The sequence below is a fragment of the Streptomyces sp. LARHCF249 genome (assembly GCF_052871255.1).
In genome coordinates, this window is record NZ_JBIXJQ010000003.1 from 224,448 (window position 1) to 336,093 (window position 111,646).

General features: G+C 73.9%; 97 protein-coding genes and 2 pseudogenes (2 of these 99 only partly in view). 41 read left to right on the forward strand and 58 right to left on the reverse strand.

The features are described from left to right. A protein-coding gene (locus ACIPUC_RS09470; RefSeq protein ID WP_446588050.1) for an SSI family serine proteinase inhibitor crosses the window boundary here: on the forward strand, window positions 1-180 show its final stretch. Its footprint begins 264 nt before the window's first position; 180 of the gene's 444 nt are visible here — the last part of the coding sequence; its start codon lies beyond the left edge, outside the window; the stop codon is at window positions 178-180. A gap of 68 nt (window positions 181-248) precedes the next feature. On the opposite strand, the gene ACIPUC_RS09475 is transcribed toward ACIPUC_RS09470, so the two are convergent. Both ACIPUC_RS09475 and ACIPUC_RS09480 read right to left on the reverse strand, forming a co-directional pair. After that, a complete protein-coding gene (locus ACIPUC_RS09475) occupies window positions 249-1,097 on the reverse strand; it encodes a GNAT family N-acetyltransferase (protein WP_446588051.1) in 849 nt (282 codons plus the stop codon). A 54-nt stretch (window positions 1,098-1,151) separates the two neighbouring features. Continuing rightward, window positions 1,152-1,586, reverse strand: a complete 435-nt coding sequence (locus tag ACIPUC_RS09480) for a hypothetical protein (protein WP_446588053.1) — start codon at window positions 1,584-1,586, stop codon at window positions 1,152-1,154. Window positions 1,587-1,768: 182 nt separating this feature from the next. Between ACIPUC_RS09480 and ACIPUC_RS09485 the strand changes: the two genes are divergently transcribed. Continuing rightward, a complete protein-coding gene (locus ACIPUC_RS09485) occupies window positions 1,769-2,494 on the forward strand; it encodes an SIR2 family NAD-dependent protein deacylase (RefSeq protein WP_446588055.1) in 726 nt (241 codons plus the stop codon). On the opposite strand, the gene ACIPUC_RS09490 is transcribed toward ACIPUC_RS09485, so the two are convergent. From ACIPUC_RS09490 to ACIPUC_RS09525, 8 genes are all read right to left on the reverse strand, one after another. Then, window positions 2,491-2,979 carry a VOC family protein gene (locus ACIPUC_RS09490; RefSeq protein WP_446588057.1) on the reverse strand — a complete coding sequence of 163 codons (489 nt, stop codon included), beginning with the start codon at window positions 2,977-2,979 and terminating at the stop codon, window positions 2,491-2,493. The genes ACIPUC_RS09485 and ACIPUC_RS09490 overlap by 4 nt on opposite strands. A 125-nt stretch (window positions 2,980-3,104) precedes the next feature. After that, window positions 3,105-6,683, reverse strand: a complete 3,579-nt coding sequence (locus ACIPUC_RS09495) for a bifunctional glycosyltransferase/CDP-glycerol:glycerophosphate glycerophosphotransferase (protein WP_446588059.1) — start codon at window positions 6,681-6,683, stop codon at window positions 3,105-3,107. A 206-nt stretch (window positions 6,684-6,889) separates the two neighbouring features. Beyond that, window positions 6,890-7,264, reverse strand: a complete 375-nt coding sequence (locus ACIPUC_RS09500) for a hypothetical protein (protein ID WP_446588061.1) — start codon at window positions 7,262-7,264, stop codon at window positions 6,890-6,892. Window positions 7,265-7,338: 74 nt separating this feature from the next. After that, window positions 7,339-7,803 (reverse strand): roadblock/LC7 domain-containing protein, encoded by a 465-nt coding sequence (locus ACIPUC_RS09505; protein WP_446588063.1) that lies wholly within the window; start codon window positions 7,801-7,803, stop codon window positions 7,339-7,341. Window positions 7,804-7,874: 71 nt separating this feature from the next. Next, entirely contained in the window at window positions 7,875-8,666 is a 792-nt protein-coding gene (locus tag ACIPUC_RS09510; RefSeq protein WP_446588065.1) for a transcriptional regulator, read from the reverse strand. Next, window positions 8,663-9,064 carry a hypothetical protein gene (locus ACIPUC_RS09515; protein WP_446588067.1) on the reverse strand — a complete coding sequence of 134 codons (402 nt, stop codon included), beginning with the start codon at window positions 9,062-9,064 and terminating at the stop codon, window positions 8,663-8,665. The genes ACIPUC_RS09510 and ACIPUC_RS09515 overlap by 4 nt, the downstream gene beginning before the upstream one ends. A 160-nt stretch (window positions 9,065-9,224) precedes the next feature. Further along, window positions 9,225-9,491, reverse strand: coding sequence for a helix-turn-helix domain-containing protein (locus ACIPUC_RS09520; RefSeq protein ID WP_446588069.1), 267 nt, complete (start codon window positions 9,489-9,491; stop codon window positions 9,225-9,227). A 146-nt stretch (window positions 9,492-9,637) separates the two neighbouring features. Then, the gene (locus ACIPUC_RS09525; protein WP_446588071.1) at window positions 9,638-10,192 is read right to left on the reverse strand and encodes a TetR/AcrR family transcriptional regulator; all 555 of its coding nucleotides are present in this window, start codon (window positions 10,190-10,192) and stop codon (window positions 9,638-9,640) included. A 126-nt stretch (window positions 10,193-10,318) separates the two neighbouring features. On the opposite strand from ACIPUC_RS09525, the gene ACIPUC_RS09530 reads away from it, so the two are divergent. Continuing rightward, entirely contained in the window at window positions 10,319-11,569 is a 1,251-nt protein-coding gene (locus ACIPUC_RS09530) for a helix-turn-helix domain-containing protein (RefSeq protein WP_446588073.1), read from the forward strand. On the opposite strand, the gene ACIPUC_RS09535 is transcribed toward ACIPUC_RS09530, so the two are convergent. From ACIPUC_RS09535 to ACIPUC_RS09550, 4 genes are all read right to left on the reverse strand, one after another. Beyond that, window positions 11,499-13,427 carry an APC family permease gene (locus tag ACIPUC_RS09535; RefSeq protein WP_446588075.1) on the reverse strand — a complete coding sequence of 643 codons (1,929 nt, stop codon included), beginning with the start codon at window positions 13,425-13,427 and terminating at the stop codon, window positions 11,499-11,501. The two genes, ACIPUC_RS09530 and ACIPUC_RS09535, sit on opposite strands and share 71 nt — an antisense overlap. Before the next feature lie 52 nt (window positions 13,428-13,479). Further along, on the reverse strand, window positions 13,480-14,898 hold the full coding sequence (locus tag ACIPUC_RS09540) for a helix-turn-helix domain-containing protein (RefSeq protein ID WP_446588077.1): 1,419 nt from the start codon (window positions 14,896-14,898) through the stop codon (window positions 13,480-13,482). Between the two features lie 160 nt (window positions 14,899-15,058). Further along, window positions 15,059-15,514 carry a (2Fe-2S)-binding protein gene (locus ACIPUC_RS09545; protein WP_446588079.1) on the reverse strand — a complete coding sequence of 152 codons (456 nt, stop codon included), beginning with the start codon at window positions 15,512-15,514 and terminating at the stop codon, window positions 15,059-15,061. A 20-nt stretch (window positions 15,515-15,534) separates the two neighbouring features. Beyond that, window positions 15,535-17,763: a molybdopterin cofactor-binding domain-containing protein gene (locus tag ACIPUC_RS09550; RefSeq protein WP_446588081.1), complete on the reverse strand. Its 2,229-nt coding sequence runs from the start codon at window positions 17,761-17,763 to the stop codon at window positions 15,535-15,537. A gap of 518 nt (window positions 17,764-18,281) precedes the next feature. Between ACIPUC_RS09550 and ACIPUC_RS09555 the strand changes: the two genes are divergently transcribed. Then, window positions 18,282-19,703 (forward strand): PP2C family protein-serine/threonine phosphatase, encoded by a 1,422-nt coding sequence (locus tag ACIPUC_RS09555; protein WP_446588083.1) that lies wholly within the window; start codon window positions 18,282-18,284, stop codon window positions 19,701-19,703. A 97-nt stretch (window positions 19,704-19,800) separates the two neighbouring features. Here ACIPUC_RS09555 and ACIPUC_RS09560 read toward each other — a convergent pair whose 3' ends face one another. Further along, window positions 19,801-21,297 carry a DNA-binding protein NsdB gene (locus ACIPUC_RS09560; protein WP_446588085.1) on the reverse strand — a complete coding sequence of 499 codons (1,497 nt, stop codon included), beginning with the start codon at window positions 21,295-21,297 and terminating at the stop codon, window positions 19,801-19,803. Window positions 21,298-21,527: 230 nt separating this feature from the next. Between ACIPUC_RS09560 and ACIPUC_RS09565 the strand changes: the two genes are divergently transcribed. Then, entirely contained in the window at window positions 21,528-22,652 is a 1,125-nt protein-coding gene (locus ACIPUC_RS09565; protein ID WP_446588087.1) for an aminoglycoside phosphotransferase family protein, read from the forward strand. A 105-nt stretch (window positions 22,653-22,757) separates the two neighbouring features. Here ACIPUC_RS09565 and ACIPUC_RS09570 read toward each other — a convergent pair whose 3' ends face one another. Then, window positions 22,758-23,414, reverse strand: a complete 657-nt coding sequence (locus ACIPUC_RS09570) for an ankyrin repeat domain-containing protein (protein WP_446588089.1) — start codon at window positions 23,412-23,414, stop codon at window positions 22,758-22,760. Window positions 23,415-23,570: 156 nt separating this feature from the next. Between ACIPUC_RS09570 and kstD the strand changes: the two genes are divergently transcribed. Further along, complete coding sequence (kstD, locus tag ACIPUC_RS09575; RefSeq protein ID WP_446588091.1) at window positions 23,571-25,340, forward strand: 3-oxosteroid 1-dehydrogenase; 1,770 nt, start codon at window positions 23,571-23,573, stop codon at window positions 25,338-25,340. A 40-nt stretch (window positions 25,341-25,380) separates the two neighbouring features. On the opposite strand, the gene ACIPUC_RS09580 is transcribed toward kstD, so the two are convergent. From ACIPUC_RS09580 to ACIPUC_RS09620, 9 genes are all read right to left on the reverse strand, one after another. Beyond that, on the reverse strand, window positions 25,381-25,881 hold the full coding sequence (locus ACIPUC_RS09580) for a hypothetical protein (RefSeq protein WP_446588093.1): 501 nt from the start codon (window positions 25,879-25,881) through the stop codon (window positions 25,381-25,383). 156 nt (window positions 25,882-26,037) lie between these two features. Beyond that, window positions 26,038-26,856: a maleylpyruvate isomerase family mycothiol-dependent enzyme gene (locus ACIPUC_RS09585; protein ID WP_446588095.1), complete on the reverse strand. Its 819-nt coding sequence runs from the start codon at window positions 26,854-26,856 to the stop codon at window positions 26,038-26,040. 61 nt (window positions 26,857-26,917) lie between these two features. Beyond that, entirely contained in the window at window positions 26,918-29,767 is a 2,850-nt protein-coding gene (locus ACIPUC_RS09590) for an ATP-binding protein (RefSeq protein WP_446588097.1), read from the reverse strand. A gap of 78 nt (window positions 29,768-29,845) precedes the next feature. After that, window positions 29,846-30,253 (reverse strand): ACT domain-containing protein, encoded by a 408-nt coding sequence (locus ACIPUC_RS09595; RefSeq protein WP_446588099.1) that lies wholly within the window; start codon window positions 30,251-30,253, stop codon window positions 29,846-29,848. A 103-nt stretch (window positions 30,254-30,356) separates the two neighbouring features. After that, on the reverse strand, window positions 30,357-30,584 hold the full coding sequence (locus tag ACIPUC_RS09600) for a DUF397 domain-containing protein (RefSeq protein ID WP_446588904.1): 228 nt from the start codon (window positions 30,582-30,584) through the stop codon (window positions 30,357-30,359). A gap of 132 nt (window positions 30,585-30,716) precedes the next feature. After that, the gene (locus ACIPUC_RS09605; protein ID WP_446588100.1) at window positions 30,717-31,892 is read right to left on the reverse strand and encodes a thiolase domain-containing protein; all 1,176 of its coding nucleotides are present in this window, start codon (window positions 31,890-31,892) and stop codon (window positions 30,717-30,719) included. Next, on the reverse strand, window positions 31,889-32,956 hold the full coding sequence (locus ACIPUC_RS09610; RefSeq protein WP_446588102.1) for a thiolase domain-containing protein: 1,068 nt from the start codon (window positions 32,954-32,956) through the stop codon (window positions 31,889-31,891). Before ACIPUC_RS09610 ends, ACIPUC_RS09605 begins: the two co-directional genes overlap by 4 nt. Further along, window positions 32,956-33,918, reverse strand: coding sequence for a Zn-ribbon domain-containing OB-fold protein (locus tag ACIPUC_RS09615; protein ID WP_446588104.1), 963 nt, complete (start codon window positions 33,916-33,918; stop codon window positions 32,956-32,958). Before ACIPUC_RS09615 ends, ACIPUC_RS09610 begins: the two co-directional genes overlap by 1 nt. Before the next feature lie 316 nt (window positions 33,919-34,234). Further along, window positions 34,235-35,035, reverse strand: coding sequence for a crotonase/enoyl-CoA hydratase family protein (locus ACIPUC_RS09620; RefSeq protein WP_446588105.1), 801 nt, complete (start codon window positions 35,033-35,035; stop codon window positions 34,235-34,237). A 175-nt stretch (window positions 35,036-35,210) separates the two neighbouring features. On the opposite strand from ACIPUC_RS09620, the gene ACIPUC_RS09625 reads away from it, so the two are divergent. After that, entirely contained in the window at window positions 35,211-36,842 is a 1,632-nt protein-coding gene (locus tag ACIPUC_RS09625) for an acyl-CoA synthetase (RefSeq protein ID WP_446588107.1), read from the forward strand. Between the two features lie 61 nt (window positions 36,843-36,903). Here the strand turns inward: ACIPUC_RS09625 and ACIPUC_RS09630 are convergent, their stop codons facing one another. After that, window positions 36,904-37,758: an alpha/beta fold hydrolase gene (locus ACIPUC_RS09630; RefSeq protein ID WP_446588109.1), complete on the reverse strand. Its 855-nt coding sequence runs from the start codon at window positions 37,756-37,758 to the stop codon at window positions 36,904-36,906. 108 nt (window positions 37,759-37,866) lie between these two features. Here ACIPUC_RS09630 and paaK point away from each other — a divergent pair, with 108 nt between their 5' ends. The 4 genes from paaK (at window position 37,867) to ACIPUC_RS09650 (ending at window position 43,718) form a co-directional block, all read left to right on the forward strand. After that, a complete protein-coding gene (gene paaK / locus ACIPUC_RS09635) occupies window positions 37,867-39,219 on the forward strand; it encodes a phenylacetate--CoA ligase PaaK (RefSeq protein ID WP_446588906.1) in 1,353 nt (450 codons plus the stop codon). A gap of 149 nt (window positions 39,220-39,368) precedes the next feature. Next, window positions 39,369-40,154 carry a YhjD/YihY/BrkB family envelope integrity protein gene (locus tag ACIPUC_RS09640; protein ID WP_446588908.1) on the forward strand — a complete coding sequence of 262 codons (786 nt, stop codon included), beginning with the start codon at window positions 39,369-39,371 and terminating at the stop codon, window positions 40,152-40,154. A 69-nt stretch (window positions 40,155-40,223) separates the two neighbouring features. Next, window positions 40,224-41,105 (forward strand): oxidoreductase, encoded by an 882-nt coding sequence (locus tag ACIPUC_RS09645; protein WP_446588111.1) that lies wholly within the window; start codon window positions 40,224-40,226, stop codon window positions 41,103-41,105. A 171-nt stretch (window positions 41,106-41,276) separates the two neighbouring features. Then, window positions 41,277-43,718, forward strand: coding sequence for a penicillin acylase family protein (locus ACIPUC_RS09650; RefSeq protein ID WP_446588113.1), 2,442 nt, complete (start codon window positions 41,277-41,279; stop codon window positions 43,716-43,718). A 76-nt stretch (window positions 43,719-43,794) separates the two neighbouring features. On the opposite strand, the gene ACIPUC_RS09655 is transcribed toward ACIPUC_RS09650, so the two are convergent. The 3 genes from ACIPUC_RS09655 to ACIPUC_RS09665 form a co-directional block, all read right to left on the reverse strand. Beyond that, on the reverse strand, window positions 43,795-44,907 hold the full coding sequence (locus tag ACIPUC_RS09655; RefSeq protein WP_446588115.1) for a calcium:proton antiporter: 1,113 nt from the start codon (window positions 44,905-44,907) through the stop codon (window positions 43,795-43,797). Between the two features lie 129 nt (window positions 44,908-45,036). After that, window positions 45,037-46,590, reverse strand: coding sequence for an acyl-CoA synthetase (locus ACIPUC_RS09660; protein ID WP_446588117.1), 1,554 nt, complete (start codon window positions 46,588-46,590; stop codon window positions 45,037-45,039). Window positions 46,591-46,595: 5 nt separating this feature from the next. After that, complete coding sequence (locus ACIPUC_RS09665) at window positions 46,596-47,711, reverse strand: NAD(P)H-dependent flavin oxidoreductase (RefSeq protein WP_446588118.1); 1,116 nt, start codon at window positions 47,709-47,711, stop codon at window positions 46,596-46,598. Between the two features lie 248 nt (window positions 47,712-47,959). Between ACIPUC_RS09665 and ACIPUC_RS09670 the strand changes: the two genes are divergently transcribed. Next, window positions 47,960-49,819, forward strand: coding sequence for a serine hydrolase (locus ACIPUC_RS09670; protein ID WP_446588120.1), 1,860 nt, complete (start codon window positions 47,960-47,962; stop codon window positions 49,817-49,819). Between the two features lie 38 nt (window positions 49,820-49,857). Here ACIPUC_RS09670 and ACIPUC_RS09675 read toward each other — a convergent pair whose 3' ends face one another. Both ACIPUC_RS09675 and ACIPUC_RS09680 read right to left on the reverse strand, forming a co-directional pair. Continuing rightward, window positions 49,858-50,964, reverse strand: a complete 1,107-nt coding sequence (locus ACIPUC_RS09675; protein ID WP_446588122.1) for a mechanosensitive ion channel family protein — start codon at window positions 50,962-50,964, stop codon at window positions 49,858-49,860. A 189-nt stretch (window positions 50,965-51,153) separates the two neighbouring features. Beyond that, window positions 51,154-51,747, reverse strand: a complete 594-nt coding sequence (locus ACIPUC_RS09680) for a TetR/AcrR family transcriptional regulator (RefSeq protein WP_446588124.1) — start codon at window positions 51,745-51,747, stop codon at window positions 51,154-51,156. A gap of 122 nt (window positions 51,748-51,869) precedes the next feature. Here ACIPUC_RS09680 and ACIPUC_RS09685 point away from each other — a divergent pair, with 122 nt between their 5' ends. Further along, window positions 51,870-52,325, forward strand: a complete 456-nt coding sequence (locus ACIPUC_RS09685; protein WP_446588126.1) for a nitroreductase family deazaflavin-dependent oxidoreductase — start codon at window positions 51,870-51,872, stop codon at window positions 52,323-52,325. An 8-nt stretch (window positions 52,326-52,333) separates the two neighbouring features. On the opposite strand, the gene ACIPUC_RS09690 is transcribed toward ACIPUC_RS09685, so the two are convergent. From ACIPUC_RS09690 to ACIPUC_RS09700, 3 genes are read right to left on the reverse strand one after another with little or no spacing between them, the layout of a single operon-like run. After that, complete coding sequence (locus ACIPUC_RS09690; protein WP_446588128.1) at window positions 52,334-53,905, reverse strand: phytoene desaturase family protein; 1,572 nt, start codon at window positions 53,903-53,905, stop codon at window positions 52,334-52,336. After that, complete coding sequence (locus ACIPUC_RS09695; protein ID WP_446588130.1) at window positions 53,902-55,962, reverse strand: protein kinase domain-containing protein; 2,061 nt, start codon at window positions 55,960-55,962, stop codon at window positions 53,902-53,904. The genes ACIPUC_RS09690 and ACIPUC_RS09695 overlap by 4 nt, the downstream gene beginning before the upstream one ends. Continuing rightward, on the reverse strand, window positions 55,944-56,888 hold the full coding sequence (locus ACIPUC_RS09700; protein ID WP_446588132.1) for an oxygenase MpaB family protein: 945 nt from the start codon (window positions 56,886-56,888) through the stop codon (window positions 55,944-55,946). The genes ACIPUC_RS09695 and ACIPUC_RS09700 overlap by 19 nt, the downstream gene beginning before the upstream one ends. Window positions 56,889-56,954: 66 nt before the next feature. Here ACIPUC_RS09700 and ACIPUC_RS09705 point away from each other — a divergent pair, with 66 nt between their 5' ends. Then, window positions 56,955-57,353, forward strand: coding sequence for a DUF4440 domain-containing protein (locus ACIPUC_RS09705; protein WP_446588134.1), 399 nt, complete (start codon window positions 56,955-56,957; stop codon window positions 57,351-57,353). A gap of 43 nt (window positions 57,354-57,396) precedes the next feature. Here the strand turns inward: ACIPUC_RS09705 and ACIPUC_RS09710 are convergent, their stop codons facing one another. The 3 genes from ACIPUC_RS09710 to ACIPUC_RS09720 form a co-directional block, all read right to left on the reverse strand. Beyond that, entirely contained in the window at window positions 57,397-58,587 is a 1,191-nt protein-coding gene (locus ACIPUC_RS09710) for an acyl-CoA dehydrogenase family protein (protein ID WP_446588136.1), read from the reverse strand. 106 nt (window positions 58,588-58,693) lie between these two features. Then, a complete protein-coding gene (locus tag ACIPUC_RS09715; protein WP_446588138.1) occupies window positions 58,694-59,530 on the reverse strand; it encodes a class II fructose-bisphosphate aldolase in 837 nt (278 codons plus the stop codon). Next, window positions 59,527-60,429, reverse strand: a complete 903-nt coding sequence (locus tag ACIPUC_RS09720; RefSeq protein WP_446588140.1) for an SIS domain-containing protein — start codon at window positions 60,427-60,429, stop codon at window positions 59,527-59,529. Before ACIPUC_RS09720 ends, ACIPUC_RS09715 begins: the two co-directional genes overlap by 4 nt. A gap of 148 nt (window positions 60,430-60,577) precedes the next feature. Between ACIPUC_RS09720 and ACIPUC_RS09725 the strand changes: the two genes are divergently transcribed. Further along, the gene (locus ACIPUC_RS09725; RefSeq protein WP_446588141.1) at window positions 60,578-61,357 is read left to right on the forward strand and encodes a DeoR/GlpR family DNA-binding transcription regulator; all 780 of its coding nucleotides are present in this window, start codon (window positions 60,578-60,580) and stop codon (window positions 61,355-61,357) included. 28 nt (window positions 61,358-61,385) lie between these two features. Here the strand turns inward: ACIPUC_RS09725 and ACIPUC_RS09730 are convergent, their stop codons facing one another. The 3 genes from ACIPUC_RS09730 to tdh all read right to left on the reverse strand — a co-directional run bounded on the left by ACIPUC_RS09730 (window position 61,386) and on the right by tdh (window position 64,672). After that, window positions 61,386-62,300 (reverse strand): LysR substrate-binding domain-containing protein, encoded by a 915-nt coding sequence (locus tag ACIPUC_RS09730; RefSeq protein WP_446588143.1) that lies wholly within the window; start codon window positions 62,298-62,300, stop codon window positions 61,386-61,388. 12 nt (window positions 62,301-62,312) lie between these two features. Then, complete coding sequence (locus tag ACIPUC_RS09735) at window positions 62,313-63,530, reverse strand: glycine C-acetyltransferase (protein ID WP_446588145.1); 1,218 nt, start codon at window positions 63,528-63,530, stop codon at window positions 62,313-62,315. Window positions 63,531-63,643: 113 nt separating this feature from the next. Next, the gene (gene tdh / locus ACIPUC_RS09740) at window positions 63,644-64,672 is read right to left on the reverse strand and encodes an L-threonine 3-dehydrogenase (protein ID WP_446588147.1); all 1,029 of its coding nucleotides are present in this window, start codon (window positions 64,670-64,672) and stop codon (window positions 63,644-63,646) included. 214 nt (window positions 64,673-64,886) lie between these two features. Between tdh and ACIPUC_RS09745 the strand changes: the two genes are divergently transcribed. Continuing rightward, window positions 64,887-65,795, forward strand: coding sequence for an alpha/beta hydrolase fold domain-containing protein (locus ACIPUC_RS09745; RefSeq protein WP_446588149.1), 909 nt, complete (start codon window positions 64,887-64,889; stop codon window positions 65,793-65,795). A 9-nt stretch (window positions 65,796-65,804) separates the two neighbouring features. Here ACIPUC_RS09745 and ACIPUC_RS09750 read toward each other — a convergent pair whose 3' ends face one another. Then, window positions 65,805-66,566 (reverse strand): class I SAM-dependent methyltransferase, encoded by a 762-nt coding sequence (locus ACIPUC_RS09750; protein WP_446588151.1) that lies wholly within the window; start codon window positions 66,564-66,566, stop codon window positions 65,805-65,807. A gap of 307 nt (window positions 66,567-66,873) precedes the next feature. Here ACIPUC_RS09750 and ACIPUC_RS09755 point away from each other — a divergent pair, with 307 nt between their 5' ends. After that, entirely contained in the window at window positions 66,874-68,988 is a 2,115-nt protein-coding gene (locus ACIPUC_RS09755) for a SpoIIE family protein phosphatase (RefSeq protein WP_446588910.1), read from the forward strand. Here ACIPUC_RS09755 and ACIPUC_RS09760 read toward each other — a convergent pair. Then, window positions 68,945-70,750: a glycoside hydrolase family 15 protein gene (locus tag ACIPUC_RS09760; protein ID WP_446588153.1), complete on the reverse strand. Its 1,806-nt coding sequence runs from the start codon at window positions 70,748-70,750 to the stop codon at window positions 68,945-68,947. The two genes, ACIPUC_RS09755 and ACIPUC_RS09760, sit on opposite strands and share 44 nt — an antisense overlap. Window positions 70,751-70,831: 81 nt before the next feature. Continuing rightward, on the reverse strand, window positions 70,832-71,404 hold the full coding sequence (locus ACIPUC_RS09765; protein WP_446588154.1) for a DoxX family membrane protein: 573 nt from the start codon (window positions 71,402-71,404) through the stop codon (window positions 70,832-70,834). A 121-nt stretch (window positions 71,405-71,525) separates the two neighbouring features. On the opposite strand from ACIPUC_RS09765, the gene ACIPUC_RS09770 reads away from it, so the two are divergent. Together ACIPUC_RS09770 and ACIPUC_RS09775 are read left to right on the forward strand one after the other, a co-directional pair. Then, window positions 71,526-71,990 carry a MarR family winged helix-turn-helix transcriptional regulator gene (locus ACIPUC_RS09770; protein WP_446588156.1) on the forward strand — a complete coding sequence of 155 codons (465 nt, stop codon included), beginning with the start codon at window positions 71,526-71,528 and terminating at the stop codon, window positions 71,988-71,990. A 48-nt stretch (window positions 71,991-72,038) separates the two neighbouring features. Further along, window positions 72,039-72,350, forward strand: a complete 312-nt coding sequence (locus ACIPUC_RS09775; protein ID WP_446588158.1) for a YkvA family protein — start codon at window positions 72,039-72,041, stop codon at window positions 72,348-72,350. A gap of 18 nt (window positions 72,351-72,368) precedes the next feature. Here the strand turns inward: ACIPUC_RS09775 and ACIPUC_RS09780 are convergent, their stop codons facing one another. Further along, window positions 72,369-73,010, reverse strand: a complete 642-nt coding sequence (locus ACIPUC_RS09780; protein ID WP_446588160.1) for an alpha-ketoglutarate-dependent dioxygenase AlkB — start codon at window positions 73,008-73,010, stop codon at window positions 72,369-72,371. Between the two features lie 98 nt (window positions 73,011-73,108). Between ACIPUC_RS09780 and dhaK the strand changes: the two genes are divergently transcribed. The 3 genes and pseudogenes from dhaK (at window position 73,109) to ACIPUC_RS09795 (ending at window position 75,223) form a co-directional block, all read left to right on the forward strand. Beyond that, window positions 73,109-74,113, forward strand: a complete 1,005-nt coding sequence (gene dhaK / locus ACIPUC_RS09785) for a dihydroxyacetone kinase subunit DhaK (protein ID WP_446588162.1) — start codon at window positions 73,109-73,111, stop codon at window positions 74,111-74,113. Window positions 74,114-74,164: 51 nt separating this feature from the next. Then, window positions 74,165-74,761: pseudogene (gene dhaL, locus ACIPUC_RS09790) on the forward strand (dihydroxyacetone kinase subunit DhaL); the annotation flags it as partial. 81 nt (window positions 74,762-74,842) lie between these two features. Beyond that, window positions 74,843-75,223 carry a PTS-dependent dihydroxyacetone kinase phosphotransferase subunit DhaM gene (locus ACIPUC_RS09795; RefSeq protein WP_446588912.1) on the forward strand — a complete coding sequence of 127 codons (381 nt, stop codon included), beginning with the start codon at window positions 74,843-74,845 and terminating at the stop codon, window positions 75,221-75,223. A 72-nt stretch (window positions 75,224-75,295) separates the two neighbouring features. Here ACIPUC_RS09795 and ACIPUC_RS09800 read toward each other — a convergent pair whose 3' ends face one another. Next, complete coding sequence (locus tag ACIPUC_RS09800) at window positions 75,296-75,700, reverse strand: RNA-binding S4 domain-containing protein (protein ID WP_446588163.1); 405 nt, start codon at window positions 75,698-75,700, stop codon at window positions 75,296-75,298. 186 nt (window positions 75,701-75,886) lie between these two features. Between ACIPUC_RS09800 and modA the strand changes: the two genes are divergently transcribed. The 3 genes from modA to ACIPUC_RS09815 all read left to right on the forward strand — a co-directional run bounded on the left by modA (window position 75,887) and on the right by ACIPUC_RS09815 (window position 79,674). Continuing rightward, on the forward strand, window positions 75,887-76,690 hold the full coding sequence (modA, locus tag ACIPUC_RS09805) for a molybdate ABC transporter substrate-binding protein (RefSeq protein ID WP_446588165.1): 804 nt from the start codon (window positions 75,887-75,889) through the stop codon (window positions 76,688-76,690). Between the two features lie 114 nt (window positions 76,691-76,804). Continuing rightward, complete coding sequence (locus tag ACIPUC_RS09810) at window positions 76,805-78,736, forward strand: ABC transporter permease (RefSeq protein ID WP_446588167.1); 1,932 nt, start codon at window positions 76,805-76,807, stop codon at window positions 78,734-78,736. Between the two features lie 107 nt (window positions 78,737-78,843). Further along, complete coding sequence (locus tag ACIPUC_RS09815) at window positions 78,844-79,674, forward strand: DUF4328 domain-containing protein (protein ID WP_446588169.1); 831 nt, start codon at window positions 78,844-78,846, stop codon at window positions 79,672-79,674. Window positions 79,675-79,716: 42 nt separating this feature from the next. On the opposite strand, the gene ACIPUC_RS09820 is transcribed toward ACIPUC_RS09815, so the two are convergent. The 3 genes from ACIPUC_RS09820 to ACIPUC_RS09830 form a co-directional block, all read right to left on the reverse strand. Next, a complete protein-coding gene (locus tag ACIPUC_RS09820; protein ID WP_446588171.1) occupies window positions 79,717-81,789 on the reverse strand; it encodes a SpoIIE family protein phosphatase in 2,073 nt (690 codons plus the stop codon). A gap of 237 nt (window positions 81,790-82,026) precedes the next feature. After that, window positions 82,027-82,686 (reverse strand): response regulator transcription factor, encoded by a 660-nt coding sequence (locus tag ACIPUC_RS09825; RefSeq protein ID WP_446588173.1) that lies wholly within the window; start codon window positions 82,684-82,686, stop codon window positions 82,027-82,029. Between the two features lie 19 nt (window positions 82,687-82,705). Then, window positions 82,706-83,872 carry a sensor histidine kinase gene (locus ACIPUC_RS09830; protein ID WP_446588175.1) on the reverse strand — a complete coding sequence of 389 codons (1,167 nt, stop codon included), beginning with the start codon at window positions 83,870-83,872 and terminating at the stop codon, window positions 82,706-82,708. A 126-nt stretch (window positions 83,873-83,998) separates the two neighbouring features. On the opposite strand from ACIPUC_RS09830, the gene ACIPUC_RS09835 reads away from it, so the two are divergent. Continuing rightward, window positions 83,999-84,241 (forward strand): hypothetical protein, encoded by a 243-nt coding sequence (locus ACIPUC_RS09835; RefSeq protein ID WP_446588177.1) that lies wholly within the window; start codon window positions 83,999-84,001, stop codon window positions 84,239-84,241. Window positions 84,242-84,587: 346 nt separating this feature from the next. Here the strand turns inward: ACIPUC_RS09835 and ACIPUC_RS09840 are convergent. Further along, window positions 84,588-85,904: pseudogene (locus tag ACIPUC_RS09840) on the reverse strand (DUF6777 domain-containing protein); the annotation flags it as partial. A gap of 93 nt (window positions 85,905-85,997) precedes the next feature. On the opposite strand from ACIPUC_RS09840, the gene ACIPUC_RS09845 reads away from it, so the two are divergent. Beyond that, window positions 85,998-87,284, forward strand: a complete 1,287-nt coding sequence (locus ACIPUC_RS09845) for a streptophobe family protein (RefSeq protein WP_446588179.1) — start codon at window positions 85,998-86,000, stop codon at window positions 87,282-87,284. Here the strand turns inward: ACIPUC_RS09845 and ACIPUC_RS09850 are convergent. Genes ACIPUC_RS09850 through ACIPUC_RS09860 form a run of 3 tightly spaced genes read right to left on the reverse strand, consistent with a single transcriptional unit; the run spans window position 87,281 to window position 91,334 of the window. Next, window positions 87,281-88,291, reverse strand: a complete 1,011-nt coding sequence (locus ACIPUC_RS09850) for a serine/threonine-protein kinase (RefSeq protein ID WP_446588181.1) — start codon at window positions 88,289-88,291, stop codon at window positions 87,281-87,283. The genes ACIPUC_RS09845 and ACIPUC_RS09850 overlap by 4 nt on opposite strands. Next, a complete protein-coding gene (locus ACIPUC_RS09855) occupies window positions 88,291-88,920 on the reverse strand; it encodes a hypothetical protein (protein WP_446588183.1) in 630 nt (209 codons plus the stop codon). The genes ACIPUC_RS09850 and ACIPUC_RS09855 overlap by 1 nt, the downstream gene beginning before the upstream one ends. Beyond that, window positions 88,917-91,334 (reverse strand): FHA domain-containing protein, encoded by a 2,418-nt coding sequence (locus ACIPUC_RS09860; RefSeq protein ID WP_446588185.1) that lies wholly within the window; start codon window positions 91,332-91,334, stop codon window positions 88,917-88,919. The genes ACIPUC_RS09855 and ACIPUC_RS09860 overlap by 4 nt, the downstream gene beginning before the upstream one ends. A 163-nt stretch (window positions 91,335-91,497) precedes the next feature. On the opposite strand from ACIPUC_RS09860, the gene ACIPUC_RS09865 reads away from it, so the two are divergent. From ACIPUC_RS09865 to ACIPUC_RS09885, 5 genes are all read left to right on the forward strand, one after another. Continuing rightward, window positions 91,498-92,532: a cation diffusion facilitator family transporter gene (locus ACIPUC_RS09865; protein WP_446588187.1), complete on the forward strand. Its 1,035-nt coding sequence runs from the start codon at window positions 91,498-91,500 to the stop codon at window positions 92,530-92,532. Window positions 92,533-92,583: 51 nt separating this feature from the next. Further along, a complete protein-coding gene (locus ACIPUC_RS09870; protein ID WP_446588189.1) occupies window positions 92,584-93,063 on the forward strand; it encodes an NUDIX domain-containing protein in 480 nt (159 codons plus the stop codon). Window positions 93,064-93,109: 46 nt separating this feature from the next. Further along, window positions 93,110-94,366, forward strand: a complete 1,257-nt coding sequence (locus tag ACIPUC_RS09875; protein WP_446588191.1) for a Tm-1-like ATP-binding domain-containing protein — start codon at window positions 93,110-93,112, stop codon at window positions 94,364-94,366. Window positions 94,367-94,486: 120 nt separating this feature from the next. Continuing rightward, window positions 94,487-96,127 carry a serine/threonine-protein kinase gene (locus ACIPUC_RS09880; RefSeq protein ID WP_446588193.1) on the forward strand — a complete coding sequence of 547 codons (1,641 nt, stop codon included), beginning with the start codon at window positions 94,487-94,489 and terminating at the stop codon, window positions 96,125-96,127. Continuing rightward, window positions 96,124-96,702 carry a hypothetical protein gene (locus tag ACIPUC_RS09885; RefSeq protein WP_446588195.1) on the forward strand — a complete coding sequence of 193 codons (579 nt, stop codon included), beginning with the start codon at window positions 96,124-96,126 and terminating at the stop codon, window positions 96,700-96,702. The genes ACIPUC_RS09880 and ACIPUC_RS09885 overlap by 4 nt, the downstream gene beginning before the upstream one ends. A gap of 179 nt (window positions 96,703-96,881) precedes the next feature. Here ACIPUC_RS09885 and ACIPUC_RS09890 read toward each other — a convergent pair whose 3' ends face one another. Next, entirely contained in the window at window positions 96,882-98,171 is a 1,290-nt protein-coding gene (locus ACIPUC_RS09890) for an ATP-binding protein (RefSeq protein WP_446588197.1), read from the reverse strand. A gap of 160 nt (window positions 98,172-98,331) precedes the next feature. On the opposite strand from ACIPUC_RS09890, the gene ACIPUC_RS09895 reads away from it, so the two are divergent. Continuing rightward, entirely contained in the window at window positions 98,332-99,786 is a 1,455-nt protein-coding gene (locus tag ACIPUC_RS09895) for a glycosyltransferase family 39 protein (protein ID WP_446588199.1), read from the forward strand. 131 nt (window positions 99,787-99,917) lie between these two features. Continuing rightward, a complete protein-coding gene (locus tag ACIPUC_RS09900; RefSeq protein WP_446588201.1) occupies window positions 99,918-100,688 on the forward strand; it encodes a trypsin-like serine peptidase in 771 nt (256 codons plus the stop codon). Between the two features lie 39 nt (window positions 100,689-100,727). Here the strand turns inward: ACIPUC_RS09900 and ACIPUC_RS09905 are convergent, their stop codons facing one another. The 4 genes from ACIPUC_RS09905 to ACIPUC_RS09920 all read right to left on the reverse strand — a co-directional run bounded on the left by ACIPUC_RS09905 (window position 100,728) and on the right by ACIPUC_RS09920 (window position 104,682). Then, window positions 100,728-101,231 carry an NUDIX hydrolase gene (locus ACIPUC_RS09905; RefSeq protein ID WP_446588203.1) on the reverse strand — a complete coding sequence of 168 codons (504 nt, stop codon included), beginning with the start codon at window positions 101,229-101,231 and terminating at the stop codon, window positions 100,728-100,730. Between the two features lie 29 nt (window positions 101,232-101,260). Further along, window positions 101,261-102,913 (reverse strand): apolipoprotein N-acyltransferase, encoded by a 1,653-nt coding sequence (gene lnt / locus ACIPUC_RS09910; RefSeq protein WP_446588205.1) that lies wholly within the window; start codon window positions 102,911-102,913, stop codon window positions 101,261-101,263. 30 nt (window positions 102,914-102,943) lie between these two features. Continuing rightward, window positions 102,944-103,459: a hypothetical protein gene (locus ACIPUC_RS09915; protein ID WP_446588207.1), complete on the reverse strand. Its 516-nt coding sequence runs from the start codon at window positions 103,457-103,459 to the stop codon at window positions 102,944-102,946. Between the two features lie 164 nt (window positions 103,460-103,623). Then, a complete protein-coding gene (locus ACIPUC_RS09920; RefSeq protein WP_446588209.1) occupies window positions 103,624-104,682 on the reverse strand; it encodes an FAD-dependent oxidoreductase in 1,059 nt (352 codons plus the stop codon). A gap of 94 nt (window positions 104,683-104,776) precedes the next feature. Between ACIPUC_RS09920 and ACIPUC_RS09925 the strand changes: the two genes are divergently transcribed. Beyond that, window positions 104,777-105,367, forward strand: a complete 591-nt coding sequence (locus tag ACIPUC_RS09925) for a TetR/AcrR family transcriptional regulator (protein WP_446588211.1) — start codon at window positions 104,777-104,779, stop codon at window positions 105,365-105,367. Beyond that, a complete protein-coding gene (locus ACIPUC_RS09930; protein ID WP_446588213.1) occupies window positions 105,364-106,290 on the forward strand; it encodes an ADP-ribosylglycohydrolase family protein in 927 nt (308 codons plus the stop codon). The genes ACIPUC_RS09925 and ACIPUC_RS09930 overlap by 4 nt, the downstream gene beginning before the upstream one ends. A gap of 18 nt (window positions 106,291-106,308) precedes the next feature. Here the strand turns inward: ACIPUC_RS09930 and ACIPUC_RS09935 are convergent, their stop codons facing one another. After that, entirely contained in the window at window positions 106,309-107,100 is a 792-nt protein-coding gene (locus ACIPUC_RS09935) for a glutamate racemase (protein WP_446588215.1), read from the reverse strand. Window positions 107,101-107,461: 361 nt separating this feature from the next. On the opposite strand from ACIPUC_RS09935, the gene ACIPUC_RS09940 reads away from it, so the two are divergent. The 5 genes from ACIPUC_RS09940 to ACIPUC_RS09960 form a co-directional block, all read left to right on the forward strand. After that, complete coding sequence (locus ACIPUC_RS09940; RefSeq protein ID WP_446588217.1) at window positions 107,462-108,640, forward strand: glycosyltransferase; 1,179 nt, start codon at window positions 107,462-107,464, stop codon at window positions 108,638-108,640. A gap of 246 nt (window positions 108,641-108,886) precedes the next feature. Further along, a complete protein-coding gene (locus ACIPUC_RS09945; RefSeq protein ID WP_446588219.1) occupies window positions 108,887-109,390 on the forward strand; it encodes a DUF6643 family protein in 504 nt (167 codons plus the stop codon). Between the two features lie 55 nt (window positions 109,391-109,445). Continuing rightward, entirely contained in the window at window positions 109,446-110,270 is an 825-nt protein-coding gene (locus ACIPUC_RS09950; RefSeq protein ID WP_446588221.1) for an MOSC domain-containing protein, read from the forward strand. Window positions 110,271-110,389: 119 nt separating this feature from the next. Continuing rightward, window positions 110,390-110,998, forward strand: coding sequence for an Rv1733c family protein (locus tag ACIPUC_RS09955; RefSeq protein WP_446588223.1), 609 nt, complete (start codon window positions 110,390-110,392; stop codon window positions 110,996-110,998). Between the two features lie 102 nt (window positions 110,999-111,100). Continuing rightward, window positions 111,101-111,646, forward strand: partial view of a right-handed parallel beta-helix repeat-containing protein gene (locus ACIPUC_RS09960; protein ID WP_446588225.1) — the beginning only. The gene runs 1,911 nt beyond the window's last position; the window shows 546 of its 2,457 coding nt (coding positions 1-546); the start codon lies at window positions 111,101-111,103; its stop codon lies off the right edge, out of view.

The window sequence follows — 111,646 nt, forward strand, 5'->3', positions numbered from 1 at the left end:
AACGCGCCCGGGCTGGACGCCCTCGCGGCGCCCGGGCCCGGCACCGCGTGCACCAAGGAGTGGAACCCCTTGACGGTGACGGCCGACGGTGTGTGGCAGGGCCGTCGCCTCACCTACGAGTACACCTACGGCAACCCGTGCGGCATGCGCAACATCAGCGGCGCCCTGTTCGACTTCTGACGGCCGCTCGGTGCGGACCGGCCGGGCGGCCCGTCGACAGCTGCCCGGCCGGGCAACCATCGCACCCGTCAGCCCAGTTCGAGGCTGGTGACGCCGTAGATGCCGGCCAGTTCGAGTGCGGGGGCGGGGCCGGTGTACATCCGGGCGGTCTCGAAGACCGGGACCAGCCCGAGGCCCGCGCACAGGGGGGCGGCCCGCGGGTTCGCGTCCGGTACGTCCACGGACACGAGCCCGCCGGGCGCGTGCTCGGCGAGCCCGCGCAGCAGGGTGGCCGCCACGCCCGGGGTCGCCGCGTACAGCGGTCCGATCCGGCAGGCACCGCTGGACGGACGGACGACGCCGACCCCCTCGATCCGGCCGTCGCGGACGGCGGCCAGGGCAGTCCGGCCGGGCAGCGCGGTCCAGGCGGAGAGGAAGGCGTCGCGCGCCTCGGGGAAGAACCGGCGGTCGTAGGCGGCGAGCTGCCCGAAGGGCAGCGAGGCCGCGTCCACCACCTCGACGCCGTCCGCATCCGGCGCCGCCCCCTGCGGCACGCCTTCGTGGCGGACGTTGTTCCAGGCATGGCGGAAGCCGGACCTGCGGTAGTTGTCCTGTTGTTCGACGACCCCGTCCAGCCCGATGAGCCGCCCGTCCAGCCGCTGCATCGCCGCGTCCCAGATCCGGATGCCGTACCCCTGCCCGCGGAAGGCGGGTCGGGCGATGTAGAAGCCGATGAAACCGAAGCCGGCGCCGTAGCGGACCGCGGAGATACAGGCCACCGGTTCGCCGTCGAGCCGGCCGACGAGGAAGCCCTCCGGGTCGGCGACCGCGAAGGCGAACCGGTCCGAGTCCCCCGGATTCCAGCCCTCCGCGTCGGCCCAACCCCGGATCATCTCCATGTCCGCGGCGCTCGCGCCGCTGATCTCGAATCCCGTCATGCCGAATGTTGTAGCAGGCCCGGGGAGTTCGGCGTACCGGTCCGCCGTACGGTCTCAGCCGGCGCAGATCACGTCGTCTACCCGGATGGGCTGGGAGTCGAGGCGTACGTAGGCGGTGAAGGTGTCGGTGAGCCCGGCGTCCCAGTGGGTGGTGACGGTGGCCCAGCCGACCCCGGCCGACGGCGCCACGGTGACCGGGCCGACCACGATCTGCTGCGGCTCGCTCCGGGCGCAGAGCAGGACGTCGGCGTCGGGGCTCTCCTCCTGCTTGTCCTTGAGCAGCTGCGAAACCCGGGTCTTGCGGTCGTGCGGGGTCGGACCGTGCTCACCGTAGAAGCCGGTGAGGAAGCGCCCGATCACGTCGGCGGAGTGCGACTGCGGGACCGGGGTGGCCACCACGGGCGCGGCGAGGGCGGGAGCGGACGACAGGGTCGCCGGCGCCAGCAGGGTCAGCAGCAGGACGCCAAGGCTGTACGGCTTGAGCTTCATGCCGGGTTTGTACCCGCCCGTCGGGGCCGAGGGGAGGGACGCGGCCCGGATCTCACCCCTGTGGAGGGCCTGATTCACCGCAGACGGCCGAACGGGTGGCGCGCTCATCGGGCGCTGCGGGCCATCGGCAGCCGCCGGTAAACGGGTCGCGACCACCCGGGGCCGGTACGTAGGGTCGGATCATGGGAAAGCCGCTCGTCGCAGTGTTCAGTGGGGCCGGGATGTCCACCGATTCCGGGATTCCGGACTACCGGGGGCCTCAGGGGCTGTGGCGGCGCGAGCCCGACGCCGAGAAGCTGGTGACGTACGAGTACTACATGGCCGATCCGGAGATCCGGCGCCGGTCCTGGCTGATGCGTGCCGAGATCGGCGCGCTCGGGCCGCGGCCCAACGCCGCGCACCTGGCCGTGGCGGAGCTGGAGCGCGGCGGGACCCCGGTTCGGGTCATCACGCAGAACGTGGACGGGCTGCACCAGCTCGCCGGGATGCCCGCCCGCAAGGTGTTCGAGCTGCACGGCACCGCCCGGTCGGTGGTCTGCACGGCCTGCCGCGCCCGGTCGGGCATGGACGAGGCGCTGGCCCGGGTCGCCGCCGGGGAGCCGGATCCCGCCTGCCTGGCGTGCGGCGGGATCCTCAAGGCGGCGACCGTGATGTTCGGCGAGCGGCTCGACCCCGGGGTACTGGCTCAGGCGATGGCGGTGGCCAAGGGCTGCCAGGTCTTCGTCGCGGTCGGGTCGACCCTCCAGGTGCAGCCCGCCGCCTCGCTGGCCGGGATGGCGGCGGAGGCCGGGGCCCGGCTGATCATCGTGAACGCCGAGGAGACCCCGTACGACCCCCTCGCAGACGAGATCGTGCGCGAGCCCATCGGGACCGCCCTGCCGAAGCTGCTGGCCCGGATCGCCGCCTAGGCCGAGAACCCGTCGGCCGCCCGCCGCATCTCCGCCACGTCCAGCTTCTTCATCTTCATCATGGCGGCGGTGGCCCGGGCGGCCCGCTCCGGGTCGTGGTCGCTGATCAGGTCGATGGCGCCGGGCGGGATGACCTGCCACGACACCCCGAACTTGTCCTTGACCCAGCCGCAGGCGACCTCCTGGCCGCCGTCCTGGGTCAGCGCGTCCCAGTAGTAGTCGGACTCCGCCTCGTCGGCGCAGTGGATCTGGAAGGAGATCGCCTCCGAGAAGGTGAACTCGGGGCCGCCGTTGAGGCCGACGAACTTCTGCCCGTTGATCTCGAACTCGACGATCATCACGTCGCCGGGCTGGCCGGGGCCCGCCGCGGTGTACCGGCCGATCCGGCCGCGCTTGCCGTCCTTGAAGACGGACAGGTAGTAGTCGGCGGCGGCTTCCGCGTTGCCGTCGAACCACAGGCACGTGGTGAATCCGTTGCTGCTCATGGCTGCCTCCAGGTGAGTGCGCGTGCGGTCTGCGTACGTCCTCACATACAGACCGGCCCCGGGCCCGAAATTCATCGGGGGGCCCGGGGCCGGTCTGTGTTCGGCGGTGAATTCGCCCGTTCGGGCTACTTCGCGGGCTCGGCGCCCATCGCGAGCATGCGGTCGACGACGCGCTCGGCGGCGCGGCCGTCGTCCAGGTCGCAGAACTCCTCGCGGAACGCCGCCCGTGCCTGCGCGTACTGCTCGCCGAGGGCGTCCGCGTCGCGTACGGCCTCGATCAGGCTCGCCGAGTCCGCCAGCAGCGGGCCGGGGGCCTTGGCCTCCAGGTCGAAGTTGAAGCCGCGCAGGGTGCTCTTGTAGTGCGCCAGGTCGTACGTGAAGAGCAGGATCGGCCGGCCGGTGAGCGCGAAGTCGAAGATCGCGGAGGAGTAGTCCGAGATCAGCACGTCGGCGACCAGCAGCAGATCGGTGGCGTCGGGCCAGCGGGACACGTCGAGGACGAACCCGTCGCGCACGCCCTCGCGGACCTGCTCGCCCACGTGGTGGTGGCCGCGGACCAGCAGGACGTGGTCCTCGCCCAGCTCGCGGCGGGCCTGCTCCAGGTCGATCCGCAGGTCGAGCTTGTAGCCGCCCGACCAGCCCTCGCAGTTCTCCCGCCAGGTGGGCATGTACAGGACGACCTTCTTGCCCTCGGGCAGGCCGAGCCGCCGCCGGACCTCGGCGATCCGGTCCGCGTCGGGCCGTACGAGTGCGTCCGTGCGCGGAGCGCCGGCCTCGATGACCTCGCCGTCGTAGCCGAGGGCGCGCTTGAGGAGGGGCGTCGCGTACGAGCTCGGGGACGCGAGCAGGGTCCACTGGGCACTGTCGTGCGCCAGGCCCTCCAGGATCTCCGGGCTCGTGTAGTAGTCGTGCACGAAGTCGTGGCCGATCTGCTTGATCGGCGTACCGTGCCAGGTCTGGACGACGACCTGACCGGCGCGGCGCTCGAAGTGCTGCGGCACGTTGTCGTTGGTCACGTAGTAGCGGGCGCGGGCCAGCAGCTCCCAGGACTCCACGCTGTCGTACTGCACGGCGCGTGCGGTCGCCGGGACCTCGGCACGGCCGTCGCGGACCAGCCAGATGTGCTCCAGCTTCTCCCCGCGGCGCACCAGCTCCTCGTGGATGGCGCGGGGGGAGTCGCCGGCGCCGTTGCCCTGGAAGGTGTCGTAGACGACGACGTCCTTGACGGGCAGGGCCCGCTGGGCCGGGTAGGTCTCGAAACGGGCGACGCGCTGGGCGTACCGGGAGCGGTCGTGCGGGCTGAGCAGCGGGTCGGCGACCAGCACCATGCGGTCGTGGAAGCGGGTCTCGACCCGCATCCGGCGGCCCTGCACGGTGAGGGGGTGCGGTCCGGCGAAGAGCAGGCCGGGGCTCATCTGCACGGGGGCGCCGCGGTCGACGCCGAGCAGGCCCGCGGTCGTGCCGCCCTGGGCCGCCGGGCGCAGGGTGGGCCACCAGCGGCCCTCGGGCAGCGTGGTGCGGCCCGCGTACGCCTCGGGGAGCACGGGCTCGAAGGCGGCCTCGAAGGTGTCGCCGTCGCGCGTGACGGGGTAGCTGAACTCCACGCCGTGCGCGTTGTGCACGACCAATTCGTACGGCTCGTCGGTGGGTGCGACGAACCGGCCGCGCAGGTTCACCGTGCCGTCCTTCGCCTCGACGGCGTCGATCAGCGGCGGCGAGGGCTGCACGGACAGGGTCAGGTGCCCGGTGTTGCCGCGCTTGGCGTAGAGGGCGCGGTCCGCGGCCCCGCCCGGCAGGGGCAGGACCAGGCCGGCGAAGCCGCCGCGCTCGTCGTGGGCCAGGCGGTGCTCGGCGCCGTCGGCGCCGATCACGGAGAGGCTCCAGGGCTCCGGGGTCCACTCGCCGGGCTCGCAGGGCGCGTCCGGTACGGCGGCCAGCTCGGCCAGCGGAACGCGGGCGGTGAAGGGGGTCCGGCCGGCGGCGGCCGGACCGGTCTCCAGCGGGAAGGTGAGGGTGGTCTCGGTGGAGACGTGCACGGCGCGCAGGGTGGCGTCGCCGCCGACCGAGGCCGCGAGCTCACCGGTGATCTCGATGGCGTCGTCTCCGGCGGGGCGCACGTCCAGGGCGCGGGCGCGGACGATCTCCACCTGGATGGTCAGGGAGCTGGTGACCGCGGGGACGACCCGGACGTCGGGGGCCACCCAGTGCGCGGGCGGGTTGTTGCCGGTGTCGTGCTCACCGCCCCTGAGGCGGGCGCGGTGCAGGCCGCCGGCTCCGGTGACTGCGACGGAGGTGGTCCATATTCCCTCGTGCCACTTGCCGCCCGACTGGAAGATCGAGGGGTCGACGACGGCGGTGAAGCCGGCCCAGTCGGCGTGCCGCAGCGCGAGGTGCGGGGCCTTCACGGTGGCCATCGGGGAGGCGACCGTACGGGTGGAGACGACGGAGCGGCGGCGCTTGCCCCCCTCGCGGAAGATCAGCATCTTGCGGGAGCCGAGGCGGCTCTCGGCGCCGAGGTGGCCGGGCAGGGCGTAGCCGCGCAGGAGCAGCTTGCCGTCGGCCCAGGCCGCCTGCTCCAGACGGCTCACGACGCGGCGCTCGCGCGGGCCGAGGGTGAGGATCTTGGCGGGCACCGGCGGGCGGCCCTGCAGGAACGGGTAGTCGGCCTGCGGGCGGGCGATGCCCTTGACCGGCACGCTGTAGTGGTAGTCGCGCTGGTGGTCCTGGAGCGCGATGAAGTCCTCGACGCGGCCTTCGCTGGCCAGGAAGGCCTTCAGGCGGTCGGCGACGGTCAGGTCGGACCAGGGGGCGGTGCCGATCTCGCGGACGAGGCCGCCGACCTCCTTGACGAACGCGGCGCGGAAGTCTGCGCCGCCTTCACCGACGTACTTGTAGATGAGCGGGAGCTCCTCGCTCAGCACGTTGTAGTCGTAGTCGCGCAGGTAGCGGACGTACTTGGCGCCCTGCTTGGCCTTGAGGGACTCGCGGACCAGGCGGACGGACGTCACGCGGTCGATGAGCGACACCGGGTCGGTGGAGCGCTGGGTGATGGAGCGCTCGCCGGTCTCGCGGACGCGCCAGTGGTAGACGCAGTCGCTGAGGATGTCGACGCTGGACGCGAAGTAGTGCGCGGGGATGCTGACCGGGGCGTCCTCGTAGAGGATGCCCTCCGGGTACTGGAAGCCGTGCTCGTCCCAGAAGGTGCGCCGGTAGACCTTGTTCCACGCGGTGCGGTCGGTGACCAGCGCCGGGAACTTGGAGATGTGGGTCTTCAACTGCGTCTTGGCGAAGGCCGCCCGGTGGCCCCAGGACTGCTGCATGCCGACGGAGCGGAAGCGCTTCACGTTGCCGGCGGCGAAGTCCGAGCCCGTCTCGTCGAGGGCTTCGATCATCCGCTGGTAGGCGTAGTCCGGCATGGTGTCGTCGCTGTCGACGAAGGCCAGGTACTCGCTGTCCTGGTGGGCATGGCGGGCGCCGACGTTGCGGGCGGCGCCGAGGCCGGCGTTCTCCTGCATGACGACCCGGAAGCGCTTGTCCCGCGCGGCGAACGCCTTGGCGAGGACGGCGCTGCTGTCCGTCGAGCCGTCGTCCACGAGGATGACCTCGAAGTCCGCGAACGTCTGAGCGGCGATGGATTCCAGGCACTCGTCGAGGTAGAGCTCGACGTTGTAAACGGGGACGACGATGCTCAGGCGCGGGGGCATGGGTGGCGGGTTCTCCAGCGTTTTGGTGCTTTATCGATGATCAGCTACTCACAGCATCTTACTAGCTAGCGGAATCGCGAACTCCTCCGATACCGGGCATACCACGGCTGATCGCCGGGGCGGACGGCAAAGAATTCAGCCGCCCGCCACCTCGACGATGCGCTGCCGCGCCGCCCGGCGGGGCGCGGCCGGGGGCAGGCCCCCGGTCAGATCTCCAGTTCCGCCTCGATCTTCTTCAGCTGGTGACGGGCCATCGCGAGGTTGGCCCGCCCCCGGTCGAGGGCGAGGTAGAGGAAGAAGCCGGAGGTTCCCCTGCCCTTCAAGAGGCGGATCAGGTGGTACTGGTTCCCCAAGGTGATGAGAATGTCCTCGATCTCGTCCTTGAGGCCCAGCATCTCCATCGTGCGGACCTTGGCGCGGACCACGTCCGTGTTGCCCGCGGCGGCGACCCCGAGGTCCAGGTCCTTGCCGCCGCCGACGGTGCCGAGGGCCATCCCGCTGCCGTAGTCGACCAGAGCGGCGCCGAGCGCGCCGTCGATGGTGGTGGTGGCTTCCTTGAGCGCGGTCTCGACATTTGCCATGAGTGGTTCCTCTTTCTCGTCTCTCGCTGGGTGTTACCGGATCCGATGGGGTTCCGGTGTCGGCTGGTACGGGGTCAGGCGGGGAGGGCGGGTGGGGTTGGCGGAACGGGCGGGAGGGGTGGTGCGGGGCGGGAGCCGGCGCCCCGCCGCCCGAGGGTGTGGTCGATGAGCTCGGCTATGCGCAGGCTGGAGCGCCGGGCCTCCAGGTGGAGGCGCCCGACGTTGACGCGGGTCTCCGCGGTCAGGGTGAGGACGGCCGCCTCGCCCGCCGCGTAGGTGGCCACGTAGCCGTGCTCGCCGCGCACCAGCAGTTCGCGGAATCCGCCCTGGCCGGTGCTGTCGCTCAGCCGCTGGGCGACGCCGAGGGCGGCCGCGGTCAGTGCCGCGACGGTCTCGCCCTCGGCGGCGGCGCTGTCCTGGGCGAGCACGAGGCCGTCGGCGCTGGCGGCGAGGGCGCCGGTGAGCTGGGGCACGCGGGCCCGCAGCCTGCGGAGCTCGGCGAGTATCTCGGCCTCCGCCTCGGGCGGCACCGTGCTCATGTCGGCCTTTCTCCTTTCGGGCTGCCTCCGCTCGGAGCGGTCGGCGCGCAGGGCCGGTCGCAGCGGGAGCCTCACAGGCTTGCCTCCAGTGCGTCGCGTAACCGGCGGAGCAGCGCCACGTCCGGGGGTTGGGCCTGGGTCATCCAGTCGGGCAGGGGTTCCGCGGCCGGCGGCGGGGCCGGGGTGTGCGGGGTCTCGACGAGTCCGGCCGCTGCGAGGCGCCGTACGTCGAGCAGCGTGTGGAAGGCGGGCCGGCCCAGCGCCCACGCGAGGTCGGCCGGGGTGCGCACGCCGTCGGCCCGGCTGAGCAGCATTCGCTGCCGGGCGGTGACGGTCTGGCCGGGCGCGGCGGGCCGCGGTACCACCGGGGCGCTGTCGAGCAGCGGGTAGGGCCAGACCGCGTCGAGGAGTTCCCTGCGGCGCCGGGTCTCGCGTTCGACGGCGGCGGCCGGGACGGAACGGACGGAGCCGATCCAGTGGGTGGCCCCGCGGCGGAACCGGGAGGGTCCGCTGCCCGGGGAGAGGGCGAAGAAGGCGGCGTCGAAGATGGCGGCGAGATGGCAGATCTCCAGCTCCCCGCCCGCGAGGCCGCCGGTGTCGACGAGGAAGCGGGCCACCTGGCGGCGGGCGCCGGCCCGGTCCAGGGCCTCGCGCCAGCGCTCGGGGGCGAGGCCGCCGCCGGTGGTGAGCAGCACGTCCAGGCCGGGGGTGGCGGGGCTCTCGGCGTGGACGACGTTGCCGTTCTCCAGGAAGAGGGTGCCCCGGTCGCGTAAGAGGGCGCCGGTGGCGCGTTCGGCGGCGAGCCGGGTGAGGAGGGGGGAGACGGCCACGGACGGGGTCGGGGACACGGTCGGGAGCGTCATCTGAGCACCAGGCCCTCAGCCAGGGCGCGGAGTCTGTGGCGGGCGAGGGCGAGGTTGCCGTCGGCGCGGTCGAGCCACAGGTGCAGGAAGACGCTGCTGTCGAAGCTCGTCTCGACGAAGCGCAGTACGTGGTAGCCGGTGCGGGTGGTGACGATCAGGTCCTCGACGGGCTGGCCGGCGGCGTCACCGGGCGCGGCGTCCGCCGCCGGGGCGAAGGACTCGTACTCGGCGGCCGCCCGGGCCAGTTCGGCGGTCTCGGCGGCGGTGGTCTCGTGGTCTCCGACCGGCGAGTCCCCCGCGGTGCCGAGGGCCAGTCCGCTGCTCCAGTCGACCAGCGCGGCCCCCCGCGCACCAGGCAGGGCCATGGCTTCGAGCAGGCATTCGTCTATCCCGGGCACGCGGGCTCCCCTCCCGGCCGGACGTGCGGAGTGCACGGTCGTACGGCGCGACAGGAGGGAACTTACTCAACTTCCACAGAGCGGAAGGGGGTTCTGGCATTTTCCGCTGGAACATGCGCCGAACCGCGCGAGACCTTGGCCGGAACCCGTCGACTTTTGATCACGAAGCGAGCGGAAGATCGTCCGAGAGCCGGAACGACCCGCCCTCGCGCAGCACGTAGCCCTCGTGACTGAGGGTGCGCAGGAGGTGGTAGACGGTGGGCAGCGGAATCCCGGTGAGCCGCGCGAGCCGCTTGGCCGTCGCCCCGCCTTCCGCGTACATCGCTTCCACGAGGCGCAGCGCGCGCTGCACGGAACCGATCAGGGTGGGTGTGGTGTCCTTCTGGCCGTGGTCCTGGCTGTGGTTGTCCTGGCTGTCTGCGCCCATGAGTAGTCCCCCTGCTCCGGTACGAGGCCTGGCAAAGCCATCAAAGTCGCTCATCAGCCACAAAACCAGCTGACTCGCGTAAACCCGAGCATAAGATCACCGGATCCCGGTCTGGCTGAGCGGCGGCCGGGCCGGGCGCGCCGGTGTTAGTGCTGCGGGAGGAGGCGTTCGGCCATCGTCTCGATGAGGGTCTCCACCGGGTGCGCGTCCAGCAGGGTCGGGACCGTCAGGTCGTCCACCATCAGGCCCAGCATCGCGAGGTAGAGCAGCACCACTCCGCGGCGGTCGCCGGGCAGGCCCGACTCCAGGTGCCAGGCGACGTTCGCCTCCAGCTCCGTGCGCAGGAACCCTGCCAGCTCCGTCTGGAGTTCGGGGCGCCGGGTGGCCTCCAGGCGCAGCTCCAGCATGGAGATGTGCACGCTGCGCTCGCGGCGCATCCGGTCCAGCAGCCCGCCGAGCAGCACCTTGGCGTCGAGCGGGCCGGTCAGCTCTGCCGGGTCCGGGACGAGCCGCTCCCGCGTGCGGTGCAGGATCTGCACGAGCAACTGGGCCCGGTTGGCGAAGTAGTTCGAGGTCGTTCCCGTCGGCACGCCCGCCTCCGCGTCCACCGCGCGCAGCGTCAGGCCGCGCGAGCCCTCGCGTGCGAGGACTTCGATCGCTGCGTCGAGCAGCGCTGCGCGGCGCTGCGGGTTCTGGCGCATGGGCAGGCCCCCCGGTGGATGCGGCACGTCATGTGAGCACTGCACGTGCAGTGCTTCGCACAAGGTAGCGGATGGACCGCTCCGGGCCCTCCCCAGCGCCCCCTCCCCCGTGTCAGGCTGCCCGTCATGGAGCGGATCATCGAGGAGATACGCGAGGACCTGGCCCGCCGCCTCGCCGTGGCGGCGGACCGGCTCGCCGACCGGACGCTGGCCGAGGACCCCGCGTACGCCGCCCTGCTCGGCCGGGCCGAGCTGCGCGAGCGGATCCACCACAACCTCCGCCAGGCCGTCGAGGGCCTGGTCCGCAGTTCCCGCGGCCTGCCGGTGGAGCTCGCCGACGCGCGGGCCACCGGCACGCTGCGCGCCGAACAGGGGCTGCCGCTCGCCTCGTTGCTGCGCGCCTACCGCAGCGGCGGCCGGCTGCTCTGGGCGGCCCTCACCGAGGCCGTGGCCGCGCACGACCGCTCCGAGCTGCCCCGCCTGCTGCCGGGCGCGGCCGCGCTGTGGGACGTACTGGACCAGATGACGGACGCCGTGTCCGAGTCCTACCGGCGCGCGGACGCGGCCCGCGCGGGCCGCGACCGGGAGCGCCGCGCGGCCCTCCTCGACGTGCTGCTGGACGGCGCGGCCGCCCCCGACGGCCCCGCGGCCGCCGAGGCCGCGGCGCAGCTCGGGCTACCCGAGCGGGGCCGCTTCGCCGTGGTCGTGGTGGCCGCCGACGGCTCCCCCGGAGCGGCGGAGACGGCCACGGGGAAGCCCGGCTCCGCCGGAGCGCCCCGCGTGCTGTGGCGGATCCGGGCCGACGGCGAGACCGGCCTGGTGGAGCTGGGCCACCATCCGCTGGAATCCGTACGGGAACTGCTCGCGCCGCTCGGGGTCCGCGCCGGGGTCAGCCCGGTCGTGGAGGCGCCGGCCGAGCTGGCGCGGGCGCACCGGCTGGCCGCCCTCGCGCTGCGCACCGCCCCGGAGTCCGGCGGCCCGCGCACCGCCCTCCTGGACGAGGGGCTGCCGGCGGCGCTGGTCGCGGCCCAGGCCGAACTCGCCGGACGGCTGCGGACCGTGGTGCTGGGCCCGGTGCTGGCGCTGCCCGCGGAGGACCGCCGGCTGCTGCTGACCACGCTGGGCACCTGGCTGGCCTGCCAGGGCTCGACGACGTACGCCGCGCAGCGGCTCTACTGCCACCGCAACACCGTCTCGAACCGGCTGCGCCGCCTCGAGCAGCTCACCGGCCGCTCCCTGTCGGACCCGCGGCACGTGGTGGAACTGGCGCTGGCGCACGCGGCGGTGGCCCAGCGGGCCGCCTCCGCTACGGCGCGTCCGGGGACTTCGCCGACTCCAGCAGGTACGGCACGTCGATCACCGCGACCCCCGGGGTGAACAGCAGCCGGGCCTTGAGCCGCAGCGCGTTCTGGTTGTGCAGGGGCTGCTCCCACCAGTGGCCGACCACGTACTCCGGGATCACCACCGAGAGCACGTCCGTCGAGCTGTCCGCCGCCAGCTCCTCGACGTGGGCCAGGATCGGGCCCACCACCTCGCGGTACGGCGAGTGCAGGATCTTCAGCGGGAGGCCCGGGGCGTGCTCGGCCCACTCCTCGCGCAGCCGGGCCGCTTCCTCCCCGTCCGCCGCGACGGTGACCGCGGTCAGCGTGTCGGGGCGCAGGCCCTGCGCGTAGCCGAGGGCCTTCAGGGTGGGGGCCTGCACGGAGGCGACCAGGACCAGGACGTGGTGGCGGGCGGGTTTGCGCGGTTTCGCGCCGGGGGCGACGGCGACCTGCCGGGCGACCTCGTCGTAGTGGCGGCGTACGCCCTTCATGCCGAGGAACAGCAGCGGCATGGCGATGACGACCAGCCAGGCGCCGTGCGTGAACTTGGTGATCAGGACGATGACCAGGACCAGGGCGGTCAGGGTGGCGCCGACCGCGTTGATGGCGAGCCGGCGGTGGATGTGCACCCGCTCCTCGCGCGGGGTGGCGGATGAGGCGAGCTCCCTGCGCCAGTGCCGCACCATGCCCGCCTGGGAGAGGGTGAAGGAGACGAAGACGCCGATGATGTAGAGCTGGATGAGCCGGGTCAGTTCGGCGTCGAAGGCGACGATCAGGGCGATGGCGGCGAGCGCGAGGAGCACGACGCCGTTGGAGTAGACGAGCCGGTCGCCCCGGTTGAAGAGCTGGCGGGGTGCGTACTTGTCCCTGGCCAGGATCGAGGCGAGCATCGGGAAGCCGTTGAACGCGGTGTTCGCGGCGAGGATCAGCACGCCCGCGGTGACGGCCTGGAGCAGGTAGAAGAGGAAGTGCCAGCTCCCGAAGGTGGCCCGGCCGATCTGGGCGAGGGCGGTGGAGGTGGCGGTACCGGGCGGCAGGCCCAGTTCGGTGGGGTCGGCCGCGACGTGCACCTGGTACGTCATGGCGAGTGCGGTGATGCCCGTGAACATGGTCACGGAGAGCACGCCCATGGCGGCGAGGGTGGTCGCGGCGTTCTTCGCCTTGGGCTTGCGGAAGGCGGGGACGCCGTTGCTGATGGCCTCGACACCGGTGAGGGCGGTACAGCCGGAGGCGAAGGCGCGCATCGCGAGGAGCACCACGGCCAGGCCGGTATAGGTGCCGGCCTCGGTGATGGGCAGGTGGGCGGACTCGGCGCGGATGGTGTCGCCGGTGGCCAGCCGTACGGCGGCGCAGGCGAACATGAGGTAGACGACGAGGACGAAGCCGTAGGTGGGGATGGAGAAGAGGCGGCCCGACTCGCGTACGCCGCGCAGGTTCATGAGGGTCAGCAGCACCGCGAATCCCACCGACAGGCCGACCTCGTGGTCGTTGAGCGCGGGGATGGCCGAGGTGATGGCGGCGACGCCGGAGACCACGGAGACGGCGACGGTCATCACGTAGTCGACGAGCAGGGCGCTGGCGGCGGTCAGGGCGGCGGTCTGTCCGAGGTTCTCGGAGCTGACGACGTAGGCACCGCCGCCGCCCGGGTAGGCGTGGCAGGTCTGCCGGTAGGAGGCGACGACGACCACGAGCAGGAAGACGATGGCGGCGGCCGCGTACCAGGTGAGGTGGAGCAGCGCGACGCCGCCGAGGGCGAGGATCAGCAGGATCTCCTCGGTCGCGTAGGCCACGGAGGAGAGCGGGTCGCTGCAGAAGATCGGCAGGGCGAGCCGTTTGGGGAGCAGGGTCTCGCCCATCCGGGCGGTGTCGAGGGGTTCACCGACCAGTACGCGCTTCACATGGATACGCCTCATTTGGGCATGATCGTGCATGTTTTGCACGATTCACCCTCTTTTGGCGACAGTGTCACCCGGCGAGCTCCTCCGCCCGGTGCGCCAGCCACAGGTCGTGACGGGCGCTCGGCGACTGGAGCAGAGAGCGCTCGAGCAGCGTCTCGATGCGGGTCAGCCGCTTGCGGGCGCCGGGGACGGAGACGCCCAGCGCGGCGGCCGCCGGGACGAGTTGGGCATCGTGCGCCAGCCAGGTGCGGACGGTCGCGCGGGCGCCCGGCGGGGCGTCGGGCCCGGTCAGCGGGCGCAGATGGGCCCGGGCCCAGGCGGTCAGGCGCGGATCGCGCAACACCCCGTCGAGATCGGGGGCGCGCTCCGCACCCGCGTCGCCACCGGGCCGCGCGCCCGGGGTCAGCCGCAGGGCCAGCGCGAGCGCCGCCTGGTCCCCGAGGCGTGCGAGGTCCAGGCCGAGCAGGGTTTCGACCAGGCGGAGCCGGGCGGCCAGCGTGTTGCGGTGGATCTTCAGCAGCCGGGTCGCGTGCGAGGCGAAGTTCAGCCAGGCGTGGGCGGTGGCCCGCAGTTCCTGCCCACCGGGGTCCTGCGGGCGCCGGGGCTCGTACGCGTGCAGGGGCGCGAGCAGGGCTTCGGCCCAGCCGGCCCCGGCCCCGTGGGCGGCGAGCGCCAGCTCGGGCCCGGGCCCGAACCGGGCGTGCCGTTCGCCCCGGCCGCGGGCGACGGCCAGCGCGTGGAAGGCCTGGGTGTACGCGGCCGGGGCCTCGCGCAGGCGCATCTCCCCGCTGACGCCGACCGCGCAGTCCGGCGCCACCTGCGCCAGCGCCCCCGCGAGGGGGTCGTGGTCGGCCGAAGCGGCCGCCAGGTCCGCCGGGACGAGCACGATGAGGTGGCGCACGTAGACCGGGCAGCGCACGATCCAGGCCCGGCCGCCCGTCAGTTGCTCGAGCCGCCGGGTGACTTCGCCGCGCTGACCGGTCCGGCATTCCACCACGTACATGCGCATCGGCTCGGGCAGCGAGGGGCCCAGCGCCTCGGCGACCTGGCGGGCGGTGGAGAGCCGGCCGTTCATCAGCAGGTGCAGCACCGCCTCACGGGCCCGCGACTCGGCGAGAGCGGCCCGCGCCTCGCGCCGCACGGCCTCCTCGGCGCGCAGGACCAGGGCCAGCGGTACGGCGGCGTCCGCGAGCAGCGTGGGCGCGTCCGGGTGGTGCGGCCGGTCCAGTACGGCGGCCAGCGTGCGCCCGCCGTCCAGCGCGAACAGCAGCGTCGCGGACCGGGCCCCGTGCAGGACGGCCGACCGGACGCCGCGGACGCTCATCTCGGCGGCGCCGCGCACCGCGGACTCCGGCCCGCGCCCCTCCTCGGCGTCCACCACCCCGGCCCACCCGCCCAGGCGGGCGGCGAGCCATTCGAGCAGCGCGGCCGAACCACCGGTGTGGGCGAGCCGGTGGACCTTCAGGATGTCGTCTGACCGGGACACGGCGGCATTGAACCACCCGCCGCACACTGTGCACAGTGATACCCGTCAAGCGCCGTCACTGGGCACGGCGAACCCTGTGGACGGCCCTTGACCGGCATAGGTTGGCCACGAGCGGCCGGATCCCGGTATCCACGGGGGAAACACCGGGGTCCGCCGCCGCTCACATGCGGGCGGCCGCGCTGCGGATGGCCTCGCGGATGCGGAAGTAGGTTCCGCAGCGGCAGATGTTGGCGAGGGCGTCGATGTCCTCGTCCGTCGGGTCGGGCGTGCGCTGGAGCAGGGCCACGGCGGCCATGATCTGGCCGGGCTGGCAGAACCCGCACTGGGCGACGTCCTGTTCGAGCCACGCCTCCTGCACGGGGTGCAGGTCCTCCCCGTCGGCCAGCCCCTCGATGGTGGTCACCTTCTTTCCCGCACAGGCGGAGACGGGCACCACGCACGGCCGGACCTCGGTGCCGTCGAGATGGCTGGTGCAGGCCTTGCAGACGTCGACGCCGCAGCCGTACTTGGGGCCGGTGACGCCCAGCATGTCGCGCAGGACCCAGAGCAGGGGCAGGTCGTCGGGCGCGTCCACGGTGACGCTCCGCCCGTTGACGGTGAAGGTGTGGGAGGGCACGGCGAACTCCTGGCTGCGTGCTATCGCGGGTAGGGGGTGAAGTCGACGTCGAAGTCGAGGGGGAAGCTGCGCGGCTTGGAACCGGTGGCCCGGGCCCAGGCGTTGGCGATCGCACCGACGGCCGCGGGGACCCCGAGCTCGCCCGCGCCGCCCGGCTCCTCGCCGGTGGCGGGCAGCACGTGGACCCGTACGTCACGCGGGGTGTCACGCTGCCGGGCCCAGTGGAACTGGCTGTAACTGCCCTCCAGCGGGAGCCCCTTGTCCAGGTGCAGCCCGGCGCGCAGCGTGGTGGAGATGGCGTCGGTGAGGCCGCCGATCATCTGCGCCTCCAGCCCGCGCGGGTTGACGGGCAGGCCCACGTCCACGGCGATGACGGCCTTGGTCACGCGCACGTGCTCCGGGTCGCGGGTGTCGATCTCGACGAGGCACGCGGTGCGGGACTTGTACTCCTCGTGGAAGGCGATGCCCTGCGCGCAGCCCGCCGGCATCGCCCGCCCCCACTCCCCTTCCGCCGCGGCCTTGTCGAGCACGGCCCGCTGGGCGGCCGTCTTCAGGAAGGTGCGGCGGAACCGGTACGGGTCCCGGCCGGTCGCCGCGGCCAGTTCGTCGACCACGATCTCCTCGGCCCCGCGGGTGTTGGCGGAGTACACCGAGCGCCAGGAGCCGGTGGGGATGCCGGTCGGCACCTCGGTGAGGGCCTGGGTGGTGAGCCCGAAGTGGTAGGGGGACTTCACGGTGGTCAGGAACAGGGTCTGGGCCAGGGTCGCGTTGCCGATGCCGAGCGGCAGGCTCGCGGCGGTGGCGGTGATGATCTCGCCGAGCCCGTGGCGGAAGTCGGTCTCGGCGGCGGCGACGCGGTGCTCGAAGCTGAGGACCTCGCCCAGCAGGTGGGTGGCCCGGATCTTGTGGTGGGTGGCGGGGCGCATCCGGCCGTGCCGGGTGTCGTCCACGCGGGTCCACATCAGCCTGACCGGGCGGCGGCAGGCCTTGGAGACCCGGGCCGCCTCCAGGGCCGCGTCGAAGAAGAGCCGCCGCCCGAAGGAGCCGCCGGCCTGGACGACGTGCACCGTGACCTTGTCCAGGGGCAGGCCGAGCTCGGCGGCGATGGTCTGGCGGGCCACGATGGGGGACTTGAGCCCCGACCAGATCTCGGCGCGGTCCTCCCGAACGTCGGCGACGGCGGAGTTGGTCTCCATCGGGGCGTGGCTGACGAAGGCGAAGTCGAACTCGGCGTCCACGTACGGGGTCAGCAGCGGCGGCACCAGCAGCGGCGGGGTGGCGGCGCGCAGCTTCGTACGGATCTGCGCGTCGGACAGCGCGTCGGCGGGGCCGGGGCCCCAGGTGACCTGGAGGGCGGCCTTGGCGTCGAGGGCCTGCCCGAAGGTCTCGGCGACGACCGCGACCCCGGTCGGGACGGTCACCACGTGCAGCACGCCGGGCATGGCCTGGACGGCGGCGAGGTTGGCGACGCCGCGGACGGTGCCGCCGAGGGTGGGCGGGCGGCGCACCACGCAGGGCTTCGCACCCGGCACGTCGAGGTCGAGGGTGTACTGCTGGGCCCCGGTGACCATGGCGCGGGCGTCGACGCGGCCCGTCGGCTTGCCCACCAGGGTGTGCTGCGCCGCCTTCTTGGGGGTGGCCCCGACGACGGCCAGCCCCGGGTCGGCGGCGGCCGCGGCGAGGGAGCCGTAGTCGGCGGTGCGGCCGTCGGGGGCGCGGACGGCTCCGTTCGCGGTGGTCAGGGTGGCCGCGGACATGCCCCAGCGGCGGGCGGCGGCCGCCACGAGCCGGGCCCGGGCGGTGGCGGCGCACTGGCGGACCGGCCCGTACAGGGAGCGGATGGAGTTGGAGGAGCCGGTCAGCTGGTTGAAGAGCAGTTCGGGCCGGGCGTCGTCCAGTTCGACGCGTACGGCGGCCAGCGGTGCGTCCAACTCCTCGGCGACGAGCATGGCCACGGCGGTGGTGAGGCCCTGGCCGACCTCCTCGCGCGGCAGCCGGAAGCGGATGGTCCCGTCCGCCTCGACGGCGAGCGCCAGCAGGGCCGAGGTGGGCGCGCCGGCCAGGATGAACAGATCGCCGAGGTCGATCACGTCGGCGATGGCGGGCAGGCTCGGCACCACGGCGCGGGCGGGCTGCGGGGCCAGCGCATCGGCTCCGGCGCGGGTGACGAGGGCGAGCGTCGGCGCAGCGACGAGATGGGTGAGGAAGGAGCGGCGGCTCTTCCCCGCCGGGTGGTTCTGCCCGGTCATGTGTCGTCCCCACCCTGCGCGGGCCCGCCCACGCGGACCACCCCCGGCTCATTACCGACACGTAGGGTAGCGATCAAGGGGTGTGGTGGGAAGCCTGGGGACGGACCGCGGCCCGGGCGGCTACGGCGGAGGGGGTCATTCGTTCGGGGGTACGGCGCTGCGGGTGTCGCTCTCGACCCGAACGGAGGTGCACGCCTCGTACGTCTCGGCCGTACGATCGATCCACCGCGTGCCAAGGGCCTGTTTCCGGCCGCCGGTTCCGGCTCGGTTCCGGCTCGTCAGACCCCTCTGAAATGGGGCTGGGGAGGCGGGCGCCGCGGAGCCGATCATGATGGCCCGACCTTGGCTGACCGGATTCGTTCGTACGGGAAAGACGCGCCGGAAGGCCTGCGGCATATGCCATGAGCAAGACCGTTACGGATGTTGCCAAACGCCTTACACGCCGTCGCCGCCTGTGCAACAGTCGTAACCGGTCCTTCCTTCAGACTTGGCCGTGCCGCGCCTGTATCGGAGTTCTCATGCCGTCCCACCTGTTCGCGGACCGTCCCGCGCAGCCGCCCGAGCCGGGGTCGGTGGACGCACTGATCTCGCAGACCCGGCGCCTCCGGGGTGAGGTGGACGCGGTACGCCGCGACACCGTCGTGGACGACGACGACGCCCAGGGCCGCTGGCAGCGCGCACTGTGCGATCTCGCCGTGCACCACCTCGACGACCTCCGCGAGCACCTGGGTCAGCTCAAAGAGGGCCTGCCCCCCGCGCCCGAGACCATCCTTCTCCCGCAGGCGGCGCCCGAAGCCGGGCCCGAGGCACAGACCCGGGTCGGCAGCGCCGAGTGGAACCTGCTGACCGACGAGGTCAGTTGGTCCGACGAGCTGTTCCAGATCTTCGGCCGGTCCCCCGAGGCGGGCGCGCTCCCGCTCGACGAACTGGGCTCCACCCTGTTCTCCGAGGACCAGCCGCTGCTCACCGCCTGGGTCACGGCCTGCCTGGTGGACGGCAAGGCGATCGACGGCGAGTTCCGCATCGTCCGGGCCGACGGGCGGGTCCGGACCTTGCACATGAGGGGCGAGCCGGTCCTCGACTCCGACGGCTGCACGGCCTCCATGTGGGCCGTGCTGCGGGACGTGAGTGAACTGCGCCGGAGCCAGCGGGCGGTGCGCGAGTCCCGTGACTCGCTGCAGCGCCAGCGGGAGATCGCGCAGACCGAGCACCGGCTGGCGGTCGAGCTGCAGGAAGCCGTGCTCCCCCCGTGGCGCGGCTCCCTGCGGTTCCCGCACAGCAGCACGGGCACGCTGGACGTGGCCGCGCACTACCTGCCGTCGGCGACCAGCGCCCTGATCGGCGGCGACTGGTACGACGCCCTCGAACTCCCCGACGGGCGCTCCCTGCTGACGGTCGGCGACCTGACCGGGCACGGAGTCACCGCCACCTCCGGCATGGCGATGATGCTCGGCGCCCTGCGCGGCATGGCCATGGCCGGCATCGAGCCGGGCCCGCTGATGGGCTGGCTGAACCAGCTCCTGGAGACCTCCGTGCAGCCGGCCCTCGGCTCGGCCGTGTGCTGCCGCTACGATCCCGCGCGCCGCGTGCTGTCCTGGGCGCAGGCCGGACACCCGGCCCCGCTGCTGTTCCGCCGCGGCTCCGGCCGCTCGCTGCTGCCGCCGGAGGGCGTCCTGCTGGGCGCGACCTCCGGAGCCTCGTACGGTCAGGCCGAGGAACGCCTCGAGGTGGGCGACGTACTCGTCCTGCACACGGACGGGCTGACGCCGCGCAGCATCGAGTTCAGCCGGGCCGACGGGACGGAGCGGCTGCTGGCGCTCGCACCGCGGTTCTCGGCGGCGCGGTCGGCGCAGGACTGCGTGCGCATGGTGATCGAGGAGTTCGGCGAGAGCGAGCGCGAGGACGACGCGTGCGTGCTGGTGGCTCGGGTCGGTTCGTAGGCGTCACGAGCTTTCGCAAGACATCGGGCAAGACGTCAGGAGTGTGGGGGCCGCGCCACAGGGCGCGGCCTTTCTCGTCTCCGTACGCCTTCCCGCACTACACGACCGAACCGCGCGGGGTGCGCGGCGCCGGGCTGTCGGGGAGGGCCAGTTCGATCTCCTCGCGCAGGTCCTCGATGCGCGCGTACCCGGCGTACTGGCCGGTGAGCCGGTACATCTCGCGCAGCCGGTCCCAGGTCCGGTGCGAGGAGGTCTCGTTCATCGACACCAGGGCGAGCCGGGCGTATCGGTCGGCCTGTTCGGGATCGTCGGCGATGAAGCAGGCCGAGGCCAACGAGATGTAGTCGAAGATCTGCGAGCGCTGGTAGCCGTCGCCGCGCAGCCGCAGGGCCGCCTTGGCGTGGTGGGCGGCGACGGGCGCCGCGGTGGCGTCGTGGTCGGCGAGGGTGCGGTACGCCAGGGCCTGCATGCCGTGCAGGTCCGCCTCGTCGAAGTGCTGCATCCAACTCGGCGGCGGTACGTCGCCCTTGTCGGAGACGAACAGCTCCTCCGCCTCGCCCAGGGTGCGGCGCATGGCCTGGCCCTTGCCCATGGCGGCCTGCGCCCAGGCCTCGATGGTGTGCAGCATGGCGCGCGTGCGGGGCAGGGTCTGCTCGCCGGAGCCGGACTGGGCCAGCTTCATCAGGTCGAGGGCCTCGTTCGGCTTGCCGAGGTGAACCATCTGGCGGGCGGCCCGGGAGAGCGCCTCGCCGGCGCGCGGCCGGTCGCCGCCCTCGCGCGCCGCGTGCGCGGCGATGACGAAGTACTTCTGCGCCGTGGGTTCGAGGCCCACGTCGTGGGACATCCAGCCCGCGAGCACGGCGAGGTTGGCCGCCACTCCCCACAGCCGCCGCTGCAGGTGGTCGGGGTGGTGGTAGGCGAGCATCCCGCCCACCTCGTTGAGCTGGCCGACGACCGCCTTGCGCTGGAGCCCGCCTCCTCTGGAGGCGTCCCAGGCACGGAACACCTCGACGGAGCGTTCCAGCGCCTCGATCTCCTGGGAGCCGATCGGGGCGGCCTCGTAGCGGTCGTATCCCGCTGGGTCGGCCTGGAAGGACTCCCCGAAGCGCTGCGCCTCCTTGGCGAGCGCGGGGTCGGTGTGGAGCCAGTCGTGCATGGCGTTGCTGAGGGCGGAGCCGGCGGTGAGCACGGCGCCCGCGCCCATCAGACCGCGACGGTTGAGCATGAGGTCCATTCCCGTGAATTCGGTGAGGACCGCGGCTGTGCGTTCGGGCGCCCAGGGCATTCCGTCGGGGTTCTCCTGAGCCCCGCCCGGCTGCCGTCTGCTGGTGCGCCGCTGCCGTACGAACCCGAGGTCCTCGATGGTCACGACACGACCGAGCCGCTCGGTGAACAGTGCTGCCAGTACCGTGGGCACCGGTTCGCGCGGGGTTTCCCCCATGTCGATCCATCGCCGCACCCGCGAGGTGTCGGTGGCCAGCTGGGGATGCCCCATGGCCGCCGCCTGCCTGTTGACCATCCTCGCCAGTTCGCCCTTGGACCAGCCGGCCAGGCCGAACAGGTCGTTCAAGCGGGTGTTTGGACCCTTGCTCACGTCAAGCCCCCAGGTTCTCGGCTGAGTTGACAGTAACCCGCCGTCAGATGCCCAGCGACTATTCGCCAGGCTTCGCCAGGGCACGCCTGATGGTCCGCCACCCGCGGCCGGGTGTCAGGTAGGAATGCGCCTCCCCGACCCGGTCACCGGCGGAACTCCCCAGGGTGATGCACGGGATCCGGCGGGGCGGCGTATGCAACTCGTCGGCGCACGAAGGGATCCGTAACGCCATGTACGCAGCAACGTCCTCCGTGTCCGCCCCGGTCCGGCCGCACCGCACGCTTCCCGCGGGCGGCGGCCCCTACCTCGAACCCGGCCGCCCCGCGGCTCCGGCGCAGGGCGCCGTTCGGGCGCGGCGGATGCCGGGGACCGGATCGCAGCCGCTCAGCGGAAGAATCGACCTCTCGGGGCCGCAGGGGGCGCAACTGCGCACCGCGCTCGCCTCGGTGCAGCGGATCTGTCCCGAGTTCGCGCCCGTCCAGGTGCTGCGGCGCAGCGGCCGGTCGGTCCTCCTCGTGGGCACCACCGGGCGGATGACCGCCGTCGCCAAGGTTTTACTGGACCACTCGCCCGAATGGCGTGAGCGGTACCGGCACGAAATAGCGTCATACCGGGCGTTCGTCCGGCACCGCCCGCCGGTCCGGGTGCCGCGGCTGATCGCCGCCGACCCGGAGAACTGCGTACTGGTCGTCGAGCGGATGGCGGGCCGGGTCGCGGCGCTGCAGCGGCATCCGGTGGACGCGCCGCCGCGGGTCGACGTACGGGCGGCCCTGGGCGCGGTGTGCCGGGTCAACCAGTGGCGTCCGCCGGGCGAGCTGTTCGGCACCCCGCTGAACTACGCGCGCCGGATCGCCCGGGACTACGAGCTGGGCCTGCTGACCGACCGGGATCTCGGTGACCTGCAGAAGCTGCTGCACGGCGTGAAGCTGTCGGGCACCCCGCTGCAGTTCAACCACGGTGACGCCCTGCTGTCGAACCTGCTGCTGTCCCCGGCCGGGCCGGTGCTGCTCGACTGGGAGCACGCGGGCTGGTACCTGCCGGGCTACGACCTGGCCACCCTGTGGACGGTGCTGGGCGACGCCCCGGCCGCGCGCAGCCAGATCAGCCGGCTCGCCCAGTCGGCCGGCCCGGCGGTGCGGGACGCCTTCCTGGTCAACCTGATGCTGGTGCTGACCCGGGAGATCCGGATGTCCGAGACGGCCGTACAGCGCTCGATGCTGGCGACCGCCCCGGCCCAGCCCCTGCCGGCGGGCGCCCTGTCCTCCGGCGAGGAGCAGCGGCTGCTGCTGCGCCGCCTGCACGACGACGCCGGGATGGCGCGCAGAGCGGTCCGCGCGGCGGTCGGCACCCGCTGACCTCACCGGCCCCCGCCCCCACGGTTGCCGAGCCCCGGGTTCCCACCCGGGGCTCGGCGGCGTGCGCGTACGGGCGGACGCGGTGTGCCCGGCTCGGACGGACCCTCAGACGAACCCCTCGGCGACCAGCTCGGTCGACCGGGCGGTGATGCGGTGGCGTCGGCCCGAGCCGCCGACGACGCGGCTCCAGCTCTCGGTGACGAGGCTGTCGCCGTCCAGCTCGTAGCGGAAACCGCCGTACATGCCCGGGACCGGAAAGTACATCCGCGGCTCGGTGAGTTCGGTCAGCACGGCCAGCGCCGGCAGCTTCAGGCGGTGCTGGTCGGCGAGACCGTGGCTGTCCGCCCGGATCAGCGCGTGCAGCCGGTCTTGCAGCGCGTCCAGTGCCGGGGCCGGCAAGGGGTGGCGCACCACGGGCTGGAGCAGGCCCGACATCCCCTTGTGGCCACGGGCCAGGGCGATGTCGGCGGCCCGCTCCCCGGTCGCGGTCGGCAGGGTGCGCCAGGCCCCGCCGCCGACGAGCGCGGCCGCGGCGTCCTGTGCACCGTGCCAGGCCGCCTGGTGCAGCAGGGCAAAGCCGCTGGGACCGCCCATGCGGGTCGCGTTGACCCAGTCGGGGTTCTCCGCGAGCTGATCGAACACCCGCGGCCAGTCGCCGTCGCGGGCCGCGTCCGCCAGCAGGTCCCGTCGGGCCACGATGTCCGCGTGGTAAACGTCGCGGGTGGTGACGCCGTCCCACCGCGTGTGCTCTGTCTTCGCCATGCCCCGATCCTAAGGAAGCCCGACGGCCCGGCCGGGCGGTGGGAGGCCCGTATGCCTTGACATCACATGATCCCCCGAACACCTTCCGTACCTGATGCGGCATCAGAACGCTTCGGTTGACACCGCGTTCCCTCCTCACACCGCCTGGAGACGCCCATGAAGTCCTCCTTCCCCTCCCGCCGCAGCGTCGTGGCCGGGACCGGCGCCGGGGTGCTCGCCGCCACCGTGCTGCCGGCCGCCGCGGCGCGGGCCGACGGCGTCCAGGCCGGGCCGTCGCTCGGCGAGTACGACGTGGTCGTGGTCGGGTCCGGGGCCGCCGGGATGACCGCCGCGCTCACCGCCGCCAAGCGGGGGCTGAGCGTGCTGGTGGTCGAGAAGGCACCCACCTTCGGCGGGTCCGCAGCCCGCTCCGGGGCCGGGATCTGGCTGCCCAACAACTCGGTGATCCTGGGCGCCGGAGTGCCGGACACCCCGCAGAAGGCGGCGACGTACCTGGCGGCCGTCGTCGGACCCGAGGTGCCGGCCGACCGGCAGGCCGCCTTCCTCGCCAACGGTCCGCGGATGCTGGACTTCGTGATGGCCAACAGCCCGCTCAGGTTCCGCTTCATGGAGGGGTACAGCGACTACTACCCCAACCTGCCGGGCGGACTGCCGAACGGCCGGTCCATCGAGCCGGACCAGATCGACGGGAACATCCTGGGCGCGGAACTGGCCCGCCTGAACCCGGCGTACATGGCGGTGCCGGCCGGCATGGTGGTGTTCAGCCAGGACTACAAGTGGCTGGGCCTGGCGGCCGTGAACGCCAAGGGCCTCGCCGTGTCCACGGAGTGCCTGGCGCGCGGCACGAAGGCGGCGCTGCTCGGGCAGAAGCCGCTGACGATGGGCCAGGCCCTGGCTGCCGGGCTGCGCGCCGGGCTCCAGCAGGCGGGGGTGCCGGTCTGGCTGGACAGCCCGCTGGTGGACCTGGTCCAGGAGGGCGGTGCGGTGACCGGGGTGGTGGTGGAGAAGGAGGGCGTACGGGGCACCGTACGGGCCCGGCGCGGGGTGGTCGTCGGGTCGGGCGGCTTCGAGCACAACGCGCAGATGCGGGCGCAGTACCAGCAGCAGCCGATCGGCACCCAGTGGTCGGTGGGCGCGAAGGAGAACACGGGCGACGGGATCCGGGCGGGCCAGCGCGCGGGGGCGGCGCTGGCGCTGATGGACGACGCGTGGTGGGGCCCGTCGATCCCGCTGCCAGCAGAGCCCTACTTCTGCCTCGCCGAGCGGACCCTGCCGGGCGGGCTGATCGTGAACGGGAACGGCGCCCGCTTCGTCAACGAGGCGGCGCCGTACAGCGATGTGGTGCACGTGATGTACGAGAAGGACCGGGCGGCGGTCGGCTCGCACATCCCGGCGTGGCTGATCGTGGATCAGCACTACCGCAACAAGTACCTGTTCAAGGACATCCTGCCGACGATCGTGTTCCCGGACTCGTGGTACGAGGCGGGGGCGGCGAAGAAGGCGTGGACCTGGGACGCTCTGGCCGGCCAGATCGGGGTTCCGGCGGCGGCGCTGCGGGCGACGCTGAGCCGGTTCAACGCGCAGGCGTGGAACGGGACGGACTCCGACTTCCACCGGGGGGACACCGCGTACGACCACTACTACACGGACCCGGGAGTGACCCCGAACTCGTGCCTGGCGCCGATCTGGGTGCCGCCGTTCTACGCGTTCAAGATCGTGCCGGGTGATCTCGGCACGAAGGGCGGCATCGTCACGGACGCGCGGGCGCGTGCGCTGCGGGCGGACGGTTCGGTGATCCGGGGCCTGTACGCGGCGGGCAACGCGAGCGCGGCGGTGATGGGCCGCAGCTACGCGGGGGCCGGGTCGACGATCGGACCCGCGATGACGTTCGGCTACGTGGCGGCGAACGACATCGCGGACGCGTGATCGACAGGTACTACAGGTACGACAGGTACGACGAGAGGCGCTAGCCCTGCTGGAAGAGCTCCGCGGGGAGCGGCTTCAGGAGGGCGTAGAGGTCATCGGTGATCGGGCGGTCCCAGCTGGCGATGGTGACCAGCACGTTGTCGCTGCGGTCGAACTGGACGCAGGAGACGCGGGACTCCGACAGCTTGATCTTCCGGACGATGAGGAGGTTGTCGCCCTGCATGACGGGGCAGTCCTCGATGCCGGTGACCTCGACGTCCTCGTCGTTCTCCAGGGCTTCGAGCAGCTGGGCGACCTCGAAGGGGACCTGGCCGTCGTTGAGGTCCCGGGCGGGGGAACCCTCGGGCAGGTTGCCGATGATCATCGCGGGGCCGCGTCCGCCGAACAGGTCGTAGCGGAGGAAGACACCCTGGCAGCTGCCGTCGGGCGCGGGCAGCAGCCCGGCCCCGAGATTGCCCGGCCAGTCCCCCGGGTCCATGGCCAGGACGTCGAAGTCCGGGCCGGCGGGTGTGGCGGCGCGGTGGCGGCGGAGGAAGGACATGCCGCCATGGTACGTGGCCGGGCGAAGTTTTCCGGCCCGGGGCCCCTCATCCGGCCCCTGTCCCCGCCCCCCGTCCCGCCCCCGTCCCCTCCCCTGCCCGGCCTCCGTCCCCGTGCGTCGCCCGGCCCCCGCCCGGCCGCCGCCGGCTCGGGCCCGTCAGTCCGGCGGGACCAGGGTGAACCAGTGCGGGAGGAGGGTCGCGTCGCCCGTGACGCGCAGGGCGTCGGGTGGCAGGCGGCGCCAGAGGAAGAGGGCGAGGTCGGAGGCGGAGCCCGCGGCTTCGACGTCCGCCGGGCCCGGGGAGCCGGGTTCCAGGAGGACCCCGTCCGCCGAGAAGGCGACCGTCCAGGCCCCCTGGCCGTCGGTGCGCCGGAAGCGGAACCGCTCCCCCGCGCCCGGTGGGACCGGCTGCCGGGCGCGCCGGGCCGGGACCATCACCTCGAAGGTCTGGGTCACGGCGTCCGCCGCGAGGGCCGGGGCGAGAGGGCCCGGGGCGCCGGTGGCGGACTGCGCGTCCCACCGGTGGACCGCCAGCTCGATCGTCTGCATCCGCAGCCAGAAGCCCGCGGTCCGCTCCGGCGCCCAGGTCCATACCGGCAGGTCCGGCCCGAGATCTCCGAACAGCTCGGCCAGCTGCCGGGCGCCCTCCGCGAACCACGCCGTCAGCGCGTCCGGCACCGGCTCCCGGTTCGGCGCCCGCTCGGGCCGCGGCCAGGCGGCCAGTACGGCCGGATCGGCGGGGAGCCCGTACAGGGAGAGGTCGCCCGCGTCCGGCGCCCGGGGCAGGCGCTCCCGCAGGATGTGGGCGACGTAGCGCTGCACTGCGCCGAGGTGCGCGATGAGGTCGGAGAGCGACCAGCCGGGGCACGAGGGGACCAGTGGCGCGGGCCGGCCGGGGTGCAGGGCGCGGCGGACGGCCTGCTCGAAGGCCGACGCCTCGGCGCGGAAGTGGGCGATCCGCTCGGTGTGCTCCATGGGAACACCCTTCCCCGGCCCGGGTGGGGTGTACGCCGTGCACTGATCCGAACGACAGGCCCTACGGTCCGTAGCCGTCGAGGGCCGCCCGAAGACCCGGGAGGTCGGTGCCGAGCGTGCGGCAGGCCGCCGACAGCGCCCAGTCGGGCTCCCGGTCTCCGGCGGCCGGCCCGCCACCGCGGGCGGCCACCCGCGCCGTCCGGAGCTCCTCCTCCGTGAGCACGTCCGCCCTGGAGGACCGGCACGGCAGGGCGCCGCCGAGGTTCAGCAGGGCCTTGGCGGCCCGTGCCTCGAGGCCGTCGGCGCCGCATTCCCGGGCCGTCAGCACGGCGCGGCCGAGCAGTTCGGGGTCGCCGAGCTCGGCTCCCAGGGCGGCCAGCGCGCGGGCCAGTTCGTATCCCGCCGGGGAGACGGCCAGCAGGGCCACCGCCTCCCGCAGCAGCTCCGCCCGGTCCTCGGGCGCCGCGACCTCGGCCGCCACGCGCAGGGCTTGGCCGATGCCCGAGGGGGCGCCGAAGGCGCGGGCCCGCCGGACCGCGTCGGCGGCCAGTGCGCGGGCCCGGTGCGGATCGTCCCCGGCCACGGCCCGGGCCAGGTGCAGCTGCCACGGGCACCACGCCGGGTTCTGGATGCCGCGCGGGGTCAACCGGCGGTCCACCTCCTCCAGTTCCGCGGCCGCGGCTTTCGTGTCGCCCCTGGCCAGCAGCAGTTCCGCGTACACGGTCTGGGAGTCGGGGAAGACCACCGCCGCCGGGAAGGGCTTCCCGAACTCGTGCTCCAGGCCCAGCTCCCAGGCCTCGTCGGTCCGTCCGCGCGCGAGCAGTGTCGTGATGAGGATGGCGATGTTGTACCAGTGCACGGGCGTGCCGCGGCCCACGCGCTCGGCGAGCCGCAGCCCGGCACGCGCCAGTTCCCCGGCCTCGGCGAGCCGCCCGCGCCGGAAGCGGATGTAGGCGCGCAGGCCGTACGCGAAGGACAGGTGCGCCCCGTGCCAGCCCTGCCGCTCGAACTCGGCGGTGCCCGCTTCGAACAGCTCCTCCGCCCGCCAGGGCCGGTCGGCGTACATGTGGGCCATGGCCACGAGCACGGGGACTTCGAAGCCGCGGTCCTCGTGGGCCCAGCTGAAGCCCTGCTCCAGCACCCGTCCGGCATGGTGCAGGACCACGTCCACGGGCTCCCCGCGCAGGCAGGCGTCCCAGGCGCGCAGCCCGATGACGTACCGCTCCGTGAGGTCGCGCCCGGTCAGCCGGTCGGCGAGCCTCGCCAGCCGCCGGGATCGGGCCGGGGAGTCGGGCTCGGCGGCGTTGAAGGCGTCCCACATGAACTGCTCGGACTGCAGGCGCAGCCGGGCACGGACGTCCTGGGTGTACGGGATCTCCCGGGCGAGTGCGCGTGAGGCGTCGGCGAGGCGGTCGCTGTGCGCCAGCACCTGGGCGAGCCGGATGACGATGCCCTGGCGCAGCGCGGGGTCGTCGACGGGCTCGGCGAGCGCGGCGCGGAGGTGGTTGACGGTGTTGGCGGGCTCGGTGAGCAGGGAGGCGCAGCCGAGTTCGTAGAGGACGGCCGCGCGTTCGCCGAAGTCCGGGGGTTCGCGCAGGGCGCGGGCGAGCTGGCGGCGGGCTGCCTCGGGGGCGCCGGCCCGGAGGTTCTCGGCCGCGGCCTCGCGCAGGGTGCGTACCACCCACGGGTCGTTCTCGGGGTGGGTCTCCAGCAGGTGGCGGGCTGCGGCGGAGGGGCCGAGTCCGGCGTCGACGACGGCGGTGGCGGCCTTGCCGTGGAGGGCGACGCGCAGGGCGTCGGGGATGGCGCGGTAGATGGCGGTGGCGATGAGCGGGTGGACGAACTCCAGCCCGGCGTCCGGGTCGTCCGTGGTCGCGGCCGCCAGGATGCGGGCGTCCCGCAGTCGCGCGGTGGCGTCCACGGCCTCCTCGGTGCCGAGGGCGGCGACCCGGGCGGCGAGCTCCCGGGGGATGTCGGTGCCGAGGACGGCGCAGGCCCACGCGAAGCGGACGGTGGACGGTCCGAGGCGTTCGAGGCGGGCGACGAGCCCGCTGCCGCGCTGGGCGGCGGCGAGGTCGCGCAGCAGCGGTGCGTTGGCCTCGACCGGGGGCAGGCCCTTGTCCCGGACCTTGGCGGTGAGTTCGACGGCCTCGAAGGGGTTTCCGGTGGTGACGGCCCACGCCTCGTGGCAGAAGGCGTCGTCGGCGTGGTCGCCGACCGCCTCGCGGACCAGGGCGGCGACGGCGGGCGCGGTGAGCGGCGCGAGGTGCAGCGGGCGCTGTCCCGCCCGGCCCGGCAGGGTGCGGAAGGCGTCGGCGTGGGCGGGCAGTTCGTCGGGGCGGTAGGCGACGACGAGGAGCAGCGGGAGGTGCTCGGCGCGCGGGGCGAAGGCGGCGAGCCAGCCGAGGGATTCCGGGTCGGCCCAGTGGGCGTCGTCGAGGACGACGGTGACGGGTGCGCGCTGGACGACGAGGTGGGTGAGGACCCAGTCCAGTCCGTCGCGCAGGCCCTGGGGGTCGGGCGGGGCGCCCTGTTCGGGCGCGCAGAGTCCGAGGGCGGGGCCGACGATGGAGTACCAGCTGCCGAGCGCGGCGCGCAGTTCCCGTGCGGAGGTGCCGGCCAGGTGGGGCTGGATGAGCTGGCGGGCGACGTGGAAGGGCTGGCTCTGCTCCTGTTCGCCGCCGCGGGCGGAGAGGACGGTGCAGGAGCGGGCGTGGGCGCGGCGGCGCAGTTCGGCGAGGAGGGTGGTCTTGCCGAGGCCGGCGGCTCCGGAGAAGGCGAGCAGGGCGCCGCCGTTGGCCGGGGAGGGGCCGGCGAGCTGCTCCAGGGCCTCTTCGACGAGGGAGAGCTCGGCCTCGCGTTCGATCACGGTGCGCCGTCTGTGGTTCGGACGGGTCGGACGGTCCGTCATGGCTGGTACCCCCCACGCCTGTTCTGGAGATCAGCGTACGCCCGCGCACACCGGGAGGGAGCCCGCGACGGGAAAGATTCAGGCCTGCGCGGAGCGCGCCGCGAGCTCCTCCAGGACGGCGACCGCCTCGGCGGCCCGGTCGGCGGCCACGAAGAGGTGGTCGTGGTGGTATCCGGCGATGACGTTGCAGCTCAGACCGTGTGCGCCGAGTTCGGTGGCGAAGGCGGCGGTGAGGCCGACGGCGTCGAGGGCGGAGTGGATCCGCAGGGTGATCCAGCCGGCCGTGTAGTCGTAGGCGAGGCCGGCCGCGTCGGCGTCCTCCTGGCGCAGGACCAGGGTGAGGCCCTCGGGTTCCAGCACGGTGGCGACGGGGGCGGTCCCCGGGGGGACGGCGGAGCCGGGGACGGTGCAGAACACGTAGCGGCCCTCGTTCAGTTCGGGCCGCATGCCGCTCAGCAGTGTGCGCAGGTCGCTCTCGCCGCTCATGCGGCCACCCTACCCACGGGCCGCCGGCCACCGGGGCGGCGGCTCGCGGCCCCGGTGGTGCGGCGTGTGCGGCCCGTACGGGGCGTACGGCCCGTGCGGGCCGTTACGTGAGGTCGAACTCCCCGCCCCGCGCGTTCAGCACGAACTTGTTCCACTCGTCCGGCGCGAAGATCAGCGAAGGGCTTTCGGGGCGCTCGCTGTTGCGCATGGCGACGAAGCCCTCGACGAAGGCGATCTGAACGTCACCCGCTCCCCGGCTGCTCGACCGCCACTGCGCCTCGGTGAGATCGAGGTCCGGCTTGCCCCAGCCGGCCAGGGGCTGTGAAGTCATGCTCTCGGCCACGTGCGTGCTCCTCCCGGTACGTCGTCCGGGGGCCAGGTTAGCCACCGCAGCGGGTGCCGCACAGGCCACGGTGAGTCACCCGTGACCGGTCCGGCACCCCGCCCGCACGCTCCGTCCGGTTCAGGAGGCGGGCGGTTCGGCCCCCACCAGCCACATCGAGAAGAACTGCGCGCCGCCGCCGTACGCGTGCCCGAGGGCCCTGCGGGCTCCCGGGACCTGGTGTTCCCCGGCCTGGCCGCGGACCTGGAGGGCCGCCTCCGCGAAGCGGATCATGCCGGAGGCGCCGATCGGGTTGGTGGACAGGACCCCGCCCGAGGGATTGACCGGAAGATCCCCGTCGAGTTCGGTGACCCCGGCCTCGGTGAGCTTCCAGCCCTCGCCCTCCGCCGCGAAACCGAGGTTCTCCAGCCACATCGGCTCGTACCAGGAGAACGGCACGTACATCTCCACCGCGTCGATCTGCCGGCGCGGATCGGTGATCCCCGCCTGCCGGTAGACGTCGGCCGCGCAGTCCTTGCCGGCCTGCGGGGAGACGAAGTCCTTGCCCGCGAAGAGGGTGGGCTCGCTGCGCATGGCCCCGCCGTGCACCCAGGCCGCGGGCCGCGGCGAACGGGCCGCGCCCTCCCGGTCGGTGAGGACCATCGCGCAGGCGCCGTCCGAGGAGGGGCAGGTCTCGGAGTACCTGATCGGGTCCCACAGCATCGGCGAGGCCTGGACCTTCTCCAGGGTGAGGTCGTGCTCGTGCAGGTGCGCGTACGGGTTCTTCAGCGCGTTGCGCCGGTCCTTGTACGCCACCAGCGAGCCGACCGTGTCCGGCGCGCCGGTGCGCCGCATGTATGCGCGCACGTGCGGGGCGAAGAACCCGCCCGCGCCCGCCAGCAGCGGCTGCTGGAAGGGGACGGGGAGCGAGAGCCCCCACATGGCGTTCGACTCGGACTGCTTCTCGAAGGCGAGGGTGAGGACGGTCCGGTGGACGCGGGCGGCGACGAGGTTGGCGGCGACGAGCGCCGTGGAGCCGCCGACGGAACCGGCCGTGTGCACGCGCAGCATCGGCTTGCCGACCGCGCCGAGCGCGTCCGCCAGGTACAGCTCCGGCATCATCACGCCCTCGAAGAAGTCGGGGGCCTTGCCGATGACGACGGCGTCGATGTCCGCCCAGGCCAGCTCGGCGTCCGCGAGGGCGCGTGCCGCGGCCTCCCGGACGAGTCCGGCGATGGAGACGTCGTGGCGGGCGGCGACGTGCTTGGTCTGGCCGATCCCGACGACGGCGACCGGCTCCTTGCCCGTGGTGCTCATACGGGGTCCCCTTCCAGGACGGCGACCAGGTTCTGCTGGAGGCAGGGGCCGGAGGTGGCGTGGGCGACGGCCCGGTCGGCCGCGCCGCGGTGGATGCGGGCGGCGGCCTCGCCGATCCGGATCAGGCCGGCGGCCATGACCGGGTTGGCGGCGAGCGCGCCGCCGGAGGCGTTGACGGTCACCTCGTCGCCGAGGCGCAGGGCCTTGCGGAGCACGACCTCCTGGGAGGAGAACGGCGCGTGCAGTTCCGCCGTGTCCACCGGGGCCTCGAAGAGCCCGGCGCGCTCGGCGGCGGTCCGGGTGGACGGGGAGTCGGTGAGGTCGCGCAGGCCCAGGCTGTGGGCCTCGATGCGGTGGTCGATGCCGGTGATCCAGGCGGGGCGCGCGCACAGCCGCCGGGCGGTGTCCCCTGCGGCGAGGATCACGGCCGCCGCGCCGTCGCCGATGGGCGGGCAGTCGCCGGTGCGCAGCGGGCGGACCTGGTAGTCGCCCTGGGGCACGGCGCCGCTGAGCTGGGCGTGCGGGTTGGCCTCGGCGGCGGCGCGGCTGCGGGCTCCGATGGCGGCCAGGGCGGGCTCGTCGGTCTCGCCCGCGTCGATCAGGGCCTGGGCCTGGAGGGCGGCCAGGGCCACGGCGTCGGGCCAGAGCGGGGCGAGGTAGTACGGGTCGAGCTGCCGGGTCAGTACGTCGCGCACCGAGCCCGGGGAGGACTTCCCGTACGAGTAGACGAGCGCGGTGTCGGCCTCGCCGGTCTGGATCTTGACCCAGGCCTCGTACAGCGCCCAGGCGCCGTCCATCTCGACGTGCGATTCGGAGATCGGCGGCCAGGCGCCGACCCCGTCGAGGGTCATGGTGAAGGAGAAGGCCCGGCCGGCCAGGTAGTCGCTGGAGCCGGAGCAGGTGAATCCGATCTCGCCGGCCTTGAGGCCGGTCTGGGCCAGGACCCGGTGCAGGACCGGCATGACCATCTCGACTTCGCTGAGTTCGTCGGTGCGGCGCAGGTGGTCGCTCTGCGCGAAGGCGACGACGGCCACGTCGCGCGCGTGCCTGCTCGTCCTGGGCATCAGATGAGCTCCTTGTACGCGTCGTAGTCCGCGTCCGGCTCGCCGGTGGGGCGGTAGTGGTCGGGGTAGCGGCCGCCTTCGGTCCACACGGGTTCGACGCGCAGGCCCATGCGGACCTGGTCGTACGGGATCCCGCCGATCCGGCCGTGGAGGGCGAGGCCGGCGCCGTCGAGGGCGATGTGGGCGTAGACGTACGGGACCTCGATGTCGAGGTTCCGCGCCTTGATGTTGACGATGCAGTAGGTGGTGACGGTGCCGGCCGGGCCGACCTCGACCTGGTCGGTGGTGGCGACCCCGCAGGTGGGGCAGGCGCCGCGCGGCGGGACGTACACCTTGTGGCAGGAGGGGCAGCGCTCGCCGATGGTCTTCTGCTCGGAGAGCCCGTTGATGTAGGCGGTCTGGGCGCGGCCGGGACTGTACGTGTAGTCCAGGCGGGCTTCGGCGACGATGCCGGTGACGGGCTGCGCGAAGACCCCGTCGTGCGGGGCGGCCCGCCCGGCGGCGGGTCCCTCGTGGGGCTCGAAGCAGGCGATGTCGGTGATCGCCCCGGTCCGCTCGGCGGCCCACCGCACGCGCACCCGCATCCCGGTGCGCACGGATGCGGGGCCGGAGGCGTCGAGGGCGTGCAGGAGGGCGGTGTCGGCGCCGTCGAGCGTGACCAGCACCCAGGCGAAGGGGGTGTCCAGGGGCTGGTTCGGCCGGGGCCGGTCGTTCCAGGCCCAGGTGGTGACGGTGCCGGTGGTGGCGACTTCGACGAGCTCGCGGATCTCCTCGGCGGTACGGGGGTCGTACTCGACGGGCGGCACCATGACGGTCCCGTCGGAGGTCTTCACCCCGAGCACGACTCCTTCGCGCAGCCCGGTGAGGAACGCGGACTGCACGGGCCCGAGGGACCGGGTGAAGGGGAACTCGACGACGAGCGGCGCACGGAGCACCTCGGGCGGGGACGCGGGGGCTGTCACGGGCGACTCTCCAATGGGATCAGGGCGAGCGGATGTCAACGCGGGGCCACCTCCGGCCCCGCCGTGATGCGAGAGCACGGGGCCCGGCGGTTGAGGCGCCGGCTCCGGCCCGATCTGTCAGCCCCGCCGGGGTCTGAGGCGCGAGGCCCGGGGCGGAGCCCCGATCTGTCGGCCCGCCGGCGACTCTCCAGCCCCGCCGGCGTTTGAGGCGCGGGGTCCGGGGCGGAGCCCCGGCAACGGCGCCGCACCGCACCACGCACACGGGCGACGCCGGTCGGGCCGGGACCGGGACCGGGACCGGGTGGGCCCGGGGCGGCTACTCCCGCCGATACACCGCGGGCCGCTTCTCGGCAAAGGCCCGCGCCCCCTCCTTCGCATCGGCGGTATCGAAGACCGGCCATCCCCGCAGCAGTTCGGACGCCAGCCCCTCCGACTCCGTCAGCCCGGCGGTCTCGTAGACCGAGGCCTTCACGGCCTCCACCGCCAGCGGCCCGCACTCGTTGATCCGCCCCGCGATCTCCAGCGCAGCCTCGAGCGCCGTCCCCTCCGGCACCACCCGCCCGACCAGCCCGATCCGCGCAGCCTCCTCCGCCGAGTACGGCCGCCCGGTCAGCAGCATCTCCAGGGCGTGCGTGCGCGGAATCTGCCGCGGCAGCCGCACCGTCGAGCCGCCGATCGGGAAGAGCCCCCGCTTGACCTCGAACAGCCCGAAGGTGGCTCCCGCGCCCGCGACCCGGATGTCCGTGCCCTGCAGGATCTCGGTGCCGCCGGCCACGCAGTACCCCTCCACGGCGGCGATGACCGGCTTGCGCGGCCGGTGGTGGCGGAGCATGGCCTTCCAGTGCAGGTCCGGGTCGGCCTTGAGCCGGTCCCGGTACTGGTCGCCCGCCATCCCCTTTCCGGCCAGGGCCTTGAGATCCATGCCCGCGCAGAAGTCACCGCCCGCGCCGGTCAGGACCACGGAGCGGACCGTGTCGTCGGCGTCCGCCTCCAGCCACCCGTCGTACAGCCCCACCAGCAGCGGCAGCGAGAGCGCGTTCTTCGCCTCGGGCCTGTTCATGGTGAGCACCAGCGTGGCGCCGTGCCGTTCCACGGTCAGGTGTTCTGTCCCACCCATTGCCGTCCTCCCGTCTCAAGACCTAGAACAGGTTGCAGTAGGCGCGGGTGCAGTTCAATAGTTTTCTGACACACAGTCAGTTTTCTTGGGCGACTCCCTTCCCACTTGCGGTCGGCGGAGCTCTAATGACCGCCGGAGCAGACCAGCCATGGACATTCCAGGGTCAGGAGGAACGGTGGAGTACAACCTTGCCGACCTGTTCGAGTCGGTCGTGGACGTGGTTCCGGACCGCGAGGCCCTCGTGTACGTGGACCACCCCGGGACCGGCGCCGAGCGCCGCCTCACGTACGCGGAGCTGGACTCGGCGGCGAACCGGATCGCGCACCACCTGCTGGACAGCGGGCTGCAGCCCGGCGAGCACCTGGGCCTGCACCTCTACAACGGGGTCGAGTACCTGCAGACCGTGCTGGCCTGCCTGAAGGCCCGGCTGGTTCCGGTGAACGTGAACTACCGGTACGTGGAGGAGGAGCTGGTCTACCTCTACAACGACGCCGACCTCGCCGCACTCGTCTTCGAGGGCGAGTTCACCGAACGGGTCGCGGCCGCGCTCCCGCAGACGACGGGGCTCCGCCACCTGATCCGGGTCGGAACGGCTCCCGAGGGGGCCCCTGAGCCCGCGATCGCGCCGGTGGCGTTCCCGGAGGCCGAGGCGGCCGGCTCGGCCGAACGCGGTTTCCCGCCCCGCAGCCCGGACGACCTGTTCATCATCTACACCGGCGGCACGACCGGTATGCCCAAGGGCGTCATGTGGCGGGCGGAGGACCTCTTCTTCGCCGGACTCTTCGGCGGCGAGCCGTCGGGCGAACCGGTGAAGCGGCCCGAGGAGCTGGCCGAGCGGGTCGCGGCGCGCGGCGCCGGCCTGACCTTCTTCCCGGCCCCGCCCCTCATGCACGGCACGTCCACCCTCACCTCGTTCATCGCCTTCAACTACGGCCAGCGGGTGGTCATCCACCGCAAGTACGCGCCCGAGGAGGTGCTGCGGACCATCGAGAAGGAGAAGGTCTCCAGCGTGTCACTGGTGGGCGACGCCATGCTGCGGCCCCTGATCGACGCCTTGAACGGCCCCCTGAAGGGCACCGACCTGTCATCCCTCTTCAGCGTCTCCTCGTCCGGCGCGATCATGTCGGAGACGGTGCGCGCCGAGTTCCAGCGGCTCGTGCCGAACGTGCTGCTCCTGAACAACTTCGGCTCCTCGGAGTCCGGCTCCAACGGGCGGGCGACCGACGACTCCGGCCCGGAGAAGGGCTTCCGCCTCGAGGTCAACGACCGTACGCAGGTGGTCGACCCGGTGACGCACGAGCCGGTGGCGGTGGGCGAGCCGGGCCGCCTGGCGCAGCGCGGCCACGTCCCGCTCGGCTACTACAACGACCCGGCCAAGACCGCGGAGACCTTCTTCCAGAAGGGCACGGAGCGGTGGGTGCTGCTCGGCGACATGGCCACGGTGGACGAGCAGGGCATCGTCACCGTCCTCGGGCGCGGCTCGCAGTGCATCAACACGGGCGGCGAGAAGGTCTATCCGGAGGAGGTCGAGCAGGCGCTGAAGTCCCACCCGGACGTGTACGACGCGCTGGTGGCGGGCGTCCCGGACCCGACGTGGGGCAACCACGTGGCAGCGGTGGTCCAGATCCGGCCGGGGGCGGCGGAGCCGACCCTGGACGAGATCCAGACCCACTGCCGCACCCGCCTGGCGGGCTACAAGATCCCCCGCCAACTGGTCATCGCCCCCGCCATCCAACGCTCCCCCAGCGGCAAGGCGGACTACCGCTGGGCGAAATCCGTGGCCACGGAGGCGGACAGCACCCGCTGACCCCCGCCCCACCCCGTTGGCCCGCGGGGCCGACTCCAGCCCCCACCCCTGTCAGCGCCGGTCAGGCTCCCGCGGAGAGGAACCGCTCCACGCGGCCCGCGAACCCGGCGGGGTCGTCCAGCCAGGGAAAGTGGCAGGCCTGGGGCTGGACGTCGACCGCCCCCCGCGGGAACAACTCCGCGAGCCGGGCCGCCAAGGCCGGGCGGGGGTTCCCGTCCAGCTCCCCGGCCAGGACCAGCACCTCCCCCGCGACCCGGCGCAGCCCAGCCCGCGTGCCGGCCGGATCGAAGGCCCCGGCACCCGCAAACGCATCCGCCGCCTTCCCGTTCTGCTGCCGCGCGCTCGCCGCGCAATGCGCCCGGGCCGCCTCGTCCCAGCGCCCGTAGAACAGCGGCGCGACGAGGTCCCAGTCCGCGTCGGAGCCGTCACCGGCGGCTGCCAGGATCCGCCCGTAGGCCTCGATGGCGGTGTCGTACGGCTCGCTGCCCGCTCGCAGCCGGGCGCCCTCCAGCCGGTCCTCCGGGGTGACCGGGAGGTCTACCGCCCAGGCGGTCGGCGTGACGAGGACCATCCGGCGGATCCGCTCCGGATGGGAAGCCGCGTAGAGCTGGGCGAGGTTCCCGCCGGCGGAGTGGGCGAGGAGGTCCACGCGCTCCAGACCCAGCTGTATCCGGAGCGCCTCGACGTCGGCGACTTGGCGGTCGACCCTGTACGTCGACTCGTCGGCCGGTATCGCGGAGTCGCCCGTACCGCGCAGGTCGAGGAGGACGAGGCGGCGACCGGCGGTCAGCCCGCCGAGGTCCCCCAGGTACTCCGAGGCGCGCATGGCACCGCCCGGCAGGCAGACGAGCGGTTGGCCCTCTCCCCTGAGGTGGTAGGCGAGTTCGGTCCCGTCGTAGGTGGTGAAGGTAGGCATGCGGGCCATCACATCAGACGATCACTCGTTCGAGTCATTGCTTTACCTCACGGGGCACTGGCAATCTACCGAATGATCGGTCGGGTGACTCACGATGAGGTGACGGCAATGGCGGCGTACGCGGATCTCCACGACAAGGGCGACGACAACGGCAACGGCAAGGACGAGTACAGGGACGAGGGCGAGCGGCTCAGCGCCGACGAGCTGGCCGCCCTCCAGCTGACGCGACTGCGCGCGACCCTGCACCGCGTCTACGACCGGGTGCCCTTCTACCGGCAGGCGTTCGACAAGGCCGGCGTGCATCCCGACGACTGCCGCTCCCTCGCCGACCTCGCCCGGTTCCCCTTCACCACCAAGACCGACCTGCGCGACCAGTACCCCTTCGGGATGTTCGCCGTGCCCCGCTCCGAGGTGCGCCGGATCCACGCCTCCAGCGGTACCACCGGGCGGCCCACGGTCGTCGGGTACACCGACCGGGATCTGTCCGCGTGGGCGGACGTCGTGGCCCGGTCCATACGCGCCGCCGGCGGCGGACCGGGCCAGATCGTCCACATCGCCTACGGCTACGGACTGTTCACGGGCGGCCTCGGCGCCCACTACGGCGCCGAGCGCCTGGGCTGCACGGTCGTGCCCGCCTCGGGCGGGATGACCGACCGCCAGGTGCGGTTGATCCAGGACTTCCGGCCGGAGGTCATCATGGTGACGCCCTCGTACATGCTGACCCTGCTGGACGAGATGGAGCGCCAGGGCATCGATCCGCGCTCGACCTCGCTCCGTACGGGGATCTTCGGCGCGGAGCCGTGGACCGAGGAGATGCGCCGGGAGATCGAGGACCGGCTCGGCATCGACGCCGTGGACATATACGGCCTGTCCGAGGTGATGGGCCCGGGTGTCGCGCAGGAGTTCGCGGCGGGCAAGGACGGGCTGCACATCTGGGAGGACCACTTCTACCCGGAGGTGGTCGATCCGCTGACCGGCGAGGTGCTGCCGGAGGGCGCGCCGGGCGAGCTGGTGTTCACCTCCCTCACCAAGGAGGCCATGCCGGTGATCCGCTACCGCACCCGGGATCTGACGCGGCTGCTGCCCGGCACGGCGCGGCCCGCCTTCCGCCGGATGGAGAAGGTCACCGGCCGCAGCGACGACATGATCATCCTGCGCGGGGTGAACCTGTATCCCACCCAGGTCGAGGAGATCCTGCTGCGCACGGAAGGCCTGGCTCCGCACTTCCAGCTGCGGCTGGCGAAGGAGGGCCGGATGGATGCCCTGACCGTACGGGTGGAGGCGCGCCGGGAGGCGGACGCCGCCCGGCGGGAGGCCGCGGCCGCGGCCGTGGTCCGGGCCGTCAAGGAGGGGATCGGGGTCTCCGTCCGGGTCGAGGTGGTCGAGCCGGAGACCTTGGAGCGTTCGGTGGGCAAGATCAAACGGCTGGTGGACCTACGGGACATACGCGAGGGCGGCTGAAACCACCCCTTCGGGCCCAATTCGGGGCGGCGCCCGAGAGCCGTCGGAGCCGCCCGGGTAGTGCATACGGCGTGACCTCGTACTGGTGGAAGCTCTACGACCGGCTCCAGGGCTCCCACGTGGGGCTTGCCTGGAGCCGCGGCCGGGAAATGGAGCTGATGCACCGGGCGATGGGCTTCGCGGCCCTCGGGTTCCTCACGCTGGTGCCGCTGCTGGTGGTCGTCGCGGCCGCCGCCCCCGGCAGCGGTTCGGGCTTCGGCCGCTGGCTCGGCCAGGCCCTCGGGGTGACGGAGTCCTCGCGGGCCCGGGTCGAGACGCTGTTCGGCGCGGCGGACCTGGCGCTGGAGCGGACCACCGCCTTCGGTCTGGCGGCCCTGGCCGTCTTCGGCCTGACCTTCGGCTCGGCCGTGCAGACCGGCTACGAGAAGGTCTGGGACGTGCCGACCGCCCGATGGCACACCATGTGGCGGCACGTGGTCTGGCTCGCCCTGCTGGTCTGCTACCTCGCGCTGCTCGTCGAGATCCCGGCGCCGTCGAACGACGCCGTCGGCACGGTCCTGGGCACCGTGGGCGACCTGCTAGGCACCTGCGTGTTCTTCGTCGCCTCGCAGCGGCTGCTGCTCGGGGGCCGGGTCCGCTGGCGTGCCCTGGTGCCGGGGGCGGTGGCCACCAGTGTCGGGCTGCTGGGGCTGCGCCTGTTCTCGCAGCTGGTGTTCTCCCCCCTGATCGCCTCCAACGCCGTGACCTACGGCCCCTTCGGGAGTCTGCTGGTCGTCCAGTCCTGGCTGGTCGGTGTCGGGTTCGTGGTCTACGGCGGAGCCCTCGTCGGCCGCCTCGTCCACGAGCACCTCACGCTGCGCCGCCTCGAGCGCCGCGGATACCTCCCTGCGGAGGACCCCCCTCCGCACACCCCTGATGATCTGGGAGGGGGCTGACCCGGCGGGTCCGGCGGTGCCAGGATGAACGGACACCACTGGCAACCACCTTCACCCGCAGGGGGCATGATGTCCGTTCAGGAGCTGGAAACCACGGCCGAGGGCAGGGTCTGGCTGATCACCGGGGCCTCGTCCGGCTTCGGCCGTACGCTCACCGAGGCCGCACTCGCGGCCGGGGACACCGTGGTCGCGGGGGCACGCCGCCCCGACGCGCTCGCCGCGCTGGCGGCCGCCCACCCCGATCGGCTCTTACCGCTCGTGATGGACGTGACGGACATCGCGCGCGCCGAGGAGGTCGTCGCGGAGGTCGTGGACCGCTGGGGCCGGATCGACGTCCTCGTCAACAACGCCGGCCGGGGTCTGGTCGGCGCCGTGGAGGAGACCTCCGACGCCGAGCTCCGCGAGCTGATGGAGCTGCACTTCTTCGGCCCGGCGGCGCTCACCCGGGCCGCGCTGCCGCACATGCGGGCGCGCAAGTCGGGGGCCGTGGTGCAGATGAGCAGCATGGGCGGGCGGCTGGCCTTCCCGGGTATCGGGGCGTACTGCGCGACGAAGTTCGCCCTGGAGGGCCTGACCGAGGCGCTCGCCGCCGAGGTGGCCGCCTTCGGCATCAAGACCCTGATCGTGGAGCCCGGTTCCTTCCGTACGGGGTTCGCCGGCGGGGACGCACTGCGGCACACCGCGGCCCTGCCCGCGTACGAGGACGCGGTCGGCCCGGTGCGCCAGGGGCTGCCGGCCACCGACGGCCACCAGCCCGGCGACCCGGTCAAGGCGGTCGCCGCGATCCTCGCCGCGCTGGACGCCGAGGTCACACCGCTGCGGCTGGTCCTGGGCAACGACGCGGTCGACTTCATCACGGCCCACGCGGACGCCGCCCGCACGCAAGCGCAGGCCTGGGAGTCGGTCAGCCGGTCCACGGACTTCGACGCCGCGCCGCCTCCGGCGCCGTAGGCGCGGGACGGACCGCGGGAGGGTCCGGCCGGCCCTCCCGCGCGTCCGCTGCCGACTCGGATACCAAACGGGATGTTGACAGACCATCAGGCAGCCTGCATGAGTGTGGGGGCACGGACGCACCGCCCGCCCCACCGGCAACCTCGCTCATCCGCAGGCTACTTGGGAGGTATGTTGCTCCGCACCCGCCCGATACTCCGCCGCGTCGCCCTCACCGGCGCCGCGCTGCTCGCCACGACGGCCGCGATACCCCAGGCCTCCGCGGCCACCGGGGACGCGGGCCCGTCCGGCGGGGGTCTGTCCGCCGTCATCCGGTACACGGAGAACGGCATCCCGCACATACTCGCCCGCGACTACGCGCACCTCGGCTTCGGCACCGGCTGGGCCCAGGCCGCCGACCAGGTGTGCGTGCTCGCCGACGGGTTCGTGACCGTCACCGGGGAACGCTCGCGCTGGTTCGGCCCCGACGCCGCGCCCGACGGATCGCTGTCCTCCGCCACTCGGAACCTCACCAGCGACCTGTACTTCAAGGGCGTACGGGAGTCCGGGACGGTCGAGAAGCTGCTGGCCGCCCCCGCTCCGGCCGGCCCCGGCAAGGACCTGCGGGAGCTGATGCGCGGCTGGGCCGCCGGATACAACGCCTGGCTCGCCCAGAACAAGATCACCGACCCTGCCTGCAAGGGTGCGGGCTGGGTCCGCCCGGTCACCGCCACCGACGTGGCCGCCCGCGGGTTCGCGGTCTCCGTCCTCGGCGGCCAGGGCCGCGGGATCGACGGCATCACGGCCGCCCAGCCGCCGGCCGCGGCCGCCGCAGGCACGGGCGCCCGTACGACGGCACCGCAAGAGGCGGATCCGGCGGCCGCGGCCGAGGCGGCGCGGGAGTTCTTCGACACCAGCCGCTACGACATGGGCTCCAACGCGGTGGCCTTCGCCGGTTCCACCACGGCGAACGGCAGCGGCCTGCTGCTCGGCAACCCGCACTACCCCTGGCAGGGCGGGCGCCGCTTCTGGCAGTCGCAGCAGACCATCCCGGGCGAGCTGAACGTCTCGGGCGGCTCGCTGCTCGGCACCACCGTGGTCAACATCGGCTTCAACGAGAAGGTGGCCTGGAGCCACACGGTGGCCACCGGCACGCCCGTCAGCCTGCACCAGCTCACCCTCGATCCGGCCGACCCGACCGCCTACCTGGTCGACGGCGTCCCGGAGAAGATGACCGGGCGGACCGTCACCGTCCCCGTGGCGGGCGGCGGTCCGGTGACCCGGACCCAGTGGTGGACCCGCTACGGACCGGTCGTCTCGAACCTCGGCCCGGGCCTGCCGCTCCCCTGGACGGCGGGTACGGCGTACGCGCTGAACGACCCCAACGCGGCGAACCTGCGCGGCTCCGACACCGCGCTCGCCATGGGCAAGGCCCGCTCCGTGGCCGGGATCCAGGACGCCCTGCGGCGCACGCAGGGCCTGCCCTGGGTCAACACCGTGGCCGCCGACTCGGCGGGCGGCACGCTCTTCACCCAGTCCCAGGTGCTCCCCCGGATCACCGACGAGCTCGCGGCCCGCTGCTCCACACCACTGGGCAGGGCCACGTACCCCGCCTCGGGGCTGGCGGTCCTGGACGGGGCGCGCGGCGACTGCGCGCTCGGCTCGGACCCGGACGCCGTACAGCCGGGGGTCTTCGGGCCGGGCAGGGCGCCGACGCTGCGCGACGCCCCGTACGCGGAGAACTCCAACGACAGTGCGTGGCTGGCCAATGCCGAGCGGCCGCTGACCGGCTACGAGCGGATCTGGGGCAATGCGGCCACTCCGCGCTCGCTGCGCACCCGGGGTGCGCTCGAGGACGTCGCGGGGATGGCGGCGAAGGGCGGGCTGACCGTGGCCGAGCTGCAGAAGCAGCAGTTCGCCAACCGGGTGCCGGCCGGCGACCTGGCGGCGGCCGACGCGGCGAAGGCCTGCGCCGCGCTGCCGGGCGGTACGGCGACGGCGGGCAACGGCGCGGTGGTGGACGTCTCGGCGGCCTGCCCGGTGCTGGCGGGCTGGGACCGTACGGCCGACAGCTCCAGCCGCGGCGCACTGCTCTTCGACCGGTTCTGGCGCAAGCTGACCGCGACGACCCCGGCCAAGGACCTGTGGCTGGTGCCGTTCTCGGCCGCCGATCCGGTCCGCACGCCCCGTACGCTCAACCGGGCGGCGCCGGGGATCGGCCGGGCGCTCGCGGACGCGGTGGCGGAGCTGAACGCTGCGGGGATCGCGCTGGACGCGCCGCTGGGCGAGCACCAGTTCGTGGTCCGCGGCGGCGAGAGGCTGCCGGTGGGCGGCGGCACGGAGGCGCTCGGCGTCTGGAACAAGATCGAGGCGCCGTGGAACGCGGCGGCCGGCGGCTATCCGGAGGTCCTGCACGGCTCCAGTCACGTCCAGGCGGTCGGCTGGGACGGCGGCCGCTGTCCGGTGGCGCGCACCCTGCTGACGTACAGCCAGTCGGCGAACCCGAACTCGCCGTACTACGCCGACCAGACCCGGATGTTCTCGCAGGAACGCTGGGTGACCTCCAGGTTCTGCGAGCGGGACATCCTCACCTCGCCGAAGCTGAAGGTGGTGTGGCCGCGCGAGCGCGGGTGACCTCCGGCCTCCTTCCTGGCCGTGTCCCGCGCGAGCCCGGCGGCTCGGCGGCTCACGGGCTCACGGGCTCACGGGCTCACGGGCTCACGGCCAGGAAGAGGTACGCGGCCAGCAGGACGAGGTGGACACCGCCCTGGAGCAGGGTGGCGCGGCCCGGGGCGATCGTGAGGGCGCTCACCACGACGGTCAGTGCGAGCAGCACCATGTGGATCGGGCCGAGGCCGAGCAGCAGCGGGCCGGAGAGCCAGACCGAGGCCAGCGCGATGGCCGGGATGGTCAGGCCGATGCTGGCGATGGCGGAGCCGTAGGCCAGGTTGAGGCTGGTCTGGACGCGGTCGCGGCGGGCGGCGCGGACGGCGGCCAGGGTCTCGGGCAGCAGGACGAGCAGGGCGATGATCACACCGACGACGGCGTTCGGCAGGCCGGCGTTCGCCACGCCCGCCTCGATGGTCGGGGAGACGGCCTTGGCGTTGCCGACGACGGCGACGAGCGCGACCAGCAGCAGGCCGAGGCTGACCAGCGCGGCCCTGGCGCCGGGCGGCGCGGCATGGTCCTCGTGCACGTCCGGCTCACCCGGGCGGGGCTCGGTGTCCACGGGCAGGAAGTAGTCCCGGTGCCGGACCGTCTGGACGGCGACGAACAGTCCGTAGAGGGCGAGCGAGGCGACCGCGGCGAAGGCCAGCTGGGCGGTGGAGAACTCCGGACCGGGCTTGCTGGTGGTGAAGGTCGGCAGGACGAGGCTGAGGACGGCGAGGGTCGCGACGGTGGCCAGCGCCGCGCCGGAGCCCTCCGGGTTGAAGGCGGCGACGCGGTTGCGCAGGGCGCCGACGAGCAGGGACAGGCCCACGATGCCGTTGCAGGTGATCATGACGGCGGCGAAGACCGTGTCCCGGGCGAGGGAGGAGGTCTTGTCGCCGCCGTCGGCCATCAGGGTGACGATGAGCGCCACTTCGATGACGGTGACGGCGACGGCGAGGACGAGGGACCCGAAGGGTTCACCCACGCGGTGGGCGACGACCTCCGCGTGGTGCACGGCCGCCAGCACCGCCCCGGCGAGGCAGAGGGAGACCAGTGCCACCGCGAGTCCGGGCAGATCGCGTCCCCAGCTGAAGACGAGCGCGACGAGCGCCACCGCGGGGACCAGGACGGTCCAGTCGGCCAGGGGTGATCTGCGGGTTGCCGTACTCATATCAGCCAACTTGCCAGAACTGTCCCTCCAGTGCGCCGCAGGACGCGCATTCGAGACTCTGACGTGGCCTTTCTCACCCTGCCCTACACCCCGTACACCCCGTACACCCCGTACACCCCGTACACCCCGTCACATCGCGCGCTCGCGGCCCTCCCAGTACGGGTCGCGCAGCCGGCGCTTGTACAGCTTGCCGTTCGGGTCGCGCGGCATCGTCTCGATGAAGTCGACCGTCTTGGGGCGCTTGTAGCCGGCGAGCCGGCGCTCGCAGTGGTGCAGGATCTCCGTGGCCAGGGCGTCGCCCGCCACGAAGCCCTCCGCCGGTTCGATGACGGCCTTGACCTCCTCGCCCCAGTCGGCGTGCGGGATGCCGAAGGCCGCGGCGTCGGCGACCGCCGGGTGGGTGAGCAGGGCCGATTCGATCTCGGCCGGGTAGATGTTGACCCCGCCCGAGATGATCATGTCGATCTTGCGGTCGCGGAGGAACAGGTAGCCCTCCTCGTCCAGCAGCCCGAGGTCGCCGACGGTGAAGAAGTCGCCGATGCGGTTCTTCTTCGTCTTGCCCTCGTCCTTGTGGTAGCTGAAGCCGCCGGTGTTCATCTTGATGTATACGGTGCCCAATTCACCGGCGGGCAGCCGGTTGCCGTCGTCGTCGAAGACGGCGAGCTCGCTGATCGGCCAGGCCTTTCCGACGGTTCCCGGCTTCTTCAGCCAGTCCTCGGCGGTGGCGAAGGCACCGCCGCCCTCGCTCGCCGCGTAGTACTCCTCCACGCACCGGCCCCACCAGTCGATCATCGCCCGCTTGACGTGGTCGGGGCAGGGGGCGGCGCCGTGGACGGCGTGCCGCATCGAGGAGACGTCGTACGCGTCCTTCGTCTCCTGCGGGAGCGCGAGGAGCCGGTGGAACTGGGTCGGGACCATGTGGGTGTGCGTGCAGGCGTGCCGGTCGATCAGGCGCAGCATCTCCTGCGGGGTCCACTTGTCCATCAGCACCAGCGGGTGCCCGATGTGCAGGGCGGCTCCCGCGAACTGCAGGACGGCCGTGTGGTAGAGCGGCGAACAGACCAGGTGGACGTTGCCGTCGAAGGGGCGGATCCCGAAGATGCCGAGGAAGCCGCCGAGGTACGTCTCCTCCGGGAGCTTGCCGGGCAGCGGACGGCGGATGCCGCGCGGCCGGCCGGTGGTGCCGGAGGTGTAGTTCATGACCCAGCCGAGGGTGCGGTCCACGGGTGCCGTGGCGGGCTGTCCGTCCAGGAGTTCCCCGTACGGGCGGAAGCCCGGGACCTCTCCGACGGCGTAGCGGTGGCTCTCGGGCAGGGCCGCCTCGTCGGCCGCGGCGGTGGCGGCCCCGGTGAAGCGCTCGTGGGCGATGAGGACCTTGGCGCCCGAGTCGGAGACGATCCAGGCGAACTCGGGGCCGACGAGGTGGTGGTTGACGGGGACGAGGTAGAAACCGGCCTGGGAGGCCGCGAGGTAGGCGGTGAGGAACTCGACGCCGTTGGGGAGGACGACGGCGAAGACGTCCCCCTGCTCCAGGCCGGCGGCGCGCAGGCCGTGCACCAGGCGGTTGACGTCGGCGTGCAGCCGGCCGGCGCTCCATTCCTCGCCTTCGGGGGTGACGAGGACGGTGCGCTCGGGGTCGGCGGCGGCCTGCGCCCAGAAGCCGTTGGGGAGCTGGTCGGTCACGCTGATCACGCCTCTCGGACTCGGCCGGCGATGCGGTTGATGCGGTCGATGGCCCGCTCGAAGCCCCTCGTCAGGTCGTCGAACACGGCCTGGACGCTGCGCTCTTCGTTCATCCGGCCGACGATCTGGCCGACGGGGGTGCCGAGCAGCGGCTGGACCTCGTACTTCTGGATCCGGGAGACGGCCTCGGCGACGAGCAGCCCCTGCAGGGGCATGGGGAGCGCGCCCGGGCCCTCCGGGTCGTCCCAGGCGTCGGTCCACTCGGTGCGCAGCTGGCGGGCGGGCTTGCCGGTGAGGGCGCGGGAGCGGACGGTGTCGCCGGAGCCCGCGGCGAGGAGCTTGTCGGTGAGGGCGCGCGAGTGGAGGTCGGCCTCGGTGGTGGTGAGCCAGAGGGAGCCGAGCCAGGCGCCCTGGGCGCCGAGGGCGAGTCCGGCGGCGATCTGCTCGCCGCTGCCGATGCCGCCCGCGGCGAGGACCGGGAGCGGGGCGACGGCCTCGGCGATCTCGGGGACCAGGACCATGGTGGCGATGTCCCCGGTGTGGCCGCCGGCCTCGTAGCCCTGGGCGACGACGACGTCGATGCCGGCTTCGGCGTGGCGGCGGGCGTGTTTGGCGCTGCCGGCGAGGGCGGCGACGAGGACGCCGTGGTCGTGGGCGCGCGCGATGACGTCGGCGGGCGGGGAACCCAGGGCGTTCGCCAGGAGTTTGATGGGGTAGTCGAAGGCGACGTCGAGCTGGTTGCGGGCGACCTGCTCCATCCAGCCGGTGATCCGCCAGCCGGAGGCCTCGCCCTCGGCGAGCTCGGGCACGTGGTGCTTGGCGAGGGTGTCGCGGACGAAGGCGCGGTGGCCGGCCGGGATCATCGCCTCGATGTCGGCTTCGCTGATGCCGTCGACGGCCTTCTTGGCGGGCATCACGACGTCGAGGCCGTAGGGCTTGCCGTCGGTGTGCGCCTGCATCCAGTCGAGGTCGCGTTTGAGGTCGTCGGGTGCGGTGTAGCGGACCGCGCCGAGTACGCCGAATCCGCCCGCCCTGGTGATGGCGGCGGCGACCGCCGGGAAGGGCGTGAAGCCGAAGATGGCGTGCTCGACTCCCAGTTTCTTGCTCAGCTCCGTCTCCATGGGCGGCAGGATGCCGCAGCCCGCCGGCCGAGGGAAGAGATTTTCTGATGCAGTGTCAGATTCTTTGGCAGCCGGTCGGTGCGGAGGCTGCCCGCCGGGCGGGCAGATAGCCACTAGCGTGCGGCACATCCAGCCTCGCCGCCGCGGACGGACCCGGCCCCGCCGGCGTGTGAGGCGTGGGTTTTCGGAGCGGAGCCCTGGGAAACGGCGCCGCAGGCTGACGGCGACAGCGGACAGGAGGGCCGGACATGGCAGCAGGTACGGGGGCTGACGGGGCGACGGGCGAAGGGGCGCAGGCGGCGGGCGGGCCCGGGCAGGGGCACGGCCTGAGCCGGCGCCGCCTGGGGGCCCGGCTGCTCGCGCTCGGCGGGGTGCTCGTACTCCACGCCGCGCTCCCCGGCAGCTCCGCCGGAGCGGCAGGCGGCGGGCCGGCCGAACGCCGCGCGCTCCAGGGGCTGCGGCTGCGGTACGGCTCCGCACGCCAGGCCGGGCTGCTGGACCGGCACCTGGAGGGGGTGGCGGACGAGGCCCGGCGGTTCCTGGGCCCCTCCCCCGAACACCCCTACTACGCCGGCGCGGTGGTCCTCGCGGGCCGGGGCCGCACGATCGCACTGCACCGCGCCATGGGCGACGCCGTGCGGTACGCGGACTACGACGGGCGGACCGACCGCGTCCGGGAGTTCCCGGCGGCCGAGCGGATCGCGATGGCCGAGGACACCGTCTTCGACCTGGCCTCGCTGACGAAGCTGTTCACCTCCATCCTGGCCGTGCAGCAGATGGAGCGGGGCCGGCTGGAGCTGGAGGCTCCGGTGTGCCGCTACCTGCCGCTCTTCACCGGGGGCGGCAAGGAAGTGATCACGGTCCGTCAGCTGCTCACGCACACCTCGGGGCTGCGCTCGTGGGCACCCTTCTACCGGGAATCCACGCGGGAGGGGCGGCTGAGGCTGCTGTGGTCCGTGCAGCCGCAGGAGACACCCGGGACCGTGTACCGGTACTCCGACCTGAACCTGATCACCCTCCAGCTGCTCCTGGAACAGATCACCGGCCGCACCCTGGACGACCTGCTCCGCGACGAGATCACCGCTCCGCTCGGGATGCACCGCACTCGGTACAACCCACCGCGCTCCTGGCGCCGGGGCACGGCCGCCACCGAGGTGCAGCGCCCGCCCTGGTCCGGCCTGGACCGCGGTCTGGTGTGGGGCGAGGTCCACGACGAGAACGCGTACGCGCTCGGCGGAGTCGCGGGCCACGCCGGGGTCTTCGGCACCGCCTTCGACCTGGCCGTCCTCGCCCGCGCCCTCCTCGACGGCGGCGTCTACGCGGGCCGGCGCATCCTGCGCCCCGCCTCCGTCGAGCTGCTCTTCACGGACTACAACACCTCGTTCCCCGGCGACGACCACGGTCTCGGCTTCGAGCTCTACCAGCACTGGTACATGGGCGCCATGGCCACCCCGCACTCCGCCGGCCACACCGGGTTCACCGGTACCTCGCTCGTCCTCGACCCCTCCACCGACTCCTTCCTGATCCTGCTCGGCAACTCCGTCCACCCCGTCCGCACCTGGCGGGCCGGCAGCGCGCCCCGGGTCGCCGTCGGCAACCGCTTCGCCCGCGCCGTCCCGGTGCGTACGAGGCACGGCGGCCCGGCCTGGTTCTCCGGGACCACCCCCGGGGCCTCGGGCACCCTCACCCTGCCGCCGCTCACCCCCGCCACGGCGGCCGCCCGACTGCGCTGTGCCGTCTGGTGGGACACGGTGCCCGGCGAGGGAGCGCTCCACCTGGAGGCCTCGCCCGACGGGGAGCACTGGCAGCCGCTCCCCTTCACCACCCTCCGCTCCACCGGCGGCACCCCCGAGACCTGGCCGGGCGGCTCGGCGAGCGGCTGGTCCGGTCGGATCTGGCACCGCCTGGAGGCGCCCCTCACCGCCGCCTGGGCAGGGCGCGAGGTCCGCCTCCGCTTCCGCCACACCGCGACCGGCCGGTACGTGGGCCGCGGGATCTACGTCGACCTCATCCGCGTAGCGGAACCGGCCCGCCTCCTCTTCGCGGAGGACCGCCCGGCCGACGCCGCCCGCCTCGAACCCGCCGGCTGGACCCGCTCGGCGGACTAGGCCGTCTCTTTCGGATCTTGCCGGTCAAGCCCGCGTTGTCAGCGCTGAACCGGCACCGGGGCAGAGGCGGAGGCGGAAGCAGAGGAAGACGCATCGCGCTGGTGCGGGAGCGGTGACCCCCACGGCTGGACCGAGACCGTCCGCGTGGGGGCGGGGATGGAGATCGACTCCGCCCGGTACCGCTCGTGCAGGCGTTTGATGAACTCGTGCTTGATCCGGTACTGGTCGCTGAACTCGCCCACGCCCAGGATCACGGTGAAGTCGATCCGGGAGTCCGCGAACGTGTGGAAGCGGACGGCGGCCTCGTGGTCGGCGACCCCTCCGGAGACGTCGGCCATCACACCGTCGACGACGTCGAGGGTGACCCGCTCGACGTGCTCCAGGTCGCTGTCGTAGCCGACACCCACCTGGACGAGGATCGACAACTTCTGTTCCGGCTGGGTGAAGTTGGTCATGTTCGTCCGCGCGAGGCGTCCGTTGGGGATGATCACCAGGTTGTTGGACAGGTTGCGCACCACGGTGTTGCGCCAGTTGATGTCCACGACGTATCCCTCCTCGCCGCTGCTGAGCCGGATGTAGTCACCGGGCTGCACCGTCTTCGAGGCGAGGATGTGCACTCCCGCGAAGAGGTTAGCGAGTGTGTCCTGCAGCGCCAGCGCGACCGCGAGACCGCCGACCCCGAGCGCGGTGAGCAGCGGCGCGATGGACACGCCCATGGTTTCGAGTGCGACGAGGACGCCCATCGTCAGCACGACGACACGCGTGATGTTGACGAAGATGCTGGCCGATCCGGCCACTCCCGTGCGGGCCTGCGCCAGCGACTGCACGAGCCCCGCGACGATCCTGGCCGCCGTGACCGTGGCGATGAGGATCAGCAGGGCGGTCAGCGACTGGTTCACGAGCCCGGTGACCCGCGTGGTGAGCGGCAGCGCCGAGGCCGCCGCGGCGGCTCCCCCGATGACGGCCGCCCAGGGTGCAAGGGTGCGCAGGGCGTCGACGATGGCGTCGTCCCCCCTCCACGCCGTCCTGCCGGCGTGTACGCCCAGCCACTTCAGGAGCGCGCGCAGCAGCAGTCCGGCCGCGACACCCGCCGCCATCGCGATGGCGGCCACCACCCAGTCGTGCAGGACGAGGTCCCGGCTCAAAGGATCCCCTCCGCACCGCGGCGGGCCTGGGGACCGGCGAGGGGCGCGGCCGCCCGGCGTATGTGTCGTCTCGTCACTTTGCCACCTGTCAGATCGTGCTGTGCGAAGCCCCGTTCGGGCATGTGTGCGCACGCGAAGCGGGCTGCCATCCTGCCCCATGGGCAGCGGGCCACCGCGAGCGGGCCGGTCTCACCGGAGAACCGCGTCGATCATCCGGCGGGTGACGGAGGTCAGTTCGGCCAGGTCCGGCGCCGGTCGGGAACGGGCGAAGGCGCCGGCCAGCCGGTCGTAGAGGAGCCCGTCGGCCCAGGCGACCAGGAGGTCGGCCGCCGCTTCGGGGCGGTCGGCGCCGAGTGCGGCGAGGATCCCCGCCGCCCTGGCCCGTGAGGCTCGGCCGGCCCGGTGGAAGTCCGTCTCCAGTTCAGGGTTGCGGGCCGCCTCGAGGCTGAGCTCGAAGCGGGCCAGCTGACGTGCGCGGCCCTCCGTGAGCCAGCGGTACAGCAGCCCGGCGAGCGCCGCCGCGGCCGCCGCACGGTCCGGCAGCGGTTGCGGCGGCCCGTCCCCGTCGAAGTCGGCGAGGTCCAGCTCCGCCAGCCGCTGGTAGCAGGCGGCGATCAGCGCCGTCCGCGTACGGAAGTAGTACGAGGTGCTGCCCGCCGGCAGCCGCGCCGCGCCGTCGACCGCGCGGTGGGTCAGGGCCCGCAGCCCGCCGGCGGCCACGAGGGCGATCGCGGTGTCCGCGATGAGGGTCCTGCGGTCGGGTCCGTGTTCTGGGGGCGACATGAGGTCACTCTACCGATGTAGAGTGCCGGATCCGCCGTACGTGGAATGAGCGCCGTGCCCGCGCGCGTTGAGACTCGTTGTTGAGGTTCGTTGACCGTTCAACACGAAGGCAGGCAGATCGCATGACGACCGAGATCGACTGGGACAACCCGACCGATCCGAAGCCCGGAAGCTGGATTCACGACCACGTCAAGCTCTACGTGGGCTCGAACGGGGCCGAGGGCCAGTTCTGGAACGGCACCCAGACCCTGCTGCTCACCACCGTGGGCAGGGTCTCCGGCAACCCGGTGCGCACGCCCCTCATCTACGGTGAGGACGAGGGCCGCTACCTCCTCGTCGCCTCCAAGGGCGGCGACCCGGCACACCCGCTGTGGTACCGGAACCTGACCGAGCACCCCGAGGTCCGCATCCAGGTCGGCCCCGAGATCCTCCAGGGCACGGCCCGTACCGCGACCCCCGAGGAGCGCGCCGCGTACTGGCCGCTCATGGTGAAGCACTGGCCCTCGTACGACGAGTACCAGACCAAGACCGACCGTGAGATCCCGATCGTCGTCATCGAGCCCGTCAGCGCCGGATAGCCACGGGGTCAGTGCCCCAGCACCGCCATCGCCGCGTTGTGTCCGGGGACCCCGCTGACGCCGCCGCCGCGCACCGCCCCCGCACCGCACAGCAGTACGTTGCGGTGGGCGGTCTCCACGCCCCACCGTCCCACGGTGTCGGTGTCCGCGGCCCCGTAGGGCCAGGACAGGTCGCGGTGGAAGATGTGCCCGCCGGGCAGGCGCAGTTCGCGCTCCAGGTCCAGCGGGGTCTTCGCCTCGATGCACGGGCGTCCGTCGCCGTCGAAGGCCAGGCAGTCCGTGAGCGGTTCGGCCAGGTGGGCGTCGAGCTGCGCGAGCGTGCCGGCGAGCAGGACCTCGCGCGCCTGCTGGTTGTCGTGTCCGAACAGCCGGGCCGGGGTGTGCAGGCCGAAGAGGGTGAGCGTCTGGTAGCCCTGCTCCACCAGCTCGGGCCCGAGGATCGTCGGATCCGTCAGGGAGTGGCAGTAGATCTCCGAGGGCGGTACGGAGGGCAGCTCTCCGGACGCCGCCTCCGCGTAGGCGCGGGCCAGTTCGGTGTACCCCTCCGCGATGTGGAAGGTGCCGCCGAAGGCCTCGCGCGGGTCCACGGCGGTGTCCCGCAGCCGGGGCAGCCGGCGCAGCAGCATGTTGACCTTGAGCTGGGCGCCCTCGGGCGCGGGCTCGGCCGGTGTCTCGCCGAGGAGTTCGGCCAGCGCCCGCGGAGAGGCGTTCACCAGCACCGTGCGGCCGACGACCCGTCCCTCCCCCGTCTCCGTCCGGAACACCACCTCCGCCGGTGAAGCCCCGTCCGTGTCGATCCGCAGGACCTCGTGCCCGGTGGCGATCTCCGCCCCTGCGGCCCGCGCGGCGGCGGCGAGGGCGTCCGTCAGGGCGCCCATGCCGCCCACGGGCACGTCCCAGTCCCCGGTCCCGCCTCCGATGACGTGGTAGAGGAAGCAGCGGTTCTGCGCGAGCGAGGGGTCGTGCGCGTCGGCGAAGGTTCCGATCAGCCCGTCCGTGAGGACGACTCCGCGTACCAGGTCGTCGGCGAAGCGGCGTTCGACCGCCTGGCCCAGCGGCTCCTCGAACAGCATCCGCCAGGCGGCCTCGTCGTCGATCCGCGAGCGCAGCTCGTCGCGGGTGGGCAGCGGTTCGGTGAGGGTCGGGAACACCGTGCGGGCCACGTGCCCGGTGGTCCCGTAGAACGCGCGCCAGCTCTCGTACTCCCGCTCCGAGCCGGTCAGCCGCGCGAAGGACTCCCGGGTGCGCCGCTCGTCGCCGCCGACGAGGAGTCCGCCGGGCCGGCCGCCGCGTTCCACGGGCGTGTACGAGGAGACGGTGCGGCGGCGGACGGCGAACCGCAGGCCCAGGTCGCGCACGATCTTCGGCGGGAGCAGGGAGACGAGGTAGGAGTAGCGCGAGAGGCGGGCGTCGACTCCGGCGAAGGGGCGGCTGGAGATGGCCGCCCCGCCGGTGTTCCCGAGCCGTTCCAGTACGAGGACCGCGCGGCCCGCTTGCGCCAGGTACGCGGCGGCCACCAGGCCGTTGTGCCCGCCCCCCACGATCACGTCGTCGTACACGTCCCGCCCGAAGGTCGTCATGGCTCTTGGTAGCACACCTGGCCGAGGCGCTCCAGACAGTACGCCTCGTCGGCGTGGGCCAGGGCGGTGTCGGGATGTTCGTCGCCCAGGGCCCTCTCGCGGATCCCGGCCAGGTCCCGGTAGATGGGCAGCGCCTCCTCCCAGCGGCTCAGCCGGCCCAGTCCGGCGGCGAGTTCGCGGCGGCTGACCAGGGTGTCCGGGTGCTCGGGGCCGAGCACCTCGGCGCGTGCGGCGGCGACCTCGCGCGCCTCGGCCACCGCCTCCTCCCAGCGGTCCAGCCGGCCCAGGTTGACGCCGAGGACGTGGCGGGCCCGCAGGGTCTCCGGGTCGGCGGCCCCGTACGCGCGGGTGCGGTCGCGGACCAGGGCCCGGAACAGGTCGAGGGCCTGGACGCTGTTCCCGGTGCGGCCGAGCGCGATGCCGGCCTCGTAGCGTGCGGCCAGGGTGTCGGGGTGGTCGCGGCCGAGCACCCGTTCCCGTACGGCGGCCACCTCGCGGAACGCGGCCAGGGCCTCCTGCCAGCGCTCCAGGCGGCCGAGCGCGTACGCCACCTCGTACTGGGTCAGGAGGGTGTCCGCGTGCTCGGCGCCGAGCACGGCGGCCCGGTCGGCGGCGACCGCGGCGGCGGTGGCGTGCGCCTCCGCGAACCGGCCCAGCGCGCCGAGGGCGCACGCCAGGTTGTGTCGGCAGCGCAGGGTGTCGGGGTGGAGCGGCCCCGCGGTGCGCTCGCGGGCGACGAGCACCGCGCGGTAGATCGCGTACGCCTCCGGGTGGCGCCCGAGCCTGCCCAGTTCGTACGCCGTCTCCTGGCGCGCGGCCAGGGTGTCGGCGTGGTCCGGGCCGAGCACCCGCGCGCGGCCCTCGGCCACGGCTTCGTACACGGCCAGGGCCTCCTTGGGGCGGCCGGCCCGGCTGAGGGCGAAGGCGCGGGTGTGGCCCGCGGCGAGGGCGTCGGGTCCGGTCTCGCGCGGGCCGGGGAGCCGCGGAGCACCGTACGGGGCGGTGAGCCGGGGGTCCTCGGCGGGCGCCGGGCGGACGATCCGCTGTGTGCCGCTCACGCGCGGGGCCGTCCAGGAGCCGGTGAGCACCGCCCACTCGCCGCTCGCGGGACGGGCCTCGATCCCGGCCTTGCGCCCGGCGGTCATCCCGTTGGCCCAGGCCGGGAGGGGGGCCTGGGCGCCGGGGAGACCGACCGGGCCGAGGCGTGCCTCGACGAGCCGCCGGTGCAGGTGGAGGGCGTCGCCGGGCCGGTCCTCGGGGCGCTTGGCGAGGAGGTCCAGAACCACCCGTTCGAAGTAGTCGGGCAGTTCGGGCCGGTGCTCGCGCAGCGGCACGGGAGCGGTGTCGCGGTGCCCGACCAGCACGGACCAGGAGTCGCCGAGGTCGAAGGGCGGGGCGCCGGTGGCGATCTCGTAGAGGACGCAGCCGAGGGAGTAGAGGTCGCTGCGGTGGTCGACCTCGCCGCCCGCGATCTGCTCGGGCGACATGTAGTGCGGGGTGCCCATGGCCATGCCGCCGCCGGTGAGCTTGGCGGTGAAGCCGATGTCGTGGGCGAGGCGGGCGATGCCGAAATCGCAGATCTTCACGGTTCCGTCGGTCAGCCGCATGATGTTGGCCGGCTTCAGGTCGCGGTGGACGACGCCCTGGTCGTGGGTGTAGCCGAGGGCGGCCGCCATCTGCTCCGCGATGTCGACGACCACCTCGACGGGGAGCGGGCGGGTCTCGTTGTCCTCCAGGAGCTGGCTGAGGTTGCGGCCTTCGAGGAGCTCCATGACGAGGTAGAGGGGCCCGCCGGCGGCGCTCTCGTCGCCGAAGTCGTGGACGACGGTGACGCCCCGGTGCTGGAGGGACGCGGCGACGCGCGCCTCGCGGCGGAACCGCTCGCGCAGCACCTGGGTGAAGTGGGCGTCATGCTCCGCCCCGATCGGCTTGAGGCACTTCACGGCGACCTGCCGGCCCAGAGATTCGTCCCGGGCCCGCCACACCTCGCCCATGCCGCCGCGACCGATCAGGTCGAGCGACCGGTAACGGCCCTGGATCAGTCTGGACTCCGCCATGTCGTGAAGTCGCCCCCGTTGTCGTGCCTCGCCCTCCCCGGCCGGTCCAGTATGGCCGCTGATGTACGCAGTGTGTACGGGGAGGGGCGACTCCCGGGGCCCATGCGGCGCATCGCTTTCAAGATGTGACCTGGGGGCAGCTGCCAGCGCAGACCTGCGGGAATGCTGCGCAGCACGTGTCCGGTGAGGCGCATGCGTCGCGTGACGGTGCGTGGGGCGGGTGCGGGGCGCCCGTACAGCTGGTGCGCCCAGCCGGGGAGGGACCCGTAGGCGAGCGCGGCGAGCGGGCGCCACAGCAGGTTTCGGCCAGGCACGAGGAGCGGGTGGACGGGCGGGCCGCGCAGGAAGTCGTCCACGGCACGGGCGTCGGGGCCGGCGGCAAGTACGGGGCGGACCTCCTCGAAGTACGCGGCGAGCCGTGCGGTGTCGGCGGGGACGGTGGCCGGGTCGAGCCCGACGAGGCGGGCGTTCACGCGGTTCTCGTCGACGTAGCGGTCGGCCTGGGCGGCGGTGAGCGCGATGCCGGAGCGGCGCAGGACGTGCAGGAAGCTGTCGATCTGGGCGCAGTGGATCCAGAGCAGCAGTGCGGGGTCGTCGACGGGGAAGCGCTCGCCGGTGTCCGGGTCGGTGGCGGAGAGCTTGCGGTGGATCGCCCGGACGCGGGCACCGGCGCGTTCGGCGTCCTCGGTGGTGCCGTAGGTGAGCGTGCCGACGAAGTCGGCGGTGCGCAGCAGCCGCCCCCACGCGTCCTTCCTGAAGTCGCTGTTCTCCATGACCCCGCGGACGGCGCGCGGGTGCAGCGCCTGGAGGTAGAGGGCGCGGACGCCAGCGATCCACATCACCGGGTCGCCGTGGCACTGCCAGGTGACGGACGCCGGACCGTACAGCCCCGGGTCGGGGACGGCCGCGCCGTTTCCCATCCCCATCCCCGTACCTCCTTGCCACAGACGCCCGGTGGCTCCAGCGTACGGCCTCGGTGTTAGCGTCGCGCCATGTCCAAGAGCGAGATCGACACGGTGACCGCCGAGTTCTTCGGCGCCTTCGACAACCGGGACGGCAGGACCGCCGACGTGGGCCGGATCCGCCGGCTGGTCGTCCCGGGCGGCGTGATCGTCAAGACGGGCCCGGAGTTCACGGTCTACACGGTGGAGGAGTTCGTCGAGCCCCGCCTGCGGCTGCTGGCGGACGGCCGGCTGCTCGAGTTCGCCGAGTGGGAGACCTCCGAGCGCACCGAGATCGCGGGGGACATCGCCTCGCGGTTCGGCGCGTACCGCAAGTCCGGGATCCTGGACGGCGAGCCCTTCGAGGGCGGCGGGACCAAGACCATCCAGTTCGTCCGCACCCCGGAGGGCTGGCGCATCTCGGCGTTCGCCTGGTACGACCAGCCCTGACGGCGGAATGACGGCCCCGGTCGCCGTCCCGTGTCCGTGTCCGTCAGCGGCGGACGCGGGGCATGCCGAGGCCGATCCAGGAGATGATCTCCCGCTGGATCTCGTTGTTGCCGCCACCGAAGGTGAAGATGACGGCGCTGCGGTAGCCGCGTTCGAGTTCGCCGTGCAGGACCGCTCCGGCGGAGCCGTCCTTCAGGGAGCCGGCCGCGCCGACGACTTCCATGAGCCAGGCGTACGCGTCCCGGCGGGCCTCGGAGCCGTAGACCTTGACCGCGGAGGCGTCCTGGGGGGTCAGGGTGCCTGACTGGACGGCGCCCACCATCTGCCAGTTGAGCAGTTTCATCGCGTCGAGCCGGGCGTGGGTGCGGGCGAGGCGGCCGCGGACCCAGGAGAGGTCGATCACCCGGCGGCCGTCGGCGAGCTTCGTCTCGGCGGCCCAGCGCTGCACGTCGTGCAGGGCCCGGATGGCCATCGTGCCGTGGGCGGCGAGGGTGACGCGCTCGTGGTTGAGCTGGTTGGTGATCAGGCGCCAGCCCTTGTTCTCCTGGCCGACGCGGCGGGTGGCGGGGACGCGGATGTCCTCGTAGTAGCTCGCGGTGGTGTCGTGCGAGGCGAGGGTGTTGATGAGGGTGCAGGAGTAGCCGGGGTCGGAGGTCGGCACCAGGAGCATGGTGATGCCCTTGTGGGCGGGGGCGTCCGGGTCGGTGCGCACCGCGAGCCAGACCCAGTCGGCGGTGTCGCCGTTGGTGGTCCAGATCTTCTGCCCGTTCACCACGTAGGTGCCGGTCTCCTCGTCGCCCTCTCGGACCGCCTTGCACGTGAGCGCGGCGAGGTCGGTGCCCGCGTCCGGTTCGCTGTAGCCGATGGCGAAGTCGATCTCGCCCGCGAGGATCTTCGGCAGGAAGTACGCCTTCTGCTCGTCGGTGCCGAACTGCATGATGGTCGGCCCGACGGTGTTGAGCGCCATCAGGGGCAGCGGTACGACGGCCTGCGCCGCCTCGTCGAAGAAGATGAACTGGTCCATCGGCGACATCCCGCGGCCGCCGTACTCCTTCGGCCAGCCGACGCCGAGCCAGCCGTCGGCCCCGAGCCGGCGGATGGTCTCCCGGTAGAACCGCTTCTGCGCGGCCGGATCCTCGTAGCGGGCGTAGACGTCCTCGGGCACCAGGTCGGCGAAGTAGGAGCGCAGCTCGGTGCGCAACTGCTGCTGCTCAGGCGTGTATTCGAGGTGCACGGCCCCTCCGGGTGTCTCGCTCGTCCAGCCGGTCGCTGTGTGGCGGCGGTCAGAGTAGAACCCGTTACATAAATTCGGAAGGGGCCGCGGGCGCCGGCCTTTGCCGTCAGTTGAGGGCGCTGATCATGGCCGCGGCCGTGACCGCCATCGCCGTTCGGGCGGCCGTCAGGTAGGGCCTGGGGTCGGCCTGGGTGAGGTGGGTGCGGATCGCCTCGGTCATGGCCACGTTCAGGGCGGTGCCGATGTTGACCTTGCGGATGCCGCCCGCGACGGCCGCCGCGAGCTCCGCGTCCGGCAGCCCCGAGGAGCCGTGCAGGACGAGCGGTACGTCCACGGTCTTGGCGAGCCGGGCCAGCAGCGCGTGGTCCAGGGAGGCGGTCCGGCTGGTCATGGCGTGGCTGCTGCCGATGGCGACGGCCAGCGCGTCGACCCCGGAGTCGGTGACGAACCGGCGCGCCTCGTCGGGGTCGGTACGGGCGCCGGGCGCGTGCGGGTCCAGCGGGGCGGCGCCGTTCTTGCCGCCGACCTCGCCGAGCTCGGCCTCGATCCACAGCCCGTTGGCGTGCGCCCAGTCGGCGGCGGAGCGGGTCGCCTCCAGGTTCTCGCCGTACGGGAGGTGCGCGGCGTCGTACATCACGGAGCTGTATCCCGCGTCGCCGGCCTGGCGCAGCAGCTCGGGGCTCTTGACGTGGTCGAGGTGCAGGCCGACCGGGACCCCGGCGGCCTCGGCGCAGGCGGCGGCCGCACGGGAGATGGGGAGCAGCTGTCCGCCGCGGAACTTCACGGCGTTCTCACTGAGTTGGAGGATGACCGGCAGCCCGGCCGCCTCGGCTCCGGCGACGACCGCTTCGGCGTGCTCCAGGGTGATGATGTTGAACGCGGCGACGGCGCGGCCCGCGCCCGCCGCCTCGCGGACGAGCGCGCCGGCGGGGACGAGGCTCATCGGACCGCCTCCTCTCCGGTGGTCAGGATCACCGAGCGGGTGAGGTGGCGCGGCGCGTCGGGATCGAGCTGCTGGTGGGCGGCGACGGCGAGGGCGAGGCGGTGTACGCGGACCAGCTCGGCGAGCGGGTCGAGCCGGCCCGCCACCCACTGGGAGCCGGTGCTCCGCACCTGCTCGGCGAGCCCGTCGGGGGCCTCGTCCAGCGACCAGGTGACGGTGCCGGGCCCGGAGATGCTGATGGGCCCGTGCCGGTACTCCATCGCCGGGTAGGACTCGGCCCAGGACAGCGAGGCCTCGCGCATCTTCAGGGCGGCCTCGTGCGCGAGGCCGACGCTCCAGCCGCGGCCGAGGAAGGTGAACTGCCCCCGGCTCTCGAGCTCGGCGGGGAGCGGCTCGGCGAGCGCGGTGCGGGCGTCGGCGACCACGGAGGCGCGGTGCAGGCCGGCGTGGGCGCGGAGCAGGGTGAGGGCGGTGGTGGCGAAGCGGGTCTGCACGACGGACCGTTCGTCGGCGAAGTCGAGGACGACGAGTTCGTCGGCGACGGTCATCACCGGGGTCGCCGGATCGCCGATGACGGCGGTCGTGGGCACGCCCGCGTCCCGCAGACCGGCCAGCAGGTCCAGCACCTCGGTGGTGGTCCCGGACCGGGTGAGGGCGACGACCCGGTCGTAGCGGCGGTGGCGCGGGAACTCCGAGGCGGGAAAGGCGTCGGTCTCGCCCTGGCCGGCCTCCTCGCGCAACACGGCGGCCGCCTGGGCCATGTAGTACGAGGTCCCGCACCCGACGATCGCGGTACGCTCCCCCGGCTGCGGCAGCACCGCCCGCCGGGCCGGGGCCAGTTCGGCGGCCCGCTCCCAGCATGCGGGCTGCGTGCCCAACTCGTGCGCGACGTGACTCATGCAGGCTCCCTCAGGCGCGGCAGACGGTACTCAATGCGTTTTCCTGCAAGGTAGCGGGCCGTTTCACGCAACTTCAAGCATCAACGAGTGGATCGCCTGAGTTAATGTCGGCGGGTAGGCCGATGGAGCACACCGAAGGGGGCGGCCGATGACCCGCAAGGAGCGCTGGCAGGCACTGCTGGACCTGCTGGTGGAGCGGGGCGAGGTGGAGGTGGAACCGGCTGCCGAGGCCCTCGGCGTGTCCGCCGCGACCATCCGCCGCGACCTCGACCAGCTCGCCGAGCAGCAGCTGCTGGTCCGTACCCGCGGCGGGGCCGTGCTGCACGGGGTCTCGTACGAACTCCCGCTGCGCTACCGCACGTCGCGCCGCGCCGCCGAGAAGCGCCGCATCAGCGAGGCGGTCGCGGCCCTGATCACCCCGGGCGAGGTGATCGGCCTGACGGGCGGCACCACGACCACGGAGGTCGCGCGGGCCCTGGCCGGCCGCCCGGACCTGGCCCAGGGCTCCCCGGCGCTGACCGTGGTGACCAACGCGCTCAACATCGCGGGCGAACTGGTGATCCGGCCGCAGTTCAAGATCGTGCTGACGGGCGGTGTGGCCCGCCCGCAGTCCTACGAGCTGACGGGCCCGCTGGCCGAGCAGGTGCTCGGGCAGCTCGCGGTGGACACGGCGGTGCTCGGCGTGGACGGCTTCGACCCGGCGGACGGCGCGGCCACCCGCCACGAGGACGAGGCCTCGGTCAACCGCCTGCTGTGCGAGCGGGCCCGACGGGTGGTGATCGCGGCGGACTCCAGCAAGCTGGGCGTGCGCGCCTTCGCCCGTATCTGCGCGACCTCGGCGGTGGACGTCCTGGTGACGGACACGGGCCTGGCGGCCGGGGTGGCCCGGGAGTTCGAGGCGGCGGGGGTGGAGGTGCTGAGGGTGTGAGCCGCCCCCGGGGATCGCGGGGCCGGGCTCAGTGCGCCGGCAGCCGCTCGGACTCCCGGACCAGGGCGGCCAGGACGGGGGCGATGAGCGGGTGGGTCTCGCCGCCGCGGCGGGTGGCGGCGAAGACCCGGCGGGTGGCGGCCGGCCCGGCGACCGGCCGGACCTGGACCTCCTTGAGGTCCATGCCCCGCAGCGCCGAACGCGGCACCAGGGCCACCCCGGCCCCCGCGCCCACCAGCGCCGTCACCGCGCGGAAGTCGTCGGACGAGTGCACGAACCTCGGCTGGAAGCCCGCCAGTTCGCACGCGAGCAGCGTCACGTCGTAGCAGGGGTTGCCGGGGTACTGGCCCACCCAGTCCGCGTCGGACAGGTCCGCCAGCGCCACCGCGGGCAGGTCGGCCAGCGGGTGCCCCGAGGGCAGCACGGCGTCGAAGGGCTCCGCGTACAGCGGCAGGACGGACAGCCGGGCGTCGTCCGCCCCCGGCCCGCCCCGGTACTCGACCGCCAGGGCCACGTCCGCCTCGCCGTCCAGCAGCAGCGGCAGGCTCTGGTCCCCCTCCGCGTCCCGGACCCGCAGCCGGATACCGGGGTGCTCCAGCGCCAGCCGGCCGATGGCCGGGGCCAGGACCTCCGCGATGCCGGTGGCGAAGGCGGCCACCGTCACCTCGCCCGCCGAGCCGCCCGCGTACGCCGCGAGTTCGGCCTCCGCCCGCTCCAGCTGGGCCAGCACCTCGTGGGCGTGGCCGAGCAGGATCTCACCGGCCGCGGTGAGCCGTACGCCCCGGCCGCTGCGGGTGAGCAGGGCGTGGCCCGTCTCCTGTTCCAGAGCCGCGAGCTGCTGGGAGACGGCGGAGGGGGTGAGGTACAGGGCTGCGGCCGCGGCGGTCACCGTACGGTGGTCCGCCACGGCCCGCAGGATGCGCAGCCGGCGGGGGTCGATCACCCCACCATTGTCTCAGGCCCCGTCGGCCACCAGCGCCGCACGGGCATCGGCGAACGCGGCCACCGCGCGCTCCACGTCGGCCGTCGAGTGGGCCGCCGAGAGCTGCACGCGGATCCGCGCCGCGCCCATCGGCACCACCGGGTAGGAGAAGCCGATCACGTAGACGCCGCGCTCGAGGAGCAGCTCGGCCATCCGGGCCGCCTCGGCCGCGTCGCCGATCATCACGGGGGCGATGGCGTGGTCGCCGGGCAGGATCTCGAAGCCGGCCTCGGTCATCTTCGTACGGAAGAGCGCGGTGTTGGCGGCGAGCTGCTCGCGCAGGTCGCCGGCCGACTCCAGCAGGTCGAGGACCTTGAGGGAGGCCGCCGCGATGACCGGGGCGAGGGAGTTGGAGAAGAGGTACGGGCGCGAGCGCTGGCGCAGCAGCTCGACGATCTCGGCGCGCGCCGCGACGTAGCCGCCGGAGGCGCCGCCCAGGGCCTTGCCGAGGGTGCCCGTGATGATGTCGACGCGGTCCATGACCCCGTGCAGCTCCGGGGTGCCGCGGCCGCCGGGGCCGACGAAGCCGACCGCGTGCGAGTCGTCGACCATGACCATGGCGTCGTAGCGCTCGGCGAGGTCGCAGATCTCCTGGAGGGGGGCGACGTAGCCGTCCATGGAGAAGACGCCGTCGGTGACGATCAGCTTGCGCCGGGCGCCGCCCTCGGCGGCCTCCTTGAGGCGGGTCTCCAGCTCGCCCATGTCGCGGTTGGCGTAGCGGAAGCGGCGGGCCTTGGACAGGCGGATGCCGTCGATGATCGAGGCGTGGTTGAGGGCGTCGGAGATGACCGCGTCCTCGGCGCCGAGCAGGGTCTCGAAGACACCGCCGTTGGCGTCGAAGCACGAGGAGTAGAGGATCGTGTCCTCCTGGCCGAGGAACGCGGACAGCCGCGCCTCCAGCTCCTTGTGCACCTCCTGCGTACCGCAGATGAAGCGGACCGAGGCCATGCCGTAGCCCCACCGGTCGAGGGCGTCCTTCGCGGCGGCGACCACCTCGGGGTGGTCGGCCAGCCCCAGGTAGTTGTTGGCGCAGAAGTTGAGCACCTCGCCGGCAGCGCTGGCGGCCCCGCCCGCCGTGACGGCGACGGCCGCGTTCTGCGGGGTGCCGATGACGCGCTCGGGCTTGTGCAGGCCGGCGGCGCGGATCTCGTCGAGGGTGGTGCGCAGGTCCTCGCGGACGGACTCGAACATGGTGCGTTCTCCTTGTGCGGCGGAGGGGGCCGGGCCCCGCGGAAGGGGGGAGGGCTTGCGGGGCCCGGCCGGAGGGAGGTGGTGACGGGGGACGGATGGGGGCGGGTAGGGCCCTACGCCGTCCAGTCCAGGATGATCTTGCCGCTGCGGGCGGTCGAGGCCTCGTCGAACGCCGCGTCGAAGTCGCGGTGCGAGTAGCGGCCGGTGATGACCGGGCCGAGGTCGAGCCCGCCCTCCAGCAGCACCGTCATCGCGTACCAGGTCTCGAACATCTCGCGGCCGTAGATGCCCTTGATGGTGATCATCGAGGTGACGACCTTGGCCCAGTCCACCGGGAACTCCTGTGCGGGCAGGCCCAGCATGGCGATCCGGCCGCCGTGCGTCATGTTGTCGATCATGTCGCGCATCGCCTCGCCGCGGCCGGACATCTCCAGGCCGATGTCGAAGCCCTCGCGCAGCCCCAGCTGGGCCTGCGCGTCGGCGATGGAGGACTCGGCGACGTTCACCGCGAGCGTGGCGCCCGCCTTGCGGGCGATCTCCAGCCGCTCGGGGCTGACGTCGGTGATCACGACGTTGCGCGCACCGGCGTGCCGGGCCACGGCCGCCGCCATGATCCCGATCGGGCCGGCACCCGTGATCAGCACGTCCTCGCCGACGAGGGGGAAGGACAGCGCGGTGTGCACGGCGTTGCCGAACGGGTCGAAGATCGCCGCGACGTCCAGGTCGACCGCGGTCCGGTGCACCCACACGTTCTGCGCGGGCAGCACCACGTACTCGGCGAAGGCGCCGTCGCGGCCGACCCCGAGGCCGATCGTGCTGCGGCACAGGTGGCGGCGCCCGGCCAGGCAGTTGCGGCACTTGCCGCACACCAGGTGGCCCTCGCCGCTGACCAGCGCGCCGATCTCGATGTCGCGGACGTCCGCGCCGAGCGCGGCGACCTCGCCGACGAACTCGTGGCCGAGGACCAGCGGGGTCTTGACGGCGCCCTGCGCCCAGCCGTCCCAGGCGCGGATGTGCAGGTCGGTTCCGCAGATGCCGGTGCGCAGCACCTTGATCAGCACGTCGCCGGGGCCGTACTCGGGCTCGGGAACGTCCATGAGCCACAGTCCGGGCTCGGCCTTGTGCTTGACGAGTGCCTTCATGGGGTGGCTCCAGGCATGCGGAAGGGGGCGCCGCGGAACGCGGGCTGCGCGGACGGCGCCGGTGACGTGCACCAATCTGCCGAGACGCGTGGTGATCAGTCCATCGAGACTTTCTTAAGCGGGTCCACAGCCCAGCTTCACGCCTATGCTCCTCCGATGACGGGGTAGGGTCCCGGGGCCGGGGGTGGTCCGGGGAAAAGGGGAGGTGAGGGGCGTGCCGAGTCTGCGCAGCAGGGCGCTGTCGGTGGCGCTGATCGCGGCGGGACGGCGAAGACGGTTCGCGAGCGTCGAGGCGGTGCGCACCCGCGTGGCCGAGTCCGCCCGCCGGCCCGCTTCCCATCTGCCGCCGCGCTCGCTGGGGCGGGTCGCGGACATCTCGCGGACCTTCGTCGGGGCCTGGCCGGTGTACGAGGTCTCCCCGCGCGGGATCGAGCCCGCGGCCCGGGTGCTGTACGTGCACGGCGGCAGCTACATCAACGAACTGGTCCGCCCGCACTGGGCGATGATCCGGACCCTGGTCACGCAGGCGCGGGCGCGGGTCGTCGTACCCGCGTACATCCTCGCCCCGCGCGGGACCGCCGACCGGACGGTCCCGGTGGCCGCCGACCTGCTCAGCGGCCTGATCGCGAGCGGGGGCGCGGGCGGGACCGTGCTCATCGGGGACTCCGCCGGGGCCGGGCTGGCGCTGGCCGCCGCCCAGCGGCTGCGCGACCGCAACGGGGCCCAGCCCTCCCGGATCGTGCTGATCTCGCCGTGGCTGGACGTGACCATGAGCCATCCGGACCAGGCGGGCATAGAGGCGGACGATCCGATCCTCGCCCGCGCGGGGCTGCGCGAGGCCGGGCGGCTGTACGCCGGGACCCTGGCCGCCGACGATCCCCGGGTGAGCCCGCTGCACGGCTCCTTCGCGGGGCTGGCGCCGCTGACGGTGTTCACCGGGACCCGGGACGTGCTGACCACGGACAGCAGGGAGCTGGTGCGCCGGGCCCGCGCGGCGGGGGCGGAGGTGGAGCTCCACGAGGAGGCGGGGCTGCCGCACGCCTACCCGCTGCTGCCGGTGCCGGAGGGGCGGGCGGCGCGCGACCGGATCGTCGAGCTGATCCGGTCGGCGACGGAGCTGTGAGCCCCTCGGCTACGCGACGCAGGTCATCAGCGAGCTGATCGGCCAGGCGCGGTACGCCGTCCAGTACGCGTCGTCGCGTTCACGGTCGGCGGGCGGGGTCCGGTTCGGCTGCCAGCCGATGGTGCTGAAGCCCGCCTCGACGGCCGCTTCGGCGAGCTCGGCGTGCGCCCACTCGTGGAACTCGAAGGGCACCGGGGGTTCGATGAGGAAGTGCGCCTTCAGCAGCGGCGCGTCGCCGGTCACGACCCGGTCGAGGATGCGGACCCCGTACGGCGACCAGTCCACGCGGGGGAACGCCCCGGCGTTGGGCACGATGGCGAGCAGCCGACCGCCCGCGCGCAGGCTGGCGCGGACGGAGCGGAACATCGCGTGCAGCGACGCGCGGTCGGGCGTGTGGTTGAAGGGGTAGACGGCGGTGGCGAGGTCGAACGGCCCGAGGTCGGGCAGGCCGTCGGCGTCGGCGACGTGGTACTCGATGTTCCCGATGTACTCGCTGTTCCCGGCGCCCGGCCGGTCCTGCTCCGCGTCGTGCTCGCGGGCCAGCTTGATCATCTCCTCCGAGGCGTCCACGCCGACGGTGCGCCGGGCGCCGCCGCGGGCCAGCAGCCGGGTGTTGTAGCCGTAGCCGCAGGCCAGGTCGAGGGCGTCGAGCCCGCGCACCCCGCCGAGGGCGTCGAGGGCTCCGTGGAGGGTGTAGGTGTCGGCCGCCGAGAAGGCCGCCGTCCTGGACTCGGCGTACCGCTCGCCGAGGGTGTCGTACTGGAACCGCATGCTCTGCCTTCCGGTGGCCTGCCGGGCGGGGGTGGGATGCGTATCGTGCCCCGCGGTGCGCCCGCCGTGCGGCCGTACACCCGTGCGTCCCCCGGACGAGGGAAGCGGTCGGCCTATCGCGGGTGCCCGGCCCGGTCCGGGCGGTCGTGCCGTACGGGGCCTCCCCGGCCTCCCGCCGCACACCGCGCAGCAGGTGCGGCCACCACCGCCGGAGGCGCATGCTGACGGTGTGACGGCGAGACCGGACAGTGGCGGCGGCCCCGCCCCGGATGCCGTGGCCCAGGTGCTCGCCCGGGCCGCGCTCGAGGTGGTGACGGCCGTCGGCGGGTACGCGGGCGGGGTGTACCTGCGCTCCGGGCGGCAGGGACTGCTGCGGATGGCCGTGGTCACGGGGCTCCCGGTGCCGCTGTTCCGGCCCTGGTGGCGGATGGCGACGGGCCGCCCCTATCCGGTCGCGGAGTCCTACCGGTCCGGGCAGTCCGTTCACCTGCCCGACGCGGAGGCGGCGATGCGCCGCTTCCCGCAGCTGATGGCGGGGCTGCCCTTCCCGTTCGCCTCGATGTACGAGCCGGTGACCTCCGGTGCCGAGCGGTTCGGGGTGCTGATGGTGCTGCGCACCGCGACCCCCGGGGTCCCGGTGGGGCCGGTGGACCGCGAGCGGCTGCGCCGGGCGGCGGACCGGCTGGCCGGGGAGCTGGCGGAGCTGACCGCGGCGGGGGATCCGGTGGTCTGGGACGGCGACCCGCTGGCGGTGGAGCAGCCCGCCGCCGGCGGGGGCGCCCGGGAGGCCGTGGAGCGGCTCGCGCAGGCCGTGCTGTCGGTGGACCGGCAGGGCAGGATCGGCTACGTCAACGCGGCCGCCGAGCAGCTGCTCGGCACGGACGGGCCCCAGCTGCGCGGGCGGGTGCTGTGGGAGGCGCTGCCCTGGCTCGGGCATCCCGCGTACGAGGACCATTTCCGGGCCGTCTTCATGTCCACCGAGCCGGTGCACTTCCCGGCCCGGCGCGGCCGCCGCATGCCCGCCCAGTGGGTGTCGGTGGACCTGTATCCCGGCCCCGACGGGGTGACCGTGACGATCGGCGCCACGGAGACCCCCTCCTACGCGACCGCCTCGATGGCCCGTCCGGGAGGCGACCTGGGCTCCCCCGCCGACCGGGCCTCCGCGCTGTACCGGCCGGTGGCCCTGGCCATCGCGCTGACCGAGGCGGTCACGGCCCGCCAGGTGTCCGCGGTGGTCACCGAGGAGCTGCTGCCGGCCTTCGGCGGACGCCAGCTGGCGATCTACCTGCTGGACGAGCGGCATCTGCACCTCGCCTGGGAGACCGGTTTCCCGAAGGGCTTCCTCGACCGGTTCGACGGGGTCGGGCTCGATGTACGGCTGCCGGGCGTGGAGACCCTGACCTCGGGCCGCCCGCTGTTCTTCGAGTCGATGGAACACCTCGCCGCCGCGTACCCGGGCATCCAGCTGGACGCCCACGTCGGCGCCCGCGCGTTCCTGCCGCTGATCGCGTCCGGCCGCCCGGTCGGGTCGTGCATCCTGGGTTTCGACGCGCCCCGCGGTTTCAGCCCGGAGGTGCGTACGGTGCTCACCGCCCTGGCCGGACTGATCGCCCAGGCACTGGAACGGGCCCGGCGCTACGACAGCGAGGCGGCCCTCGCCCGCGGACTGCAGTCCGCGCTGCTGCCGCACCGGCTGCCGGTGCACGAGCAGGTGGAGACGGTGGGCCGCTACCTGCCCGGCACCCAGGGCATGGACGTCGGCGGGGACTGGTACGACGTGGTCGAGACCGGCGGCGGACGGCTGGCGCTGGTCATCGGGGACGTTCAGGGGCACGGGGTGGCCGCCGCCGCGACCATGGGCCAACTGCGCAGCTCCGTAAGGGCCTTCGCACTGATCGGCAGCACACCGGACCAGGTGATGCGCGGTACCAACCAGCTGCTGATCGACCTGGACCCGGGCCAGTTCGCGAGCTGCTGCTACGTGGTGCTGGACCCGGCGTCGGGCTCCGCCGAAGCCGTCCGGGCCGGGCATCCGCAGCCGCTGCTGCGCCACCCCGACGGCCGGACCGAGGTGCTGGACCTGGCCGGCGGGGTGGTGCTCGGCATCGACCCGGATGCCTCGTACCCGGTGACGGAACTGCACCTCGCGACGGGTTCGGTGCTCGCCCTGTACACGGACGGGCTGGTGGAGAAACCGGGCGCCGACATCGACACCGGGGTGGAGCGGCTGCGGGCGGGGCTGGCCGCGGCCCGGCCGGGCCCGCTGACCGAGACGGCCGACCGGCTGGTCAGCGAGGCGGGCAACTCGGCCGACCGGCCGGACGACATCGCCCTGCTGCTGGCGTCCCGGACGGGCCTTGACCGGCACCCGCCTCCGGTCAACCGGAATGGCGGCCTTCGGGATCGTCCCGGGACAGCGTGAGGGCGGTGTTGACCAGGCCGATGTGGCTGAAGGCCTGGGGGAAGTTGCCGAGTTGGCGCCCGGAGACCGGGTCGTACTCCTCGGCGAGCAGGCCCACGTCGTTGCGTACCGCCAGCAGCCTCTCGAACAGGATGCGCGCCTCTTCGCCCCGCCCCGTCAGGCAGAGGGCGTCGGCCAGCCAGAAAGAGCAGGCCAGGAAGGCCCCTTCGTCGCCGGGCAGACCGTCCACGGAGGGGCCTTCGGTGCTGTAGCGGCGGACCAGGCCGCTGCGGCCGAGCTCCTCCCGGACGGCGTCGACCGTGCCGATGACCCGCGGGTCGTCCGGCGGCAGGAAGCCGACCCGCGGGATGAGCAGGGTCGACGCGTCGAGCTCGCGGGAGCCGTAGTACTGGGTGAAGGTGCCCCGCTCCTGGTCGTATCCCTTCTCGCACACGTCGCGGTGCACCTCCTCCCGCATGAGCCGCCAGCGCTCGAGGTCGCCCGGCATCGAGGGGTGCTTCTCCAGGGTCCGTACGGCCCGGTCGGCGGCCACCCAGGCCATCACCTTGGAGTGCACGAAGTGGCGGCGCGGACCGCGCACCTCCCACAGCCCTTCGTCCGGCCGGTGCCAGTTGCGCTCCAGGAAGTCGAGGAGCGCCAGCTGGATCCGCCAGGCGTGGTGCTCGGAGGGGAGCCCGGCGGACCGGGCGAGGTGCAGGGAGTCGATGACCTCGCCGTACACGTCGAGCTGCAGCTGGTCGACCGCCGCGTTGCCGACGCGCACGGGGGCGGAGGAGGCGTAGCCCCGCAGCCAGCCCAGTTCGGTCTCGGGGAGCCGCCGCTCTCCGGCGATCCCGTACATGATCTGCAGGTCGGCGGGGTCACCGGCGACGGCGCGCAGCAGCCAGGCCCGCCAGGCGCGGGCCTCGTCGAGGAAGCCGGTCGCGAGGAGCGAGTCGAGGGTGAGGGTGGCGTCCCGGAGCCAGCAGTAGCGGTAGTCCCAGTTGCGGACCCCGCCGAGCTCCTCGGGCAGCGAGGTGGTGGCCGCGGCGACGATGCCGCCGGTCGGGGCGTAAGTGAGGGCCTTGAGGGTGATCAGGGAGCGGGTCACGGCCTCGCGGTAGGGGCCCTCGTAGCGGCACTGCCGGGACCAGTCCCACCAGTCGGCGAGGCTCTGCTCCAGGGCCGTGTACGGGTCGGCGGGCTCGGGGCGCGGCTCGTGCGAGGGGTGCCAGGTGAGCACGAACGCGACCCGCTGTCCCGCGGCGACCGGGAACTGCGAGCGGGTGCTGTTCTCCTCGCCCCAGGTGCGCACGGGCGGCTCGCTGCGGAACCACGTGGAGTCGGGTCCGGCGACGGCGACCCGGTCCCCGTCCGAGCGGCGGACCCACGGGACGACGTGGCCGTAGTCGAACCGGAGGCGCAGGGTGCTGCGCATGCTGACCCTGCCGGTGACGCCCTCGACGATGCGGATCACATCGGGGAAGACCTCGCGCTGGGGCATGAAGTCGACGACCTTGACGGTGCCGGTCCCGGTCTCCCAGTAGGACTCGAGGACCAGCGTGCCGTCGATGTAGGCCCGGCGGGTGCACTGCTCGCCGTCGGCGGCGTCGAGGGGGGCGATGCGCCAGTGGCCGTTCTCCTCGTCGCCGAGGAGCTTGGCGAAGCAGGCCGCCGAGTCGAAGCGCGGCAGGCACAGCCAGTCGATGGACCCGTCGCGGCCGACCAGCCCACTCGTCATCAGGTCGCCGATGAGTGCGTAGTCTTCGATGGGTTGTGTCATTTGTGCGCTCTTCCCCCGAATGTCCGGGGCCAATCAGTGCAGGCCCCGGACACCCCTGCGCGTGCCGGACCTGCGTGCGCCCTAGCCGCGGACGAGGAGCAGCACGGCGGCGAGGACCACGCCGAGGGTGACGGCGAGGGCGCCGTGCGCCAGGCGGTGGCCGCGCAGGACCGGCAGGAAGCGGTCGACGGCGTACCGGCCGGGGCCGGTCAGGGCGAGGGCGGCGGCGCCCGCGGTGAGCAGCAGTTCGTACTCGATGCCCTCGGGGGCGAAGAAGGATCCGGTGCCGTGCACGGCGATCGCGTTGATGAGGGTGCCGACGACGGCGGCGCCGGCGAGCGGGGTGAGCAGGCCGACGGCGAGGCCGAGGCCGCCCAGGGTCTCGGTCAGGCCGGCGAGGACGGCCATGGCGTCACCGGCGGGGTATCCGCTGGCGGTGAAGAACTTCCCGGTGCCGCCGATGCCGCCGCCCCCGAACCAGCCGAAGAGCTTCTGGGAACCGTGCGCGGCCATGGTCAGGCCGAGGACGAGGCGCAGGAGCAGCAGCCCGACGTCGTGACCCGGGGTCGAGAGAGCGAGGGGGCCGCCGGTGGCGGGCTGTGCGGCCGGTGCGGGGGCCTGCGGCTTCGCCGTGGCGGCGGAGGGGCTGGTCATGGGGGATCCTTCCGGTCGGGCGGCCCGAGGGGGACGGGGTGGGCAAGAGTTGTTCAAATTCGAACCGCCGAGCCGACCCTAACCTTTGATTCAAATTCGAACAACCCGTAGGCTGGGTGCCATGGCTGAAACGAGATGGCTGGACGATCGCGAAAAGCGCGCCTGGAGCGGATTCCTGGCCGCCTCGGCCCTGGTGAACCGCCGTCTCGACCAGCAGCTTAAGGACGACGCCGGCCTCTCGCACCCGCAGTACGAGATCCTCGTCCGGCTCGCCGCGGCCCCCGGCCGCGAGCTGCGGATGACAGAACTGGCCAATGGCCTGATCAACTCCAAGAGCGGGCTGACCTACCAGATCACCCAGATGGAGAAGGCCGGGCTGGTCCGCCGCCGCAGCTGCCCCTCGGACGTCCGCGGGGTCTTCGCCGTCCTCACCGACGCCGGCAGCGCACGCCTGGACGAGGCGGCGCCCGGCCACGTGACCGCGGTCCGGGAGATCCTCATCGACGTCCTGACCCCCGAGCAGCTCGACGCGCTCGCCGACGGACTGGGCGAGGTCGGCCGGCGCCTGCGTGCGGAGGGCGCCTGAACGGCGGGCCCCTGGTACGCGGGCCGGCGGGGCGGGTATAGGGGCGAAATGGACGGAACGATCTGGATCGCGCTCGCCGCGGCCGTCGCGGCCGGGCTCGCGATCACCGCCGCCGTGCTGCTCGTACGGGTCCTGCGGACCCGGCGGCTGCTGCTCGACGCCGGGATCCCGCTGCGCGACAAAGCCCTGTTCTGGGTCGCCGTGATCTATACAGTCTCACCGGTGGATCTGATTCCGGACCCGGTGTACCTGGACGACGTCGGCGTGCTGCTGCTGGCGCTGCGCTCGCTGCACGCGGCTGCCGCGTCGGCGTCGGCGGCGGCTACGGCCCGGCCCGTGAAGGAGCCCGGCCCGGTGTGACCGGCCGGGCACGCGGTTTCACATCACGCCGCGGGGGCGGAACTGGATGCTGATGCGGGGGCCGACGGCCCGCGTCGACTTGGGTACCGCGTGCTCCATGGTCCGCTGACATGAGCCGCCCATGACGACGAGGTCGCCGTGCCCCAGGGGCAGCCGCAGCAGGGTGGGTCCGCCGTCACGGGGCCGGAGGGCGAGGTCCCGGGGGTCCCCGACGGAGACGATCGCGACCATGGTGTCCTCGGTGGCGGAGCGGCCGGTGCGGTCACCGTGCCAGGCCACGCTGTCGCGGCCGTCGCGGTAGAGGCACAGCCCGGCGGTGGCGAACGGCTCGCCGAGTTCGGCGGCGTAGTGACGGCTCAGGGTTTCGCGGGCCTCGGTGAGTGCGGCGTGCGGAAGGGCCTCGCCGGCTCCGTAGAAGGCGAGCAGGCGGGGCACCTCCACCTCGCGCTCGTACATCTGCCGCCGCTCGGCGCGCCAGGGCACGTCGGCGGCCAGCCGCTCGAAGAGCGCGTCGGATCCGGTCAGCCAGCCCGGCAGGTGATCGACCCAGGCCCCGGCACCGAGCGGGGTGCGCCGGATGCCGGCGAGCGGCCCGAGCCGGATCTCGTCGTCCTGGTCGAAGAGGGAACCCTGCAGTCCCATGCCGTGTGCTGCGTGCATGGCTCCACCCTAACGCCGAAACCGAACACCTGCACGAATACAGCGGGGCCGGGACTGCGCCACACTTCTCCTCAGGCCGAGCTTCCTGGGAGACAACCGTGAAGATGCTGATCAACAGTCCGGACACCGTGGTCGCCGACGCCCTGCGGGGGATGGCGGCCGCTCATCCCGAGCTCGACGTCGACGTGGAGCGGCGGGTCGTCGTACGGCGGGACGCGCGGGACGGGGGGCGGGTCGGGCTGGTGTCCGGGGGCGGCTCCGGGCACGAGCCGCTGCACGCCGGGTTCGTGGGGTACGGGATGCTGTCGGCCGCGTGTCCGGGGGAGGTGTTCACCTCGCCGGTGCCCGATCAGATGCTGCGGGCGGCCGCGGCCGTGGACTCGGGGCAGGGGGTGCTGTTCGTCGTCAAGAACTACACCGGCGACGTGCTGAACTTCGAGATGGCCGCCGAGCTCGCCGAGGAGGACGGGCTGCGGGTCGAGCGCGTACTCGTCAACGACGACGTCGCCGTGACGGACAGCCTGTACACCGCCGGGCGGCGCGGCACCGGGGCCACGCTCTTCGTGGAGAAGATCGCCGGGGCGGCGGCCGAGGAGGGGGCGCCGCTGGAGCGGGTCGCGGCGATCGCCCGGCGGGTCAACGACTCCTCGCGCAGCTTCGGCGTCGCCTTGAGCGCCTGCACCACGCCCGCCAAGGGCAGCCCCACGTTCGAACTGCCCGACGGGGAGCTCGAGCTGGGCGTCGGGATCCACGGGGAGCCGGGCCGGGAGCGGCGCCCGATGATGCCCGCCCGGGGGATCGCCGAGGTCGCTGTGGGCGCCGTACTGGAGGAGCTGGCGGAAGTGGGCCCGGCCGACGGGCCCGTGCTGGTGCTGGTCAACGGCATGGGGGCGACGCCGCTGCTGGAGCTGTACGGGTTCCACGCCGAGGTGGCGCGGGTATTGGAGGCACGCGGAGTAGCGGTGGCGCGCACCCTCGTCGGGAACTACGTCACCTCGCTGGACATGGCGGGATGCTCGGTGACGCTGTGCCGGGTCGACGAGGAACTGCTGCGACTGTGGGACGCCCCCGTGCAGACGGCCGCGCTGCGCTGGGGCCGCTGACCGTAAGGTGGCCGTGGGGCCCGCCAGGCTGATCCGATACGAGGAGATCCGGTGCGTGACGCAGACTTCTTCCGGCGCTGGATGACGGCGGCGGCCGCCGCGGTGGAGCGCGAGGCGGACCGGCTGACCGAACTCGACTCGCCCATCGGGGACGCCGACCACGGGAGCAACCTGCTGCGGGGCTTCACCGCGGTGGCGGCCGCCCTGGCCGCGGAGGCCCCCGCGACGCCGGGCGCGGTGCTCCAGCTCGCGGGACGGACGCTGATCTCGACCGTCGGCGGCGCGTCGGGGCCGCTGTACGGGACGCTGCTGAGGCGCACCGGCAAAGAGCTCGGGGAGGCCGCGGAGGTCTCCGACCAGATGCTGCGCAAGGCCCTGTACACGGGGGTGGGCGCGGTGGCCCAGCTGGGCGGGGCGGCGCCGGGCGACAAGACGATGCTGGACGCCCTGGTGCCGGGGGTGGCCGCGCTGAGCACCTCGTACCGGGCGGCGGGGGACGCGGCGGAGCAGGGGGCCCTGGCGACGGTGCCGCTGCGGGCGCGCAAGGGCCGGGCCAGCTACCTCGGCGAGCGGAGCATCGGGCACCAGGATCCGGGCGCGACCTCGTCGGCGCTGCTCCTGACGGCGCTGGCGGACGTGGTGGACGACCTGAATGTGACGACCACCGCGGTGGCGGCGGCCGCCGCCGGGCCGGATCCCGCGGACACGGGAGACGGCCTGGTCGGCATCGTGCTGGTCTCGCACAGCGCGCTCGTCGCCGACTCGGTGGCGGAGCTCGCCCGGGGCCTGGCGGCGGGCGGGCCGATGGCGCCGGTGGCCACGGCGGGCGGCACGGCCGAAGGCGGCCTCGGCACGAGCGCGGAGCGCATCCTCACGGCCGCCCGGGAGGTGGACCGGGGCGCCGGTGTCGCCCTGCTGGCGGACCTGGGCAGCTCCGTTCTCACGGTGAAGTCACTGCTGGCGGAGGGCCAACTCCCGCCGGGGTCCCGGCTGGTGGACGCGCCGTTCCTGGAGGGCGCGGTGGCGGCGGTGGTCGCCGCCTCCGCCGGCGCCGCCCTGCCGCAGGTCGAATCGACCGCGGGCGAGGCGTACACGTACCGCAAGGCGTGATCCCTGCGCCGGCAGCCCCGGAACCCCGGCCGGGGTCCGGTCGGCGCTCGCGCCTCCCGGCCCCGCCGGAGGCTACGGGCGGCCGCGGAGGGTCTCGATCTCCCGGCGCTCGCGCTTCGTCGGGCGGCCGGCGCCGCGGTCGCGGATGCCCACCACCGCGGCCTCGACGGGGCTCGGCGGCGGCGGGCTCTTGTCGATCAGGCACTCGGCCGCGACCGGAGCGCCCACCCGCTTGGACACCGGCCGGCGGACCACCACGATCCGCTCCCGCCCGGCGTGGAAGAGCCGTACCTCGTCACCCGCGCGCACGGGCTGCGCCGGCTTGGCGCGTTCCCCGTTGACCTTCACGTGACCCGCCCGGCAGGCGGTCGCCGCCGTCGAGCGGGTCTTCGTCAGGCGCACGGACCAGATCCACGCGTCCACCCGCACGGATCCCGTGTCCGCGCCCGTTGCCGTTCCCGTTGCCTCATGAGCCATGCACCGACTCTAGCGAGGCGGCGCGGGATAGCCGAAGGACTTTCGGCGGATATCACAAGGGGTACGCACCTGCCATGTAGATGACCCCAAGACAATTGCAAATGCGCCACAGATGCCCCTACCTTGTCGCACATGCAGTGTCCCGGCGCAAGGCCGGCCGCCGACCCGACCGAGGAGCACCGACCCATGCCCGCGACCCTGAGCCGGCGCCGTGCCGCCGCAGCGCTGACCGCCGCCCTGCTCCTCCCGCTGGCCGCGTGCGGCAACGGCGGCGGCGGCACCGCTCCCGCCGCCGCGTCCGGCTCCGGCTCCGCCGCGCCCAAGGCCGCGAACCTCACCGTCCTCGCCGCCTCCTCCCTCACGGACGTCTTCAAGACGGCGGGCGCCGCGTACGAGAAGGCCCACCCCGGTACGAAGGTGACCTTCTCGTTCGCCGGTTCGCAGGAGCTCGCGGCGCAGGTCAAGCAGGGCGCGCCGGCCGACGCCCTGGTCACCGCCGACACGAAGACCATGGACGGGCTCAAGGGCGAGACGGGTGACGCAAGGGTCATCGCCAAGAACCGCCTCGTCATCGCGACCGGCAAGGGCAACCCGTTCAAGATCGCCGCCCTCGAGGACCTCGCCGACACCAAGGTCAAGGTCGTGCTCGCCGCGCCCGAGGTCCCCGTGGGCCGCTACAGCAAGGAGATCCTGGACAAGCAGGGCGTCACGGTGAAGCCGGTCTCCCACGAGCCCAATGTCCGCGCCGTGCTCAGCAAGGTCGAGCTGGGCGAGGCCGACGCCGGGCTCGTCTACAGGACCGACTCCGCCAAGTCGGGTGACAAGGTCGTCGCCGTGGACATCCCCGACGCCCAGAACGCGGTCGCCTCCTACCCCGCCGCCACGCTGAGGCAGTCCAAGAACCCCGGCGCCGCTGCCGCGTTCGTGGCCTGGCTGAGCACCCCGGAGGCGCAGAAGATCCTCAAGGATGCGGGCTTCCAGCAGGCCTGATCCGCGCGGACGGGCGGTGTGCGCAAGCGGGCGGCAGGCCCTCCTTGCCATCGCCGCCCGCCGCCGGCCGGCCCCGTACGCTTCCCGCAGCCGCCCCCGAGCCAGGAACACCCCATGAGCAGACCCCGCACCCGCACCCGGCCCCCCGTGACCCTCGCGCTGCCCGCGCTGCTCGCCGTCGCGTTCCTGCTGCTGCCGCTGATCGGCATCCTCACCCGCACCCAGTGGGGCGAGCTCGGCGCCCACCTGGGCAGCCCCGGCGTGGTCGAGGCGCTGAACCTCTCGCTCGTCGTGTCCTTCTGGGCCCTCGGCCTCTCGCTGCTCCTCGGCGTGCCGCTCGCCTGGCTGCTGGCCCGCGTGGAGTTCAAGGGCAAGGCCCTCGTCCGCTCGCTGGTGCTGCTGCCGATGGTGCTGCCGCCGACCGTCGGCGGTGTGGCCCTGCTGCTCGGCTTCGGCCGGCGCGGCCTGCTGGGGCCCTGGCTGGAGGACGCCTTCGGGCTCACCCTGCCCTTCCACACGTCGGGCGCCGTCGTCGCGGCGACGTTCGTGGCGATGCCGTTCCTCGTCATCAGCCTGGAGGGCGCCCTGGGCGGGCTCCGGCAGAGCTACGAGGAGACGGCCGCCTCGCTCGGCGCCCCGCCCGTGCGGGTGTTCTTCACCGTGACCCTGCCGATGGTGGCCCCCGGCCTGATCGCCGGCGCCGCGCTCACCTGGGCCCGCGCGCTCGGCGAGTTCGGCGCGACCATCACCTTCGCCGGGAACCTGCCCGGCACCACCCAGACGCTGCCGCTCCAGGTGTACCTGCTGCTCCAGGACCAGCCCGAGGCGGCGACCTCCGTCTCCCTGCTGCTGCTGGCGATCGCCATGGCCGTACTGATCGCACTGCGCGGCCGCTGGACGGGCGCTCCCGTCCCCCGCAGGCCCGCCGCTGCGCCGGGGGCCGAGGAGCCGTCCGTACCCGCGCCCGCGCCCGCCGGTGAACCGGTGGGGGCCGTACCGGCCGGGGCCGGGCACTGGTCGCTGCACGCCACCGTCACCGGTTTCAACCGGCTCACCCTCGACGCGGAACCGGGCACCACCATCGCCGTCGTCGGCGAGAACGGCGCCGGCAAGACGACCCTGCTGCGCGCCCTCCTCGGCCTGACCCCGCGCGCCCACGCCGACCTCAGGCTGGGGGGCGCGGACGTCACGGCCCTGCCCCCGCACCGGCGGCAGGTCGCCTGGGTCCCGCAGGACGGCGCACTGTTCCCGCACCTGAGCGCCCTGGCCAACACCGCGTACGGGCTGCGCGCCCGCGGGGTGGGGCGGGCCGGCGCCCGTCGCGAGGCCCAGGCGTGGCTGGACCGGCTCGGCGTCGGGCACCTCGCCGCGCGCAGGCCCGCGCAGCTCTCCGGCGGCCAGGCCCAGCGGGTCGCCCTCGCCCGCGCGCTGGCGGCCCGCCCCCGGCTCCTGCTGCTGGACGAACCGCTCGCCGCCCTCGACCAGACGACGCGGGCCCACGTCCGGCACACCCTGCGCACGCACCTGGCCGGGTTCGGCGGGGTCTGCCTCATCGTCACGCACGATCCCGTCGAGGCGGTCTCGCTGGCCGACCGGGTCCTCGTACTCGCCGACGGGCAGACCCTCCAGGACGCGCCGCCCTCCGAGGTGACCCGGCACCCGCGCTCTCCGTGGGTGGCCCGGATGCTGGGGCGCAACGCCTGGCCGGGCACGGCCTCCGCGCACGGGCTGGCCCTGGCCGCCGGGGGCAGCCTCGTCGTCGCCGAGGCGCTGCCCGAGGGGGCTCAGGCCCTCGCGATCATCGCCCCGGAGGCGGTGTCCGTGCACCGGGACCGCCCGGGCGGCAGCCCCCGCAACGTCTGGCCGGGCACCGTACGGGAGATCACGGCGGTCGGCAGCCGGCTGCGCGTGCTGATCGCCCCGGACGAGGCGCCGGACCTGGTCGCGGAGATCACCCCGGAAGCCGCCGCCGAGCTGGGCATCGTCGACGGCGCCCGGGTGTGGGCCAGCGTGAAGGCCACCGAGGTCACGCTCGTACGCCTGTAGGAATCGTTTTGGACCATGTCAGCGGGCTGGCATAGGTTCAGCGGTGCCTGCGCCCGTCAGCAGGCGCCATCCGCATGTCACGCGTTTCCCGTGGGGGGTACACCGTCATGTCCTTCAGCGCTCCCGGCTCACCGCCGCCGGCCGGCCGGCCGCCGTACACCGCGGCCGGCCCGTACCCGGCGCAGACCCATCCGGCCCAGACCCAGCCGGCAGAGCCGTACCCGAGGCAGCCGTACCCCGGGCAGCCCGTGTACCCCGGCCCGCCGCCGCCCGTCGACGTACTGCGCTCCCCCCAGGGCCTCGCGACCGCGCTGACCGCGCTGCTGTCCGTCGCGGCCGCGGTCAACCTGTTCTCGGCCGGCGCCAACCTGTTCGCCTGGACGCTGATGAACGACCTCATCACGGACCCCGACCAGGTCGCGGACGACTCGCTCGACCTGTCGGACGTCCTCACCGCCTTCGCCGGGGGCTTCCAGCTCCTGGCGCTGCTCGGCACGGCGACCGTCTTCATCGTCTGGTTCCACCGTGTGCGCGTCAACGGCGAGATCTTCCGCCCGGACGCCTTCACGCAGGCGCGCGGCTGGGCCATCGGCGCCTGGTTCATCCCCATCGGCAACCTGTTCCTCCCCTTCCGGACCGCGCGGCAGATCTGGGCGGCCAGCACCCAGCTCGGGCCCGACGGCTCCTCCCGCCCGGTCTCCACCGCTCCGCTCACGGCCTGGTGGGTGGTCTGGGTCGTCGCGGCCTGCACCGACCGCGTCTTCGCCCAGATGTACAAGCAGGCCGAGACCCCCGAGGCCGTGCGCGACGCCTCCGTCGTCGGCATCGTCTCCGACCTGCTCATGATCGCCGCCGCCGTGCTGGCCGTCCTCTTCGTCCGCAAGCTCACCGCGATGCAGAACACCAAGGCCGTGCAGGGCCCGTACGCCGCCGGCTGACGTCCAGCAGGCCGATGTCCAGCGGTCCGGCCGTCAGGCCGGTCAGCCGGCGGCCGGCTCCGGGGCGGTGACGGCGAACTCGCACCACACGCGCTTCCCGCCGCCCCGGGGCTCCACGCCCCAGGCGTCCGCGAGCCGGTCCACCAGGAGCAGCCCGCGTCCGGAGACCGCCCAGTCCCCCGCCTCGCGGCGCCTGGGCAGGGCGCTGCTGGAGTCCTCGACCTCGATGCGGATCCGGCCCTCCGCCGTCAGCCGCATGCCGACCTCGGCGCCGCCGTCCGTGTGGATCAGGGCATTGGTCATCAGCTCGTCGGCGGCGAGCTCGATCTCGTCGGCCCGGTCCCAGGCTCCCCAGGCGGCCGCGGCCGCCCGGACCAGGTGCCGGGCCAGCGCCGGGGCCTCCGGGTCGCCGGGCTCCAGCCGCTGGCGCAGCGGGCCGCCGCCGCGCCCGGTGGGCGTGCCGCGGCGGCGCAGGACGAGCAGGGCCATGTCGTCCCCGCCGCCCGAGTCGCCGACCAGGTCGCACAGCACGTCGGCGAGTTCCTCCACGTCGACCGGGCCGCCGCGGACCGCGTCCATGAGCTCCCGCATGCCGGTGTCGGGGTCCGCTCCGGGCCGTTCGACCAGCCCGTCCGTACACAGCAGCAGGGTGTCGCCGGGGTGCAGTTCGAGGCTGGTGACCGGGTAGCCGGAGCCGGTCCCGGACTGGTCGCGGGCCGGCAGGCCGAGCGGAAGGCCGCCGGCCACCTGGATCCGGTGGCAGCTGCCGTCCCCGCGCCGCACCATCGGGTCGAGGTGGCCGGCGCGGACCATCCGGAGCATCCCGGTGGTGAGGTCCACCTCGGCGTACGTGCACGTGGCGAAGCGCTCCGCCTGCAGATCGCGCAGGAAGGCCGAGGCCCGCGCCATGGCGGTGCCGGGGGTGTGCCCCTCGACGACGTAGGCGCGCAGCACGATGCGCAGCTGGCCCATGACGGCGGCCGCGTCCGTGTCGTGCCCCTCCACGTCGCCGATCATGACGCCGACTCGGCCGTCGCCGAGCGGGATCACGTCGTACCAGTCGCCGCCGATGTCCCGCCCCATCCGGGCGGACCGGTACCGTACGGCGATCAACGCGCCCGGGACCTCGGGGATCCGGCGGGGCAGCATGGCCCGCTGGAGGCTCTCCGCGAGGTCGTGCTCCTGCTCGAAGAGCATCGCGCGCTGGAGGCTCTGCGCGATGCCGCTGCCGAGCGCCATCAGCACGTTCCGCTCCTCGGCGGTGAAGTCCCCGTCCCGCTTGTAGAGCAGCCCGAGTGCGCCGATGGGCCGCCCCTGGGCGATCAGCGGCAGGTAGACCCCGCTGCGCACGGCCAGCGGCTCGATGTACGGCCACAGCTGCGGGTAGCCCAGCTGGAACTCCTCGCGCGAGGCGAGGTAGACCGGCTGCATGGTGCGCACGGCCTCGCTCATCGGGAACTGCGCGTCGATGCGCGTGTACTCGATCTCGGGCACGTACGAGCCCAGCTGCCCCTCCGCGACCAGGTGGATGCGGCCGCCGTCCACCACGCCCAGCATCACGCTGACCGCGCCGAGGTGCCCGAGGGCCTCTGGGTCCTTGAGCACGTCGGTCACGTCGTTGACGGTGCGGGCGTGGGCGAGGATGGCCGTGGTCCGCTCGACGACGCCGGTCATCCGGCGCCGTCCCTCGGCCCGCTCCCCGGCCGCGCCGGGCTCGCCGGGGTCGCGGGCGGCGTCGCGCAGGATCCCGATGACGCGGTACGGGCGTCCGCCCGGGCCCCGCATGATGTGCCCCTGGATGTGGAGCCAGGCCAGGGTTCCGTCCCGGCGGCGGCTGCGGACGTAGGCCCCGTAGTGGCTGTGCCCGTCCTCGAGGGCCTCTGCGACGCGGGCCGCGAGCCGGGCCTCGTCGGCGGGCGGGATGCGGGGGCGCAGCCCGGCGGTGGTCCCGTCGAACTCGTCCGGGCGCAGGTCGAGGACCTCGAGGGCGGTCGGATCGAGGAACATCCGCCCGCTGTCGAGGTCCCAGTCGAAGGTGCCCATGCGGTTGAGCGCCAGGCTCGTGTCCGGCCGCGCGGGCCAGTCGACCTCGGGATTCTGTCCCCACTGGGCCATGCAGCCAGCGTCTCACTGTCCGCGACCTTTCTCCTCATATCGAAGGGACACCCGTGGCGGGCAAGGGCTCAGGCGGGGGCGTCGGCGGCCCGACACCCGGGCCGGACACCCCGCTGGGCCGAAGCGCCCCAGCGGGGCAGGCCTGGCCCCTCGCCGCACTCGCCGCCTGCGCCGTCCTCGCGCTCACCGCCGCCGGTCTGCGCCGTGGCCGCGGGCCACGCCTGGCCGGGAGCTGTCCTAGACGTCCGGCGTGGTCGCGTCGTGGACCAGCAGGGCGATCTGGACCCGGTTGTTGAGGTGCAGCCGGGTCAGGATCCGGGACACGTGCGTCTTCACGGTCGGCAGCGCCAGATGCAGTTCCCGCGCGATCTCCGCGTTGGACAGGCCGCGCCCGACCGCCAGGGCCACCTCCCGCTCGCGCCCGGCCAGCGGGGCCAGCCGTTCCCGGGCGGCGGCCGCCCTCGTCTCCCGGCCGGTGCCGGCCGCCACCCGGTCGATGAGCCGACGGGTGACCGCCGGGGACAGCACCGGGTCCCCGGCGGCCACCGTGCGGATCGCCGTCACGATCTCGTGCGGCGGGGTGTCCTTGAGGACGAACCCGGCCGCACCGGCGCGCAGCGCCCGTAGGACGTGCGCGTCGGTGTGGAAGGTGGTCAGGACCAGCACCTCGGGCGCGCCGGGCCGGGACCGCAGCGCCTCGGTGGCGGTCAGGCCGTCGACGCCCGGCATCCGGATGTCCATCAGCACCAGGTCGGGCCGGTACGAGGCGACCAGCGCGGGAACCTCGGCGCCGTCCGCGGCCTCCGCTACGAGCTCGATGTCCGGGGCGCCGCCCAGCATCAGGCGCAACCCGCCCCGGACGATCGCGTCGTCGTCGACCAGCAGTACCCGGACCACCCGCGCCCCTTCCGTGCGTTCAGTCCTGCCAGGGTAGCCAGGCGTCCACCCGGAAGCCGCCGTCCGCGGGACCGGCCGTGAGCTCGCCGCCCGCCAGCCGGGCCCGCTCGGCGAGTCCGACCAGCCCCTGGCCGCCGCCCTCGCCGGAACCCCGATCCGGGCCCGGAAGGGGACCGGGCGGGTGGGTGCTGTGCACCGCCACCGTCAACCGGTCCCCCGGGGCTCCGGCCACCCGCACGTCGACCGTCGCGCCGGGGGCGTGCTTGCGCACGTTGGTCAGCGCCTCCTGCACGATCCGGTACGCCGTGCGGCCCGCCAGCGGCGGCGGCGCGGGCCCCTCGGGCGGCCCGGTCAGCTCGATCCGTCCGCCCGCCGCCCGGGCCTCCGCCACCAGCCGTTCGAGGTCCGCCAGTTCCGGTTGCGGGCGCTCACCCTCCGCGGCGTCGGCGCCCGTTCCCGACCGCAGCACCCCGATCACCTCCCGCAGGTCGTGCAGGGCCAGGTGCGCGCTCTCCCGGATCACCCCGGCGGCCCGAGCGATCTCCGCGGGCGGTGCGCCCGGGTTGTACTCCAGGGCGCCGGCGTGCACGCTCAGCAGCGACAGCCGGTGCCCGAGTACGTCGTGCATCTCGCGGGCGATCTCCTCACGCGCCTCCATCCGGACCCAGTCGGCCCGTGACTCCGCGTCCGCCTCGGCCAGTTCGGCCCGTTCCCGCAGCGAGGCGATGAGCTGCTGCCGGGACCGCCGGAACAGGCCCCAGCCGACGGCCCCCGCGATGAGGGCGAAGTACGTCACCGCCGCGCCCGCCCGCTCGTCGGGCATGTCCGGCAGCTGCCACAGGAAGACGGGGAGCGGGGCGAAGGCCAGCGCCGCCACCCACGCCGTGACCCGCCAGGGCCGGGTCGCGGCCACCGTGAACACCGCCACCAGCGCCGGGCCGGTCAGGTAGTGCGCCTGGGTGCCCGCCAGGAGAAGCACCACCGCGAGCTGCACCGGCCACCGGCGCCGCAGCAGCACCGCCGCGCAGGCCAGTCCGCCGGCCGCCCGGTCGGCGGCGCGCCACGCCGGGCCGATGCTCTCCGCCACCGGGATGGACTGCGAGCTGACGGCCGCGAAACAGGCGGCGAAGAGGACCAGGGCCAGGTCGGCGGCCCAGTCCCGGCGGGTGCGGTGGATGCGGCGCATGTCCCGGAAATCTACGCGGGCCGGGCGCCGACCGGCTGCCCGCGCGGCGAACCGCATACTTAAGTAGCGCCCGCGGACACCCAACGGCCGATCCGCGTCCGGGCGCCGCCCGCCTACCGTCGGAGCATGACCTCAACCTCACCGAAATCCCCTGTGACGGCCGTGTCGGGGCTGCTCTCCTTCATCCTGATCGTCGGGGGCGCGAGCGGCCTGCTGCACGAATGGCTCGGCTGGATCCACTTCATGGGCTTCGTCCGCTTCCTCGTGCCCGAGGGCTACGAGGTCTACGGCTACGTGCTGATGGCGGTGCTCGGGCTCGCGGTGGGCGCGGCGGGCGACGCGCTCGCCGGGCGCCGGCGGCGTACGTAGGAGGCTCACAGGCCGGGGCCGCCTCCCCGAGTGGGGGGGCGGCCCCGGCGGGCTGCTATTCCTCAGGCTGGGCCGGACCGGGGGCGGGCACCTCCGGGGCGGGCACCTCCGGGACGGGCAGCTCCGGCGACGGCTGCGGGAGCGGCCCCGAGGGCGGCGCGGGCGGCGGCGACGGGGGCTGTGCAGTCGGCGGCGGGAGCGGCACCGTCGGCACCTGCACCTCGGGCGACGGCGACGCCGGGGGCGGCAGGGACCGCTGTGGCGGCGTACGCCGCTCGGTCGGCGGCACCGAGGTCGCGGGCCCGACCTCCTCGGTGGGGGAAGGCGAGGGCGACGGCGAGGGCGACGGCGACGGTGACTCCGTGGGCGAGGGCGACGGGGACTTCGCCGGGGAGTCCGTGGGGGACGGCGAGGGTGAGGGCGTCGGTGACTCCGTGGGCGACGGTGACTCCGTCGGCGAGGGCGACGGGGACTTCGCCGGGGAGTCCGTGGGGGACGGTGACGGGGACTCCGTGGTCGTCACGGTCGGTGTCGGCGTCACGGTCGGCGTCGGCGACGTCGGCGTCACGGTCGGCGTCGGCGACGTCGGCGTCACGGTCGGCGTGGGGTGCGTCGGCGTCACGGTCAGCGTGGGGTGCGTCGGCGTCACGGTCAGCGTGGGGTGCGTCGGCGTCTGGTGCGTCGGCGTGATCGGCGGAGTCGGTATCACGGGCGGCGGCACCTGCCTGTCCCGCTTGCCGTGGTGGTCGCCGCGGTCCCGCTCGTACCAGTGCCGGACACGCTGGTCGTAGATCACGAACTTGTTCACGATGGTCACCGACGGTGCGATGACGACCACGCGCGCGGGCTGGTACGAGTTCCACACCTGCCCGAAGCGCTTCGGATTGGCCTGGAGCGCCACCGGCGGCCCGAGCGGGTTCCCGCAAGCGCACCGCACCCGCGGCACCCCTCGGTCGTCCACGAGCACCGCCGTCCCGGCCTGCAGCACGGCCTGGTAGGGGTTGACCTTGCCGTCCCGGAAGCCGTGGTTCGTGACCCGGGTGTCCATCCGCAGCTGCACAGGGGTGAGCGAGCGGAGGTATCCGGGGACGGCCGCCGGCTGGATGCCGAGGGCCGAGGCGAAGGCGCTGTTCTTGGCCGGTTGCGCGGACAGCGACTTGATCTGCTTCTCGACGTCGCAGCTGGCGACGTTCTTGGCGCCCGCGTACACCCCCGGCGAGGCCCCGCTGACGGTCCGGGTGCCCGGGGGGGCGGTGGTGCCCGGGGCGGTCGGCGTCCTGCCCGGCGGCGGCGTCGCGGTCGGGCGCGGGCTCTCCGGCGGCGGTGTGGCCTCGCTGACCGCGGAGGACTCGGTGAACGGGTCAGGGCCCGAGGCGGCGACCGGCTGGAGGAACACCTCGCCGGCCTGGGCCGTACCGCTGGGCCGGGTCAGCACCACGGCCAGGGCGACGGCCGCCGCGACCGCTACGAGCGCGGTGGCGAGCCGGGGTACGGATCGCCACCACGGGCCTTTGGCCGGGCCGCCGGGCTCGCCCGGGCCACCGGGCGGCGCCGACGGGGGTGGGGGCGGTGGAGGCCCCTGCTGCCCGCCCGAGAGCGGGCCCGATGGCGGCCCGGTGGGGCGCTCTGACGAGGGCGGTCGGCCGGAGGGTTGCGTGGTCACGGGCTCTCCTTCACAGGAGGAGTGAGTTCCCTGTGGACCATTGTGTGCGCCATCCGAGTGGTGCCCGCAAGCCGAGAGTGCCACGGTTGCAGGGTGAGCCAGACACCGAGATCACCGTCGTCCAGGGGCTCCGCGGGAGCCTGGCGTGATGCTCTCCTCGCCGTAGTGGCGGCCTTCGCGGTGATGGCCGCGGTCGCCGCGGCCGGTCTCGCGCTGGCGGGCGCGGGCGATCTGCCGGGCGGTGCGTTCCCCCGCGTGGTCGCCGCGGTCGTCGTGATGGCGGCCGGCGGTTCGGTCGAGGTGTCGGGGGGCGCAGGCTTCCTGGCGGGGGCGGATGCGAGCCTGTCGGTGCTCCCGCTCTCGGTGAGCCTGGCCGGCGCCCTCATGGCCGGCTACTGCTTCCTGCGGCCGCTGCACAACAGGGCGGTGGCCGGGCCCCGCGAACTCCTCGGCCGGGCTGCTCCGTTGACCCTGCTGTGGCTCCTCGCGCTGACCGGCGCGGCACTCCTGGCCCGGCAGACCTTCGGGCTCACCACCGGCGACTCCCCCATCGGGGTGATCGGCGAACTCCTCGACTCCGCCCCGACCGTGGGCTTCCGGGCGGACCTGCCCGCCACGCTCGGCTTCGGACTGCTGTGGATCCTGGGCCTGCTGCTGGTCGCCCTGCTCGTGTCCCGCCGCGCACCGCTCCCGACCGGGTTGGTCCGCTTCCACGCGGCGGTGCGCCCGGCGGCCTTCGCCACGGTCGTGCTGCTCCTCGCGTACGTCGTCCTCGGCATCGGGGTCGGCGTGGTGGTGGCCGCCACCCAGGGCCACGCCGACCGGACCCTGGCCGTGATCCTGCTGGGCCTGCCGAACCTGGCCTGGCTCGCACTCACCCTGGGCTTCGGCGGCGCGTGGGAGGGCAGGGTCGAGGGCCCCTTCGGGCTGCCGATGCCGCAGCTGCTCGACCAGGTCCTGCGCGGCTCCGACCTGTCCACGGTCGACGCGGCCTCGCTCGCGGAGCGCGACGCCCGGGCGTGGTGGCTGGTGGCGGTGGCCGCCGTGCTGCTGCTCGGCACGGGCGTAGTGGCGGCCGTACGGTCCCCCGCGCACGTCCGCCCCTGGCAGCACGCCCTGCATCTGGGTGTGGCCCTGGCCCTGGCGACCCTGACGGTCTGCCTGCTGGCGCGGGTCCAGGCGCAGTTCGGCCTGTCGCTGCTGGGCATCGGCGGGGCGGACGGTCTCGGCGGCACCGTGGAGCTCACCCCGGTCCTGTGGCGCACGGTCGGCCTCGCCCTCCTCTGGGGGGCGGTGGCGGGCTTCCTCGGCGGCCTCCTGGCCCGCCCGCTCCACCACCTCGGCCGCGTGGAGGAACCCGCCGCGGCCCCGCGCCCTTAGGTGTCCTCAGGTGTCTTCACGTGTGCTCCGGCGTCTTCCGGCGTCCGTCCGAACACCGGAAGCGCCCATGCCGGAGGCGGCGGGGGCACGGCGCTCGACGGGGACGGCGCGCGCGGCGGCGGCTGGACGCGGGACGCGCCGGCGCGGCGAAGGGCCCCGGTGAATTCCAGGCAGGTGCTCCAGCGGTCCTCCGGGGACTTGGCCAGTGCCTTCGCCAGGACCTCGTCCACCGCCGCCGGCAGCCCGGGCCGCCGGGAGGTCAGGGCGGGCGGCGGATCGTACTGGTGGGCCCACAGCAGGGCCATGTCGTCGTCCCGCTCGAACGGCGGGCCTCCGGCGAGGGTCTCGTAGACCACGCACCCCAGGCTGTACACGTCGCACCGGCCGTCCACCGGCTTGCCGGAGATCTGCTCCGGCGCCACGTAGTCCAGGGTTCCGACGAACTGCCCCACGCTCGTGAACCCGGTCAGGGACAGCGACTTCTTCGTCAGTCCGAAGTCCGTGAGGTACACGTGTTCGGGATGCTCGCTGTCCGTGCCCTGCGCGACCAGGATGTTGCCCGGCTTCACGTCCCGGTGCACCAGGTCGTGGTCGTGCGCGGCGTCCAGCGCCGAGGCGACCTGCCCCGCGATCCGCGCGGCCGTGTCCACCGGCAGCGGCCCGGTGCGGTTGAGCATCGCCCGCAGGTCCTGACCGGCCACGTAGCGCATCGCGATGTACAGCAGCCCGTCCGTCTCCCCCGCCTCGAAGACGGGCACGATGTGCGGGTGGTCGATGGCCGCGGCCACCTTCGACTCATGGGCGAACCGCTGCCTGAAGGTGTCGTTCCGGGCCAGTTCGGGGGCCAGTAGCTTGAGCGCCACCGTCCGGTCCAGGCTCAGGTCGTGCGCCCGGTAGACGACGGCCATCCCGCCGCGCCCGATCTCGCTCTCCACCACGTACCCGGCGATGCGCTTCCCGCGCAGGTCGGAGGGGCGCCCGCCGACCGGATCCGGGTCCGGCCCCATCACTCGCCGCCGGGCTCTGGCTTGTCGACGATGCGGGTCGGGGCGTGCCCCACGGCCTGCCCGGGCTCCACGCCGACCCGGTCCGCGACCGGGTCGGACGGCGCCCGGGCCGCCGCGCCGGGCGAGGCCCCCGGCCCGGCGACGGCGGCGTAGGTCACCAGGCGGGTGCCGTCGCCGTACATCCACCGTCCGGCCGACTCGTCGTAGAGCCACACGGACTCCCCGTCGATGACGATCCCGGCGCGCAGTCCCCGTACCGACCGGCGGAAGGCCTCGCTGTCCGTACGCCCCGCGGCGAGTTCGGCGACGGCCTGCCGGTAGCGCTCCAGGGCTTCGGCGCTGCGCTCGAGCTGCGGGCGGGGGTCCTCGGTGCGCCCCGGGGGCCGCCCTTCCGCGGTCGGCGGCGGCTGCGGTACGGAGACCAGCAGCCGCCCGTCCACCCATGCGGACCAGCCGTTGGCGCACAGGACCTCGCCCCAGTCGCCGCGCCGGGACAGCAGCTGTACGGGGAGGAAGGCGTCGAGGGGCACGGTGGGGCGGGACACGTCCGGGCTCTCCCACGCGGGCAGGCCGTCCTGCGGCACCACGTGGGTGGGGTGGAAGTCCCCGACCCCCTCGGGGAAGCTCATCGCCGCGGCTGCTTCCGCATGACGGCCGGTTCGTGCCGGCGCAGCAGCCGGGACACCAGGAGGCCGAACAGCACGGACAGGACCGGCAGCATGCACATGCTGAGCAGCCACACGCCGGCCGCGTGCTCGAAGATCGGGTCCTGGGTGAGTCTGCCCGGGACGATCGCACCGAGCCCGATGGTGCCGCCCATCGCGCCCATCGCCCACCGGGCGGGCGCGAGCCACGCCACCTGTTCGAGGACGGCGACGTCGTAGAGCTTCAGCAGGGTGCCGCAGAAGACGACCTGGACGATCGCGAGGAGGACCAGCAGCGGCATGGTGACCTCCTCCTTGCGTACCAGGGCGGAGATCAGCAGTCCGAGCATCATCGCGGTGAAGGACAGCAGGGCGACGGCCAGGGTGATCTCGATCAGCGGTGGCATGAGGACGCCCTTGCCGTCCGGGGCGTTGAGTTTCACTCCGCCGAGCGCCACGAGGGTCAGCACCACGGCCTGGCCGACGGTGATCGCGCCGAGCACCACCACCTTGGACATCAGATAGGCGGAGCGGGACAGCCCGACGGCGCGTTCGCGCTGGTAGATCACACGTTCCTTGACGAGTTCGCGGACCGCGTTGGCGGCGCCGGTGAGCACTCCGCCGATGGTCAGGATGAGCAGGGCGTTCAATGCCGTCTCGGCGGTGAGGCTGCTCCCGGCGAGCGCGCGGGCCATGGCCCCCATCATGAACGGCAGCGCGACCATGATGATCAGGAAGGTGCGGTCGGCGCCGAGCACGGCGGCGTACCGACGGATCATGGTGGACAGCTGGGAGCCCCAGCTCTGCGCCTTGGGCGGGGGCAGGGGCGCGGGTCGGGAGGGGCCTGCGGCCTCCCCGGCCTCCCCCGCATGTGCCGGCGAGCGTGCCTCCCCTGCCGCCGCGGCGAGGCGCGGCTGGCGGGCGGTGACCTCGACGTAGCGGCGGTGGGCCGGCGAGGCGCGGTAGGCCCCCGCCCAGTCGCGGTCCTGCTGTGTCTCGAACGCCTCGAAGGCCTCCGGCCACTGGTCGAAGCCGAAGAAGTCCAGGGCGTCCTGGGGCGGGCCGAAGTAGGCGACGCGGCCACCGGGGGCGAGGAACAGCAGCCGGTCGCAGACGTCGAGGCTGAGCACGCTGTGGGTGACCACGATCACCGTGCGGCCGTCGTCGGCGAGCCCGCGCAGCATGTGCATGACCGAGCGGTCCATGCCGGGGTCGAGGCCGGAGGTGGGTTCGTCGAGGAAGAGCAGGGACGGCTTGGTGAGCAGTTCGAGGGCGACGGAGACCCGCTTGCGCTGGCCGCCGGAGAGGCTGTGGATGGGCTGGTCGGCCCGCTGGACGAGGCCGAGCTCACGCATCACCTCGTCGACCCGGGCCTCGCGCTCGGCCTTGGCGGTGTCCTGCGGGAAGCGCAGTTCGGCGGCGTACACGAGGGCGCGGCGGACGGTGAGCTGGGCGTGCAGGATGTCGTCCTGGGGCACGAGGCCGATGCGGCTGCGCAGCTCGGCGTAGTCGCGGTAGAGGTCGCGTCCGTCGTAGAGGACGGTGCCCCGGTCGGCGGGGCGCAGGCCCGTGAGCGCGCCGAGCAGGGTGGACTTGCCGGCGCCGCTGGGGCCGACGACGGCGAGCAGGCACTTGGCGCCCACGGGGAAGGAGACGCCGTCCATCAGCGTCTTGCGGCCGCGGTCGACGGCGACGGTGAGGTCCTGGACGTCGAGGGAGACCTCGCCCGTGTCCACGTACTCCTGGAGCTGGTCGCCGACGAGGCAGAAGGCGGAGCGTCCGATGCCGACGATGTCGCCCTCGGTGAGGGGCGCGGCCCGTTCCACGCGGGCGCCGTTGAGGTAGGTGCCGTTGTGGCTGCCCACGTCGGCGATCTCGTAGGAGCCGTCGGCCAGGGCGCGCAGTTCGGCGTGGCGGCGGGAGACGATGAGGTCGTCGATGACCAGGTCGTTGTCGGGGGCGCGGCCGATCCGGACGGCGGCCCGGGCGGGCAGCGGACGTACCGTCGTGGGCTGCCGGAAGGTGCCGGTCATGCCCGGGTTCGAGACGCGGGACGGCCGGGCGTCGGCCGACACGGCCGGGACGTCGGCGAGAACGGCGCGCGGGCCGTCGTCGGCGCTGCCGAAGCGCAGTTCGCTGCCGGGGCCGACGATCCACTCGTGGACGCGGTGGCCGTCGGCCCACGTGCCGTTGGTGCTGCCCTCGTCCTCCACCGTCCAGTGGTCGCCGTCGGGGCGCAGGACAGCGTGGTGCCAGGAGACGCGCGCGTCCTCGAGGCAGATCTCGCAGAGGGGGTCGCGGCCGACGTGGTAGCTCCGGCCGGGGCTCATCCTCGTGGAGCCCCGGTCGGTCTCCAGAACGAGCTCGGGCGCGGTCGGCACACTGGGGCGCTGGACCATGAGCAGATTTTCCCACGATCCGGACGCCGCGGCACCGGCCAGGCATCACCGCAGGTCAGAGGCCTCTTAAGGGTAATGACAACGGTCCCCGTTGCAGCCTTTGCCCATCTCGCCGGGGTGCGCTTCACTTCACGCGACGGAAACCGAACAAACGGGGGACGCCATGAGCGGGCACGACCACGACCATGCGCTCGACCACGACCACGGGCACGCCGAGGGCCACGGCCACGGCCACGGCGGGCACAGCCACGGCGTCGCGGCCGGCGCCGACCGCCGCTGGCTGGCCATCGCGCTGGGCCTGATCGGCGCGTTCATGGCCGTCGAGGTGGTCATCGGTGTGATGGCCCACTCGCTGGCCCTGATCTCCGACGCGGCCCACATGCTGACCGACGCCGTCTCGATCGTCCTCGCGCTGATCGCGATGCGGCTGGCGGCCCGGCCCGCGCGCGGCGGTTTCACGTACGGCCTCAAGCGGGCGGAGATACTCTCCGCCCAGGCCAACGGGCTGACCCTGCTGCTGCTGGCGGTCTGGCTGGCGTACGAGGCGGTGCGCAGGCTGATGGACCCGCCGCCCGTGGAGGGCGGGCTGGTGCTGGTGACGGCGCTCGCGGGCATCGTCGTCAACGTCGCCGCGGCCTGGTGCATCTCGCGGGCGAACCGGTCCTCTCTCGCCGTGGAGGGCGCCTACCAGCACATCCTCAACGACCTGTTCGCGTTCATCGGCACCGCGGCAGCCGGTCTGATCGTGCTCACCACCGGGTTCCGGCAGGCCGACGCGATCGCCACCCTCGTGGTGGTGGTGCTGATGGTCAAGGCGGGCTACGGGCTGGTCCGCGAGTCCGGCCGGATCTTCCTGGAGGCCGCGCCGGCGCATGTGGACCCGGACGCCGTGGGCGACCGGCTGGTCGGCCACCCGCCGGTCACCGAGGTGCACGACCTGCACATCTGGACCATCACCTCCGGGCAGGCGGCCCTCTCCGCGCACGTGCTCGTCGAGCCGGCGGGCGACTGCCACGCGGTGCGCCGGGACCTGGAGCGGCTGCTGGCCAAGGAGTACGGGATCACGCACACCACCCTCCAGGTGGACCACGTACAGGACTCGCTCCTCACGGTCGGCCGCGCCGGCCAGGACGCGGGGGATCCGCACTGCGCGGACGCGCACGGCCCGGTCCACCGGCAGGGCCCGCACGACCACTGAGCGCCCGCCACCGACCCATGACCCCTCTGCGCGCGGGGCATACATGGGCCCATGACGCACAAGCGCAGTGCCGGACTGCTCCTGTTCCGCCGAACGGGTGAGGCTTCGCCCCCCGCGGTCGAGGTCCTGCTCGGCCACATGGGCGGCCCGCTCTGGTCCGGGCGGGACGCCGGGGGCTGGGGCATCCCGAAGGGCGAGTACGAACCGGACGAGACGCCGCGGGACGCGGCCCGCCGGGAGTTCACCGAGGAGATCGGGCTGCCGCCGCCGGACGGCCCGTACCTGCCGCTCGGCGAAGTGCGGCTGACCAGCGGAAAGCTGGTGACCATCTGGGCGGTGGAGGCGGACCTCGACCCGGCGCTGATGGTGCCCGGGACCTTCACCATGGAATGGCCGCCGCACTCGGGGACCGAACAGGAGTTTCCCGAACTCGACCGGGTGGCGTGGTTCGCCCCGGCGGCGGCCCGCGAGAAGCTGATCTCCTCTCAGATCCCTTTCCTGGAACGCCTGTTGGAGACGCTGAAGGGCTGAGACGCCTCGGCTTGCCAGCGGGCCCACCTGCGTGCACATTGCACCCATGACGAACGTCGTGCTGGTGGGAACCCTGGACACCAAGGGTATGGAGTACGGCTGGCTGCGCGAAAGGCTGCTGCGCGCCGGCGTCGAAGTGGTACTGGTCGACACGGGGGTGATGGGCGGGCCCCGGGTGCCCGCAGACGTGCCGCGCGAGGCGGTCGCCCGGGCCGCCGGAACGGAACTGTCGGAACTGCGTGAGGCCGCCGACCGGGGCGCGGCCGTCACCACGATGGCCCGGGGCGCGGAGGCGACCCTCTTACGCCTGCACGCCGAAGGCCGGCTGCACGGGGTCCTCGCGATCGGCGGCAGCGGCGGCACCTCCATCGCCACCCGGGCGATGCGCGCCCTGCCGCTGGGCGTACCCAAACTGATGGTCTCGTCCATGGCCTCCGGCGATGTCACACCGTACGTGGGCTCCTCGGACATCACGATGATGTACAGCGTCGTGGACATCGCGGGGATCAACAGCGTCTCGGCGCCCGTCCTGGCCAACGCGGTGGAGGCGATCGCCGGGATGGCCAAGGCCTTCGCCCGCGCCTCCGGGGACCTGCCCCGCCCGCCCCGGCTGGGCGCGGGCGACCGCCCGCTGGTCGCGGCGAGCATGGCGGGCGTGACCACGATCGGCGTGGACGCGGCCCGCGAGCGGCTGACCGAACTGGGCTACGAGGTACTGGTCTTCCACGTCAGCGGCTCCGGCGGCCGCACTCTGGAGACGCTGGCGGGCCAGGGCGTCTTCGCGGGCGTCCTCGACCTCACCCTCAGCGAGCTCGCCGACGACCTGTGCGGCGGCATCCTCACCGCGGGCCCCGACCGGCTCAGCGCGGCCGGACGGGCCGGGATTCCGCAGGTGGTGAGCCTGGGGGCGCTGGACATGGTCAAGTTCGGCCCGCTGGAGACCCTGCCCGAGCGGGTCCGCCACCGCCGGGTCCGCGTCCACAACCCGTCCATCACGGTGATCCGTACGACCGAGGACGAGTGCGCGGAGCTCGGGCGGCGGGTCGCCGGCAAACTCCGCGCGGCGACCGGGCCCACCGCCGTCTGCGTCCCCTTGCGCGGACTGTCCACGCTCGGCGCACCGGGCGGCCCGTACCACGACCCCGCCGCGGACGGGGCCCTGTTCGCGGCGCTGCGCAACGGTCTGCGGGGCAGCGCCGCCGTCCTGCACGACTACGACACCCACATCAACGACCCGGCGTTCGGCCGTTCGGCGGCCGACCGACTTCATGCGATGATCTGCGCGCAGCGGGCCGCCGCCTGACACACCCCGAACGGCTGGGAACCAGCCACGGCGGAAACCGTGTCCCTGGGGGTGGCCGGTCGGCGGACGACCCGGCTGCGGAACCTGGGGGCACGGGGACGTCATGGACGGGGGCAGACGATGAAGAGCGCGTGGGCGGTGCCCGGTTACGCGGAGGTCCGCGAGCTGGGCTCGGGCGCAAGCGGTCGCGTGGTACTCGCCGTCCATCAGGCGACGGGCACGGCGGTCGCGGTGAAGTACCTCAGCGACCGGCTCCGCGAGGACCCCGCGTTCGTGGGGGAGTTCCGGGCGGAGGCCCGGCTCCTCGGCGCTCTCGACTCGCTGTACGTGGTGCGGCTGTACGAGTACGTGGAGGCGCCGGGCGGCGCCGCCATCGTGATGGAACTGGTCGACGGGATCTCCCTGCGCGCCCTGCTCAAGCAGTCCGGGCAGACCGGTCCCGAGGCCGCGCTCGTGGTGCTGAAGGGCTCCCTGCTGGGCCTGGCCGACGCGCACCGCGCGGGCGTCGTCCACCGCGACTACAAGCCGGAGAACGTCCTGGTCGCGGCGGACGGGTCCTCACGTCTCGTGGACTTCGGGATCGCGGCGAACCGCGGCAGCACGCCCGGTGTGGCCGGAACCCCCGCGTACATGGCGCCCGAGCAGTGGCAGGGCCGGCCGGCGTCGCCCGCGGCCGATGTGTACGCGGCGACCGCGACCTTCTTCGAGTGCCTGACCGGGCGCAAGCCGTACGACGGGGAGAACTTCGCGGAGCTCGCCGTCCAGCACATCGAGGCGCCGGTGCCGGAGACCGAGGCCCCCGAGCCGGTCCGCCCGCTGATCCGGCGGGGCCTGGCCAAGGCCCCGGAGCAGCGGCCCGAGAACGCGGAGGCGTTCGTCGCGGAGCTGGAGGACGTGGCGCAGGCGGCCTACGGGCCGGACTGGGAGGAGCGCGGCCAGCGCAGGCTGGCGGCGCTGGCCGCCCTGCTGCCGCTGCTGTTCCCCTCCTCGGGCGCTCCGGCCTCGGGGACCACGGCTCTGGCGTCGACCACCCTGAAGCCGCCGGCGGGCAGCTGGCTGCCGGGCCGGCGCGGCGCCGTGGCCGCAGGTGTGGCCCTGGTGCTCGGGGCGATGATCGTGTTCGCGGCGCAGGCGGCCGGTGAGCAGCTGGGCGGGTCCGCGGCGGTGACCGCGTTCGCGACGACCGGCCCGGCTCCGGGCGGCGGCCTCCCGACGCCCGCGCCGGGCACTTCGGCTTCGGCTTCGGCTTCGGCTACGCCGTCGCCGTCGCCCTCGCCGTCCGCATCGCCCTCCGCTTCCGCCTCGCCGTCCGCTTCCGCCTCCCCGTCGCCTTCGGCCGGTCCGGGCTCCTCACCGACGGCCTCGCCGACGGGGATCGGCCCGACGGCCGCGCCGCCGACCACCCAGCCGCCGACGGCACCGCCGACCACGAGGCCGACGGTGGTGGTCGGGGCGATCAAGGTGGACCTGCGGCAGGCGGACTTCACGGTGGGCGAGGTGAGCATCTCGATCGACGCGAAGGGCACCGCTCCCGTCTCGGTCACCGTGGAGTGGTTCAGCGGCAACCAGTCCGGCGTGCTCGGCGCGGCGGACGGCCGCGCGGACACCCTGACCTACCAGCCGGGCGGCGGGACGCTCGTCAGGAGGCACACCTTCTCCGGCCAGGGCTGCTACTGGGGCGTGCGCGTCACCACCAAGCCGGCCGCCGGCAACGGCTCCCAGACCGACCAGGTATGGCTTTCGAGGTGTCAGATCCGATGAGCGACGACGACTACAGCGCCACCGTCCTCGGCAGCCACTGGTTCAGTGGTCCTCCCCAGCCGCAGGAGGCCGTGCCCGACCGGGTCGAGGGGTCCGTCCTGCGGTTCGGGCCCGGCGTGACGGCGTCGATGCCCGCGCCGTTCCCGGTGACCGCCCCGCCGGCGCCGGCGCGCCGCGGATCCGGCGGATGGCGGCGGTACACCCTCGCCGCGGTCGTGCTGATCGCGGTCCTCGCGTACCTCGGGTGGCAGCGCTTCGGGCCCGCCATCGAGGTCCGGGAGGTGGCCGTGACCACCGACCCCCAGGGCCCGGCCTGCGATGCGGCGGCCGACGTGGTGGCCGTCGTACGGACCAACGGGCGCCCCGGGACCCTCACCTACCGGTGGATGCGCAACGACGGCACGCGGTCCGAGCGACTGACCGAGCGGGTGCCGCGCGGGCAGCAGGAGGCCCGGCTGCACCTGCTGTGGACCTTCCAGGGCTCGGGAACCTACCCCGCGAAGGCCGAGCTGGAAATCCTGTCGCCCGGGCAGCGCACGGCCGCGGTGGAGTTCACGTACAGCTGTTCCCGGTAGCGGGCCGGGGGGTTCGGCCCCTGCTCGTCCCGGCCTTTCGGGCAGGGCTGCCGTGGCCGTCCCGCACGGATGCCACATCCGCGCGGGAGGCCCGCGGCCGCTTTGGGAGTGGCCGCGGGCCCCTTCACGTCCGGCCGGCTCGGCCGTCCCGTCCCCCGCCGCAACCGGGGAACGGAGTCCTAGAAGCGGGCGTGGGCGGTGATGTCCGCCTCGAACTCGCCCGTCATCGCCGGGGTCACCGTCGGCCGGCACTGCCGGACCGCCGCCAGGTAGTCCTCCGTGGTCGCACCGAGCTGCGCGGCCGCCGCGCCCCGCGCGCCCACCGCCTCCAGGTCCCGCTCGAAGGACACCTGCGCCGCGATCCGCGCCGCGTGCTCGATGTCGGCCGGGGTGAACAGCTCGGTGGCCGCCACCAGCGCGGCCACGTCGACGTCCGCGCGGCCCTCCGTGTAGCGGGACCAGATCGCGGCGCGGGCTCCGGCGTCAGGGGTGCCGATCGGGATCAGGTAGTCGAACCGCCCGGGACGCAGGAAGGCCGGGTCGAGGGAGCGGATGGAGTTGGTGGCGCAGACCAGCAGCCGCTCGCCGCCCTCACGGAACCCCGGTATCAGCTTGAGGAGCTCGTTCGTCACCCCGTGGATCCCGCCGGGCTGCGCGGGCTCGGTGCGCACGGGCGCGATCTCCTCGACCTCGTCGATGAAGACGAGGACCCGTTCCAGCTCGGCGATCCGGGCGAAGGCGTCGCGCAGCGCGGCGGCCAGGTTGCCCTCGTCGGCGAGCCGGGAGGGCAGCAGTTCCACGAAGGGCCAGCCGAGCCGGGAGGCGATGGCCCGGGCGAAGGTGGTCTTGCCGGTGCCGGGCGGCCCGAAGAGGGTGATGGCGCGGGGCGGCCGCACGCCGTGCGCGGCGGCCCGCTCCGGTTCGGCGAGCGGCAGCACCACGCGCCGTTCGATGAGGTCCTTCTCCCGCTCCATGCCGGCGACCTTGGCCCACAGGTCGTTGGGCAGGAAGCGGCCGCCGAGATCGTCGAGCAGGCCGGCGGCCGGTCCGTGCAGCGGCTCCGTCTTCTCGAAGTAGGCGACGGCGGGCTGACGGGTGTATCCGGCGTTGAGCAGCCCTTCGCCGAGCAGGTCCTCCTCGGGCAGGACGTACGCGATCCGGCCGACGCGGGCCGCGATGAGCCGCCGCTCCAGCTCGACGAGCAGGGCGCTGGCCAGGCCTCGGCCGCGCCATCCCGCGGCGATCGCGATGCGCATCACCCAGGCGCGCTCCCCGGTGACGCAGGCGAGGGCCGCGCCGATCGGGACGCCCTGGTGGACGGCGACCACGCAGGGCTGCCGGCCGGTGAGGGCGCTGATGCACTCGGCGAGCGAGAAGACCGACTCCTGGCCGAGTTCGGCCGTGGTGTCGATCAGGTGGACCACCGCTGCGAGATCGCTCTCGCGGTAGTCGTGGATGAGCCAGTTCACCGGGTACCGCCCCTCGTTCGTGCTCCTGCGGCGAGGCTAGGGGCGGCAGGGCCGGACGATCACGCTCCGTCGTGCACAACAGGCGGTCCGGAAACCGTCCGTGTCGTCCATAGACTGGTGCCTTCCGCCCGAACGCCAGACCGAGGAACCCAGCACCTTCATGCTTTGCCACATACCCGCGGCCCGACGCGGGCTTCTCCTATGGCTCCTCCCGTTCCTGTGGACCCTGGCGTTCGGTCTGTGGGGGCTCTCCCGACAGGACAGCGTGTGGCGGGACGAAGCGGCGACCTGGCAGGTGGCCGGACGGCCGGCGGGCGAGATCTGGCACATGCTCGGCAACGTCGACGCCGTGCACGGCCTGTACTACCTGCTGATGCACGGCCTGTTCGAGGCCTTCGGGGCGAGCACGACGACCCTTCGGCTGCCCTCCGTGCTGGCGGTCGCCGCCGCCGCGGCGTGCGTGGCGCTGATGGGGCGGCGCCTGGCCGGGTTCTGGGCGGGGCTGGCCGGCGGACTCGCCCTCGGGCTGCTGCCGGCCGTGCAGTTCTACCTCCAGGAGGGCCGGCCGTACGCGCTGGTCGCGGCCGGGGCCGGGCTGTCGACCCTGCTGCTGGTGTCGCTCCTGGACACCGGGCCGCGGCGGCGGGCCTGGCCGCGCTGGACGGCGTACGGGATCACCGTGCTGGTCTGCGCCCTGCTGAACTGGCTCTCGCTGCTGATCCTGCCCGCCCACGCCGTGACGCTGTGGTGGGTGCGGGCCGGGCGCGGGGTGTGGCTGCGCTGGGCGGCGTACGGAGCGGGCGCGGTGGCGGGGGCGCTGCCGCTGATCCTGTTCAGCCGGGGGCAGTCCGACCAGGTGTCGTGGATACCGCCGCTGACCTGGCACATGCTGATCGGGCCGGGCATCCTCCTGGCGGCCGGCGGCCTCTGCGCACGGGCGGACCGGCCCCGCCGGGCGCGGCTGTCGGCGGCGGCGGTAGGGCTGCCCCTGCTGGCGGTGCCCCAACTGGGGCTGATCGGCATCTCACTGGTCCAGCCGCTGTTCCTGGACCGGTACGTGCTGTTCTCCATGCTGGGTCTGGCGCTGCTGATCGGCGCCGCGCTGGGCGCCGCCGTACGGTCCTGCGCGCCCCGCTTCCCCAGGGCCCGCCACCTGCTCGTGCCGGGCGTGGTGGGTGTCTCGGCGCTGGCCCTGCTGCCGGTGGAGCTGGGCAAGCGCGCTCCGGCGAGCCGGGTCGACGACGTCCTGGCGGTGGCCGGGGAGGTGGCACGGCTGAAGCGGGACGGGGACGCGGTGCTGTTCGTCCCGGCCGCGCGCCGGGACACCGCGCTGGTCTCCCCCGCAGCCTTCACGGGCCTGGCCGACATCGCCCTGGCGAGGACCCCCGTCGCCTCGGGCACCCTCAAGGGCGAGGAGGCCGGTCCGGCCGGGATCTCCGCGGCGCTGCTCGGGCAGCGGCGGGTGCTGCTGGTGACGGACGCGGCGAAGGTCGCGAAGGCGCCGTCGGCGGAGCGCGACAAAGCGAAGGCCGCCGTCCTGCGGGAGCGGTTCACGGTGGTGGAGGACCGGCAGGTCCGGGGCCGCCGGGTGACCGTGTACGAGCGCCTCGGGTAGGGCTCGTCCGGGCAGGACACGCCCGCAGATGCGTCCGTCACACGTACTGCACAGGATTCACAGCGGATTCATACGGAATACCGGGCTCCGGACATAGGTTCGCCGGGCAGGGTCGAAGCATGATCCACCGCATGCTCCCCCGACCCCGCGCAGTCCGCCGAACCCGTGCCCGGCAGGCGTCCCGGATCCTGGCGGCGCTGGCCACGATGGCCGCGCTGACCAGTGTGGACGTGCCCGACGCGGCGGCCGGGCCGCCGCTCGGCAGCACCGCGCGGGCCGCGGCGGACGCCGCGGCGGCCCGGGTGGGGGCGCTCTTCGCGGGCGGGCTCGACGGCGGGCACTTCTGCACCGCCGCGGTGGTGCGGAGCGAGGAGCGCGACGTGATCGCCACCGCCGCGCACTGCCTGGAGGACCCGGGCACCACCGTGTTCGCGCCGGGCTACCGGGACGGCGAGGCCCCGTACGGCACGTGGAAGCTCACGGGCGTGTACCTGGCCCCGGGCTGGACGGCCGGCGAGGACCCGGACGACGACATCGCCTTCGCGACGGTGGCCCCGGCGGACGGCGCCCCGTCCGAGCCGGTCGAGGACCTCGTCGGCGGCTTCCCGGTCGCCGCGGAGCAGCCGGCCGGTGCCACGGTGACCGTCATCGGGTACCCGAGCAGCGAGGAGGCCCCGCTGCGCTGCGCCAACACCACCGCACTGTTCTCGCCGACCCAGCGCCGCATCGAGTGCCCGGACCTCAGCGGCGGCACCAGCGGCAGCCCCTGGCTGGTGGACGGCGCCCTGGCCGGGGTCCTCGGCGGCTACGAGGGCGGCGGCACCGTGCCGGAGGTCTCGTACAGCGCACTGATGGGCGACCGGGCGGTGGAGCTCTACCGAGAGGCCTCGGCCGCCGGCTGACACCGCCGGGCGCCGGGCCTGCGGTACTCCGTGCCCGCGCTACTCCGTGATCGCGGCCTCGCCGGGGACCGCGACCGGGGCCTCGAACCAGGTCGGCTCGTCGCGCAGGGCGCGGTGGATGCGGTCCAGGGCGAAGGGGTCCAGGGGCGGCAGGGCGTCCACCTCGAACCAGGCCACCTCCAGCGACTCGCTGTCGTTCGCGCGCGCCTCGCCGCCGGTCGCCCGGCAGCGGAAGGTGATGTCCTGGAACTGGCAGACGTCGCCGTTGGGGTAGGTGATGGGCGCGAGCATCTGCACGAGGACCACCCGCTCGGGCACGCACCGCACCGCGGTCTCCTCGTACACCTCGCGCACGGCGGTCTCCGCGGGCTGCTCCCCCGGTTCGGCGATGCCGCCGACCACGGACCAGCGCCCGGTGTCGGAGCGCCGGCCGAGCAGCACCCGGCCCCGGTCGTCGACGACGATGGCCGTGACGCCGGGCAGCAGGAGCAGCCGGTGACCGGCGGTGGCGCGAATCTCGCGGATGAAATCGGGTGTGGTCATCCCCCGACCCTACGACCCCGCCCGGTGCGCTACGCCACGGCCCGGCGGGCGCGGATCCGGCGGCTCAGGGTCCAGCCGAAACCGGCGGCGGCGAGGGCGAGCAGCGCGTACTCGGGCAGCGGTCCGAGCCGGGTCGCCGGGGTCTCGGTGGAGCGCAGCGGGATCTCGGTGACCAGCGCGTCCGCCGTGAACATCTCCGTCTGGCGCACGATGGCCCCGTCGGGGCGGATCACCGCGCTCACCCCGCTGGTGACCGGTACGAGGACGGTCCGGCTGTGCTCGACGGCGCGGATCCGGTCCATGGCGAGCTGCTGGTAGGTCATCTGACTGCGGCCGAAGGTGGCGTTGTTGCTGGGTACGGCGATCACCTGGGCGCCGTCCCGGACGGTGGAGCGGACGGCGTCGTCGAAGGCGGCCTCGAAGCAGGTGACCATGCCGACGCCGCTGCCGGCCATGTCGAACACGCCGGGGTCCTTGCCGGGGCCGAAGTCGCGCCGCACCCGGTCCACGTCGGAGCTGAAGAGCCGGACGACGGAGCGCATGGGGATGCGCTCGCCGAAGGGCTGGATCTTGCGCTTGTCGTAGGTGGCGGTGGGGCCGCTCACCGGGTCCCAGAGGATCATCGTGTTGCGCAGCGGACCGGTCTGCGGGGACACGACGGCGCCGACGGCCACGGGCACGCCGATCGCCTTGACGGCCTTGTCGATGACCTCGTAGGCGTCGGGCTGGGAGTAGGGGTCGAGGTCGGAGGAGTTCTCCGGCCAGACCACGAAGTCGGGCTTCGGGACGCGGCCCGCCTTGACGTCCTCGGCGAGCTGTTCGGTGCGCTGGGCGTGGTTGTCCAGGACCTGGCGGCGCTGGGCGTTGAAGTCGAGGCCCATGCGCGGCACGTTGCCCTGGATCACGGCGGCCACGGCGGTGCCGTCCTCGGCGGCGTCGGAGACCAGCGGACGGGCGGCGAGACCCGCGCCGATGGGGGCGGCGACGGTGAGGGCGGCCAGCGCGGCGGTGGCCCGGCGCGGGTGGTCCAGGGCGGTGCGCAGGACTTCGTACAGCCCGAATCCGCAGAGTGCGACGGCGAAGGAGAGCAGCGGGGTGCCGCCGAGCGCGGCGAGCGGGGTGAAGACGCCGTCGGCCTGGCCGAAGGCCAGCTTGCCCCAGGGGAATCCGCCGAAGGGGAGGCGGGCGCGCAGTGCCTCGCCCGCGACCCAGACGGCGGCGGCGAACAGCGGCCAGGCCGGGAGCCGGCTCACGAGGGCGATACCGAGCCCGGTGAGGCCGATGAAGACGGCTTCGAGGGCCGCCAGCGCCAGCCAGGGCACGGGGCCGACCTCCTCGCCGGTCCAGACGAGCAGCGGCAGCAGGTAGCCGAGGCCGGCGAGGAGCCCCAGTCCGAAGCCGGCCCGGGCCCGGCTGCCGCGCAGACAGCCGGCGAGCAGTGCGAGGGCGAGGGGGGCCAGCCACCACAGCGGGCGGGGCGGGAAGCTGAGGTAGAGCAGCACTCCGGCGAGGGCGGCGAGCAGGGCACGCACCAGCCCGGCGCCCTTCCGCTTCGCGGCGGCCGGGCGTGCGCCGGGTCGTTCGGCGGGGGGCGCCGCGGGCTCCGTGGCGGCTGCTGCCCGGGCTGCGACGGAGGGGTCCGCGGGCTCGTTCCCGGCCGCGCGGGTGACACTGCTGCTCATCTGGCGGAGTGTACGTCCTGTACGTCCGGATCAGCGGGCGAGGGCCCGCAGGTGGGCGCGGATGATCCGGACGGCGTTCTCGGCGTCGTCGACGGTGACCGTGAAGAGCTTCCCGTCGTCGAGCTTCAGTTCCACTCCCTCGCCGCGGCGGACGATGACCGCGGTGCCCTTCTCGGGGCGCCAGCGGTAGCCCCAGCCGCCCCATTGCTGCGGGGTGATCCGGGGGACGAACTCGGCGGACGTGACCTGTGCCAGGCGGATCTTGCGGCGCGGCAGTCCGATGTGGCCGCAGCGGACCTCGAGGGCCTCGGAGTCCACGGTGACGGCCACGTGCACGAAGGCGAGGGTGCCGTAGAGGATGAGCAGACCGGCGGCGAGGCAGCCGACCACGGACATGAGCAGCGGGACGATGCCGTTGGTCCAGGCGTTGTCGACGGCGAGCTGGATGCCCAGCGCCACACAGCCCGCACCGGCCGCTGCGAGCAGCCACTGCGCACGGTTGGAGGCCCGGCCCGTCCACAGCGGACCCGGGGGGTGACCGGTCATGAGTAGCAGCGTACTCACCTTCCGCATGCGCGCCACCGCCTCTCGCCCGGTCGATGTACCGCGCGCCTGCCCGTGCTCGACCTGAACCAAACTTGAGGTCTTACGGTCCCGTCCGCCCCCTCGGCGCTCGGCGGGGCCTCGGCGGCCGTGCACGTCGCAGTCCCCTAACCCGGGAGGAGGCTCACCAGCGCGTCGCGCAGGCCGGGGCGGCGGGCGGTCATGAAGCGGTGCAGGGTCCGGGAGCCGAAGGCGACGCGCTGGGCGCTGCGGCGGCGCTCGGCGTCGTACGCGCGCAGGGCGGCGGGCAGCGCGCCCGGTCCGGCCCCGGCGACGGCCCGGGCGAGGGCCTCGGCGTCGAGCAGGGCGGTGCAGGCGCCCTGGCCGAGGTTGGGGGTCATGGCGTGGGCGGCGTCGCCGACGAGGGCCACCCGGCCGGCCGCGACGAAGGCGGGCAGCGCCGGGTGGAGGTGGCGCATCTCGTACCGGATCCAGGTCGCGGGGTCGGTCTCCGCGAGGACCCGCGGGATGGGATCGTGCCAGCCCGCGAAGGCGCCCCGCAGCGCATCGGCGGTGGCGGCCTCGGGGAAGGCGGCGTCGGGGACGGTGGCGTACCAGTTGGTGCGGCCGGGCTCGACGGGCGTCATCCCGAAGAAGCGGCCGTCGCCCCAGGTCTCGCCGTACACGCCGGTCTCGAATCCGGCGATGCCGATCCAGGCGACGGAGCCGATCGGGCGGGGGCCGCTGGTCCGGCCGAAGTACGCCGTACGGACCGCGCTGTTGATGCCGTCGGCGCCGACGACGAGGTCGGCCCCGAGGCCGGCCGGGTCGGCGAGGCGCTGCCCGTAGACGATCTCCGCACCGCCGGTCCGGTCGAGCGCGGCGAGCAGTGCGTCGATCAGGCGCGGCCGGGATATGAGCAGTTCGGGCCGGCCCGCCTTGCGTTCGATCCGTTCGAGCGGGAGGGCGGCCAGCACCGTGCCGTCGGGGCGCCGGATCCGCGCCTCGCGGTAGGGGACGGCGTGCGCGCGCAGCGCCCCGCCGAGGCCGAGCCGTTCGAGCGCGGTCTGGGCGGTGGGGTGGATGCCGAAGGCGGTTCCGTAGCGTTCGAGCGCGGTCCGCCCTTCCAGCACGGTCACGGCCCAGCCCGCGCGCCGCAGGCCGATGGCGGTCGCGAGCCCGCCGACGCCCGCCCCCACCACGACGGCCCTGTTCTCGCTGCCCATGGCCGACTCCTCATGCCTCATTGCCGCTTGGACCCCGACCACCACGGCCGTGGTACTACATCTGTGGTACCACGGCCGTGGTTATGCTGGCAAGGTGAATCAGGACCGGAGGGACCGGCTGCGGGACGCGGCCGTCGCCGTACTGGCGGACGCGGGCGGGCGCGGGCTGACGCACCGGGCCGTCGACGCGGCCGCCGCCGTGCCGACGGGCACGGCCAAGAACTACTTCCCGAGCCGCGACGCGCTGCTGCGGGCCGTGGCCGAGCGCTGCCTGGAGCAGTACCGGGCGCTGGCCGCCGCCCTGGCGGGGGCGGGGCCCGGACCGGCCGACGCCCAGGAACTGGCGGCGCTGCTCTCGGGGCTGCTGCGGGACGCGGCCGGACCGGGCCGGGCCCGGGTGCTCGCCTATCTGGAGCTCCAGACCGAGGCGACGCGGCGGCCGTGGCTGGCCGGGCTGCTGGACCCCATCGGGGCCTCGGACTTCGCGGCGTACGCGTACCTGCTGCGCGCCGCCGGGCTGCCGGCCGGCCCGGAGCACGTCCGCGCGCTCACCCTCGCCCTGCACGGCGCCCTTCCGCATCTGCTGGCCGGCGCCCCGGACACCCTGGCGGCCGCCGGGCTTGACGATCTCGACGCGTTCACGCGCGGCCTGCTGGCCGCCATCTGCCCCGAGGAGACACGATGATCACCCGGCTCGACCGCGCCGTGGGCGCCGTACTCGGCTCGGCGGCGGGCGACGCGCTGGGCGCACCGTACGAGTTCGGCCCGCCCGGGCAGTTCACCGCGCGGGGCGAGGAGATGCGCGGGGGAGGCGGCTGGGACCCGGGCGAGGCCACGGACGACACGCAGATGGCGGTCCTGGTCGGCGAGTCCCTGCTGGACCGCGGCGGCCTCGAACTCCCGGACGTCTTCCGCCGGTTCCAGCGCTGGGCGGCGGGGCAGCCCAAGGACATCGGGCTCCAGACCGAGGACGTACTGACCAACGGCGGGTCCTGGGATCTCGCCGCGGCGCTGCACTTCCAGGTCAACGCCCGTGCGGCGGGCAACGGTTCGCTGATGCGGGCGGCCACCTCGGCGGTGTACTTCGCGGGGGCCGGGCGCGAGGGGACCATGGACGCCGCCCGGCGGATCGCGGCGCTGACCCACGGCGACCGGGCCGCCTGGGAAGGCACGGCCGTCCTGCACGAGCTGGTCCGGGTGGCCCTGGAGGGCGCCGACCCGCTGGCGGCCCTCCCCGCGACGCTCGGCGCGGTCCATCCCGACCACCGCGCGCGCTACGCGGTGGTACTGGACCGGGCGTGGCACCCCGGCCTGGCCACGGAGTTCAACGGGGCGGTCTGGCCGTGCCTCGGCTCGGCGGTATGGGCACTGCGTACGACCACCGGCTTCGCGGAGGCGGTGCGGGCCGCCGTGGACCTGGGCGGCGACACCGACACGGTGGCCGCGGTGACGGGCGCCCTGGCCGGTGCGGTGTACGGGGACCAGGCCGTCCCCGACCACTGGACCACGGCCCTGCACGTCCCGCTGCCCGGCTCCGCAGACCGCGTCCTGCGCGCGGCCGACCTGCGCGCCCTGGCCCGCGACCTCGCGGCGGCGGGCCCGGCGTAGGCCCGGTCGGGGCCGGAGTCAGCCGACGACGGCGTCCCGGCCCGCCAGCAGGCGGCCTTCCGCGTACCCGAGGGCGGCAGCCGGGAGCGCACCGAGGCGGCCGCTGCGCAGGACGGTCAGGCCGCCGGTGGCGGGCAGGTCCGGCTCGGGCCGTGCGCCGATGCGGCGCAGCGCCTGAACGGCGACGGGCTCGGCGGATCCGTGGAAGACCAGCTCGGCGCCCTGCGTCCGCTCGGCCAGGGCGGCCCGGATGGCGGTCTCGACGAGCTCGTAGTGCGTGCAGCCGAGCACCACGTCGGTGACGTCGGCCGGGGTCAGCGCGGCGGCCGCGGCGACGGCGGCCGTCACGGCGTCGTCGGCGGCGGTTTCGACGGCGTCGGCCAGACCGGGGCACGGCACCTCGGTGACCTGGACCCCGGCGGCGAACTCGCCGATCAGCCCGCGCTGGTACGGGCTGCCGGTGGTGGCGGGAGTGGCCCAGATGGCCACGCGCCCGCCGGCGGCCGCCGCGGGCTTGATCGCGGGCACGGTGCCGATGACCGGGATCCCGGGCTCCAGTTCCGCCCGCAGGGCCGGCAGGCTGTGCACGGAGGCGGTGTTGCAGGCCACGATCAGCGCGTCGGGCCGGTGCGCGGCGGCGGCCCGGGCGACATCGAGCGCCCGTCCCGTGAGGTCGGCGGGCGTGCGCGGACCCCAGGGCATGCCGTCGGGGTCGGAGGACAGCACCAGCTCCGCGTCCGGCCGCAGCCGACGCACCGCCGCGGCCGCCGCGAGAAGGCCGATTCCGGAGTCCATGAGCGCGATCTTCACCCGCCCACCTTAGTCGAAGCCCCCGCCGGCCCCGCCCCGCCGCCCGCTCCCGCACGATCCCCGCCGTGGCCCCCGCCCAACCCCCGCCCAGCGACGACCCTGCCCGGCGCCCCGCCACCAGCGACCCGACCCGCTCCCCTGCCGCCCCTCATCCAGCCCCGCCGGGCGCACCCGGCCCCGCCCCTCGAACACCGCCGACCCGGCCCCCGGCCCCGACGCCCCCGCAGGACCCCGAACCCCGGGCTGCGGGGACCCGCGCCCCCGGACCCCGAACCCCGCACGGCGGGACCCGCACAGCACCACCCCCGCCACGCGGAGCGGGACGCGCGACACGCCCCGCGGTGCCCGGCACACTGCCGCCATGGGCACCCTCACCGCCGCCGTCGCGGCCTACGCCTCCCTCGCCGCCTGGCTCTGGCTCACCCTCGCCCAGGGCATGTTCTGGCGCACCGACGTGCGGCTCCCGCCGCGCACCGCCCCCGCCCGCTGGCCGTCCGTCGCCGTGATCGTGCCGGCCCGGGACGAGGCGGAGGTGCTGCCCGCCAGCCTGCCCTCCCTCCTCGCCCAGGACTATCCCGGCGAGGCCGAGGTGATCCTGGTCGACGACGGCAGCACGGACGGGACCGGCGCCCTGGCCCAGCGCCTCGCCCGCGCGCACCCCGGGCTCCCGCTCACCGTCACATCCCCCGGCGACCCCGCCCCCGGCTGGACCGGCAAGCTCTGGGCCCTGCGCCACGGCATCGCGCTCGCCCGCACCGCGCACGCCACCGAGCCCGACTACCTGCTCCTCACCGACGCCGACATCGCGCACGAGCCCGACAGCCTGCGCGAACTGGTCTGCGCCGCGACCTCCGCCGACCTCGACCTCGTCTCCCAGATGGCCCGGCTGCGCGTCGTCGGCGTGTGGGAGCGCCTCGTCGTACCCGCCTTCGTGTACTTCTTCGCCCAGCTCTACCCCTTCCGCCGGATCAACCGGCCCGGCGCCCGCACCGCGGCGGCCGCCGGCGGCTGCGTCCTGCTGCGCACCGGGGCCGCCGTCCGCGCGGGCGTGCCCGACGCCATCCGGCAGGCCGTCATCGACGACGTGTCCCTCGCCCGCGCCGTCCAGCGCTCCGGCGGCCGGATCTGGCTCGGCCTGGCGGAGCGGGTCGACAGCGTGCGCCCGTACCCGGCGCTCGGGGACCTGTGGCGGATGGTCTCGCGCAGCGCCTACGCGCAGCTGCGCCATCAGCCGCTCCTGCTCGCCGGGACGGTCGCGGGCCTGGTGCTCGTGTACCTCGTGCCGCCGGCCGCCCTGCTGTTCGGGCTCGCGGCCGGACACGGCGCCACCGCGTGGGCCGGCGGCCTGGCCTGGCTGCTGATGGCGGGCACCTACCTGCCGATGCTGCGCTACTACCGGCAGCCCGCGGCGCTCGCTCCGCTCCTTCCGTTCACGGCCCTGCTCTACCTGCTGATGACCGTCGACTCGGCCGTGCAGCACTACCGGGGGCGCGGCGCGGCATGGAAGGGCCGAACCTATGCCCGCCCCAGCGATGCCTGAAACGGCGAACTGCTGCCCGAAACAACGTCATCCGAGGTCACCGGCTTGTGACGCTGCGTCAGCACCAAGTCGGTGCACTGCACAACCGGTGGTGACGAGTGTGAACAAGACGGGGCGGAAGTGGCGAATCGTGCACGTGAACGTGAAGTGAAACGTGGGGTCCTGACCTGCGAATATGCAGGTCAGGACGGTGTTGACGGCACCTCGCTATGGACCCCGTGAAGTCGTGGGCTTAACTTAGGTCCCATGACCTCCCCCCGCTCCACTTATGGCGGCGGTTACTACTCCGCGCCCTCCTTCCCGGACACCCCCATCTACGACTCCCTCGTCGCCGAACGCGGCACTCCGCAGATCGCCCCGATCCGCGTCCCGGCTGCCTACGAGTCCCCCAGCGCCGGGTATTCGAGCGGTGGGTACCTGCCGGCCCTCGCCTCCTCCCTGCCCGCGCTGCCCCCGGCCATGCCGCAACAGCAGGCCCCCGCGTACGGCTACCCGTACCAGCAGCAGGGCGCGCCGCAGCCGATGCCGCTGCAGCACGCGCCCGCGCCGTACATCCCGCAGCAGCAACAGGCCGCCCGCGGCGGATACGTGCCGCAGCCCCAGCCGCAGCAGCCCCGTCCGGTCGCCGCGGCCACCGGGTACGAGGCCATGCGTCCGGCCGCACCGCGCCCGATGCAGGCTCCGACGCCGGTGCCGGCCGCCGCGTACGAGGACCCGTACGGCCGTCCGTACCAGGGGCGCGGCTACTGACGGAGGCACGGATAACTGCTGGGGCGGTGCCGGGGGCGACTGGCAGGATGCTCCCATGTCGAACTTGTGTGTACAGGCGCTTCACGTCCATCCCGTCAAATCGGTAGCGGGGACCGCTCCCGACGAGGTGGCCGTGGAGCCCTGGGGCTTGTCCGGGGACCGGCGATGGGCGCTCGTCGACGCCGGGGGCACGGTCATCACCCAACGCCAGCAGCCGCGGCTGGCCTTGGCGGCGGCGCGTCCGGTGGCCGGGGGCGGGATCGCGGTGTCGGCGCCCGGTCTGCCGGAGCTGCTCGTGGAGGTGCCCGGACCGGGGCCGTTGGAGCCGGTCGTGCTGTTCGGGAAGAAGGTCGAGACCGTGGTCGCGGCGAGCGCCGCGGCCGACTGGTTCAGCGCGTACCTCGGGGCGCCGGCGCGCCTGGTACACCTGGACGATCCGGCCGTACGGCGGCCCGTGGACCCGGATTACGCACTGCCGGGCGAGACGGTGAGCCTGGCCGACGCGTACCCCCTGCTGATCACGACCCTGGCCTCGCTGGACGCGCTGAACGCGTTGATCGCGCAGGGGGACCATCCGGCGGAGGGCCCGCTGCCGATGAACCGCTTCCGACCCAACGTGGTGGTGGCGGGGGCCGAGGCGTGGGCGGAGGACGGCTGGCGGCGCATCGCGATAGGCGACGCCGTGTTTCGCGGGGTCCGGGAGTGCGGGCGCTGCGTCGTCACCACCACCGACCAGCGGACGGCGGAGCGGGGCAAGGAGCCGCTGAAGACCCTGGCCGCGCACCGGCAGATCGGCAAGTCCCTGGCCTTCGGGCGGCAGCTGGTGCCGGTGCGACTGGGCACGGTGCGCGTGGGCGACGAGGTCCACATCCTCGAATGACCCGTCCGGAATGACACCTTCGAGGGGCTCCGCCCCTCGACTGGAACCACCGGTGCGACCACACCGTTGGATCAGTCAGGACAGGACGGATGGCTGGCGTACGTTGGGGGAGCCGGACCGTGTGGACAGCAATGGGAGTGTGGCGTTGGCGGCGCAATCCGCTGCGCCGGCAGACCGATCTCTTCGAGGCGTGGGTGGCGTTCGCGGCGCTGGTGTGCGTCCTGCTGGTGGCTCCGGCCATCGGCTGCGCCGCGGGCATACAGGTGGACGGGACGTTGCAGCAGGCCGCCCTCGAGCAGCGGCAGGAGCGGCACCTCGTCCCGGCGGTGGTGGTCCGGCCGGCCGCCGAGGCCGCGGACGCGTCCGCCGGTCCCCCGGCCCAGCGGACGGCGCCGCACCGTACCCAGGTGGTGGCCTCGTGGACCGCGCCCGACGGGAGCAGCCACCAGGGGACGGTGCCGGCCGCCGAGGAACCTCCGCGCCCGGGCGAGCAGTTTCGGATATGGACCGATGCGCGCGGCCGGCTGGTCGGGCAGCCGCTCGACCCGTCCTCGGCCGCCCACCACGCCGCCGTGGCGGGTCTGGCCGCCGCGATCGCGGCCGCCGCGCTGGCCGAGACGGTCCGCCGGCTGGTCGTACGCAGGCTCGTGCACCGGCGGTACATGCTCCTGGACCGTGCGTGGGCGGCGGCGGGGCCGGACTGGGGCCGGGCGGGCGCGGGCAGTTGACCTGGCAACTCAGGGGCCCCGCGCGCGCTACGGTGGACCGGCCAGACCAGACCGGCCGCATCGGCGGCCCGGCGAGTACGAGGGTGGGGGCACGACAGCACCATGGCTCAGGGCACGGTCCAGGTGACGCACGGCGGGGCCTCGCGCTGGCGGCGCCGCTCCGGTGAGTATCCGACGCTGGCCGCGGCCCTGGCCGCGGCGGGCGACGGGGACGTGCTGTCCATCTCCCCCGGCACCTACCGGGAGAACCTGGTGCTGGACCACGCCGTGACCCTGCGCGGCCCCGAGGGCGGGCTGGGATCGGTGCGGATCGCCCCGCCCGACGGGGTCGCGCTGACCGTGCGCGCCTCTGCCGTGGTCCAGGACCTGCACCTGGAGGGCCAGGACCGGGCCGCTCCCGCGCTGCTGGTGGAGGACGGCGCCCCCGAACTGACCGACCTGCGGGTGAGCACGCGGTCGGCGGCCGGCATCGAGGTGCGCGGCAGCGGAGCGCGCCCCCTGGTGCGGCGCTGCACCGTGGAGAATCCGAGCGGGGTCGGCATCGCCGTACTGGACGGCGGCGGCGGGGTGTTCGAGGAGTGCGAGGTCGTGGCCGCCGGCCAGACCGGGATCTCGGTGCGCGGCGGCGGCCGCCCGCGCCTGGAGCGC

What these genes read in the sequence shown, in the direction of transcription:
- ACIPUC_RS09475 (WP_446588051.1), bottom strand. Translation starts at nt 1,097, where the DNA reads ATGACGGGATTCGAGATCAGCGGCGCGAGCGCCGCGGACATGGAGATG.
- ACIPUC_RS09480 (WP_446588053.1), bottom strand. Translation starts at nt 1,586, where the DNA reads ATGAAGCTCAAGCCGTACAGCCTTGGCGTCCTGCTGCTGACCCTGCTG.
- ACIPUC_RS09485 (WP_446588055.1), top strand. Translation starts at nt 1,769, where the DNA reads ATGGGAAAGCCGCTCGTCGCAGTGTTCAGTGGGGCCGGGATGTCCACC.
- ACIPUC_RS09490 (WP_446588057.1), bottom strand. Translation starts at nt 2,979, where the DNA reads ATGAGCAGCAACGGATTCACCACGTGCCTGTGGTTCGACGGCAACGCG.
- ACIPUC_RS09495 (WP_446588059.1), bottom strand. Translation starts at nt 6,683, where the DNA reads ATGCCCCCGCGCCTGAGCATCGTCGTCCCCGTTTACAACGTCGAGCTC.
- ACIPUC_RS09500 (WP_446588061.1), bottom strand. Translation starts at nt 7,264, where the DNA reads ATGGCAAATGTCGAGACCGCGCTCAAGGAAGCCACCACCACCATCGAC.
- ACIPUC_RS09505 (WP_446588063.1), bottom strand. Translation starts at nt 7,803, where the DNA reads ATGAGCACGGTGCCGCCCGAGGCGGAGGCCGAGATACTCGCCGAGCTC.
- ACIPUC_RS09510 (WP_446588065.1), bottom strand. Translation starts at nt 8,666, where the DNA reads ATGACGCTCCCGACCGTGTCCCCGACCCCGTCCGTGGCCGTCTCCCCC.
- ACIPUC_RS09520 (WP_446588069.1), bottom strand. Translation starts at nt 9,491, where the DNA reads ATGGGCGCAGACAGCCAGGACAACCACAGCCAGGACCACGGCCAGAAG.
- ACIPUC_RS09525 (WP_446588071.1), bottom strand. Translation starts at nt 10,192, where the DNA reads ATGCGCCAGAACCCGCAGCGCCGCGCAGCGCTGCTCGACGCAGCGATC.
- ACIPUC_RS09530 (WP_446588073.1), top strand. Translation starts at nt 10,319, where the DNA reads ATGGAGCGGATCATCGAGGAGATACGCGAGGACCTGGCCCGCCGCCTC.
- ACIPUC_RS09535 (WP_446588075.1), bottom strand. Translation starts at nt 13,427, where the DNA reads ATGAGGCGTATCCATGTGAAGCGCGTACTGGTCGGTGAACCCCTCGAC.
- ACIPUC_RS09550 (WP_446588081.1), bottom strand. Translation starts at nt 17,763, where the DNA reads ATGACCGGGCAGAACCACCCGGCGGGGAAGAGCCGCCGCTCCTTCCTC.
- ACIPUC_RS09555 (WP_446588083.1), top strand. Translation starts at nt 18,282, where the DNA reads ATGCCGTCCCACCTGTTCGCGGACCGTCCCGCGCAGCCGCCCGAGCCG.
- ACIPUC_RS09565 (WP_446588087.1), top strand. Translation starts at nt 21,528, where the DNA reads ATGTACGCAGCAACGTCCTCCGTGTCCGCCCCGGTCCGGCCGCACCGC.
- ACIPUC_RS09570 (WP_446588089.1), bottom strand. Translation starts at nt 23,414, where the DNA reads ATGGCGAAGACAGAGCACACGCGGTGGGACGGCGTCACCACCCGCGAC.
- kstD (WP_446588091.1), top strand. Translation starts at nt 23,571, where the DNA reads ATGAAGTCCTCCTTCCCCTCCCGCCGCAGCGTCGTGGCCGGGACCGGC.
- ACIPUC_RS09580 (WP_446588093.1), bottom strand. Translation starts at nt 25,881, where the DNA reads ATGTCCTTCCTCCGCCGCCACCGCGCCGCCACACCCGCCGGCCCGGAC.
- ACIPUC_RS09585 (WP_446588095.1), bottom strand. Translation starts at nt 26,856, where the DNA reads ATGGAGCACACCGAGCGGATCGCCCACTTCCGCGCCGAGGCGTCGGCC.
- ACIPUC_RS09590 (WP_446588097.1), bottom strand. Translation starts at nt 29,767, where the DNA reads ATGACGGACCGTCCGACCCGTCCGAACCACAGACGGCGCACCGTGATC.
- ACIPUC_RS09595 (WP_446588099.1), bottom strand. Translation starts at nt 30,253, where the DNA reads ATGAGCGGCGAGAGCGACCTGCGCACACTGCTGAGCGGCATGCGGCCC.
- ACIPUC_RS09600 (WP_446588904.1), bottom strand. Translation starts at nt 30,584, where the DNA reads ATGACTTCACAGCCCCTGGCCGGCTGGGGCAAGCCGGACCTCGATCTC.
- ACIPUC_RS09605 (WP_446588100.1), bottom strand. Translation starts at nt 31,892, where the DNA reads ATGAGCACCACGGGCAAGGAGCCGGTCGCCGTCGTCGGGATCGGCCAG.
- ACIPUC_RS09610 (WP_446588102.1), bottom strand. Translation starts at nt 32,956, where the DNA reads ATGCCCAGGACGAGCAGGCACGCGCGCGACGTGGCCGTCGTCGCCTTC.
- ACIPUC_RS09620 (WP_446588105.1), bottom strand. Translation starts at nt 35,035, where the DNA reads ATGGGTGGGACAGAACACCTGACCGTGGAACGGCACGGCGCCACGCTG.
- ACIPUC_RS09630 (WP_446588109.1), bottom strand. Translation starts at nt 37,758, where the DNA reads ATGCCTACCTTCACCACCTACGACGGGACCGAACTCGCCTACCACCTC.
- paaK (WP_446588906.1), top strand. Translation starts at nt 37,867, where the DNA reads ATGGCGGCGTACGCGGATCTCCACGACAAGGGCGACGACAACGGCAAC.
- ACIPUC_RS09640 (WP_446588908.1), top strand. Translation starts at nt 39,369, where the DNA reads ATGGAGCTGATGCACCGGGCGATGGGCTTCGCGGCCCTCGGGTTCCTC.
- ACIPUC_RS09645 (WP_446588111.1), top strand. Translation starts at nt 40,224, where the DNA reads ATGTCCGTTCAGGAGCTGGAAACCACGGCCGAGGGCAGGGTCTGGCTG.
- ACIPUC_RS09650 (WP_446588113.1), top strand. Translation starts at nt 41,277, where the DNA reads ATGTTGCTCCGCACCCGCCCGATACTCCGCCGCGTCGCCCTCACCGGC.
- ACIPUC_RS09655 (WP_446588115.1), bottom strand. Translation starts at nt 44,907, where the DNA reads ATGAGTACGGCAACCCGCAGATCACCCCTGGCCGACTGGACCGTCCTG.
- ACIPUC_RS09665 (WP_446588118.1), bottom strand. Translation starts at nt 47,711, where the DNA reads ATGGAGACGGAGCTGAGCAAGAAACTGGGAGTCGAGCACGCCATCTTC.
- ACIPUC_RS09670 (WP_446588120.1), top strand. Translation starts at nt 47,960, where the DNA reads ATGGCAGCAGGTACGGGGGCTGACGGGGCGACGGGCGAAGGGGCGCAG.
- ACIPUC_RS09680 (WP_446588124.1), bottom strand. Translation starts at nt 51,747, where the DNA reads ATGTCGCCCCCAGAACACGGACCCGACCGCAGGACCCTCATCGCGGAC.
- ACIPUC_RS09685 (WP_446588126.1), top strand. Translation starts at nt 51,870, where the DNA reads ATGACGACCGAGATCGACTGGGACAACCCGACCGATCCGAAGCCCGGA.
- ACIPUC_RS09690 (WP_446588128.1), bottom strand. Translation starts at nt 53,905, where the DNA reads ATGACGACCTTCGGGCGGGACGTGTACGACGACGTGATCGTGGGGGGC.
- ACIPUC_RS09695 (WP_446588130.1), bottom strand. Translation starts at nt 55,962, where the DNA reads ATGGCGGAGTCCAGACTGATCCAGGGCCGTTACCGGTCGCTCGACCTG.
- ACIPUC_RS09700 (WP_446588132.1), bottom strand. Translation starts at nt 56,888, where the DNA reads ATGGGGATGGGAAACGGCGCGGCCGTCCCCGACCCGGGGCTGTACGGT.
- ACIPUC_RS09705 (WP_446588134.1), top strand. Translation starts at nt 56,955, where the DNA reads ATGTCCAAGAGCGAGATCGACACGGTGACCGCCGAGTTCTTCGGCGCC.
- ACIPUC_RS09715 (WP_446588138.1), bottom strand. Translation starts at nt 59,530, where the DNA reads ATGAGCCTCGTCCCCGCCGGCGCGCTCGTCCGCGAGGCGGCGGGCGCG.
- ACIPUC_RS09720 (WP_446588140.1), bottom strand. Translation starts at nt 60,429, where the DNA reads ATGAGTCACGTCGCGCACGAGTTGGGCACGCAGCCCGCATGCTGGGAG.
- ACIPUC_RS09725 (WP_446588141.1), top strand. Translation starts at nt 60,578, where the DNA reads ATGACCCGCAAGGAGCGCTGGCAGGCACTGCTGGACCTGCTGGTGGAG.
- ACIPUC_RS09735 (WP_446588145.1), bottom strand. Translation starts at nt 63,530, where the DNA reads ATGTTCGAGTCCGTCCGCGAGGACCTGCGCACCACCCTCGACGAGATC.
- tdh (WP_446588147.1), bottom strand. Translation starts at nt 64,672, where the DNA reads ATGAAGGCACTCGTCAAGCACAAGGCCGAGCCCGGACTGTGGCTCATG.
- ACIPUC_RS09750 (WP_446588151.1), bottom strand. Translation starts at nt 66,566, where the DNA reads ATGCGGTTCCAGTACGACACCCTCGGCGAGCGGTACGCCGAGTCCAGG.
- ACIPUC_RS09760 (WP_446588153.1), bottom strand. Translation starts at nt 70,750, where the DNA reads ATGACACAACCCATCGAAGACTACGCACTCATCGGCGACCTGATGACG.
- ACIPUC_RS09765 (WP_446588154.1), bottom strand. Translation starts at nt 71,404, where the DNA reads ATGACCAGCCCCTCCGCCGCCACGGCGAAGCCGCAGGCCCCCGCACCG.
- ACIPUC_RS09770 (WP_446588156.1), top strand. Translation starts at nt 71,526, where the DNA reads ATGGCTGAAACGAGATGGCTGGACGATCGCGAAAAGCGCGCCTGGAGC.
- ACIPUC_RS09775 (WP_446588158.1), top strand. Translation starts at nt 72,039, where the DNA reads ATGGACGGAACGATCTGGATCGCGCTCGCCGCGGCCGTCGCGGCCGGG.
- ACIPUC_RS09780 (WP_446588160.1), bottom strand. Translation starts at nt 73,010, where the DNA reads ATGCACGCAGCACACGGCATGGGACTGCAGGGTTCCCTCTTCGACCAG.
- ACIPUC_RS09800 (WP_446588163.1), bottom strand. Translation starts at nt 75,700, where the DNA reads ATGGCTCATGAGGCAACGGGAACGGCAACGGGCGCGGACACGGGATCC.
- modA (WP_446588165.1), top strand. Translation starts at nt 75,887, where the DNA reads ATGCCCGCGACCCTGAGCCGGCGCCGTGCCGCCGCAGCGCTGACCGCC.
- ACIPUC_RS09810 (WP_446588167.1), top strand. Translation starts at nt 76,805, where the DNA reads ATGAGCAGACCCCGCACCCGCACCCGGCCCCCCGTGACCCTCGCGCTG.
- ACIPUC_RS09815 (WP_446588169.1), top strand. Translation starts at nt 78,844, where the DNA reads ATGTCCTTCAGCGCTCCCGGCTCACCGCCGCCGGCCGGCCGGCCGCCG.
- ACIPUC_RS09820 (WP_446588171.1), bottom strand. Translation starts at nt 81,789, where the DNA reads ATGGCCCAGTGGGGACAGAATCCCGAGGTCGACTGGCCCGCGCGGCCG.
- ACIPUC_RS09830 (WP_446588175.1), bottom strand. Translation starts at nt 83,872, where the DNA reads ATGCGCCGCATCCACCGCACCCGCCGGGACTGGGCCGCCGACCTGGCC.
- ACIPUC_RS09835 (WP_446588177.1), top strand. Translation starts at nt 83,999, where the DNA reads ATGACCTCAACCTCACCGAAATCCCCTGTGACGGCCGTGTCGGGGCTG.
- ACIPUC_RS09850 (WP_446588181.1), bottom strand. Translation starts at nt 88,291, where the DNA reads ATGGGGCCGGACCCGGATCCGGTCGGCGGGCGCCCCTCCGACCTGCGC.
- ACIPUC_RS09855 (WP_446588183.1), bottom strand. Translation starts at nt 88,920, where the DNA reads ATGAGCTTCCCCGAGGGGGTCGGGGACTTCCACCCCACCCACGTGGTG.
- ACIPUC_RS09860 (WP_446588185.1), bottom strand. Translation starts at nt 91,334, where the DNA reads ATGGTCCAGCGCCCCAGTGTGCCGACCGCGCCCGAGCTCGTTCTGGAG.
- ACIPUC_RS09865 (WP_446588187.1), top strand. Translation starts at nt 91,498, where the DNA reads ATGAGCGGGCACGACCACGACCATGCGCTCGACCACGACCACGGGCAC.
- ACIPUC_RS09870 (WP_446588189.1), top strand. Translation starts at nt 92,584, where the DNA reads ATGACGCACAAGCGCAGTGCCGGACTGCTCCTGTTCCGCCGAACGGGT.
- ACIPUC_RS09875 (WP_446588191.1), top strand. Translation starts at nt 93,110, where the DNA reads ATGACGAACGTCGTGCTGGTGGGAACCCTGGACACCAAGGGTATGGAG.
- ACIPUC_RS09880 (WP_446588193.1), top strand. Translation starts at nt 94,487, where the DNA reads ATGAAGAGCGCGTGGGCGGTGCCCGGTTACGCGGAGGTCCGCGAGCTG.
- ACIPUC_RS09885 (WP_446588195.1), top strand. Translation starts at nt 96,124, where the DNA reads ATGAGCGACGACGACTACAGCGCCACCGTCCTCGGCAGCCACTGGTTC.
- ACIPUC_RS09895 (WP_446588199.1), top strand. Translation starts at nt 98,332, where the DNA reads ATGCTTTGCCACATACCCGCGGCCCGACGCGGGCTTCTCCTATGGCTC.
- ACIPUC_RS09900 (WP_446588201.1), top strand. Translation starts at nt 99,918, where the DNA reads ATGCTCCCCCGACCCCGCGCAGTCCGCCGAACCCGTGCCCGGCAGGCG.
- ACIPUC_RS09905 (WP_446588203.1), bottom strand. Translation starts at nt 101,231, where the DNA reads ATGACCACACCCGATTTCATCCGCGAGATTCGCGCCACCGCCGGTCAC.
- lnt (WP_446588205.1), bottom strand. Translation starts at nt 102,913, where the DNA reads ATGAGCAGCAGTGTCACCCGCGCGGCCGGGAACGAGCCCGCGGACCCC.
- ACIPUC_RS09915 (WP_446588207.1), bottom strand. Translation starts at nt 103,459, where the DNA reads ATGACCGGTCACCCCCCGGGTCCGCTGTGGACGGGCCGGGCCTCCAAC.
- ACIPUC_RS09920 (WP_446588209.1), bottom strand. Translation starts at nt 104,682, where the DNA reads ATGGGCAGCGAGAACAGGGCCGTCGTGGTGGGGGCGGGCGTCGGCGGG.
- ACIPUC_RS09930 (WP_446588213.1), top strand. Translation starts at nt 105,364, where the DNA reads ATGATCACCCGGCTCGACCGCGCCGTGGGCGCCGTACTCGGCTCGGCG.
- ACIPUC_RS09940 (WP_446588217.1), top strand. Translation starts at nt 107,462, where the DNA reads ATGGGCACCCTCACCGCCGCCGTCGCGGCCTACGCCTCCCTCGCCGCC.
- ACIPUC_RS09945 (WP_446588219.1), top strand. Translation starts at nt 108,887, where the DNA reads ATGACCTCCCCCCGCTCCACTTATGGCGGCGGTTACTACTCCGCGCCC.
- ACIPUC_RS09950 (WP_446588221.1), top strand. Translation starts at nt 109,446, where the DNA reads ATGTCGAACTTGTGTGTACAGGCGCTTCACGTCCATCCCGTCAAATCG.